This window comes from Aminobacter sp. NyZ550, from assembly GCF_025628925.2.
Classification (GTDB): Bacteria; Pseudomonadota; Alphaproteobacteria; order Rhizobiales; family Rhizobiaceae; genus Aminobacter; species Aminobacter ciceronei.
On the sequence record NZ_CP114190.1, the window covers coordinates 570,001 to 683,027 of the forward strand.

Consider the following 113,027-nt stretch of genomic DNA (forward strand, 5'->3'; position numbering starts at 1 on the left):
GATGGGTGCCGCCATTGTAAGGAGCGTTCAGCGCGAAGACGTCGCCGGGATGGATGTCGCCCTCGTTGAGACGGATGATGGTTTCGACCGAGCGATCCATCGAGCCGAGATGCACCGGCATGTGGGGTGCGTTGGCGACCAGCGCCCCCATGCGGTCGAAGACGGCACAGGAGAAGTCGAGCCGCTCCTTGATGTTGACCGAATAGGCAGTGTTCTGCAGCGTCACGCCCATCTGCTCGGCGATCGACATGAACAGGTTGTTGAACACCTCGAGCATGACGGGATCTGCGGCGGTGCCGATGGCGGCGCGACGCTGCTTTTTCTCGACGCGCCGCATGACGACGTGGTTGCGGGCGCTGATCTCCGCGGTCCAGCCGGGTTCGACAACGATTGTCTGGTGGCTCTCTATGATAAGGGCAGGACCTGGGACCTTGTGGCCGGGCCTCATGCCAGCCCGGCGGAAGGCACCGGCCTCATGCCAGGCTCCTTCGGTGAATATCTTTCTCGTCTCGGCGGTGGTGGCCGGCTTTTCTTCAAGCGGGGTCTCCTGTTCCGAGAGCCCGCGGGCGCTGCCGTCGCGACCCTCCAACACCACCGCTTCGACCACGGTCGGCTTGTCTTTATATATGAAGCCAAACTGCGCCTTGTGGGCAGCCTCGAAGGCAGCCTTGGCCACGGCGATCGAGCCGTGCTCGAAGCCGACCGGCAGGGCGGTGTCGGTGCCGTCGTAGCGGATATGCAGGACAGGCCGCAGGGCGACATCGTCTTCGGCGATGGCCTGACCGGCGAGCTCAGTCAGCACCTCGGCGCGCAGATTGCCGATCAAGGCCTCGATCTCGGCGCGCGATTCCTCGGCCAGCGGCTTGAGCAGCGCCTGCTGCCGCGAGGCGAAGACAGACGACAGGCCGATGCCATAAGCCGACAGCAGGCCGGAGAAGGGGTGGATCAGCACCGCCTCCATGCCGAGTGCGTCGGCCACCAGGCAGGCATGTTGGCCGCCGGCGCCGCCGAAGCAGTTGAGCAGATACTCCGTGACATCGTAGCCGCGCTGGACCGAGATCTTCTTGATGGCGTTGGCCATGTTCTCGACGGCGATGGTGACGAAACCCTCGGCGACCGCCTCGGGGCTGCGGCCATCGCCGATCTCTTCGGCGAGCGCCGCAAACTTCTTGCGTACGACGCGAGCGTCGAGCGGCTGGTCTTGCGCAGGGCCGAAAATAGCCGGGAAAAAATCAGGCTGCAGCTTGCCGAGCATGACATTGGCGTCGGTGACGGCGAGCGGGCCGCCACGGCGGTAGCAGGCGGGACCGGGATTGGCCCCGGCGGAATCCGGCCCGGCGCGGAAGCGGCCAGCCTCGAAATGCAACACCGAGCCGCCGCCGGCGGCAACTGTGTGGATGCGCATCATCGGGGCGCGGACACGCACGCCGGCGACCTCGGTGTCGAAGCTGCGCTCGTATTCGCCGTCATAATGGGCGACGTCGGTCGAGGTGCCGCCCATGTCGAAACCGATGACCTTGTCGAAGCCGGCAAGCTTGGCCGTCTCGACCATGCCGACGACGCCGCCGGCGGGGCCTGACAAAAGCGCATCCTTGCCCTGGAACAGTTCGGCGGCGGTGAGGCCGCCAGAGGACATCATGAACATGAGGCGAGGGTTTTTGCCCTCCCCCTTGTGGGCAGGGTCGGGGCGCAGCACCGGGGCGGAGGTAGCCCCCGTCGCACTGTCACCCCCGCCCCGTCCGTCTTCGCCGTCCGACCTTGTCCACAAGGGGGACGGCAAAACGCCCAATTCCCCTGCCACCTGCCGGACATAGCGCGACAGGATCGGCGAAAGGTAGGCATCAACGACAGTCGTATCCCCACGCCCGACCAACTTGATCAGTGGCGAAACCTCGTGGCTGACCGACACCTGGGAGAACCCACATTTGCGGCAAACGGCGGCGACGGCGCGTTCGTGTTCGGGGAACTTCCAGGCATGCATGAAGACGATGGCGACGGCATCGATGCCGTCGGCCCTGGCTTGCAGCAGCTGCGGCTTGATCTCCGCGATATCGAGAAGGCGCTCGACGGTACCGTCGACCCGCACCCGCTCGTCGACCTCGACGACACGTTCATAGAGTTGCTCGGGCAGGATGATTTCCTTGGCGAAGATGTCCGGCCGGGCCTGGTAGGCGATGCGCAGGGCATCGCGGAAACCCTTGGTGATGAGAAGAAGGACGCGGTCGCCCTTGCGTTCGAGCAGCGCATTGGTGGCAACTGTCGTGCCCATCCTGATGTCACCGATGCTGCCGGGCGGAATGGCCGCTCCCGGCGCCAGGCCGAGCAGGTCGCGGATACCCTGGATGGCAGCATCGCGATAGGCCTCGGGATTTTCCGACAGCAACTTGCGGGGGTGGAGGCGACCATCAGGGTCGCGACCGATGACGTCGGTGAAGGTGCCGCCACGGTCGACCCAGAAATCCCACCTGCCGGACATGACGCTCTCCCTTTTCGCGGTCGCGGCGCGTCGACGAACGGTGCCGCTTGGCTGGGAGGAAGCGGCAGGCTTGCTGCCCCGTCAAGAGCAGAAAATCCGCGCCAGTCCGTGCCTGATGGGATTAGTTGTCCTGGTCGTACAGAACCACCATCAGCGCTCGGGCGGTTTCCGAGCCGCTATTGGCAATTTCGTGGGATACGTCGGCGCGATAGCGTGCCGTCTCGCCTGTCTTCAGCGCCTGCCGTCCCAGCTCGGTTTCCACCGATAGGCCGTCAGTGTTGGCAGTCAGATGCTCGAAGGTGCCGGGCGCATGCGGCGCGCTTTGCAGCTTGCAGCCAGGCGCGATCTCGACCTCGTACCATTCGATACGGCCGGCCAGGGCCGGCGAACTCAGGATACGCAGCCGCCAAGCCCCGTCAGGGCTCTTGATTTCAGGTGTCAGCGCCAGCGTCACCAGTTCGATGGCCTCTGCCTTACGCTGGTGGGTGATGCCGCCCGCGATGAGCTGGGAAAAATCGATGCCGAGGGCCTGGGTCAGCGACCACAGAACGGCGAAAGTCGGATTGGCCTCGCCGCGCTCGATCTGCGACAGCATTGAGCGCGAAACGCCCGAAATCGCCGCAAGCCGGTCGAGCGTCAGGTGGCGCTCCTTGCGTTCCTTCTGGATTACCGGGCCGATCTTCGGCGCGTCGTTCACTTCCATGTCGCCTCCCCCAAAAGCGGCCCACTGATAGCACCGGCTTGGCCGTCCTGCGAGGCATTTGCGTCTGGTTCGCTGGCCCAACAGGATTCCACTAGACTTGCCATCATATCCATTATATCGGAATTTCCATCTTAATGGATGGAGAGACCGTTGAACCAGGATTTCCTTTCCCACATCTCGAACGTTCTCCAGGGCATCAAGGCCGACGGCCTCCACAAGCGTGAGCGCCATATCTCCGGCATGCAGGCCGGCCGTATCAAGGTGAAGGGTCCGGATGGCGAACGCCAGATGGTCAATCTCTGCGCCAACAACTATCTCGGCCTCGCCGACAATGCCGATATCCGCAGGGCGGCGGCAACTGCTCTCGACGAGTTTGGCTTCGGCATGGCCTCGGTGCGCTTCATCTGCGGCACCCAGACGCTGCACCGCGAGCTCGAGCACGCCATATCAGACTATCTCGGCAAGGACGATGCGATCCTGTTCGCTGCCTGCTTCGACGCCAATGGAGCGCTGTTCGAGCCGTTGCTCGGCGCCGAGGACGCCATCATCTCCGACAGTCTGAACCATGCCTCGATCATCGACGGCGTCAGGCTCTCCAAGGCCAAGCGGTTCCGCTACGCCCAGGGCGACATGGACGACCTGGAGACCCAACTCAAGCAGGCCGCAGTTAACGGCGCGCGCTTCAAGCTGGTCGTCACCGACGGCGTGTTCTCGATGGACGGCCACGTCGCCAAGCTCAAGCAGATCTGCGATCTCGCCGAGCGCTATGGCGCCATCGTCGCCGTCGACGATTGTCATGCCACCGGCCATATCGGCGAAGAAGGCCGCGGCACGCCGGCGCTGACGGGCGCCGGCAACCGCGTCGACATCGTCACCGGAACGCTGGGCAAGACGCTGGGCGGCGCGATGGGCGGCTTCATCGCGGCGTCGCAGCCGATCATCGACCTGCTGCGCCAGCGCGCCCGTCCTTACCTCTTCTCCAACAGCCTGGCGCCAGCCGTTGCCGCCGGCTCGCTGAAGGCGATCGAGATCGCGCGTAGCGCCGACGATCTGCGTGCAAAACTCGGCCGCCACGCCACACGCTTCCGCGATGGCCTGATCGAGGCCGGCTTCACGCTGCTTCCCGGCGAGACGCCGATCATCCCGGTCATGCTGGGTGATGCGGTGCTGGCGCAGCGAATGGCCAAGGCGCTCGACGAGCGCGGCGTCTATGTCGCCGGCTTCTTTTATCCCGTGGTGCCTCAAGGCAAGGCGCGCATCCGCACCCAGATGTCGGCAGCGCTCGACGAGCAGGACATCACCTTCGCCATCGACGCCTTTGCCGACGCCGGCAAGTCGCTCGGCATCATCTGAGTTTCAGGAGTTTTCCCATGCGCGCACTGGTCAAGGCCAAGGCTGAACCCGGCATCTGGATGGAAGACCGGCCCGTACCGGAAGTCGGCCCCGACGACGTGCTGATCAAGGTCAACAAGACAGGCATCTGCGGCACCGACATCCACATCTACAAGTGGGACGAATGGGCGGCCAAGACCGTGCCGGTATCGATGATAACCGGCCACGAATATGCCGGCGAGATCGTCGAGCTGGGTTCGCATGTGCGCGGCTTCAAGGTCGGTCAGCGCGTGTCGGGCGAAGGCCATGTCATCGGTATGCGCAGCCGCGCCAGCCGCGCCGGCCGCTACCATCTCGATCCGGAGACCCAAGGCATCGGCGTCAACCTGCCCGGCGCCTTCGCCGAATATGTCCGCATCCCCGCCTTCAACGTGGTGCCGCTGCCCGACACCATCGACGACGAGCTCGGCGCCATCCTCGACCCGCTCGGCAACGCCGTACATACGGCGCTGTCCTTTGACGTTGCCGGCGAGGACGTGCTGATCACCGGCGCCGGCCCGATCGGCATCATGGGTGCTGCGGTGGCGCGGCATTGCGGCGCGCGCCATGTCGTCATCACCGACGTCAACCCCAAGCGCCTCGAACTCGCCACCCAGGTCGCCGACGTCACGCCCGTCAACGTCGCCGAGGAAGACCTGCGCGACGCCATGGCGCGGCTACGCATGCGCGAAGGCTTCGACGTCGGCTTCGAGATGAGCGGCTCGCCCACCGCCTTCGACCAGCTGATCGAACACACGCTGATGGGCGGCCGTATCGCGCTGCTCGGCGTGCCGGCAAAGCCGTTCCCGATCGATCTTTCCAAGATCGTCTTCAAGATGATCACGCTGAAGGGCATCTATGGCCGCGAGATGTTCGAGACCTGGCACAAGATGCTGGCGATGCTGGAAAGCGGCCTCGACATCCGCAAGGTGATCACCAGCCGCATGAAGGCCGACGACTACCAGGCCGCCTTCCATAACGCCGCCAATGGCGAAGCGGGGAAGATCGTGCTCGAGTGGTAGGCTACTACACGCCTGCTGAAGACAAAAAAGGGCCGCGCCGACTGCGCGGCCTTTTTGTTGGGGCACGTTCGCAAGCGATTGACGTGTTCGCCCAGCAACCCCTCTCCGCCTCGCTGCGCTCGGCACCTCTCCCCAAAGGGGCGAGGAACCCAGGTTCTGAACGCTCAACGAGACTTCGGATACGTGCCAGCGCCTGTCCAGCTTGGGTTCCTCGCCCCTCTGGGGAGAGGTGGCCCGAAGGGCCGGAGAGGGGTTTGATGACAAACAATCAGCGGCAAAAAGAAAAACCCGCGGAAGCTGCCTTCCGCGGGTTTGCTGTTCGCAGTCGACAAACCGGCCTACGCCGCCTTCTGCAGCGGCAGGCCGAGCTCCTGGCAGATGCCCCTGACATGGGCGGCACTTGTCTTGATGTAGTCGACCGTCTCGGCATAGTGGTAGTTCTTCACAGCCCAGGCAGCGAAGCTTTCGCGGTCCAGGACCTCGCCGCTGGCGATGCGAGCAGCGTAGTCCTGCACCATCTTCATATAGTCGGCATACTCCTCGACACTGAGGTCGGGGTGGCCTTCGAGCCATTTGGGATCGGCGATCTCGATGATCATCTTGGGCGGGTTGCGCGGCCGGTCCGAGAAAGATTCGTAGTTTTCGATCGACAGGTTGAGACCGGGATTGGCGGCGGCCAGGATCGGCATGATGGCGCGGAAATCGACGACGCCGCCGCCGCAAGGGCGCATCTGGAAATCGAGCACCTCGCCATCATAGGCAATCAGCGCGTCCTTGATGTGGGACTGGCGTACATAAGGCGCCACGCGCCTGGCCGCCCAGACCGGGTGCTCGGCGCGCTGCAGCACGTTGGCCGTGTCGAAGACGATGCCCGTCGTATCCGGCCCGACTTCCTCGACCAGCCGCACCAGTTCGAAGGAGGTGATCTCTTCATGCGTCTCGAGGTTCAGATGGATGCCGAGGTCGCGAGAGATCGGCGCGAGCTTCTTGAGGAAGCGCGCGGTGGCGTCGAGCTGCTCTTGCCAGGTCACGTCGGTCCGGAAACGGTCGTAGGCGAAGCGGCCGGTATAGGCCGGCTTGTAGTTGGCGGTCGCCACCCAGAGTTCGCGGCAGTCGATGGCGGCACAGGCCTCCATCATGCGGCGGAAGCCGAGCACGATGTCGCCATCGCCGATGAGGCGCAGTTCGGGCGCCTCGGGGGTGGCATAAGGATTGACCTTGCCGAGGCCGGTTTCGAGATACATGCCGAGTTCGTCGGCGCGCTGTTTGATCTCGCCGAGATAGCCGGCATCCAGCGTCGGGCTCATGTCGAGCACGGTGCGGAAGAACAGGCCCTCCATGCCCAGCTCCTTGGCATGATCGAAGCTGGCCACAGGTCCGCGCTTGGTGGCTTCGGGAATCTTGCGGCCATCGACACCGATACGCATCGGCAGTCTCCTTGGTAATGTCAGTTTGCGGTTTCGAGGCGGCGCGCTGCACGGCGGGCGCGGCCGGCGACGGGATCGGGTACCGGCACCGCCGCCAGCAGCGACTGGGTATAGGGCATGCGGGGGTTGCCGAAGATTTCGTCGCGCGAACCCTGCTCGACGACCTTGCCCTTGTGCAGCACGACGATCTTTTCGCAGAGATGGCGGACAACCGCCAAGTCGTGCGCAACGAAGACGATGGCGAGGTTCAGCTTCTTCTGCATGTCCTGCAGCAGGTTGATGACCTGCGCCTGCACCGACACGTCGAGGGCCGCCACCGGCTCGTCGCAGACGAGGATGCGCGGGCGGATGACAAGCGCGCGTGCAATGGCGATGCGTTGGCGCTGGCCACCGGAGAAGGAGCGCGTGTAGCGGTCCATGTCGTTGGGGTTGAGGCCGACCATCTCCATCATCTCGGCGACCCGCTTGCGGCGTGCAGCCGCCGTCGGCTCGAGCTTGTGGATCAAAAGTCCCTCGCCGATCAGCTCCTCGACCGTCATGCGCGGGTTGAGGCTGCCATAGGGGTCCTGGAACACCATCTGCACTTCGCGGCGGAAGCGCCTGAGCTCCTCGCCCTTGGCATGGATGACGTCGATGCCGTCATATGTGATCGCACCGTCTTCCGGCTTGATCAGCGCCAGCATGCACTTGGCGATCGTCGACTTGCCGGATCCCGATTCACCAACGAGGCCGATGGCCTCGCCGGTGTCGATGTTGAGCGTGACGTCGTGCAGCACCTTGGCCGGCGGGTTGGGGAAGGCATTGTATGACTTGCTGATGCTGTCGATGGACATGAGCATGGTCAGGCGCCCTTTCTGTCATGCTGGTGGCCGTCATGCAGGTGGCAGGCGACGCGCGACAGACCGACCGGCAATAGCATGGGCAGGTCCTTGTCGCAGCGTTCGAAGCGCTGATCGCAGCGCGGATGGAACGGGCAACCGCCCGGCCGCGCCAGTGGTGGCGGCGGCGCACCTGGGATGGCGTAGAGCGTGTTGAGATCCTGGTCGATGCGCGGCACCGCCTTGATCAGCCCTTGTGTGTAGGGATGGCTCGGCTTGGCGAATACGCTCGCGACTTCGCCATCCTCGACGATGCGGCCCGAATACATGACCATCACCCGCTCGGCGAAACCGGCGACGACTCCGAGGTCATGCGTGATGAACAGCACTGCCAGACCACGGCGCGTCGACACGTCGTCGAGCAGGTCGAGCACCTGGTCCTGCACGCGCACGTCGAGCGCCGTCGTCGGTTCGTCGGCGATCAGCAGGCGCGGCTCGCCGACCAGCGCCATCGCCAGCACGACGCGCTGGCGCATGCCGCCGGAGAACTCGTGCGGATAGGCATCGAGGCGTTGGGCGGCGCGGTCGACGCCGAGCTCATCGAGCACGGCGAGCGCCCGCTTGCGCGCCTCGGCCTTGCCGATGCCTCGGATGCGCAGCGTCTCGGCGACCTGGTCGCCGATGGTCATCAGCGGATCGAGGAAGCTCATCGGATCCTGAAAGACCATGGCAATGGAGCTGCCGCGCAGCCTGCCCATGTCACGGTCCGACAGTTTGAGCAGGTCGGTGCCGTCGAAGTCGACCCGGCCGGACAGCCTGGCGAGGCGGTCGAGCCGCATCAACGCGCGTGCCGTCAGCGACTTGCCCGAGCCGGACTCGCCGACCAAGGCGACGCGCTCGCCGACACCGACGCTGAAATCGACGCCATCGACGATGCGGACGCTCGCGCCGCTGCGGCCAAGCGGCATGTCGACTGTCAGCTTGTCGACGGTGACGAGAGGCGGACGAAGCGGGGTAACAGTGGACTGGTCGGGCATGGGGTGCACGGTCCTCATCTCAGTTGCCCCTCAAGGACGGATCGCGACGGACCTGGATGATGTCGCCGAGCAGGCCGAAGGCGATCGAGGTAATGGCAACCGCCGCACCGGGAGCGACGACGGTCCACCAGGCGGTCGAGACATAGCCGCGGGCGGCGGCGATGGTGGCGCCCCATTCGGCGCTCGGCGGCTGGGCGCCGACGCCGATGAAGGACAGGCTCGCCAGCACCAGCACCGTCGTGCCGATGTCGCCGGCCCATTTGACGATCAAGACGTCGAGCGAATTGGGCAGCACATGCTTGGTCATCAACCGCCACTTCGACACGCCCAGCACCTGGGCGCCGGCGACGAAGGGCTGCTCCATGGTCTGGCGCATGATGCCGCGCAGCATGCGGGCGGTGATCGGCCAGCCCGTTATGGCCATGGCGATGATCGCCGAGCGCAGGCTGGCGCCCATGGCGGCGGCGAAGCCGAGCGCCACGATCATGCCGGGCAGTGCCAGGCCGATGTCGGTGATGCGCATCAGGCCCTCGTCGAGCCAGCGCGGACCGGCGGCAGCGACTGTGGCAAGCGTGACGCCGATCAGCGAATAGAGCGTTACCACCAGGAAGGCCGAGAGCAGGGTCGTCTGGGCACCGACGATGAGGCGCCAGAACACGTCGCGGCCCTGGTCGTCGGTGCCGAACCAGTTGGCTGCACTCGGCGGCATCAGTGAGTTGGCGATGTCGGAATTGTAGATGCTGTCCGGCGCCAGGAACGGACCGAAGACGGCGATCGCCAACAGCGCTATGACAAGCGTGAAGACGAAGATCTCGAAGGCACTGAAGCCTTCCTTGCGGCGGGTAGTTGCCGGCTGGGCGATGGCGGTCATTGGCCCTGGCTCCCCAGTTGTGCGGCGCGGACGCGCGGATCGACAAGAAGCTGGAGGATGTCGACGATCAGGTTGACGAGGCAGACGACGGTGCCGATGAACATCACCGACCCCAGCACGGCGAAGGCGTCCTTCTGGGCGACGGCATTGAACATGTAGGCCCCGATGCCCTGGCGAGCGAAGACGGTCTCGACCAGCACTGCCGAGCCGATCATCGCGCCGGCCTGGGTGCCCGAAAGGGTCAGCACCGGGTTGAGGCTGTTGGGCAAGGCGTGGCGCACCAACATATGGCGGGCGGTGGCGCCCTTGGCGCGCACGGCCATGATGAAGTCCGAGCGCAGCACACCGAGCAAGGCGGCCCGCAACGTGCGGAAAATCTGGGTAGCGAACAGCGCCGCCAGCACGGCCGCCGGCAGGATGATGTGGTGCAGCGTATCGAAGAAGCCGGCAAAGTTCCCTGCGATCAGGGCATCGACGGTCGGCGCACCAGTGACGACCGGCGAGTTCATGCCATAACCCTGCTGGCCCGAGATCGGCACCACGCGCCAGACGCTGCCCAGCACATATTGCAGCACCAGCGCGAGCCAGAAGGCGGGCATGCCGCCGAGCATGACGGCGGTGACGCGGCTGGTCGTGTCGAAGACGCCACCCTGGCGGTAGGCGGCAATGATGCCGGCCGGGATGGCGACCGCCAGATTGAGCAGCATGGCAACGAAGACGAGCTCCAGCGTGCTCGGCAGCACCTTTTCGAGATCGGCCAGAACAGGCTGTAGGGTAACGATCGACGTACCCAGGTCGCCGCGCAGGAGGCGACCCAGGAAGCTCAGATATTGCATGATGACCGGGGCATCGAGCCCCAGCCTTTCACGCACCGCCTCGATCTGGGCGGCGGAGGCGTCCGCGCCGGCGGCCATCTGGGCCTCGTCGCCGGGCATCAGCTTGATCATCAGGAAGACCAGCGAGGCCAATCCCCAAAGGGTCAACAGTGTCAGGCCCAGACGTCGGCCGAGGAACCAGGAATAGGCGCGGAACGCGAGCATCTCAGACCTCGCTTACGGCTTGGCGAGCCGGAAGTCCGCCGGCTCGGCGGGCGTGGCAAGCATGCTGGCCTTGAGGTCTGCAAGCGTGCCGACACGGTAGGCGGCTGGCTTGTAGACACCATACATGTCGACCATCACGGAGTCATTGTCGAGAATGGTCTGGACCTGCTTGTAGATGTCGCAACGCTTGGCTTCGTCGGCGGTGGCAAGGGCCGTGTCGAGCAGCTTGTCGACCTCGGGATTGGCATAGCCGGTACGGTTGGTGCCGATCGCATCCGACTTGTAGCCCTTGACGAGCATGATGCCGGCTTCCGGGAACTGGGCGAAGTCCTCGAGCAGCATCATCTGCGGGATCGAATTCGGATCCTTCAGGCTGGCGAGATAGTTCGGGAAGGCGATCGGCTCGAGCTCGAGCTCGACGCCGATCTCGCGCAGGTTGGACTGGAACAGCGTCGCTTCCTGCTTCTGCAGCTCGAACACCGGCTGGAAGTTCATCTTGAGCTTAAGATTGGCCGCGCCTGCTTCGGCGAGCATCGCCTTGGCGGCGTCGAGATCGCGCTTCACCTCTGGCAGTTCAGGACGGCAGTCGAGGCGGGCCGGCAGCGGCCCATTGGCGATCTTACCGTTGCCGCCACGGATGCCACGCAGACCGCCGGCATAGTCGTAGACCATGCGCAGCGCCTTGCGTACCTTGGGATCGGCGGTCGGACCGACCTTGGTGTTGAACAACACTTCCGTCTGGTAGCTGGTGTTGATCGGCACAACCTTCAGCGCCGGGTCGGTGGCCATGGCGGCGGCATCGCGGTCGGCAAAGCCGAAGGCGACGTCGATGTTGCCGGCGCGGAGTTCGTCGCGGCGCGTCGAGCTTTCGTCGATGCGGCGGAAGACGATGGATTCGGGGCGGCCGGTTTCGACTGCCCAGTAGCCGGGGAACAGGTCGATCACCACGGCCTGCGACTGGTCGCCCAGCACGTAGGCGCCGGAGCCGGCATCATGCGCCTGAAGCCAACCCTGGCCGTCATCGGCGCCCTTGTTGGCTTCAACCAGTGCCGAATTCAGGATGTAGACCTTGCTAAGCGACGGCAGGAACAGCGTGTTCGGCTTGGACAGGTTGATGGTCAGATGGGTGTCGTCGGTGACGGTGGTCGAAACATAGCCGTCGATCAGCGAGGCGACGCCGGTGCCGAGGCGCTTCAACCGGTCGAGCGTGTAGGCGACGTCCTTGGCAGTCAGCGCCGTGCCGTCATGGAACTTCACATCGGGACGCAGCGCAAACGTGATCGACTTGGCGTCATCGGCATAGGCGTATTCTGTCGCCAGCGAGCCGACGAGCTTGGTGTCGTCGTAAGTCACCAGCGTATCGTAGACGGCGCTGATGATGGTGTTGGTCTGGTTGTAGTCGGCGCGCAATGGGTCGAGCGTGTTGATCTGGCCACCGAGGCCGACAATGATCGTGTGCTCGCGATCCGCGGCAATGGCCGCCGAGCCGCCGAAACCGACCGCCACGGCAAGGGCCGCGCCCCCGACTGTCGCCAGAAACTGTCGCCGGCTGCCTGACAGCGCGGAGAAGGCCGAGAAGAAAGCATGCATGATTGTCGCTCCCATATGCTGAATTAACTCTGCCTTTTCGCAAAGGCGCTCCCATCACTTTTGTATCCGATTTTTTCCTCAGTGGATACATAAATGTTGCGTGATGTGTGCACACGCCAACGGCTTCAGCCTTCGCAAAAAAATTCAATAAAAACGGTTACTTAAGATGCCATCCGGAAGACTTCTGCGCCCGCCTCGTGAAAAATGCGTTCCTCGGTGCAGCCGCGATGATGGATCCAACCCGGTATCGATCTGTCATTTTTCATCCGACAAGATGCCGGTTTCGCGGGCAGACTGCTCGTCTTCTGGGCAGAACTGCATCCAATTTTTGGATACAAACTTTACATCTTATCTGATACAATGATATCAGACCGAGCTGAGGATGCTTCGCAAAAGGCGTCCGCGTCCCGACTCTCAAACCATCGTGCTGTTGCGCGAGGGGCGGAAGCAAAGACCGTGATATCAAAGGAATTCGATGCGCCGCCTGCCTCGCCTGCTCGTCATCAACCCCAACACCTCGACCGGCGTCAGCCAGGTCATCGACGCACTCGTGCGCGAAGAGGTGGCGGGCGCCGCAGAGGTGCAGACCGTCACCGCCAGTTTCGGCTTCAGCTACATCTCGACCCGTGTCGCGGTTTCGATCGCCGCACACGCCGTGCTTGACGCAGCCGCCAAGGCCATTGGTGAGGGTGCGACGCCCGACGCAATCGTACTCGCCTGCTTTGGCGACCCCGGCCGCGAGGCGCTCGCCGAGATGACCAGGCTGCCGGTGATCGGATTTGCCGAAGCCGGCCTGCTGGCAGCAGCGGCTATGCCGGGAACCTCGCTCGTTTCGACCAACGGCACGGTCTGGTGCGAAATGCTCGGCGAACTGGTGCTGAAACTCGGCCTCGGCGACAGGATAGCCGGTATCCGGTCCATCGAGTCTGTGGCCGACGATGCACGATCCATCGCCAGCTTCCTGGCGATGGAAGCCAAGGCACTCGGGGCTGAACGTGTCGTCTTGGGCGGCGCCGGGCTGATCCCTGTTTTGGCCGAGGTCATCGCGGCTGCGGAAGTGCCGGTTCTCGACCCTCACCGCATCGCCATCGGCAAGGCGCTACGCCTGGCGGCAGACCCACAGCCGGCTGCGGCGGATGCACCCGCGCCTGCGACCGAAACCTTCGGCCTGTCGCCCTTCCTGAAGCAGGCACTGGGCCAGCCAGCACCCCAACTGCAGCGCCGGAGCGGCGGGAGCTGAGCGACTGCCGATCAGACGAAAATCAGCTCATTTTCAAATCGTATTCAAAAGTCCTTACGACTGCGCGCAATAGTTTTCGCTATTGTATTAGAAAACATGTGCTAGAGTGGCCGCAATGTAAACAAGGCGCCTGCGCTGGCTTGCAGCGGAGGGAATTCGGCGGCAATGGCACGCCCGCTGCGTCGTACGACACCGGCTAATATAAAACGAATAACGAAGCAAGGCTTGCATTCCTCTTGTCTTCCGCCGTGCGCCGATGCATCTGAGACGTAGCATTGTTGCGCGCTGCCTGTACAACTCTGGCTGGTGAGGGAATGGCGAAAGCTGCGAATACTGATCTCGACGAGAAAGCCGGATCGAAGATCGATGCGATCTATCAAGCTCTGTTCAGGGCCATTCTGGCGCGTGAACTGACACCCGGCACAAAGCTCAGCGAAGAATCGATCGGCGCGCTGTTTTCTGTCAGCCGCACCATCGTGCGCGCCGCGCTCAACCGCCTGCACACCGAATCACTGGTCGAGTTCCGGCAGAATCGCGGCGCCTTCGTTGCCAGCACGACACCCGACGAGGCGCGCCAGGTGTTCGAGGCGCGCAATGCCATCGAACGCGAGATCTTTTCCAAGCTGGCGACCGTCGTCACCGACAAGCAGATCGCAATGCTGGAACAGCATCTGGAAAAGGAACACAGCATCCGCCACGCCGGCGACCATACGGCGGCGATCGTCGCCTCCGGCGAGTTTCATCTGCTCGCCGCACAGATGGCCGGCAACGAGGTGCTCGCCGGTTTCCTCAAATCGCTGATCTCGCGGACGTCGCTGATCCTCGCCCAGCACAGCACACATCAGGAAACCGACTGCAGCGTCGACGAACATGTGGCGATTCTGCAGGCGCTAAGGGCCCGCGATCCCAAGGCCAGCGCCGACGCGATCATCGAGCATCTGCAGCAGGTGTTCGAGCAGGCCAATATCGGCCAGACCAAGCGCACCAAGCGCAACCTCAGCGAAATCCTGTCGCGTTACGCCTGAGGCAAATCGGCATTCTCGACGCGTCGCTCGAAACCCGCTTGCGGGTCACGAGCGACGTGTTCGCCATAGATCCTTAGGCCGAGAACCGTGCCTCGACCTGGATCTCCGCCAGCCGCTCGACCTCGCCATAGGTGACGGCCAGTTCGGTGTCGCGGTCCGTCTCGATCCGCGCGCCCAGCGAAGCCAGTAGGGATGCGGTGGTGTAGTTGCGCACGACAAAGATGGCGCCGAAGCCAAATTTTTCCTCATAGGCGCCGAGCAGTTCCAGCAGCAACTGCTGCTGGCTGGCGGTCATGGCGTCGAGGCTGTTCGCGTCCTTTTCGTCGGCGACGATGCTTGCCGCCTTGATACGCGGGTCGAGCGGCGTGTACTCCTTCAGCACCTCGAACTTCTCGGCCTCGCTGGCAGCACGAAACTGCGTGCGCAGCGCAAAGAACAGGCCAAAGGGGCTGTCGTTGACCGGAGCCAGTTCGCCGTCGAAGGCGCGTTCGGCGAGCAGTTCACCGCCGCGGAAGCACTGGCCGAACGACTTGACAAAACCTGCCTTGTCCATCTTCGACGGCACCAGCTTCGGCTTCACATAGGGATGTTCCTTTGCCCAATGCCGGGCGATGTCGATGCGGCGGGCGATCCAGACCTTGTCGTGGCTCTGTACATGTTCGATGAAGCGCTTGAGTGCCGCGATACGGCCGGCGCGACCGACGAGGCGGCAATGCAGGCCGATCGAAAACATCTTCGGCCGGCCGGCCGCCCCTTCGGCATAGAGATAGTCGAAGGTGTCCTTGAGATAGGCGAAGAACTGGTCGCCTGAATTGAAGCCGTTCGGCGTGCCGAAGCGCATGTCGTTGGCTTCGAGAGTGTAGGGGATGATCATTTGCGCGCGGCCCTGATGCTCGCGCCAGTAGGGCAGGTCGTCGTCATAGGTGTCGGAGACGTAGGCGAAGCCGCCCTCCTCGGAGACCAGGTCAACGGTGTTGACCGAGCAGCGGCCGGTGTACCAGCCGGTGGGGCGCTCGCCGGTGGCCAGCGCGTGCAGGCGGATCGCTTCCTTTATCTGGGCACGCTCCTCATCGGCCGGCATGTCCTTGTGCTCGACCCATTTGTAGCCATGGCTGGCGATTTCCCAATCGGCCTGCTGCATGGCGCGCAACTGTTCAGGTGCGCGCATCAGCGCGGTTGCGACGCCATAGACAGTGACCGGCACGTCGAGGTCGGTGAACAGACGATGCAGCCGCCAGAATCCGGCGCGGGCGCCATATTCGTAGACCGACTCCATGTTCCAGTGGCGCTGGCCCGGCCACTGCGCAGCACCCGGGATTTCCGACAGGAAGGCCTCGCTGGCGGCATCGCCATGCAGGATGTTGTTTTCGCCGCCTTCCTCGTAGTTGAGCACGAACTGCACGGCAACATTGGCGCCGCCCGGCCAGTTGGCATGGGGCGGGTTCTCGCCGTAGCCGCGCATGTCGCGAGGGTAACGCATGAAGGCCTCCTTGGGTGCGCGGTCGCTTCCCGCGCGAATGACTGTGTTTTGACGTCCGACGTCGCGGCATAAGCCCGGCGCCTCATATTCGGTTCACTGTGAAAATCGTATCCAATAATTCGGCGAAAGGACTATGGCAGGCCTCTACGCAATGCCTTTGTCAGCCGCGCGACAGGCGCCGCCTGGTCCCACGGCACCTGGCGCGTTCCAAACTTCGCTGCCATCGCCAGCACCGAGGCAAATTCTCCGACGGCAACCGGCGGCTGGTTGTTGAGCCAGTGCCGGTCGAACACCGGCATGGCGAACTGGCCGGCATGCATCTCGATCCAGACTTTCGCGTCGGGCAGCAGCGGCCTGATACCATTCCAGTCGACAAAACCTTCGCCGAGCGGTGCCAGGAAGCGTCGGATACCGTTCTCCTGGAAGCGCATGACGGCATCATCGACATAAAGCTGAGCGGCGTATGGCGCGACACGCCGGGCCGCCGCGACAGGATCCTCCAGCCGGCAGAGCACGTTGACCGGGTCGAAGGCCACACCGAGCACATCGGCCCCGATCCTTTCGACCAGCGCCACGATCTCTGATGTTGCTATTTCCTCATGCGTTTTGAGCAGCAGCTTCGAGCCGTTCCGGCGCAGGGCCGGGGCGCAGCGGCCAAGCAGCTCAGCTACGCCGTCGAGCTGGGCCTGCCAGCTCACATCGGCCTCGAAGCGGTCCTCGATCATGCCGATGATGAAGAACATGTCGCGGATGTCGATGCCGGCGGCGAGATCGACCAGTCTCTCGATACCTGCCTGCATGTCGCCACCGCCGGCGTCGACGATCGGCCGGCTGCGGGCGGGCAGCGCCGGATTGACGATGCCGAGCATCGACGAGATTTCCAGGCCCAAGCGGTTCGCCTCGGCCCGGGCAGCGGCCAATTCTGCCGGATCGAGCGTCGGGCTGACGTCGAAGAGTGAGTTGAACAACAGCCCCTGCAGCCCCAGCTTCGCGGCGGCCTGCAGCGCCTCGACAGCAGTGAGGCTGCGGCCGTCCGGCAATGAACTCTTGATGATGCCGATCATGCTGACGCCTCGCCGGAAAAATGGTGCGCAGCAGCCGTCTGGGCGCGTCGGACAGCGGCCAGCCTGGCGACCCAAGCACTTGGATACTATCTTGTATCAAAAAACGCTTGTCAATGGATACAATCACTGTCATCAGCATTCTACGAAATTGCCGCGCCTCACGCGTATCGAAGGAGCCATCCCATGACCCAGACCTATGAAAGCGTCGCCGGCCTTTCAGTCCACCCGGCGCTGCGCGCCTTCGTCGAGCAGGAGGTGCTGCCCGGCGCCCGGCTTGAACCCACGGCGTTCTGGAGCGGGCTTTCGGATATCATTCGCGACCTCGCGCCCCGGCATCACGAGTTGCTCGCCATTCGCGACGAACTGCAGGGGAAGATCGATGCATGGCATCTGGAGCACAAGGGCAAGCCGCATGACGGCACCGCCTACGAGCAATTCCTGCGTGACATCGGCTATCTGGTGCCGGCACCTGCCGCCGACGCCTACCAGGTGGCGACCAAGAACGTCGACGCCGAGATCGGCACCATCGCCGGCCCCCAGCTGGTGGTGCCGCTGTCCAATGCCCGCTACGCGCTGAATGCCGCCAATGCGCGCTGGGGTTCGCTCTATGACGCGCTCTACGGCACCGATGCCATTCCCGCGACCGGTGGCGCCGAAAAGAGCAAGGCGTTCAACCCGGCCCGTGCCAGGCTGGTCATCGCCCGTGTCCGCGAATTCCTCGATCAGGTCGTGCCGCTGGCTGCCGGCCGCCATGCCGACGCTGTCGGCTACATCGTCGAGCGCGGCAAGCTGCAGGTGACCTTGGCCGACGGCAAGAAGATCGGCCTTCGTTCGCCCAGCCAGTTTGCCGGCTTCACCGGCCCGCGCCATGAGCCGAGAAGCGTGCTCCTGGTCAATAACGGCCTGCATATGGAACTGGTGCTCGACCGCGAGCATCAGGTCGGCGCGCTCGACGCCGCCGGCATATCAGACGTGGTCATCGAGGCGGCGATCTCGATCATCATGGATCTCGAGGATGCGGTTTCATCAGTCGACGCCGAAGACAAGATTGTCGTCTACCGCAACTGGCAGCGCCTGATGGACGGCAGCCTGAGCTCGGAATTTGTCCGGGACGGCAAGACCGTCACCCGCAAGCTGGTCGAAGACCGGGTCTTCACCGCACCCGGCGGCGGCACGCTTGTGCTGCATGGCCGTTCGACAATGCTGGTGCGCAATGTCGGCCACCACATGTTCACCGACGCCGTGCTCGACGCGGCCGGCAAGCCGGTGCCCGAGGCAATCCTCGACGCGGCGATCACCGTTGCCAGTGCGGCACAAGACATCCGCGGCGAAAATGCCATACGCAACAGCCGCACCGGTTCGGTCTATGTCGTGAAGCCGAAAATGCACGGCCCCGACGAGGTCGGCCTCTCCGACCTGTTGTTCAAGCGTATCGAGGAGCTCGTCGGCCTGCCCAAATACACGATGAAGATCGGCGTCATGGACGAGGAGCGCCGCACATCAGTCAACCTCGCCGCCTGCATGTCCAAGGTGCGCGACCGCACGGTGTTCATCAACACCGGCTTCCTCGACCGCACCGGCGACGAGATCCACACCTCGATGGAAGCCGGCCCGATGATGCGCAAGGCCGAGATGGCAAGCGCCACCTGGCTGAAGGCCTATGAGGCGAACAATGTCGATGTCGGCATTGCCCGCAACCTTCCCGGCCGCGCCCAGATCGGCAAGGGCATGTGGGCGGCCCCCGACCAGATGGCCGGCCTGCTCGACAAGAAGATCGCCCATCCGCTGGCCGGTGCCAGCACCGCCTGGGTGCCGACACCGACGGCAGCCGTGCTGCATGCCATGCATTATCACCTCGTCGACGTCGCGGCAGTCCAGGACGAACTGCGCGGCAGGGAGCATGCCTCGCTGACCGATCTGCTGACCATTCCGCTGGCGCCCCGCAGCTACGGCGCCGACGAGATCAAGGCCGAGCTCGAAAACAACCTGCAGGGCCTGCTCGGTTACGTCGTGCGCTGGATCGGCCAGGGCGTTGGCGTGTCGACCGTACCCGACCTCGACGATGTCAGGCTGATGGAAGATCGCGCGACGCTGCGCATCTCTTCCCAGCACGTCGCCAACTGGCTGCGCCACGGCATCGTCGGCGAGACGGAGGTGCGCGAAACGATGCGGCGCATGGCAGCCGTCGTCGACAGGCAGAACGCCGAGACAGAAGGCTACAAGCCGCTGGCACCGGGCTTCGACAGCCCTGCCTTCAAGGCCGCCGAGGACCTTGTCTTCAACGGCCGTACGCAGTCGAGCGGGTACACCGAGCATGTGCTCCATATCAGGCGTCGCGAGACCAAGGCGCTGTCGGCCTGAGGCCTTCGACATCGAGATTGGAAGGCCCCGCTTGTCGGGGCCTTTCTTTTTGGCCAATCGAACATCGGTTGCACCGACTGCCCGGCTGAGGGAATGTCGGCCGAAAGCAAATCGGCCGGAGGTGCATCATGGGCGCAGGCATCCATCACATCACGCTCATCACCCGCAAGGTGCAGGCCAATGTCGACTTCTATGTCGGTTTCCTCGGGCTCCGGCTGGTCAAGCAGACCGGCGGTTATGAAGACGCGACCCAGCTTCACCTGTTCTATGGCGATGGCGCAGCCAAGCCGGGAACGTTGATCACCTTCCTCGTCTGGGAGGACGGCGCGCCAGGGCGCATCGGCCACGGCCAGGCGAGCGAGATATCGCTCGCCATCGATCCGGCCAGCATAGGGTTCTGGCTGACGCGGGCGCTGTCGCATCACATCGAGATTTCGGGCCCGATGGAAGAGATGGGCGAGCCGACGCTCAGGCTGAAAGATCCCGACGGAGTGATCGTCAAGTTGGTCGGGGTGGCAGGCTTCCCGGCTCCGGTGGATTGGGACGGTTCGAGCGTTCCGGTCGAGCACGCCATCCGCCGCATCCGCGGCGCCACCATCATGACCGAGGTGCCCGAGCTGACCGAAAGTTTCATTGCCAAGCATTTTGGCTATCGGCCCCAGACGAGCACCGAGTTCATCCGCCGGCTGATTTCCGACTCCGGCGACGTTGTCGATATCCGCGACGCCAAGGGTTTCTGGTCGAGCGCGCCGGGTACCGGCACCATCGACCACATCGCCTTCCGTGCCCAAGACGTCGCCGAGGTCGAACGGGTGCATGGCGAATTGGGCTCCAGCAATTCCTCGATCACCAACGTGCATGACCGCAAGTATTTCTACTCGCTCTATGCGCGCGAACCTGGCGGCGCGCTGATCGAGCTGGCGACCGATGCGCCCGGAATGGCGGTGGACGAAGCCGTGGACGAACTCGGCACGCATCTGTTCGTGCCGCCCGACCGCGCCGACAAGCTCGATGAGTTGAAGACGATGCTGCCGCAATTCGCCTGGCCGGGCGAGGAGCGCGTCATCTATCGCGAACTGCCTTTCGTGCACCGCTTCTATACGCCCGAAAATGCAGATGGCACGACGATCGTGCTGCTGCACGGCTCGGGCGGCAACGAGACCAGCCTTCTCCCCTTCGCCGCCAAGGCCGCGCCGAATGCCACCCTGCTGGCACTGCGTGGCCGCGCCACCGACGAAGGCGCACCACGCTGGTTTCGCCGCTTCTCGGCCAACAAATTCGACCAGGCCGACATCAGGTCGGAGGCCAACGCGCTGGTCGCCTTCGTGGAGGGAGCCATCGAGGCTTACCGGCTGGATCCGGCAAAGCTAGTGTTTCTTGGGCACTCCAACGGCGCCAACATGCTGGCTGCCGCCATGCTGTTGCATCCTGGCGCCATCAGGCGGGCGGCGCTGCTGCGCGCAGCGATGGTGCTGGAACAACCGCCGGCGGCCGACCTGTCGGATACCGAGGTGCTGTCGATCGCGGGCGACGTCGACATGTTCAGCAGCTTCGGCCCCGAACTCGCCGGCCTGCTGCGCGACGCCGGCGCCGAGGTCGATGCCCGCACCATATCCTCAGGCCACGGTTTCGAGGCGGCCGATATCGAGATCGTCAGAGACTGGCTGGCCGCTCGCAATCTCTAACGGCGCGCCTTGCCGGGTCATACCAGAGGCTTGAGCCTGGCCTCGATCGACGCCCGCCTGTCCTCGAGGAACGGCGGCAGCGACAAGCGTTCGCCGAGCGTCTCCATCGGTTCATCGACGGCGAAACCCGGGCCGTCGGTAGCGATCTCGAACAGCACGCCGGCGGGCTCGCGGAAATAGAGCGAACGGAAATAGTGGCGCTCGACCTCGCCACTCGACGGCAGCCGAAACTCCTGCAGCCGCGCTGTCCATTCGTGGATCTGCTCGACGTCTGGTGTTCGGAAGGCGACGTGATGGACGCCGCCTGCACCTTGCATCACTGGATTGAGTTTCGGCTGGACGGTGACGTGCAACTCGGCCGCAGGCCCGCCCTCACCCATTTCGTAGGCATGGACATGGCCATCGCCATCGGGCGAGGGAAAATCGAGCAGCTTGCGCAGATTCATCACCCTGGTCAGCACCAGCTCGGTGTTGCCGAGGTCGGGCACGCTGATGGTGATCGGCCCGAGGCCCCTGATCTGGTGCTCTGATGGAACAGTGCTTGCCGACCATTCATTGGCCGGTCCCTTGCCGCCGTCGTCGACCAGCCGCAGGCGCTGACCCTCGGGATCTTCGAAGTCGACCGATTTGTAACCGCCAATGTCCGTCGTCTCCGAGGATTCGATGCCCTTGGCTGCAAGGTGCTCGCGCCACCAGTCGAGCGACGTTTCGCCGGCGACGCGCAGGCCGGTGCGGCAGATGCTGTGGGTGCCGCGGCGCTCACGCCCGACCGGCCAGTCGAAGAAGGTCAGGTCCGAGCCCGGGCTTGCCTTTCCGTCGGCATAAAACAGGTGGTAGGCGCTGGTGTCGTCCTGGTTGACCGTCTTCTTGACCAGCCGCATGCCCAGCGTCCCTGTGTAGAAGCGCAGGTTACCAGGCGCATCCGCGGTAATGGCGGTGAGGTGGTGAATGCCCGTCAGTTGCAGCGTCATCAGAGCCTCCTGTTACCGGGAAGCCTAGAGATAGCGCCTTTGGGCCGTGGCGGCCACGCTCAATATTGCTCGCGCGGCAGGTGCACGACGAGGCCGTCGAGGGCGACTGACATCTTGAGCTGGCAGGTAAGCCGGCTCCGCTCCGTCGGGTTCATCAGGCATTCGATCATGCCCTGCTCGGAATCGTCTGCTGCCGGCAGCTTTTCGGTCCAGCTCTCGTCGACATAGCAGTGGCAGGTGCCGCAGGCGCAGGAACCGCCGCATTCGGCGAGGATCTGGTCGATGCCGTGGGCAACAGCCACGGACATAACGCTCTGGCCTTCATTGGCCGTGAGTTCGGTTGCCTGGCCGTCGGCATCGACGAAGGTTACGCGGTACATCAGTTATCTCCTGAATCAGGCCGGGGTCAGCGTCAGGCGCAGCGCCTTGGGGCCACGCACGGACAGGCCGGGCTTATATTGGGGCTCGGCTTCGGCGAGCGAAATCGACTTCAGCCGCTTAATCAGCGTGGTGAAGATCACCTCCATGTCGAGGCGCGCCAGATGGTTGCCGAGGCAGAAATGGGCGCCGCCGCCGAAAGCGAGGTGACGGTTGGGGTTGCGGGCGACATCGAAGCTGCCGGCGTCTTCGCCGAAGGCTGCCGGGTCGCGGTTGGCGGCGCCATAGAGCAGACCGAACTTGGTGCCGCGCGGGAACGCCTTGCCGCCGACCATGCAGTCGGTGGTCGAGTAACGGTGGAAGAAGGGCAACGGCGATTCGAAGCGGAACATCTCCTGGATCGCCGTGTGTATCAGGCCCGGATTCTGCCGCAGACGCTCCATCTGGTCGGGAAAGCGCAGCAGCGCATGCATGCCAGAGCCGAGCACGTCGATGGTCGAGCCGTGGCCGGCCATCAGGATCAGCATGCAGGTCGAGACCAGCTCGTCTTCATTGAGGAGACCGGCATCCTGCGCCGCCATCAGGCGGGTGATCAGGTCTTCCTGCGGTGCGGTGCGGCGCTCGGCCATCAGCTTGAGCAGGTAGTGGTAGAATTCGGTCGTCGCCTGCTCGGCCAATGCCTTGCGCTCGTCGGAGCGATTGATGTCAAAGAACTGGACAACCCGTTCCGACCAGACGCGCAGCTGCGGGCAATCCTCATCAGGCACGCCAAGCACGCGGCCGATAATGTGGCCCGGCACCTGGGCGGCGAGGTCCTCGACGAAATCGATCTCGCCCTTGCCGATCAGGCCGTCCACCAACTTGTCGACGAAACTCTGGATCATGCCACGCTGCCGGGCAATGAAAGCAGGCGTGAACTCGCGGAACACCTGCTTGCGCAGCCGGTCGTGCACGTCGCCGTCGCTGTCGAGCATGGAGAACTGCACGAAGCGCTGATGGTGTGGCATGTCGAGCCAGTTCTGCCGGCGCTTCTGCTCAGTGATCTCTTCTTCGGACATGAAGAATTCGGGCGAACGCACCATCGAGTTGTCGCGGGCGATGCCGGCGACGTCGTCGAAGCGGGCGACCAGCCACATGTCGAAGTCAGGGAAGAACTGCGGCTCACCCTTGTCGCGCAGCGCCGCATAGGCCGGATAGGGGTTCTGGGCGAAGGCGCGCGACAGCGGCTCGAATGCCGTGCCTGATACGCTTGCCTTTGGGGTAGCGGTCGCCATCTTGTCGCTCCAACTGGATTGCCGCCACGATGCGGCAGCTGTCGTCACAGGCTAGCGCCAACGGCGCCGATATGAATGCACCCCAGTCGCGCCTTGATGGATAAAACTCGCATCGTCGGTGACATGCCATTACAACGCTGGCAACGGACGAGCTTACCGGCCTGCGCAAAAATGACCAAAGACCACCGCGACGAGATCCTGTTCCACACGCCTGGGCGGCACGCCGAGGCCTATCCCTACAAGATCCTGGTCGCCGGGCGCACGCACTTCACCGAAAACGACGGGCTGGTGACGCGGCGCTTCCACCACCACACGCTGATCCTGACCATCTCAGGCCGCGGCCTGATCGAGATCGCCGGTCAGCGCTTCGCCGCCGGAGCCGGCAGCGTCGTCTGGCTCGATACGGCGATGCAATATGCCCATGGCTGCCACGCCGAGGCCGACCATTGGCACTATTTCTGGATGAGTATCGACGGCCACGGCCTCGACGCCGTGTTCGCCTTCCTGCGTGTCGGCCAGTCGCCGGTCTTTTCGGGATCTGTCACCGCCGAGCCGCTGTTCGAGCAGGCGATCGGCACGCTCGGCCATCGCAGCCAGACCACCGACGCGCTGTCGAGCGCCATTGTCGGCCAGCTGATCGCGCTGCTGGTCGCCGAACGCGGCGAGCAGGAGGAAGACAGCAGCGAGCGCATCCAGCGGCTGATGCGGGCGCTGAGGGCCGACATCGCCCGCAACTGGCAAATCGAGGACATGGCGGACATTTCCAGCCTCAGCGCCTCACAGCTGCACCGCCAGTTCCGCCAGAAGACCGGCACCACGCCGATGGACTGGATGCGCCACGAACGCATGAACTTCGCCAAGCGGCTTTTGACCTCCTCCGATGCCAAGATCTCGGCGGTGGCCTTGAGCTCAGGCTATGCCGATCCCTATCATTTCAGCCGCGACTTCCACCGCATTTCAGGCCAGTCGCCGAGCGAGTTTCGACGCGCACGCGGGCAGTGACGCATCCGCAACCCTAGCCCATGTCCTGCCCGTCGACATGCCAGATGGTTTCGGGCAGGCTGCGGTCAATCCAAACCAGCAAGATGAGCACGCCGCATGACATCGAAGCCAGCCGTCTACGAATTCAACGCGGCGATCGTGCGCGAGCCGGCGCGCTCGGTGGTCAACGGCCTGCGCGCCGACGATCGCGGCAACCCGACCTATGATGGCGTCAAGGCGGAGCACGCGGCCTACATCACAGCCATGCAGGCGGCGGGCGTCGAGGTCACGGTGCTGCCGGCGCTGGATAACTTCCCCGACTCGATCTTCGTCGAGGACCCCGCACTGGTTTTCCCTGAGGGTGCGATCCTGCTCCGGCCCGGCGCCGAGACCCGGGTCGGGGAAACCGCAGAAATCGCCCCGACACTGAAGGCGATGTTCAGCACCGTGCTCGACCTGCCGTCATCAGGCTTCGCTGACGGTGGCGACGTGCTGACCACGCCCCGGAGCGTGATGATCGGGCTGTCGGCCCGCACCGACCGCGCCGGTGCCGAAGGCCTCGTCGCCAGCCTCGACCGCCTCGGACGCAAGGGCGAGATCGTGCAGACGCCGGAAGGCGTGTTGCATTTCAAAACCGACTGCTCGCTGCTCGACGAAGAGACGATGCTGACCACCGAAAGGCTCGGCCGTTCTGGTGTGTTCGATGGCTTCCGGCAAGTCACCATCCCGGCAGGTGAGGAGCCAGCCGCCAACGCGCTGCGTGTCAACGGCGTGGTGATGGTGGGTTCCGACTATCCACGCACAAGCGAGATGCTCGACCGGCTCGGCTACAATGTGGTGCCGCTCAAGACGACCGAGATCGGCAAGATCGACGCCGGCCTATCCTGCATGTCGCTGCGCTGGCATCGGCCAGCCAGCTAAGCGGAGCTTTTGGCGTTGCAGTCGCACGCCGTGACGCTGGGCGATCGTTTTATATATGCACAGACATGCATCACACGTATCGGTCAAGGAAGATCGCCACTCGTTCGGCTGCTTAATCTTTCGACCCTTTGATCCACCCCGCAGCGATTGACAGATCCATGCATTTTCATGAATATGCATTTTCATAGATATGCAGCTCGACGCCCGGCAAGCCTGGCGGCCCTGAGGGGCGTCGAGCCATGGTGGCAGCGGTCTTGCCACGCCTGGGAGGGTCGACATGGCGGAACGGTCTTTTGCGCGGGAGGTCGAAGACCTCAAGCTCGGTGAGGGCGATCTCTTTCGCGGCGAGGGCATCCTCGCCATCACCAAGGCGCTGCTGCAGTCCGGCGTCTCTTATGTCGGCGGCTACCAGGGTTCGCCGATCTCGCATCTGATGGACGTTCTCGCCGATGCCAAGCCGGTGCTCGACGAGCTCGGCGTGCATTTCGAGTCTTCCGCTTCCGAAGCCGCTGCGGCCGCCATGCTGTCCGCCTCGGTGATGTACCCGCTGCGTGGCGCGGTGACCTGGAAATCGACCGCCGGCACCAATGTGGCCTGCGATGCGCTGACCAACCTGGCGTCGAGCGGCGTCAAGGGCGGCGCGCTGATCATCCTCGGCGAGGACTATGGCGAGGGCTCGTCGATCCCGCAGGAACGCAGCCATGCCTTCGCTATGAAGTCGCAGATGTGGCTGCTCGACCCGCGCCCCAATCTCGAATCGATCGTCAAATCGGTCGAAGACGGTTTCGAGCTGTCGGAAGCGTCCAACACGCCCGTGATGATGCAGGTGCGCATCCGCGCCTGCCACGTGCATGGCCAGTTCGTCGCCAAGGACAACAAGCGTCCCGAATTCACGATCAAGGAGGCGCTGGAGAATCCGGTGCGCGATCTCGACCGCATCGTGCTGCCGCCGGTGTCGATCACCGTGCATGACCGCGAGAAGATCGAGAAACGCTGGCCGGCGGCCATCGATTTCATCAAGAGCCGCAAGTTGAACGAATGGTTCGGCCCCGACGCGGGTGATGTTGGCATCATCCTGCAAGGCGGCATGTACAATTCGGTGATGCGGGCGCTGCAACTGCTGGGGCTCGCCGACGCCTACGGCAACACAGCAATCCCGCTCTATGTGCTCAACGTCACCTATCCGCTGATCGACGACGAGGTGTCGGCATTCTGCGCCGGCAAGCGCGCCGTGCTGATGGTAGAGGAAGGGCACCCCGACTATCTCGAGCAGGCGGTGAACTCGATCCTGCGCCGGCGCGACATCAACACCAGGCTCGCCGGCAAGGGTGTGCTGCCGATCCGCGGCGACTATACGGCGGCCGTGCTGATGAACGGCATCCAGGCGTTTATCGAGGAGCATGCCGTAGCCCTTCTCGGCAACCGCCCGCCGTTGCCCAGCGCCGATGCGGTGCTTGCCGATCCGAAGGTCAAGGCGCTTAACGCCGTCGTGCCCGCGCGCCCCGCTGGCTTCTGCACCGGCTGTCCGGAACGGCCGATCTTCGCCGCCATGAAGCTCGTCGAGCAGGAGCTCGGCGAACACCACGTCTCGGCCGACATCGGCTGCCACCTGTTTTCCATCCTGCCGCCGTTCAACATCGGCGGCTCCACCATGGGCTACGGCCTCGGCCCGGCCTCTGCCTCGGCCTTCAATGTCGACGCCGGCAAGCGCGCCATCTCGGTGATGGGCGATGGCGGCTTCTGGCACAACGGGCTCACCACCTCGGTCGGCAACGCCGTCTACAACAAGCATGACGGCGTCATCATGGTCGTCGACAACTACTATTCGTCGGCGACTGGCGGGCAGGACATATTGTCGTCACGCGCCGACAATCCGGAGCGCTCGACCAACAACTCAATCGTCAAGGCGGTAAAGGGCATCGGCGCCAGATGGGTGCGCCAGATCGACCGCACCTATGATGTGGCGAAGATGCGCGACACGCTGAAGGAGGCGCTGACCTCGAAGGAGGAAGGGCCGAAGATCATCGTCGCCTCCTCTGAATGCATGCTCAACCGTCAGCGGCGCGAGAAGCCGCTATTTTCCAAGGCTGTCAAGTCGGGCCAACGCATGGTGCGCGAACGCTTCGGCGTCGACGAGGACACCTGCACCGGCGATCATGCCTGCATCCGTCTGTCAGGCTGTCCGTCGCTGTCGCTCAAGCATACCGACGACCCGCTGCGCGACGATCCGGTGGTGGCGATCGACAACACTTGCGTCGGCTGTGGCAATTGCGGCGAGGTCTCGGAGGCGGCAGTGCTGTGCCCGTCCTTCTATCGCGCCGACATCATCTACAACCCCACCCCGCGCGACCGTTTCGCAGCCAGACTGCGCAACGCCGTCATCGGCTTCCTGCAGCGCCGCCGCGAAGCCAGGCGCGTGGTCTTCGGGTGAACGACATGAGCAGTCCGATGACGACCATAGCCGCCGACGACAAGCCGATCTCGATTGCCATCCTCGCCATGGGCGGGCAAGGCGGCGGCGTGCTCGCCGACTGGGTGGTGGCGCTCGCCGAGTCCGAGGGCTGGGTCGCCCAGTCGACCTCGGTGCCCGGTGTTGCCCAGCGCACCGGTGCCACGATCTATTATGTCGAGATGCTCAAGCCGAAGGACGGCCAGATGCCGGTGCTGTCACTGATGCCGACGCCCGGCGACGTCGATGTCGTGCTGGCGGCCGAATTCATGGAAGCCGGCCGCTCGATGCTGCGTGGACTGGTCACGCCGGACAAGACGACGCTGATCGCCTCGACGCATCGATCCTATGCGGTCGGCGAAAAGGAAGTGCCGGGCGACGGCACCGGCGATCCGCTCGCCGTCGCCGATGCCTTCGGCGTCGCGGCCAGGAAGACTATTGTCTTCGACATGCAGACGCTGGCCGAAAAGAATGGCAGCGTCATCTCGTCGGCGATGTTCGGCGCCTTGGCCGGCGCCAATGTCCTGCCGTTCACGCGCCAGGCCTTCGAGGCTGCGGTGCGCGCCGGCGGCAAGGGCGTCGAGGCCAGCCTGCGTGCCTTTGGCGCCGCATTCGACAGAGCCCGCGACGGCACGCCTGACAAACTGGCCAGGAAGCCTGAAAAGCTGCTGCCGGACGCACCTTTGTCGGTCGGCCATCCAAAGCTCGACCGGCTGCTCGACCGCATCCATTCCGAGTTCCCGCCAGTGCTGGCGCCGATGCTTTATGCCGGCGCGAAGAAGCTCGTCGACTTCCAGGACCCGCGTTATGCCGAGGAGTATCTCGACAAGGCGTCGCGCCTGCTCACGCTTGACCGAAACGCCGGCGGCGAAACCAGGAACTTCGGCTTCAGCCTGGAGATCGCCAAATATCTCGCCATCGCCATGGCCTATGACGATGTCGTGCGGGTCGCCGACCTCAAGACGCGCGCGACGCGGTTCGAACGCGTCCGCAAGGAAATCGGCGCCACCGGCGAGCAACTCGTCTACACCACCGAATACATGCACCCGCGCGCCGAGGAGGTTGTCGGCACGATGCCGGCGTCCCTCGGCCAGTTCATCGAGAACCGCCCGGCGCTGCTCAAGTTGCTGGAGCGCCTGTTCAGCAAGGGCCGGCGCGTGCGCACCGGTACCGTCGGCTGGTTTTTGGCCCTCTATGCGCTCTCCAGCCTGAAGCCGATACGCCGCACCATGCTGCGCCACAAGCGCGAGATGGCGCATATCGCAAGCTGGCTGGAAATGGCGTCATCCCTGCTGCCCGTCAATTATGAGCTGGCGTCAGCGGTGGTCGGCAGCCGTCGGCTGGTGAAGGGCTATTCCGACACCCACAGCCGCGGCCAGGGCAAGTTCGACAAGGTGCTGTCGGCAGTGCCCCTGCTCAAGGGGCGTGAGGATGGCGGAACCTGGCTCAAGCGCCTCGTTCAGGCGGCGTTGCAGGACGAGGCCGGCAAGTCGCTCGACGGCGCATTGGCGACGGTCCGCAGCTTCGCCTGACGCGCTCGCGCCGTAGCTTAAGTCTCGGCGTCGGCCTTTCCGTCGCCGTTCTTGACCGTTGCGTCACCGCCGCCGCCGATCCGGTCGATGTTGCGCAGGACCTTGTGCAGCGTGACGATGAAAGCGTCGTATTCGTCGGGCTCGATGCCCTCGAACAGCTGCGAGAAGATGCCGAACAGCACCGGCCAGAACTGTTGGAAGACGTCGCGGCCGGCGTCGGTGATGTGCACTTCGCGCACGCGCATGTCGTCAGCGCGCGACTGGCGCCGGACAAAGCCCTGCTCCTCCAGCGCGTCGAGCGTACGGCTCATCGTCGACTGTTCGACAACCGCGAGGAATGACAGCTCGTTGACGGTAAGCCCGGGCGAGATTGTCAGAAGGGCGATCGCCCGCATCTTCGGCGTGGTCAGGTCGAGCGGGCGCAGCCGTTCCTGCAGGTTGGCGTTGTAGCTTGCCGACAGGCGGTTGATGAGGTGCGGGGCAAAGCGGTTGAGCCCGATTTCGCCGAGGCTGGGCAGACGGTTGCCATCTCCAGCTTCCCTGAACGACCCGGTGAAGTATTTCGTGACCATTGCTACCCGTTCGGCTCGATGGAGTTCGACGCTGTCCGGATTGCCATGAAGCCGATTATCCGGCAACCGTCCAGAGCGTCTCACCTGGCATCAAATGAAAAGGCCGGGCGCCACAAGGCAACCCGGCCCTACGCCTCGTGATGGCTGGTACCCATCCATCTCGAGGCGACAGCGGCGGTGGGAGCCGCCGCAGTCCCCACTGAGGCTCGATCAGGCGCGTGGCGCGAGCGCGAAGGCGCGCACCGGGCTGCCAGTGCCGCCGACAATCTTGAGCGGCGCCACGACCAGAACGGCACCGGTGGCCGGCAGCTTGTCGAGGTTGCACAGGCTGGCGAGGCCGTAGCTGCCGACTTCGAGCAGCAAGCTGTGCGCGGGGAACGGCGGATCCATCGCCACCGCGCTGCCGGCATCGGTGCCGACGCATTCGTTGCCGAAACCCAGCACGCCGCGCTCGACCAGCAGACGAACGCAGTCGACGCTCGGCCCGGGCGTATGCGGGCCATTGTCGTCTGCGTTCAGGAAGGCCTCGGTCGAGGTGTTGCGCGGATACCAGTCCGAGCGCATCAGCACCCAGGCGCCACGCGGAATTTGACCGTGCACCGCCTCCCAGGCCTTTACGCCATCGGCGGTCAGCAGGAAGTCCGGATTACCGGCGACCTCCTTTGAACAGTCGATAACGACGCAAGGTGCTACGAATGACTGCGGCGACACGGTGTCGGTGGTGCCCTGGGCGACATCCTTGCCGGAGATCCAGTGCACCGGGGCATCGAAATGGGTGCCGGTGTGCTCGCCGAGCTCCATCCAGCCCCAGGCCCACCACGGACCGTTGGCATCATAGCGCGAGATCTCGTGCATCTTGAACTTCGGCGTGTTCTTGGCGAAGTCCGGCGGCAGGTACAGGACCGGCGTATCTGGCCCCAGCGGTGCGGTCAGGTCGACGATCTGGACCGCGCCCGTGGCGATTGCCGACGCGAAATCCGCCAGCGTCCGGTTGGCTGTCATCTTGGCTCTCCTCCTCTTTGCCCGGTCCGGAAGGCCAGGTTTGTTTCAGCCTAATCAAGTCATATGCATTTGCAAATATTATTTTTGCCTAGATGCCAACAAGGCTGGCATCCTTCAAGCTCGAATATCCCCGCATGCATGATTTCGGCGCGGTTTGACTGACCAAGGGGCAGCTGTCGAGATGCCAGCGGGCCCGATCTTGGCCCCGGCAGGCCGCTGAATCGTGCCTGCTTTCGGCTTCAGGGCAGGTGAAAATCTTTCGAGCCGGCACAAATTCGACAAAAATCCGAAATCCGGACGCTTCGCTTTTCTCCTGCGTTAGGCGGCTACGAAAGACGCTGCTAAATAAATCAAACATCTGATTACAATCACGTATTTCGGCATTTCCTCCGCCGTTGCGGTCTCAACTCCACGTCTTCCGGCCTCGCTTTACAACCGCAAAATTTTGTGCGCTTATGATCAAATGATGGAAGTGAGGAACGTTTCCGCGACGGCTTGACCAACGGGGCACCAAGGCCTGAGACGAGCACGCGGCTGCCATCATCCAAACAAGGGGAACGGACTGATGAACAAAACCAAGGGCCTGATGCTGGCCAGCCTGCTTGCAGCCACCGCATTTTCCACCACCTCGGCAATGGCCCAGGATGCCGCTTGCCCGGTCAAGATCGGCGGCGTGCTGTCGCTGACGGGATCGATGGGTGCGGTGGGCAAGGCCATCGGCAACAGCGCACAGCTCGCCATCGCCAACATCAACGAAGGCGGCGGCGTCAAGGGCTGCCAGGTCGAGTTCGTGCTGCGCGACGATCAGGGCCAGCCCAATGTCGGCGTCGACGCCGCCAAATATCTCGTCGATGTCGAGGGCGTGAAGGCACTGTCGGCGAGCATCGGCAGCGGCGTCACCATCCCGATCCTGACCTCGGTATCGGCTCCGTCGCAGATACCCCAGATCGCCTGCTGCTCGTCAGCCCCGGTGCTGACGACGATGGCGCAGGAAGGCAAGACCGGCGGCTTCTTCTTTCGCACCTTCCCGGTGGTCAAGAACCTCTCCTACCTGCCGGCTAAGATCGCGGCCGACCGCGGCCTCAAGCGCATCGCGATGATCTATGTGAACACCGACTACGGCGCGAGCCTGGTCAAGGATTTCACCAAGGCAACCGAGAAGTTCGGCGGCGAAGTGGTCAAGGCTGTCGCCTTCAACGAAAACCAAGCGTCTTATCGCGCCGAAGTTTCGGCGGCGCTGGCCGAGAAGCCCGATGCGATGTTCATCGTCGCCTTCCCACAGGACGGCGCCACCATCGCCCGCGAATGGATCTCGCTCGGCGGCACGCAGCAGCTGATCCTCAACAACGCGCTGCGCAGCCCCGACTTCGTCAAGGCGGTCGGCGCCAAGTACCTGACCAAGGCGTTCGGCACCGACAACACCTCGACCCAGAGCGCCACGCTCGACGAGTTCAAGGCGGCGTTCAAGACGGCCTACAACATCAGCGCCGACGGCCCCGGCATTTCCAACGAATATGATGCCGTAACGATCCTCGGCCTTGCCATGAACATCGCGCCCGACCTGTCCGGCCCTTCGATCCGCGATGCGATCCGCAAGACCCAGACGCCAGGCGGCGAGGTCATCGGCACCGGCCCGGCGGAGTTCAAGAAGGCGCTAGAGCTGGTCAAGGCCGGCAAGCCGATCAAATATGTCGGCGCGCTCGGCCCGATCGAGTTCGACGTCAATGGCGACATCAGCGGCCCCGCGCTGACCTGGCACATCGAGGGCGAGGAACTGGTCATCGACAAGACCATCAGCGCCGAGGATATGGCAAAGCTGCTGGCGGAAATCGACGGCTAAGGCAATAGCGGATACCGGACGGGCATGACCAGCTACACGCTTTCCCATTGGGGCACCTACGAGGTCGAACCCCGTGGAAACGGCTTGCCCGCCCTCAGGCCGTTCAGGCGCGATCGGGACCCGAGCCCGATCGGCCTTTACCAACTCGACCCGGCGCTCGACAGGCTCCGGGTCCGACGCCCGGCGATACGCAAGAACTGGCTCGATCACGGCCCTGGCACTGCAGCGGAACGACGCGGCAGCGATCCCTTCGTCGAGGTCGAATGGGACCTCGCCCTCGACCTAGCAGCCGCCGAGATCGACCGGGTCCGGACGAGCCACGGCAATGCGTCGATCTTCGGTGGCTCCTATGGCTGGTCGAGTGCCGGCCGCTTTCACCACGCGCAAAGCCAGGTGCACCGCTTCCTGAATGCCGCCGGCGGCTATGTCCGGCATGTCGATTCCTACAGCCTGGGCGCTGCCAATGTCGTGCTGCCGCATATCGTGGCCAGCATGGACGAACTGATGGCCGGCCATTCCTCCTGGGACACGCTGGCCGCGCATTGCGAGCTGTTCGTCAGCTTCGGCGGCGTGCCGGTCAAGAATGCGCAGATCAATGCCGGCGGCGTCGCCCTGCACGGCGTGCCGGCGGGCCTTGCCGGCATGCGCGCGGCCGGCACCCGCTTCGTCAATATCGGCCCGGTGCGCGACAATTTCGGCGCCGTCTCCGATGCGGCCGAATGGATCGCCTGCCGACCCAACACCGACACCGCCCTGATGCTGGCGCTGGCCTGGGTACTCTACAGCGAAGACCTGCACGCCGAGGCCTTCCTCGACCGCTGCTGCACGGGTTTCGAGAACTTCGTCCCCTACCTCACCGGAGCCACCGACGGTGTGCCGAAGACACCCGAATGGGCCGAAGAGATCAGCGGCGTGCCTGCCGGAACCATCGTCGATCTTGCCCGCCATATGGCATCGGCACGCACGATGCTCAATGTTTCGTGGTCGATGCAGCGCGCCAGCCATGGCGAACAACCCTACTGGATGGTGGTGACGCTGGCGGCAATGCTCGGCCAGATCGGGAAGCCTGGCGGCGGTTTCGGCGTCGGTTATGGCGCGGCAAATCTTGTCGGCAGCGCCCACACCCGCATCAAGGGGCCGACGCTGTCGCAGCTCAAGCCGGGCATTCCCGACTTCATTCCGGTCGCCCGCATCGCCGACATGCTGCTCAATCCCGGCGCGCCCTTCACCTACAACGGCAAGACGCAGAATTACCCCGACATCCACCTGATCTATTGGGCCGGCGGCAACCCGTTCCACCATCACCAGGATCTCAACCGCCTGCTCAAGGCCTGGCAGAAGCCCGACACCGTCATCGTCAACGAGCAGTACTGGACGCCGACGGCCAAGCGCGCCGACATCGTCTTGCCGGCGACAATCTCGCTCGAACGCGACGATATCGGTTCCGCCACGCTGGAGGCCTTCATCGTTGCCATGAAGCAAGCAGTGCCGCCGGCGGGAGAGGCGCGCGACGACTACGCCATCTTCGCCGAATTGGCCGAGCGGCTCGGCTGCGGCGAAACCTTCTCCGAAGGGCTCGACGCGACAGGCTGGCTGTCGCGGCTCTACGAGGAATGCCGGCCACTCAATCGCGCGCGCGGGCTCGACCTGCCCGATTTCGAAACCTTTTGGCGCGACGGGCTGATCGACCTGACCCCGCTCGACCAGCCGGTCACCATGTTTGCCGATTTCGTCGCCGATCCGGAGCGCAAACCGCTCGGTACACCGTCGGGCAAGATCGAGATCTTCTCGCAGCGTATCGCCGGCTTCGGCCTGGACGACTGCCCCGGCCATGCGACATGGATGGCACCGGTGGAGTGGCTGGGCGCCGGGCTCGCCACCAGATATCCGCTGCACCTTCTGACCGACCAGCCGGCGCGCCGGCTGCACAGCCAGCTCGACGCCAGCCCCCACAGCGCCGGCGGCAAGTCGAATGGGCGCGAGCTGGTCTACATGAACCCTCGGGATGCTGCGCAACGCGGGCTGGAACAAGGACAGATCGTCGAGCTGTTCAACGACCGCGGCCGCTGTCTGGCCGCCGTCACCATCACCGGCGACATCATGCCCGGCGTGGTGCGGCTCAACACCGGCGCCTGGTTCGATCCGGACCCCGTGACCGGGCTCGAAAAGCACGGCAACCCGAACGTGCTGACGCTCGACATGCCGGCGTCCGGCCTGTCGCAAGGCTGCAGCGCCCAGACGTGCCTTGTAGAGATCGCCGCCTTTGCCGGCCCGCTTCCACCTGTCACCGCCTTTTGCCTGCCGGACTTCGCGACATCATGACCACCGCACAGAGCGCGCCGCACCAACACATGCGTACTGTGTGGTGGCAAACCGCCAATCCGGCCCCTGTCACCCAGCCCTTGCGCGCTGCAAGCAAGGTCGACGTGGCAATCATCGGCGCCGGCTTCACCGGCCTGACCGCTGCACTCCACCTCGCCCGACGCGGCGCGCGTGTCGCCGTGCTCGAGGCGGAGACGATCGGCAGCGGCGCGAGCGGACTCAATGCCGGTTTCGTGGTGCCGAATTTCGCCAAGGCCGACCCTGCGGCGGTGGTTGGCAAGCTTGGCGAGGAACGCGGTTACAGACTGCTGCAGATGATCGGTGGCGGCGCCGATCGCGTCTACGCGACCATCCACGAACATGGCATCGCTTGCGATGCCGAGCAGGTCGGCTGGATGCATGTCGCGCATTCGGAAAAGATGCTCGGCATCCTCGAACACCGGGCGCAAGCCTGGCAGGCGCTGGGCCGTCCGGTGCGCATGCTCAATGGCGGCGAGGCGCGCCGCCGCGCCAGCCTCAGGCACAATGCCGGCGCCCTCATCGATGAGAGCGGCGGCACACTGCATCCGCTCAACTACGCCTATGGATTGGCGAGTGCTGCCATCAAGGCCGGTGCATCGATCCACGAACACGCACCTGTCCAGGCCGTGGAGCGGTCGAACGATGGCTGGCGGCTGACCAGCGGACAAAGCACGATCGACGCCGATAAGGTCCTGCTGTGCACCAATGCCTCGGAACAGGGCGCCGCCCGCCGCCTCGGCCGCATCGTCGTGCCGCTGCGCGTCTATCAGATTGCCACCGCCCCGCTCGATGAGGTCACTGTGCGGCGCATTTCGCCGGAGCGGAACCCCGTTGCCGACACGCGTGCCAATCTCTTCACCTTCAGGCTCGACCGCGACAACCGGCTGATCAGCGGCGGCATGTCGATGCTTCCGCTTGGCGCCGAGGCGCGCATGGCCGCGATGGTCGCCGGGCGCCTGCAGGCCGAGCTCGGCTTGCCTCGACCGCCTGCCGTCGAAAGCATCTGGCGCGGCACCGCCGCCATGACCACCGACTTCCTGCCACATGTCTATGAGTTCGGCCCGCGCTTCATCGGCGGCATCGGCTGCAACGGCCGAGGTATCGCCTTGACCGCCATGCTCGGCGAGGTGCTGGCCGACGCTGCGTCAGGCACGCCGCTCGACGCGTTGCCGATCCCCGAGGCTTCGCCGCGCGCCCTGCCGTTTCGCAGTTTCGCCGCTGCAGCCCCGTCGGTCGCCATCGCCCAGGCCAGGTGGCAGGACCGGCGCCAGGGATTGTAATCGCCCGCTAGCGCGGCATATCTCTGTCTGGCCTCGCAAAGGAGCCGTTTCGATGCTGATCCTCAACCGGCAGGCTGTCGCCGCCGCCTTGCCCATGGCCGACTGCATCGATGCGATGCGTACAGCGTTGTCGGACTTTGCCACCGGAAGCTACCGGCTGTTTCCGCGCCAGCAGCTCAATGCCGGCCCCGGCGAGGTGCTGATGGGGCTGATGCCGACATTCTCGCAAGCAGGCGGCGAGAAGCTCTGGTGCCTGAAGGATGTGCTGGTCGCTCACGACAATGCGGCGCGTGGCCTCGACAACCACCAGGGCGCCGTGCTGCTCAATGACGGCGAAACCGGCCAGTTGCGCGCCGTGCTCGACGCCACCGAAATCACCGCCCGGCGCACCGCCGCGACCTCTGCCGTGGCAACCGCGACCCTGGCCCGGCCCGGCGCCAGGACGGTTGCCATCCTCGGAACCGGCACGCAGGCCGAGACGCATATCGAGGCACTGCGCCATGTCATACCGGACGCAGCCTTCGTGCTCTGGGGCCGCGCGCGCGACAAGCTCGTGGAACTTGCCCGCAAGAGCGGCGGCGCGGTGGCCGACAGCGCGCAGGCCGCGGTCGCAGATGCCGACGTCGTCTGCACCTTGACCGGCTCGAAGGAACCTATCGTCGAGCTCGGCTGGCTGAAGCCGGGCTGCCACATCAATGCCGTCGGCTCGAGCAACCGAGCGGCCCGCGAGCTTGGCGACGACATCGTCGCCACTTCCGCCTTCTTCGTTGATTCGCGCAGCCAGGCCGCCGTCGAGTGCGGCGAGCTGCTGCAGCCGCTCGAGCGCGGCGTGATCGGTCCCGACCATGCCCGTGCCGAGCTCGGCGAGGTGCTTGCCGGATTGCATCCGGGGCGGTCTTCACCGCGGGAGCTTACGGTGTTCAAGTCGCTCGGCATTGCCGTGGAGGATGCAGCGGCGGCCATCCGCGCCGTGAAGAACGCGACCGACAGGGGCCTCGGCCAAAGGATCGACTGGTAGAGCCATCGCGGGCAAACAGTTCATGCGCGCCGTGCCGGCTTGATACCGTACGGCGCGATTTCTATGCTATGTACGAATTCATCGTTTGATCAAAAAAGGATGCTGGATGAGCGTCGATTTCCTGGAGCCCGTGTCGTCGCGCTCGACGATTCAGGACGGTATCTATCGCCAGCTGCGCAAGGCGCTGATGTCGGGCCATTTCGACCCCGGCCAGACACTGACCATCGCCATGCTGTCGGACACGTTCAAGACCAGCCACATGCCGGTGCGCGAGGCGCTGCGTCGCCTGATCGCGGAAAACGCGCTTGTGGTGCTGACCACCGGCTCGGCGCAGGTTCCCACCGTCAGCCTGGCCGCCCTGGACGATCTGTGCCTGACGCGCATCGCACTGGAAACGCTGGCGACCAAGCTCGCCACCGAGCGTTCGACGCCCGCCGACCGAAAGACCTTCCGGCATCTCGTCGAAGAGCATGAGGCGGCCGCCAACGACCGCAACCTCGAGGACATGATGGTCCGGAACCAGGAGCTGCATTTCGCCATCTACGAGTGCTGCGGCTCGCCCGTCATCATCCAGTTCATCCAGAGCCTGTGGCTGCGCTTCGGCCCCTACATGCGCATGTTGTCCGGCCATATCGAGCCGGTGCTGATCTCCGGCAAGTACCAGCCGAGCTCGCACCATCGCGACCTGATCGAGGCGATGGATGCCGGTGACGCGCGTGGCGCCGCCAAGGCGATCAAGGGCGACATCGAGACGACGCAGGCTTTGCTGCGCCGCCTATGCAAGGAAACTGTCGAGACGAACTGACGGGCCGGCGCGCCGGCGCCGGCCCTTGCTGTCAGGCCGCTCAGACGGCGTGGCGCGAGGTGACCGGCTGCTCGCCGATCAGGCCGCGTGGGCGCAGCAGAAGCACCAGCACCAGCGCCAGGCCGATGATCATCGCCTGGGCGGCACCGCCATAGATCTGGAGCTGCACCGGCAACATCTTCGACGCCACAGCACCGATGACGCTCCAGATGCCCCAGACGACGATCGCGCCGAGGATGGCGCCGCGATTGTTGCCGCTGCCGCCGATGATCAGCATCGCCCAGATCTGGAAGGTCAGGATCGGCAGGAAGTCGAACGGGCTGACGAAGCCGATGAAGCTGGCATAGAGCGCGCCTGCAAGGCCCATCAGCGTCGAGCCGATGACGAATGCCTGCAGGCGGAAGCTGCGGGTGTTCTTGCCCAGCGTCTCGGCCGCGACCTCGTCCTCGCGAATTGCCTTGAGCACGCGTCCCCATGGCGATCGCGCGATGCGCTCAAGCGCGACATAGGCGACGGCAAGGATCGCAACGATGACGGCGAGGTAGCCGAGATTGTTGGCCAGCGGCGTGGCAAACAGGCCGCGGAACGGGTTGGGGATCGAGGCGATGCCCATCGTGCCGCCGGTCAGTGCCTCGAAGTTGGTGGCGACGAGCTGGATGGTGACGGCGATGCCGAAGGTGGCGACAGCGAGGTAGTCGCCGCGCAGCCGGACCGTTGCCAGTCCGGTGATGAGCGCCGCAAGTGCTGCGGCAGCCATCGCGCCGACCACGCCGACGATCCAGGGCAGTTCGAAATTGCCAAGCAGTTCCGGCCGCGGTGGTGCCGTCAGGATCGCAAAGGTGTAGGCGCCGATGGCGTAGAAGCCGACGATACCAGCGTTGAACAGGCCGGTGCCGCCCCATTGCAAGTTGAGCCCAAGCGTCGCGATGCCGAGTATCAGCGCAACGGTGAGGAAGAATACGAGATACGAAACAAATCCGATCATCTGAGCCTCACACGCGTGCCGACCTGGAGAACAGGCCCTGCGGCCTGAGATAGAGGATGATGAGCAGCAGGCCGAAGGGCACCGCCGCCTTGTAGCCGGTCGGAATGACCAGCGCCGACAGGCTTTCGGTGAGGCCGACGATCAGGCCGCCGGCGACCGCGCCAAACAGGCTGCCGGTACCGCCGAGGATCGCCGCCGTGAACAGCGCCAGAAGCATGTTGAAGCCCATCTCCGGACGGATCTGCACGGTCAGGCCAGCAAATACGCCGGCTATTGCGGCAAGGGCGCCGCTCAGCATCCAGGTCCAGCGGACCACCTTGGCAATGTCGATGCCGCAGACCTGCGACAATGCCGGGTTCTCGGCCATCGATCGCATGGCGACGCCGATGCGGCTGTGTTTCAGGAACAGGTGCAGTGCCACGACCAGCGCCACGGTCAGCGCCAGGACGAGCACCTGGTCGGGCATCATCCTGACGTTGGGCAGGATCTCCAGCGAGATCTGCAGCTCCTGGCCATAATAGTGGGCGTCGGCACCCCAGACGAAGAGCACCAGATTGCGCAGGATCAGCGCGATGCCGAAGCTGGCGAAGACCAATGTCAGGCTGCTTGCGCGGCGCTTTCTGAGCCTGGAAAACACCAGCGTGTCGGCGGCGATGGCGATCAGCCCGGTGCCGATGCAGGAGACGACGATTGCCACGAGCAGCGGCCAGCCGAAGGAAAACGGGCCGATGGCTTGACCGGCGGGCAGGACGGTGACGACGGCAAGCGCCATGTAGGCGCCCCAGGTCAGCATTTCGGCATGGGCGAAGTTGGCGAATTTCAGCATGTGCGCGCACAGCGAATAGCCGATTGCCCCGAGCGCGAGGATACCGCCGGTCAAGAGACCGTCGGCGATGGCTTGTCCGATCATGATTTCCTCCGGAAGCCCAGGAATGCTTCGGCAATGGCGTCGTTGTCGAGCAGGTCGGCCGCCGTTCCCGTCATGTGGTTGCGGCCCTCGACCAGGACATAGGCGCGGTCGGAAACCCGAAGTGCCGCCTTGGCATTCTGCTCCACCATCAGCACCGCGACCCCGCTCTTGGCGAGGCGGCGCAGGTCGTCGAGCACCTCGTGCACGATCTTGGGCGCCAGGCCAGCCGTGGGCTCGTCGAGCATGATGACGCGCGGGTCGGTCATCAGCGCGCGTGCCACCGCGAGCATCTGGCGCTGGCCGCCCGACAGCACGTTGGCAGCGGCGCGGCGGCGATCCGCCAGAGCAGGAAAATGCTCGAAGGCCCGTTGCACGCGTTCGCGCAACAGCGAACGCGGCAAGGTGTGGCCGCCGCTGATCAGATTGTCCTCGATCGACAGCGACGAAAAGACGTTGCTGGTCTGCGGCACGAAACCGACGCCCGCGGCGATGATCTCATGCGTCGGCAGCCCGGAAATGCGCTGGCCGCCGAGCCTGACCTCGCCGCCCTCGACCAGCACCAGGCCGGCCAACGCCTTGAGGAAAGTCGACTTGCCGGCCCCGTTCGGGCCGATCAGCGTGACCAGTTCGCCGGCATCGACGATGACCGAGATGTCGAAGACGATCGGCATGCCGGGGATATAGCTGGCGCGCAGGTTGCGCGCCTCGCAGACGGGTGCGCTCATGCCAGTTCTCCCACACTGACGTCACCGAGATAGGCGTCGACGACGCGCTGCTCCTTCATCACGCCGGCCGGGTCACCTTCGAAGATCACCCGGCCCTGCGCCATCACCACGATGTGGCGGCAGATGCGCATCACCATGTCCATGTTGTGCTCGACAATGAGGAAGGCGACGCCACGTTCGTTCAGCGCCACGATCTTGTCGATCAGCGTCTCGATGAGCGTCGGGTTGACGCCGGCCGTCGGCTCGTCGAGCAGGATGAGCGGCGGATCGACCATCATGACGCGGGCAAGTTCGAGCAATTTTTGCTGGCCGCCCGAAAGCACCCCGGCGAGGTCGCGCGCCTTGTCGGCGAGGCCGGTGAAGGCGAGCACCTCCATCGCCCGTTCGCGGGAGCGGCGCTCCTCGGCGGCGACAAGGCCGCTGCGGAACCAGTTGTTCCAGAATGTCTCGCCCGACTGAGCGGTGGCCGACAGCATGACGTTCTCGAGTACCGACATCTGGGGAAACGGCCGCGGGATCTGGAAGGTCCGCGCCAGGCCGGCGCGGAAGATCCTATCGGGCCTGAGGCCCGAAATGGGCTTGCCGTCGAAGATCACCTCGCCGGCGCTCGGCTGGACTTCGCCGGCAATGAGGCCGAACAACGTGCTCTTGCCGGCGCCGTTGGGACCGATCAGGCCGGTGATCTGGCCCGCCTTGACCGAAATGTCGACACCGTCCACGGCCTTGAGCGCGCCGAAGCTCCTCGAGAGGCCCCGGGTCTGCAGGATGACATCGCCGGTCTGTGTCATGCGCTGCCCCGCCTTTCGCCGCTGGCCGGCGCGCCATCGCGGCCGTCCCATAGATTGTTGAAGAACCTGGACAGCCGATCCATGCCTTCGTCCAGCCGCTCGAGGCTTTCGGAGCCGAAGCAGACGCGAAGATGGCCTTCGCCCGACCGACCATAGAAGCTGCCGGCCTCGACGACCACATCCGCCTCGTCGAGGATCCTCTCCGCCAGCGCCTGCGACGGGATGCCGAAGGCCGAGATGTCGGGGAAGGCGTAGATGGCGCCTTGCGGCGACGGGCACTTCACACCCGGCATCTGGTTCAGGCGGCGAACGACGAGATCGCGCTTTTGGCGGTCGTGGTCGACCAGTTCGGCAAGCACTGCGGAAGGGCCGGTGATCGCGGCACGACCACCGGCCTGGATAAATGTATTGACGTGGGTGGCGTCGTTGGCGGTGATCTTCAGCAGCCCGGGCATCGCCCAGGAAGGGGCTGCCATGTAGCCGAGACGCCACCCATCCATGGCAAAGGATTTGGTGAATGCAAAAGCGGTGATGGTGCGCTCGGCCATGCCGGGCAGTGCCGCGATGCTGACATGCTCGCGGCCATCATAGACCATGTCTTCGTAGACCTCGTCGGAGACGACGAGCAGGTCGCGCCGGATCGCCAGTTCGGCGAGGCCCTCGAGCTCGGTGCGCGAGTAGACGCGGCCGGTCGGGTTGACCGGATTGACCAGCACGATCATCCGGGTGCGCTCGGTGATGGCGGCCTCGATCAGCTCGGGCCTGAGGGCGAAGTCGTCGGCTGCATCCAGCGTCACGAACACCGGTCTGGCGCCGGCCAGTTCGATCTTGCCGATGTGCTGGGGATAGAATGGGTCGAGCAGGATCGCTTCGTCGCCCGGATCGAGCAAGGCAAGGAACGCCGCGAACGAGGCATGCGTCAGGCCATTGGTGACCAGGATGTCGGCTGCGCTCACATCCATGCCGTTCTGGTTGCGCAGCTTTTCGGCGAGCGCCTCACGAAAGCTCGCGGTGCCTTTGAGGTCGCTGTAGTGGACGTCGCCGGCCAGGATCGCCGCGATCGTCGCCTGCTTGATGTGTTCGGGCGTGTCGGCCGCCGGGCGGCCGAGTTCGAGATGGATGAGGTCGCGCCCGCTGCCGGCGAGTGCCGCAGCCTTCTGGTACATGCCGAATGATTTCTGTGGCGTCCCGGAGATACGCCGCGCGACCCGCCTCATTGTCCCACCTTGGCAACATCTGCAGCGGTGTCGGCCTGACGCCGCGCGATGACCTCGAGCTCGACCTTGATCTCCTCGACGGCGAAACCGACGATGACGGTGGTGTTGGTCGGGCGCGGATCGGAGAAGGTCTGGCCGAGCAGGCGCGAGACGGCATTGACGTCGTCGCGGCTGGCAAGATTGACGCGCACCGACACTATGTCGCGCATGCTGGAGTCCGCCTCGGCCAGGGCGGCGGCGATGATGTCGAGCGCGCGGCGCGTCTGCACCGCCGCGTCCGGGTCGAAGCCGCCGATCTCGGGATCGTATCCCGCCGTACCCGAAACGAAAATCCAGTCGCCATCGACCACGGCTCGTGAGTAGCCAGCCAGTTCCTCGAAGGGAGAACCTGAATAGATCGCTTTTCGGGTCATTGGTCGCCTCTGCCTTTCGCGCTCATTTGATCAAACCATCATCGTGATAACGTAAGTTCGCGGTGAGATCAACCGCCTCGGATTGGTGTCGGCGTTTTGCCTTGATGAACGGACGCTGCAGGGAAACGGTCGGTAGCCCCGGACACCGGCTCGCGACCGCCGGCCTGACCGGCGCAGCAGTCAAATGCGCGTGACCCACGGCGATATCGCGTAACAAAGCCACCTCCATCTCCGTATCCTCTACTGGCGGGCCGAACAGGTCCCCGGGCGTCCCGCAAGCGGCATGGCCCAGGAACGACAAACGGGAGTAGTTCGATGACAAGGAAACTCGTTGCGGCAAGACGGACCGTTGCCAGCTGTCGCCCGGCATTCTGGCTTTCGGTCGCGGCTGCCGTATTTGGCGCCTGGGCTCTGACGACCCCTGGCGTGGCGCAGGAGGGGATAAAGATTCCGCCGCCGGCGATCGACGCGACTGCGCAAGGCAATTCGGAGGTGGCGGTACTCGCAGGCGGCTGCTTCTGGGGCGTGCAAGGTGTGTTCCAGCACGTCGAGGGCGTCACCAACGCCGTGTCAGGCTATGCCGGCGGCGACAAGCAGACGGCGCAATACAACGTCGTCGGCAGCGGCGCGACCGGCCACGCCGAGGCGGTCAAGGTCACCTTCGATCCGAGCAAGATCAGCTATGGTCGGATCCTGCAGGTCTATTTCTCGGTCGCGCATGACCCGACCCAGCTCAACCGCCAGGGTCCAGATACCGGCACCCAATACCGCTCGACCATCTTCCCGACCGATGCCGAACAGGCGAGAGTTGCCAAGGCCTATGTCGCACAGCTCGACAAGGCCAAGGTCTTCGACGCGGCGATCGCGACGACGATCGAACCCGGACGCGCCTTCTACAAGGCCGAGGACTATCATCAGGACTTCCTGACCTTGAACCCGACCTACCCCTACATCGTCTACAACGACCTGCCGAAGATCGAGAACCTCAAGCGCCTGTTCCCGGATCGCTACCGCAATGACCCGGTGCTGGTCTCGGAGGCCAAGGCATCCAACTGATAACAATGGGCGTTCCAGCAGGCAGCATCTTGGCGCGATGTGCCCGACCGGAACGTCGCAAGCAGGCGCCTGGAACAACCGCGTGGGTGAGGCCTAGTCCTGCTTCGGGAACCAGCCGCCACCGGAGCTGCGGCTGAGGCGCGGCGAGGTAATGGCGCCGTGGATATGGGCGATGTAGCTGGCATCGAGCTCGGTGATCGCCCGGCGCCAGACATCGCCCTGCAGCATGGCAAAAATGGCCGCGACCGGCCGGATGTTCGCCTTGGCCAGCAGCTTCAGCACCGCCAGCATCGAGGTGCCGGAACTTATCACATCGTCGACGACCAGCACTCGCCGTCCCTCGAGCAGCGGCAGCATGCGCGGGTCGAGATAAAGCCGCTTGGCGTGCTCCGGACTGGTGATCGAGCTCATCGGCTCGGACAGGTCCTCGCTGTACCAGAACTTTCGCGACGTCCCGAGCGCCACCATCCTGTCATGCCCGAGACGCCGGGCAACGCCATTGGCCAAAGGCAGGCCGAGCGTCGGCACGCCGATGACGACCTCGGGCGCGTAGACCCGGGCATGGGCCGCCATGGCATCCGACAGCGCATCCTCGACGGCGAAGCTCGCCTGGTTGACGATCATCGACGCCACTGCCTGGCTGCCGTCGCCCGGCAGGACGCGGACGGGCAGCGCGATCTGACGTCCGTCGGGCAGCGATGCCGGATAGAGGTCGTGGAAGCCGTCCGCCGGTGCAGCGTCGAACGTGTCCGCGGGATAAACTGTCTGCCAGAATTGATGCGGAGCGAGTGGCACAACGGGCCTTTCTGTTGCAGAAGGGGACATGCGGCGCCGATGGCCCTGGGCGCCTGAGATTGCAGAACCGGGCCGAACGGAGTTTGCGTGATGACATCGACGGCCGGGCACGACAAGGGCGAAATCGAGCTGCTGACGGCGCTGCGCCGCGACATCCACGCCCATCCCGAGCTGGGCTTCGAGGAACTACGCACATCAGGCATCGTGCAGAAGATGCTGGCCGAGGCCGGCATCTCGGTGCAGACCGGGCTCGGCAAGACCGGCGTCGTCGGCACGCTGAAGCTCGGCGACGGCTCGCGGCGCATCGCGTTGCGCGCCGACATGGACGCGCTCGCCATGCCCGAGATGGCCGAAGACCGGGCCTACAAGTCGACCGTGTCAGGCAAGATGCACGCCTGCGGCCATGACGGCCATACCGCCATGCTTTTGGGTGCCGCCCGCGAACTCGCCCGTCGCAAGAGCTTTTCCGGCACTGTGCATTTCATCTTCCAGCCGGCCGAGGAAGGTCGTGGCGGCGCCAAGGCGATGATCGAGGACGGTTTCTTCAAGCAGTTTCCGGTCGATGCCGTCTACGGTCTGCACAACATGCCCGGCATCGCCACCGATAGCATGGCGGTTGTTTCAGGGCCGCAGCTCGCCTCGTCCGACCGCTGGACCGTCACCTTCAAGGGCATCGGCACCCATGGCGCCAAGCCGCATCTCGGCCGCGACGCGATGACGGCAGCCGGCCAGTTCCTGACAGCACTCCACACCATCGTCGCACGCCGCGTCGATCCCCTCCAGCCGGCGGTGGTCAGCGCCTGCGCCATGGAAGCGGGCAGCTTCGAGGCGCTCAACGTCATCCCCGATCTGGTCAAGATCGGCGGCACCTCGCGCGCCTATTCGGCCGCCGTGCGCGACCAGCTGGAAAAAGAGATCGGCGCGCTGGCCGAGGGCTCGGCGAAGCTCTACGGCATCGAGGCAGAGTACCGCTATTTCAGGCAGATGCCGCCTGTCGTGAACGACCGGGACACGACACGCCGGGCATTGGCTGCAGCTCAGGCAGCCTTGGGCATCGACAAGGTGATGACCGAGTTTCCGCCATCGACCGCCGGCGACGACTTCGCCATGTTCAGCCAGGAAGTGCCCGGCGCCTATGTCTGGCTCGGCAACGGCCCCGCCGTCGACGGCGCCCTGCACCACAACAGCCACTACGACTTCAACGACGACGCACTGGCGAGCGGCGTGAAGTTCTGGACGACGCTGGTCGAGCAGGAGCTGGCGGCGTAATTGTTGGTCGTCAGCGCGCGCTGAAAGCCCCCCCTCCGTCACGGCTTCGCCGTGCCACCTCTCCGCACTTCGTGGGGCGAGGAAACGCTAATCGCCAGCGATGCCCTGAACACATAGGTTCACCCAGAATGAACCAAGCTTTGCTGCAGCAACGATATCCGGATCTCAGAACTTGGGTTCCTCACCCCCACGAAGTGGGGGAGAGATGGCACGGCAGAGCCGTGACGGAGAGGGGGCCTTCCCTTCTGCGACGAAGCGCTACTCCGCCTTCAGCCTGGCATAGAGCAGCTTCAGCACCGCAGCGCTCTCGACCTTCAATGCCACCGAAACCGCAGCCCCATCTTCTGAAACCGTCAGCGCGCCCGCATCGCGAGTCGTGCCGGTGTCGACCGCCAGCTTCAGCGTCTCGCAGCCAAACAACTCTTCGTCCAGCGCCAGCAGCATCACGCAGGGGTCGTGCAGCGGCCGGCTTTCGCCGCCAGTGGTCGACTGGAAATAGGCGTCGATCAGCGCACCCGAAGCGACAGCCGCCGGTACATCGGATGCCTGCAGCATGGCCGTGTCGTCGCGCGTGGCGCGGACCTTGCGGGTAACGTCGAGCGGGATCAGCGTCATGTCGAGCCCGGCGCCAAAGACGATCTCGGCGGCCTCCGGATCGGCGGCGATGTTGAACTCGGCGCGCGGGCCGATATTGCCCGGCTCGTGCACCGCACCACCCATGGCGATGACGCGGCCGATGCGGCCAGCGGCCTCCGGGTACTCGGTAACCAGGCGAGCGATGTTGGTCAGCGGGCCGAGCGCCAGGATGTCGATGCTGCCGGTTTCCGCGGCCCGGAGCGTGTCGCGCAACCAGGTGACTGCGTCGCCGGCCACGGGCTGTGAAAGCGCATCGGGGAAGGCCACACCGCCGAGGCCGTCATTGCCGTGAATGTCGGCGGTGTCGAAACCCTTGCGCGACAGCGGCCCGGCGGCACCGGCGATGACAGGCACGTCGACCCGGCCCTCAAGCGCGAGGATGCGGCCGGTATTGCGCGTCGTCGTTGCAATGCCGATGTTGCCGGCGACCGTCGTGATTCCGATGACGTCGAACTCGGCCGACTTCAGCGCCAGCAGGATCGCCACTGCATCGTCGATGCCGGGATCGGTGTCGATGATCACCTTGCGGGTGGGTTTCAGCTGCATGGCGCGACCTTTCGTTCCAGTCTCAAATCAAGTCCGTCTGGCTTCACATCATCGCATCAGGGGAATCAAGCCGAAATGCTTGTCCCAGCACCGCTCGACCGCTCACTGCTGGCACAGTGGAAACGGGTTCCGATTTCGCTGGTGATGCGGTAGAGGCGAAGCCATGACCAAGACAGCTCCTTTGCCCGCCGACCTCCTCATCGATCCCGCCGACGAAATCCTGATCAGGCAGGACCTCGTGCTTGTTGCCCTCGGCAAGCGCGAAGCCGATCGCCTCGTCCAACTCGGCCGCGTGCTCGACGTGCACACCGGCACCTGGATGGACGATTGCGAGGTGGCGATCCGCGGCCGCCGCATCGCCTATGTCGGCCCCGCCGGCAGCTTCGCGGGCACGGCGCGCGAGACCATCGACCGCACGCATCTTGCGGCGGTGCCGGGCTTCGGCGAGGTGCACAAGCACATCGAAAGCTCGCACCTGACGCCAGAGCACGAGGCAGCCCTTGTCATGCCGCGTGGCAACACCTGGACCTGCGAGGCGAGCCACGAATTTTCCAACGTCAACGGCCCCAACAATCTCGAATTCTGGCTAACGGCGCGCCGTGCCGGCTCGCCGATGAAGATCTTTCCGCTGCCCGGCTCGGCGGTTCCGCCGACGGCTTATGAAGGCGGCGGCGGCCATTTCGGCTATGCCGAGCAGATCGGCTTCCTCGGCGAGAGCACGATGGTCGCCGGCCTCGACGAGGTCATGGACTGGCCGGCCGTCTGGAACCCCGAGAACCCTTCCTATGGCAGGCTCTGGGGCATGATCCAGGCGACATTCGAGAAGCGCGGCGTGGTCGAGGGCCATGGCGCCGGCCTGCGCGACCTGCCGTCGATCAATGCGTTCGCCGCCGCCGGCCTGTCCTCCGACCACGAAGCGTGGACGCCCGAGGAGGCATGGGACAAGCTCCGGCACGGCATTTTCATCGAGGTCCGTCCGCATTCGATGCCCGACATCATCAAGGGCCTGCTCGAACGCGGCTTGCGCGACTGGAGCCAGGTGGCCTTCGCCACAGACGACCGCAGCGCCTCCGACACGCTGAAGATGGGCGCGACCGACCACAATGTCCGCCTCGCCATCGAAAGCGGCCTGTCGCCGGAGATCGCCTACCAATGCGTGTCGATCAACCCGGCGCGGCACATGCGGCTGACACCCATTGTCGGCTCCATCGCCCCCGGGCGCTTCGCCGACATGGTGCTGCTCGACAAGGCAGCGACCGTGTCGATCGCGGAGGTCTGGGCCGATGGCGAACAGGTGTCCGAGGGCAAGCGCTTCACCGGCCACCTGCCTGCCATCGACTGGCCTGACTGGGCGACGAAGACGGTCAATGTCGACCGAAAGCTGACCGCCGCAGACTTCGCCGTCGCTGCCGAGCCGGGCCGCGCGACGATGCAGGCGGCACTGCTGCGTCCGTTCCACTGGGATGACAACTTCATCACCACGGAACTTCCGGTGGCCGATGGCGCCGTACAGCGCGACAGCGACCGCAACATAACCAAATTCGCCGTCGTCGACCGCTATTCAGGCAAGGGCCGCGTCGCCAAGATGTTCTGGCTCGGCTGTGGCCCGAAGACGCCTGACACGGCCGTTGGCTGCACGGTGGCGCACGACCAGCACAACATCTGGGTCGTCGGCTCGTCCGATGCCGCCATGGCCGAGGTGGTCAACCGCATCTCGCAGAACCAGGGCGGCTGGGCGCTGGTCACATCAGGCAAGGTCGTCGCCGACGTGCATTACGAGGTCGGCGGCCTGATGACCAACCGCCCGGCCGAGGCGCTCGATGCCGAGATGGAGGCGCTCTATGCAGAAGCCAACAAGATCGACTGGCTCTATGAACCAACGTTTTCGCCGCGCTGGTTCCCCGGCTTCCCCGAGCGCCTGCAGTTCGCCACGCTGACCTGCGCCCCTTGGCGCTGGGTGCTTGTGGCGCCGACGGATGCGGTGCCCGAGGGGTTCGTGAACGTGCAGACGGGTGAGAGCCACAAGGTGGTTTGGTAGGCGAGACTTTGGTGCGTCCTTCGAGGCGCCCCCTCTCCGTCACGGCTTCGCCGTGCCACCTCTCCCCCGCTTTGCGGGGGCGAGGAAAAGCCAATCGCCCGCCGCTCCGGAACTGGTGAAACATCAGCGGGCGAGCGTCGAAGGACGCCCCACCTGCAGCCTCAGCCCTTGTCGTGCGCAAACGCCGCGAGGATGCGGGCCCAGGACCGGATGCCTTTGCGGAAGCTCGAAAGGTCGTATTTCTCGTTCGGGCTGTGGATGCGATTGTCGAAGCGGGCGAAGCCGATCAGCAAAGAATCCATGCCGAGCTTTTCCTTGAAGGCGGAGACGATCGGGATCGAGCCGCCGCTGCCGGCCACTGCCGCCTCGCGCTCCCACTCCTCGGTCAGCGCGCCGAGCGCCTTGGTGAGAAACGCGCCGTCGATCGGCATGACGGTCGCGGCACTCGCACCGTGGTCGATGAACTCGACCGAACAATCGGCCGGGATGCGGGCTCGGACATGGGCACGGAAGGCATCGCGGATCTTTTCCGGATCCTGGCCGGCGACGAGGCGGAAGGAGATCTTGGACTGCGCTTTGGCCGGTATGACCGTCTTGAAGCCTTCTTCGGTGTAGCCGCCGATGATGCCGTGGATTTCGCAGCTCGGGCGTGCCCAGACCTGCTCGAGCACAGAGCGGCCGCTTTCGCCGGCGGGAATCGAGAGGCCGATATCGCCCAGAAAGCCCCTGTCGTCGAAAGGCAGGCGCTGCCACTGTGCCTTGATGGCGTCGGGCAGTTCGGTGACGCCGTCGTAGAAACCTTGGACAGCCACGCCGCCGTCTGGCGTGCGCAGGCTGGCGACGATGTCGGACAGCACCTGCAAGGGATTGCGCGCGGCGTTGCCGTAGATGCCCGAATGCAGGTCGCGGTTGGAGCAGGAGATAACGATCTCCTCCTTCAGCACGCCGCGCAGCATGGTGGTCACCGCTGGCGTCTCGGCGTCCCACATGTCGGTGTCGCAGACGAGCACGACATCAGCCTTGAGTTCGGCACCGGTCGTGTCGAGAAAGGGCGGCAGGCTCGGGCTGGAGATCTCTTCCTCGCCCTCGAACAGCACCGACACCTGGATCGGCAGGCTGCCGGCGACGGCCTTCCAGGCGCGGCACGCCTCGACGAAGGTCAAGAGCTGGCCCTTGTCGTCGGAGGCGCCGCGGGCAACGATGTGGGTCTCGCCATCGGGCTGCGGCACGAGCTTCGGCTCGAACGGGTCGGAGTGCCACAGACCACGCGGATCGACGGGCTGGACGTCGTAATGGCCGTAGAACAGCACATGCGGCCCCTGCCCCGTGCGGTCGTGGCCGACCACCATCGGGTGGCGCGCGGTCGGACGCACCGAGGCGTCAAAGCCGAGTTCGCCGAGTTCTTTCGTCAGCCATTCGGCGGCGCGCTTGCAGTCCGGGGCATGCGCCGGATCGGTCGAGACAGATGGAATACGGATCAGGTCGAACAGGCGCGCAAGGCTTGCGTCGATATTGGCGTCGACATTGGCGAGCACCTTGTCGAGATGCGTCGAGGCTTCTGATCGGTTCATTGCTTTGTCCTTCCCTGTACGTCCCGGACGCTCGTCCGGACCTCAGCCCGCAGCGTCGATGCGGGCCATCTCGGCTTTGAAGCTGTGCGCCACCTGCAGCGCGTCGCGCAGCACCTTCTTGCGTTCGAGGCTCAGTACCTCGCGGCCGCGCATCAGCCAGTCGCCGCCCACCATGACGTCGCACACGTCGGTCGGCAGGGTGGCGAAGACCAGCGTGGAATAGATGTCATAGACCGGCTGCTGACGCGGCGAGGCCAGGCTGACGCGGATGAGATCGGCCTGCTTGCCCGGCTCGAGCGAGCCGACCTTTGCATCCAGGCCCAGCACCTTGGCGCCATCGCGGGTCGCCATGCGCACGACGTCGACCGAGGCCATCGGCTTGCGGCTGTGGCCGAGCAATTTCTGGAACATCGACACCGGCGCGAACTGCGAGAACAGGTCGAGCGTGTTGCCGCTCATCGCGCCATCGGTCGAAATCCCTACCGGAATGCCGGCCTTTCGCATCGCCTCGACGGGTGCGATGCCGCGCCCGGCCTTGCCGTTGGAGCGGGCATTGTGGGCGACGCAGACTTTTGCATGCGCCATGCGCTCGATGTCGGTCTCATCGACATGCAGGCAGTGCGCGCAGATCAGGCCCCGGCGCAGCAGGCCCGCCTTCTCGACGACCTCGATCGGTCGCATGCCGTGGGTTTTCTCAGCCCACGCCATCTCGGCATCGCTCTCGGCCAGATGCATCTGCACAGGCACGTCGGGATGGTCGTCCGCCCAGCGGGCGATGCGCTCCATCGTCGTCATGCCGGTCGAATAGGGCGCATGCGGGGCAATCGACGGGATGACCCTATCATGTCCGGCGAATTCGGCGACGAGTTGTTCGGTGAGAGCAAAACCTTCGTCGACCGACTTGTGGTCGGGCGGATCGAAGTCGGCGATGGTCTGGCCCAGCACGCCGCGGATGCCGGCATTGGCCACAACCCGCGCGACTTCGGTCTCGAAGTAATACATGTCGGCGACTGTGGTGACGCCACCCTCGATCAGCTCGAGCGCGGCAAGTGCCGTTCCCGCACGCACTGCCTCGGGCCGCACGAACTTGCGTTCCAAGGGCAGGATGTAGCGGTAGAGCCGGTCGTCGACGTCCTCGCCGAGGCCGCGGAACAGCGTCATCGCCATGTGGCAATGCGGGTTGACCATGCCGGGCATGACGACATCGCCGCCGGCGTCAACAATTTCCGCGCCGACAATTGCGGGGGCCTCGCCCACGCCGACAGCCTTGATGACCTCGCCCTCGACATGGACCCAGCCCTTGTCGACGAAGGGCATGTCCTCCGTGCAGGGGAGGACGGTGGCGTTGGTGATGAGGATGGACATGGTCGCTCCTCCGGTCACTCCGGTTTCAGCACGCAGCACTGGTCGGGCACCGGCACCAGCTTGGCCCGCGCGCCCGGTTCCAGCGGCGCCGACAGCGAGCCGTTGGCGATCAGTTGGCCGGCAGCAGTGTCAGCCTGGTACTGGTAGGCGCGACCAAGATAGGTGCGCAGGCCAAGCGTTGCGGGAATGCCCTCGGCGTTGGCGTCCGTCGAGACGGCCAGGCCATCCGCGCGTGCGGCCAGCACGAATACGTCTGGGATCGCGCCGAAACGGTCCTGCGACAGCTTGAGCTGCGATCCGCCATCGGTCACGGCCGTCACTTGAGCGCCGTCGCGTGCGGAAACCGTCATCGGCACCAGGTTCTCGAAGCCGACGAAGCGGGCGACAAACGTATTGGCCGGGCGCTGGTATAGCGTCTCGGGCGTGTCGAACTGCATGATGCGGCCGGCATTCATGATGGCGACGCGGTCGGAGATCGAGAACGCCTCTTCCTGGTCGTGGGTGACATAGACCGAGGTGGTGCCATTGGCGCGCTGCAGCTGGCGGATCTCGACGCGCATGTCGACACGCAGCTTGGCATCGAGGTTGGACAGCGGCTCGTCGAACATCAAAAGCGGCGGCTCGATGACGAGTGCACGCGCAAGCGCCACGCGCTGCTTCTGGCCGCCGGAGAGCGCGCCCGGCAGGCGGTCGGCGAGCTGCGACAGGCCGACGCGTTCGAGCATTGCCCTGGCGCGCTTCTCGCGATCACCTGGAGCCACGCCGCGCTGCTTCAATCCGAAGCCGACATTGTCGAGCACCGAGAGATGCGGGAACAGCGCGTAGTTCTGGAACACCAGGCCGATGTCACGCTTGTAGGCCGGCAGCCGGGTCAGGTCCTTGTCGCCAAGGCGGATCGAGCCGGAGGTCGGCTCGAGGAAGCCGGCGATGAGGCGCAGCGTCGTCGTCTTGCCGCAGCCCGAGGCGCCGAGCAGCGAGACGAGCTCGCCTTTGCCGACCGAGAGCGACAGGTCCTCCAGCACCTTGGTGGCGCCGTAGTGGGCGGTGAGATTCTGGACTGTAAGTGCCTGGGTCATATGGGTCTACTTCGCAAGGAAGGTGAGGCCGAGCGTGCGCTCGACGATGGCCATGACTGCCACGGTCAGCAGCATCAGCAGCACCGACACCGACGCGATCGTCGGATCGAAGAACTGCTCGACATGGGCGAGGATCTGGATCGGCAGCGTCGAGACGCCTGGTCCGGTGAGGAACAGCGACGTCGACACGTCGTTGATCGAGGTGATGAAGGCCAGGATGAAGGCCGCGATCACGCCAGAGCGGACGTTGGGCAAAACGATGGTGAAGAAGGTCTTCACCGGGGGGCTGCCGAGGCTGACGGCGGCTTCCTCGATCGAGAAATCGAACGAGGCGAGGCTCGCCGAAACGACACGCACGCAATAGGGCAGCACCAAGAGCATGTGGCCGACGAGCAGCGTCAGGAAGATCGGCGTCTGCATGCCCACCGCCACCGATTTCAGCAACGAGAAGCCGAGCACGATCTCGGGCACCAGGATCGGCAGCACAAAGACGGTCGACAGCCAGGACGGCAACTTGATGCGGTAGCGGTTGAGAGCATAGGCCGCCGGAATGCCGATCAACAGCGCCAGTCCCGTCGCCAGGAAAGCGAGCTCGAGGCTGGTGATGATGGTGCGCTTGAAGGCGCTGATCTCGAAGATATTCTCGAACCAGCGCAAAGTCAGGCCTTGCGGCGGGAAGGTCAGATAGGTGGTGTCGCTGACCGAGGCGCCAAGCACGATGATCAGCGGCCCCATCAGGAAGATGTAGACCAGGACGGTGAACAGGATGAGCAGGGGATTGATACGGCTGGTCATCATGTCGCCATCGGGTTGAGACGCCGCGCAACGCGGCTCATGGCAAGAACGACGGCGACCGTGATCACCACCATGATTGCCGCGATTGTGGAAGCGCCGACCCAGTCGAACGACACCATGGCACGCTGGTACATCAGCGTGCCCATCACCATCTGTCGCTCGCCGCCGAGCAGCTGGGGCGTGGCGTAGGCAGTGAACGAGCCGGTGAAGACGAGAACGGCGCCGACGATCAGACCGGGTACGGCGAGCGGCAGGATGACCTGCCGGAAGGTCGCCGCCGGCGTGGCGCCAAGCGATGACGAGGCCTGGACGACGTCGTCGGGGATGTTCTCCAGCACGCCAACAAGCGTCAGGATCATCAGCGGCACGAAAAGATAGACCATCGCAACGATGACCGACCCTTGCGTGTAGAGCATCGACAGCGGCTCTGAGATCGCGCCGATGCCGACCAGGAAATTGTTCAGGATGCCATTCTTGCCGAGGATGATCAGCCAGGCGAAGGAGCGGACGACGACACCGGTCAACAGCGGGAAGACGGCCGCGATGATCAGAAGGCTCTTCAGCTTGCCCGGCGACTTCGACACGACATAGGCGGTGAGGAAGCCGACGATGAGCGAAATCGCTGTGGTCGCCAGCGAAATCTCGATGGTGCGCCAGAGCACGGTGCGGCGGAAGCCGCTGTTGAAGAAGGCGATGTAGGGCGCAAAGATGCCGCCATCCTCGCCGAAGGTCGTGGCGATGGTCGCGGCCACCGGCAGTATCAGGAACACCAATACGGCCAGCGTAGCCGGCCCTGCGAGCCACCATCCGGCAAAGCGTTTCAGCATGAAATCTCTTCCAGTTTCCACGGACAGATGGCGTCCGGGAGATCTTGTTGCGGCGTGCTACCCCTCATCGGGCGGCCGCGAAAGGCGCAGAATGCCGCAAGGGCTGTGACAGCGGCAAGAAAACGTCCGGGGCGTTGCCCCCGGCACACAGTGGCGGGCGGGAAAGCCATGCCTTCCCGCCCTGAAAGCAATTACATGCCGAACACTTCATTCCAGCGGTCGACCCATTCGGTCTTGGCCGTGTTCATCTTCTCGTAGTCGACCTGCTTCAGCGAGGCGATCATGTCGGCGCCGTAGGTCCACAGCTTGGCCTGCTCGGGCGTCAGCTCGACGGCCTTGACGACGGGCGCATCGACGCCGTTCTCGGCGGTCTTCTGCTGCACTTCCTTCGACAGCACGAAGTTGATGAACTCATGCGCCAGCTCGACATTGGCGGCGCCCTTCGGGATGTTGATGGTGTTCAGCGTTGCGATCGCGCCATCAGAGAGATTGGCCCATGCAGCGGTGGGCACGGCGGCCTGGATCTGGGCCAGCGTGAAGTCCTGCGCGACAGCCGCCGAGATTTCACCGGTTGAGAACAGGTTCACCAGCTCGGAGCCGGTGTTGTAGTTCTTGACGACGTTCGGCTTCAGCGCCTCGACAGCCTTGAAGGCGGCGTCGGCATCGGCAAAGGCGTCGACGCCGGCGTGGATGCCGGCCACCATGACGGCCATCGGGCCGGCGGTGGTGGTGATACCGGGCAGCGACAGCGAGGCCTTGAAGTCTTCCTTCCAGAGGTCGTTCCACGAGGTGATCGGCGCCTTGACCTTGGCGCTGTCATAGATCACGCCGACGCGGCCGATGGTGTAGGCCGGGCCGAATTCGCCCTGCGGTGCCTTGGCAAGATCGTAGAGACCTTCAAGGTTCGGCACCTTGGACTTGTCGATCGGCTGGAACAGGCCTTCCTTGATGCCGATCTGCGAGTAGGCATCCGTGAAGTAGGCGACGTCGACGCCCTCGCCATTGCGGATCTTGATCTTGTTGAGACGGTCGGCGTTGTTGCCGGTCTCGAACACGATCTCGCAACCGCATTTCTCCTTGAACGGCTTGACGATGTACTCGTCAAGCTTGTCGCCGTTGAAGCCCCACCAGGAGATGGTCAGGGTCTTGCCCTGGGCGAACGCCGGCGCAGCGACGAGGGTCGTCGCGAGGCCGGCAACGCCAGCCGCGAGGAGGGTGTGAAATCGTGTCATGGAAAGCCTCTGTTGTTTGACGCCCTGGCACCTGGGGGCGCACGGAGGGACAATTCAGCCTATTTTCGTGACAGCTAAGGTGCAACTCCAAATGTTGTGCAACGCACATCAAAAATCTGCTGCATCCTGAGGCGGATAGGCGCTTTTCTGGCGTTGCCGACCATGTTCGGTGGTCAACTCAACGTTGCCGCGGGCGACAGCATCCTCGCCCAGGATTATCGTGATCTTGAATTCATCGTCGTCGTCGACCTTACTGGCCAGAAGGAGCTGTTCGACAGAGCCGCCCGTCGCGATACCCGCATCCGTGACGATCCATCCGACCATCATCAGCACTGCCGCCATGGCCAACCTCGGCATCGAGGCGCCACCCACCGACATCATCGTAAGACTCGACGCCAACGCCATTTCCGAGCCGGCTCGTGTCGGTCGCCTGGTGGCGGCGCTCGATGAAGATCCCGAGCTCAGGCTGGTCGGTAGCGCCGTGATGTTGACCGCCGACTGTGCGTGGACGATCCCTTTCCATTGTCCGTTCCATCATTGGACCATCGCCCTTCGCGCGCTAACGACGCCGAAGACCGGCGCCGGCTCCGTAAGAGCATCGTTGCCCGCATGCTCGCCAATCCTCCGGACGGAGCGTCGGACAAGCTCGCGCCTAATGCGCGATGCTTGCCGCTCGCCCCGGGCCGAACAGAGGAGGCCGGGGCGAAGCGACTGGCGCCCCCGTTCAGGCGCCGCCGGCCGTAAGCGTTTCCGCTACACGATGAAGCGAATGGCGCGCTGGATCTCGAAGAAATCACTGGCGCGGAAGCGCAATGTGCGCGGTGCCGGATGCTCGACGCCGGGATACCAGCTGGCGCGATAGGCTTCGTGCGGGTTGGTGTATTCGACCACCAGCTCGAAGCTGTCGGCGAGTTTCGGCAGGCAGGATTTGAGGTCGCGCGACAGCGCTTCCTCGACGCCGGCGCGGATCGCAGCGACCGAGGCTTTTGGGGTCAGCGATCTTGTGGCCGGGCCAAACCCCTCGCTCGTCGCAACCGTGCCGATGCGCGGCACCAGAAGCTTGGCTTCCGCGCACATGCCGGCATCGCCTGACAGGAACACCGACGGCACCCCATAACGCGCCGCACAAAGCGCATTGAGCGTGTATTCGGATGCCACCTCGCCATTGATCAGGAGCCGCGATACGGTGCCGGTCAGCGTATGCGCCAGCGGATTGGTGTCGGTGCCAGCCTTGTTGTGATAGCCGGTGTAAAGCGCCGCCGAAAAGCTGTCGTCGATGCCGAACATCATCATATCCGGGTGACCGCTCCAATCCCTGACGATCGTGACATAGGCCGGCAGCTTCGACAGGATCAGGTTGCGCCCGGTGGAATGCGCGTCCTTGACCAGCACTTCCTTCGCGCCGGCAGCCTTGGCGCCCTCGCAGGCCGCCACCAGCTCGTCGGTCATGTATTCGCGGAATTCTTCGTAGGCGGCATGTCCCTTGCGGGCCTCGTCCCACACGGTAATGCCGGCGGTGCCTTCGATGTCGGCGCTGATGAACACCTTCATGATCGTAATCCTCGGTTCTAGAGAAGCTCAGCCATCGACCGCAGCAGCCGGTCGATCTGGTCGGGGGAATGCTCGGAAAACACCGCCAGCCGCATGCTCGGCACATCCGACGCGTCGGAATAGCCGCCCGGCTGCTGGACCCTGACGATGATGTCGCGCTCGGCAAGACGATCGCGCAGGAGTTCGAGGTCGGTGACGCCCTTGATGGTGACGATCGGCACCGGCGTATCGGCAACCTCGAAGCCGAGGTCGCGCAGGCCGCTGCGCATCCGGCTGACATTGCGGGACAGCCTGGCACGCCTGTCCGTCGTCTGCAGGATCCGCAACGACGCTGCGGCGGCGGCAGCCAATCCGGGCGGTGCGGGTGAGGCGCCGCGCATGATCATCGCGTTGCGGGTGATCTTTTCGGCCAATGTCGCGTCGCCGGGAACGACCCCGCCCAGAGCACCAAACGCCTTGCTCATCGTGCCGGCGAGGAAGTTGCCCTCGCCTTCGAGCCCGGCATGTTGCAGCGACCCGCGCCCGGTCTCGCCGAGCACGCCGACACCGTGGGAATCGTCGATGCACAGCAACGCGCCGTCGTAAGGTGCCATCGCCTGCCTGAGGTCGTTGAGCGGCGCCAACCGGCCGGAGGACGGAAACACCCCGTCAGTCAGCACGGCCGGCCTCTGCCCGACCCCGACATGCAGCGCCAGCTGCGCTGCCAGGTCATTGGCATCGCCATGGCGGAACTCATGCACTGGCTTGCCCAGCGTCGGGATCGCGTCGCGGGTGCTGTAATGCGTCGCGGCATCGATGAAGACGAGGTCGAAATCCTCACGCAGCCCCTGCAGCAGCACCATCGGGCTGGTGTAGCCCGAGATCATGTAGACGACCTCCTCGGTGCCGAACCACTGGCGCAGCGGCTCCTGCAAATCGGCATAGACCTGCATGTGAGCCAGCGTGCCCGGCCCCATGCCATACTGCCTGGTGGCAGCGCAGGCCGCCTCGATCACCTCGGGGTGGCCGTGCAGGCAGAAATAGGAGGTGCCGCAGTAATAGTCGACCTCGCGCCCGGCGATGACCATGCGGGAGCCGATCGGCGACTCCATCTTGAAAGGTGCGGTCATGCTGCTGCTCAGGCCGCCTCCGCCCGGGACAAGGGGCGCCGCTCGAGAAACATCGGCCCGACGCGGATGCCGCGCCTGCCGTGATCGTCGACGGCATCGAGCTCCAGGATTTCGTCCTCATAAAGCTTGCCATGCATGCGGAAGCGCCCTTCGCCCACCGGCTCGCAGCTGTGGGTGCAGAAATACTCGATCAGGCATTTCAGCCCGCCATGGCTGTAGCTGAGATAGGTGATGTTGAAGTCTGGGCCGTACTCGCCGAGATGCGGCTCGATCTCCTCCGGCACCGTCTCGTCGACGGGCGCTTCGATGCGCGTCCAGCTCGCGTCCTTCCATACCAGCTTGCCCGGTTCGGGAAAGGACAGGTTCATGTGCGCATAGCCGGCGCCACGGCCATAGATACGGCCGTCGATGACGAAATCCTTGCCTGATACTGGCCGGATCTGCAGCGGCACGCCGTCACCCATCAGATAGAGCTTGCCGTCCTTCGCCTTGACCTCGACGACCTCCTGCGTGGCGTCGTCGCTGTAATAGCCGGGCAAGGAGTTGAACTGCTCGTCGGCGATGACGGGCGGACGCTGCAGGCGCTGCAACGGCTTGCCCATCTTGCGCTCTGCAAGGGCTATGCGCAGACCATCGACGCCGAGGCGTGAGGCGATCTGGTTGGCGAAATCGAGCGTCGCGAACATCAGCACGCCGATGCCGGCACCGGGCAGGATCAGCATGTGCGAGGCATAGCCATAGACCGCGCCGCCATGGCCGACCGACTCCCAGCCGTCGACCTCGCCGGCGCCGTAGCACAGGCCATATCCGGCCATCGACTTGTCAAGGCTGTCGGGGCGTTTGCCGAATGGCGCCCACATCTCGCGCAGCGAGGCCGGCGAGATGATCGAGTTGCCCTCGGCGTTGAAGCCGCCGCGCAGCAGGCACTGGACGTAACGCGCCATGTCGCCGGTCGTGGAGAAGATGTTGCCTGCCGGCGAGCCGCCGAGGCTGAACACCGGCGCCGGCGTGTCGCCGTCCAAAGTCCACATATCGGCCGGCGCCAAGCGTTCGCGGATGCCTGAAGCCATGCCGCAGGACGACTGGTTCATGCCGAGCGGCTTCATGATGTTTTCTGAGACATAGTCGGAATAGCTCTGGCCGGTCACCACCTCGATGACCCGCCCGACCACGGCGATGCCGGCATTGGAGTAGTGCATGATGCCGATGCTCGGATCCTGCTTCAGCGTCGAGCTGGCGAGCTCATTGACCGTATCCGCGAGCGGCGGCCGGGTGGCGTCGAGATAGTGGCCGCTCTTCGGCTCGCGCACCAGACCGGAGGTGTGCGTCATCAGCTTGCGCAGGCTGATCACCGAACCATGCGGACCAGCTTCGGCGCCGGCGAACGGGTTGATCGGATGGAAGCCAGGCAGGTAGGTCGAAACGTCGACATCGATGTCGACGAGCCCCTTCTCGACAAGCTGCATCATCGCCAGCGAGGTGAAGGTCTTGGTGATCGAACCGATGCGGAAGCAGGTGTCTTCGCGCATGTCGAAATGGCGGTCGCTCCGCTGGATGTGCCCCTCAGCCAGCACGCCGTCGCGGTCGACGAGTGCATAGGAGATCGACGGGATCGCCTTGTCCTCGACCTCGTAGCGGATCAGGTCCTCGAACAGCTCGACCGATGCGGCGGACAGGGAAGGCATGGCAAATGCTCCTTGAGCTGAAAAGATGGGGGAAATTTCAGTGGGAATGGCGGGGGTCGAGCATGTCGCGCAACGCGTCGCCGACAAGGTTCCACGACAGCACGAACAGGAAGACGGCAGCACCTGGGAAGGCAAGCGTGTACCAGAACTGGAACGGGTTGCCGGGCTGGCCGACGATCCAGTTGCGCGAATAGGCGATGAACTGGCCCCAGTCGGCATAACCTTCCTCGGTGCCGACACCGAGGAAGCTGAGCGCGGACGCCGACAGCACCATCGAGCCGGTGGCCATGGTCGCCAGCACCAGCACCGGGAACATGGCATTGGGCAGGATGTGCAGCACGATCAGCCTGAGGTCGCTGGCGCCATAGGCGCGCGCCGCGTGGATGTAGTCCATCTCGCGGATTCTGAGGATCTCGCTGCGCACGATGCGGGCGTAGCTCATCCAGCCGAAGGTTGTCAGCGCGATGGTGATCGGCCAGATGCCCTTGCCGAGCAGTGCGGTCAGCACCATTGCGGCGATCAGGAACGGCACAGCCATGAACACGTCGACGATGCGCATCAGCACCTCTTCGACCAGCCCACCATAATAGGCGGCGACAGCACCGATCACCGTGCCGATCAGCACCGAGATGGCAACGACGCCGAGGCCGATTTTGAAGGCGGTGCGGGTGCCCCACACGACGCCGTAGAAGATGTCGTACTGGCCTTGCGTGGTGCCGAACAACGCATCACGCGACGGCGGCATCGGCGTCGCCAGAAAGCCGGCGCGCGGCGTGTCGTAGGGCGACAGCTGGAAGCTCTGCGGCGGCGCCAGCATCGGGGCAAAGATGGCAATCAGCACGAAGGCCAGAAGGATCACGACGCCGAGCAGCGACACCGGATTGCGCGCGAGGTAGCGAAGAAACTTCATTGCGTCTTCACCCTCGGATCGAGCAGCGGATAGATCAGGTCGACGATCAGGTTCATCAGCACCAAAACGACCGCGAAATAGAGGCCGAAGCCGAGAACCGCCGGGAAGTCGAGATTGGCCGCGGTCTTGGCGGCGAACTGGCCGAGCCCGGCATAGTCGAAGATGGTCTCGGTGATGACGACGCCGCCCATCATGACGGCAAGCTCCATGCCGGCGATGGTCGCCACCGGCAAAAGCGCGTTGCGCCGGGCGTGCTTGAGTTCGACCACGCGGCGCGGCAGGCCCTTGGCGCGGGCGGTGCGGACATAATCCTGACGCAGCGTCTCGAGCATCGAGGTACGCATCACCCGCGTCATCGAGGCAACGTTGACATAGGTCAGCGTGATGACAGGGGCTGCGAGGTGGCGCAGCGAATCGACGAAGATCGCCCAGTTGCCGTTCAGGATCGAATCGACGGTGTTGGCGCCGGTGTAGCGGACGAAATTGCCGGAGCTGACGGTCGTCTGTGCCCACTGGCTGAGCCGGCCGGGCGGGAACCAGTCGAGCGCCGAGTAGAACACCAGAAGCATCAGCAGGCCGAAGACATAGACCGGAAACGACCAGCCCAGGATGGTGAAGATGCGGATGACGTGGTCGGGCCAGCGGTTGAGGTGGATGCCGGCGCGGGAACCCAGGAATACCGCGAGCAGCAGGCACGGAATGAACGCCAGCACTACCAGTTCCAGCGTTGCCGGAAAGAGCGACATCAGCGCCGTCGACACCGGCTGGCGGGCCGTTTCCGACCAGCCGAGATTGCCGGTCAGCACGCCGCCGATCCAGCGGCCATACTGGATGTAGAAGGGATCGTTCAACCCGTACTGCTCGATCATCCGGCGGATGCTTTCCTGGCCACCCTTGAGGTAGTCGGGCGACGGCGCATAGGCCGCCAGGCGCTGCGTCGGCGATAGCGACATCTGCAGCGCAAAGATCATCAACGACAGCGCGAACAGGACGATGGGCAGCATCATCAATCGTCTGAGGGCGTAGGTCAGCACGGGTGCACGGGTTCCGGTTTCGGGGAAAACAAGCAATACGCCGGGCGAAGGGGATCGCCCGGCGTATTGGCCGCCAATCAGTCGTTGGCCTTGGTCACCGGGTAGAAGTCCCAGGCTCCGTAGAGGATCATGTTGTCGACATAGCCGTCGATGTTGCTACGGGTGACGACGTAGCCGAAGTCCTCCCACAGGAACTGCGTGGTGGCGTATTCGTAAGACATGTCCTGCAGCTTGGCGTAGATCGGCTCACGCACGGCCGGGTCGTTCGAGGCCCAGGCCTCATCGAGCAGCGGCTTGAACTTCTCCGCCATCAGGTCGCGGTAGCCCTGGCCTACCATGCCGCCGACGAGGCCGGTGGGCGAGAGGTAGTAGGATGCCGCACCGAGCGGGCCGCCCGGATCGGAATAGTCGGGACCCCAGCCCATCACCGTCAGCGGCGCCGCCGGCTTTTCGCGGTTGTTGAGCTTGTCAGAGACGGACGCCCAGGGCAGTGCCTGGATCTGCATCTTGAACTTCGGGTTGATGCGCGACAGGCCCATCTGCAGCGCCGACAGGGCTGCCGTCAGCTGCGGATTGCCCTCGGTCACATAGGCGGTGAAGGTGAAACCGACCTCCCACAGCTTGCCGCCAAAGGCCTTCTTGAAGTGCTCCTCGGCCTTGGCAGGGTCGTAGCTGTAGATGGGTGAATCCGGGCGGTAGCCCATGATGCCGCGCACCGTCGGCCCACGCGACTGCACCGTCTTGCCGAGCAGCACCTGGTTGATCAGCGCGTCGTAGTTCTGGGCGTAGTTGAAGCCCTTGCGCACGTCGATGTCGGCGAAGAAGTCAGGCGGGATGCCTTGACCGTCCAGCTTGCCGCTGCCGATAGCGGGATTGTCGTTGTCGTCGAGCGGCCAGGCGAAAAAGATGCCGCGCGAGAACACCTTCTGCAGGCCGTCAATGACCTTGACGCCTTCGGTCTTGCTGAGCTCGTCGATGAACTCGACGGGAGCCGCGACGAAATCGGCATCGCCCGACAAGAGCTGCAGGCGCCGCGTCGTCCATTCCGGCACCGTGCGCATGACCACGCGCTCGAGCTTGGCCGGACCCTGGAAGTAGTTGTCGAAGCGCTTCAGCGTGATGCGGCGGTCGGTGCGGTCCCATTCCTCGAGCATGAACGGACCGGTGCCGTTTTCCTCGGCGAACAGCGGATTGGCGCCGAGCTCCGGGCGGTAGTGCGCCTTCCAGTTGTCGCCCGAACCGTCCCAGCCGCCGACCGAGGCGACCCATTCCTTGTCCAGGATGGAGGTGCCAAAAGGCAACGCGATGACGCCGAGCGTCGCCGGGAACGACTTCGGCAGCTTGAGCGTGACGTTGTCGCCGTCGACGACGATCTGCTCCGACAGCTGGTCATAGACCTTGCGCAGCGTCTCGGGGCTGGCCTCGGCGAAGGTCTTGACCTTGCCTTCCGTCTCCACCCACTTGGCGATGTCGGTGTATTTGCCCGCCGTGATCACCTCGGTAATCGCGTTCGACATCCAGGACTGGCCCTGCAGGATGGCGCGCAGCAGCGAATAGCGCACGTCATCGGGCGTGATCTGGCCGTAGCCCGGCTCTATCGCCGCCTTCTGCGCGTCGGTCAGCTTGTCGTAATACTCCCAGGTGATCTTGCCGTCGGCGCCCTTGACGCCGACCTTGTGGGCAAAGACGCCCTTGCGGATCGGGAAGGTGTAGCTCACCGAACCGTCGTTGCCCTGCTTGATCAGGCCGTTTTCCAGCGACGGCACCTCCGTCGACAGCGACGGTACGAACTCGGAAATCTTCGAACCGTTGAAGTTGAGCAGGCGGCTGTAGATGTTCAGTGCGCCATAGGAGCTCGGCGTGTTGGCGATGTAGGCCGGATCAAACGACTGGATGTCGTCGGTCCACATGAAGACGAATGTGCCGGGGTTCTTTGTCTCGGCCATGACAGGCGCAGCCGTGACGGCAAGCCCCATGCCCATAGCCAACGCTAAGGCTAGTTTCATCATCGTTCCCTTCTGATGGCGGAGGAAGTTTTCTTCTTCTCGTTACGGAAAGGCTAGAAGAGCGCTTGCCGGTCTGTCCAATGTGTAGATAGGATGGACTATGCAAAACACGCATGAGGGCCGGCATGGAACTGCAATGGCTTGAAGATTTCCTGGAAATAGCCGCGACACGCAATTTCTCGACCGCCGCCACTGCGCGCAACATTTCGCAGCCGGCCTTCAGCCGTCGCATCAAATCGCTGGAAAGCTGGATCGGCGCCGACCTCATCGACCGCAGCACCTATCCGGTGCAGCTGACCCGGGCGGGCAATATGTTCCTGCCCGGCTGCCAGCGGCTGGTGCGCGAGGCCTACCGGTTGCGCACCGACTGCCGCAATGTCGCCGGCGAAAGCTCGCCAATGCTGACCTTCACCTCGCTGCACACGCTGGCGATGTACTTTTTTCCGAAGTGGATCAGCTCGCCGCTGATTTCGCGCATGCCGCTGCGCACCAGCATGCACGCGGCCGATTTTCTCGAAAGCGTCGACCATCTATGCTCGGGGCAGTGCGACTTCTGCATCACCTATGTTCATCCCGACGGCCCGCCCGTTCTTGAAGGAGGACCTTTTGAATCGTTGCAGATCGGCAAGGACAGGCTTGTTCTGGTCTCGGGTACCGACGAAAACGGCCGCGCCCTGTTCGACATCGACGTGCCCGAAAGCACCGAGATTCCTTACCTCGCCTACTCCTGGAGCGACGGCTACATCGGCAAGCTGGCGACGCTGGTACAGTCGCGCTGGCGCCGCCCGCTCAATCTCAGCACCGTCTACCAGTCGGCGCTTGCCGACGGCCTGAAGCACATGGCAGTCGCCGGGCGCGGCGTCGCCTGGCTGCCGCAGATCTGTGTCGCCGAAGCGATGAAGCAGGGCCAGCTCGTCCAGATCGGCGGCCAGCAGATGGCGCTGGAAATGGAGATCCGCATTTTCCGGCGCGCCGGCGCGGGCAGCCATGACGGCGACGCCCTGTGGCAGCATCTCAAGGAATGCGCCGAACTGCCCCAGTACCGAAGCAGTCTCGATGCCACGCTGGACGCCGCCTGACCGATCGGGATGCCCCGAATGGCTGGTCAGGCTTGCTATGCGAAGACAGGCGATACGATGCGTGATGCGCATAGTTTTGGCCGACCCAATTGCGGCGCCTTGATTTCACTGGCTTTTGCGCCGGCGCGTCACGTCACCGGCCAGACATGACCGCTCCAGGGCGGGCCACTACCCCCTGCCCGCCTATTGACAGGACGCGGCGCCGTTGCGTTCGATGCCCCGACACGACATCTCGTCGTTGAAACCGGGTCCATGCGCCGATGATCCCTGCCAACTCCGCCCCACCCCAACTGCCCGAGGATGTCATCCTGTCGGTTGAGGATCTCGAAGTCTCCTTCGCTGTCCGCTCCCGCGCACCTTTCCGCGCCGTGCGCGGCATCTCCTTCACCATTTCGCGCGGCGAGACGGTGGCGCTGGTCGGCGAGTCCGGCTCGGGCAAGTCGGTGACGGCAATGACGATCATGCGGCTGACCGAATATGATGGTGCCGCCATCACCGGCGGACGGGTACTGATGCGCCTCAAGGACGGCAAGGTCGCCGACCTCGCCAAGCTCTCCGAAAAGCGCGTCGAGGCACTCAGGGGCGCCGAAATTTCGATCGTCTTCCAGGATCCGATGTCGAGCCTGAACCCGGTCTTCACCGTCGGCGACCAGATCGCCGAGGCCGTCGTCCACCATCAGGGCAAGACACCGGAGCAGGCGCGCCAGATCGCGCTCAACACGCTCAAGCTGGTGCGCGTACCCGATGCCGAACGCCGCCTCGACCAGTATCCGCACCAGCTCTCCGGCGGCATGCGCCAGCGCGTGATGATTGCGATCGCGCTCGCCTGCCGGCCGTCGCTGATGATCCTCGACGAGCCGACAACGGCGCTCGACGTGACCATCCAGGCGCAGATCCTCGATCTTGTTCGCGCCTTGCAGCAGGAGATCGGCATGTCGGTATTGTTCATCACCCATGACATGGGCGTCGTCGCCGAGGTCGCCGACCGGGTGTGCGTCATGCTTAAGGGAGAGATCGTCGAGACGGGAACCGTCTACGACGTCTTCGCCAAGCCCAGGCACGCCTATACGCGCGCGCTGATCTCGGCAGTGCCGCGCCTCGGCAGCATGGCCGACAAGGACGCGCCCGAAAAGTTCCCGCTCTTGGTGTTCGAACCGGAGTGCCAGCTCGCCGAGGCAGGCAAATGAACGCATCCTCCCCAATGAAAGAGGTTGGCCGGCCGCTGGTCGAAGTGCGCAAGCTGGTCACCCGCTTCGACCTCAAGACCGGCCTGTTCGGCCATGTCTCCGGCCGCGTCCATGCCGTTGAAAACGTCTCCTTCGACATCTTCCCCGGCGAGACACTGGCGCTGGTCGGCGAGTCGGGCTGTGGCAAGTCCACCGTCGCGCGGTCGATCATGCAGCTCGACAAGCCACGCTCCGGCTCGATCCGCTTCGACGGCGTCGAACTTGTCGGCGCGCCGCGGCAAGTCGTGGCGAAGTTTCGGCGCCAGGCCCAGATGGTCTTCCAGGACCCGTTCTCCTCGCTCAATCCGCGCATGACCATCGAGCAGTCGCTGATCGATCCGATGCGGGTGCACAAGCTCGGCTCGCTCGAGACCATGCGCGCCCGTGCCGCCGAGCTGATGGCCAAGGTCGAGCTCGCGCCGGAGCTGCTCGAACGTTACCCGCACGCCTTCTCCGGCGGCCAGCGCCAGCGCATCTGCATTGCCCGCGCCCTTGCCCTCCGCCCGCGCCTGATCGTCGCCGACGAGGCGGTCGCCTCGCTCGACGTCACCATCCAGGCACAGGTCATCAACCTTTTGATGGATTTGCAGCGCGACATGCAGATCGCGCTTTTGTTCATCAGCCACGACATGGCCGTGGTCGAGCGCATCGCCCACCGGGTCGCAGTGATGTATCTCGGCGAGATCGTCGAGATCGGCGACCGCCGCTCGATCTTCGGCAACCCACAGCACCCCTACACGCGCAAGCTTTTGTCGACGGTGCCGATCGCCGATCCGACGCGCCGTCCGGAAGGACGAGTGCCAATGTCGGACGAAATCCCGAGCGCCATGCGCGCGCCCGACTTCGTGCCCGTCGAGCTGCCGATGCACCAGATCTCATCCACCCACTACGTAAGACAGGTGGCCGCGGGCTGACGACTGCCTTATCAAGCATTCCCTATTTCAAATCAGAGCATTCCCAACATGACCCCTTCGAACATGTCGTTGGCGGCCGCCCCTGCGTCCGCCAACACAAGCCCCGACATTGCCGCATCCCAAGCGCAGCTGAAGATCGAGGGCCTTAGGCGCCCGGCCGCGGCGGAAAGGCCGACACCCTATGTCGAGGTCGACGAGACGCGCTTGGCCCGCAACATGCAGACGATGCAGGCCCGCGCCGATGCTGCAGGGCTCGTCATGTTCCCGCACGTCAAGACGCACAAGAGCATCGACCTGGCGAAGCGGCAGCTGGCGCTCGGCGCCCGTGGCATCACCGCCTCCAAGCCAAGCGAGGCACTGGTCTTCGTCGAGGCCGGCATCCCCTCGATCATCGTCGCCTATCCGATCGTCAATGCCGGTTCGCTCGACCGCCTGCTGCCGGCGGTGAAGGCGCACGGCACCGAACTGCGCACGATTGCCGCCAGCGAAATGGGCGTCGACGCGCTCTCCACCGCTGCCGTGCGCCACGGCGTCGACATCGGCGTCTTCCTCAAGGTCGATGTCGGTCTCGGTCGCGTTGGCCTCAAGCCGAACGATCCCGCGGCGATCGCTGTCTGCCAAAAGATCGCCGCAGCACCCGGCCTGCATTTCGCCGGCCTGCTGTCGCATGCCGGCCATTCCTATGCCGCAACCGATTCCGAAAACCTCGCCGCGGTTGCCCGCACCGAGGCGGCAGCACTAACCGGCCTCGCCGCCATGCTGAAGGGCCTGAGCATCGATGTACCCTGCCTGTCGGTCGGGGCGACGCCGACCTGTCTCGGCGCGCCGCTGCAGGCAGTCGACTGCATCCGCCCTGGCAACTACGTCTTCCTCGACGGCACCGCCCTCCGCCTCGGCATCTGCAGTGCCGACGATCTGGCGCTTTCGGTGGTGGCTCGTGTCGTTGCCGCCAACGACACACATTTCATCATCGATGCCGGCTCCAAGACGATGAGCTCCGACCGTGGCGCCCATGGCATGGGCGGCAACGGCTTCGGCATCGTCATCGGCGCCGACGCCGGCAGCGGCGCTGGCGTGTGGACGCTCGAACGCATGTCGGAGGAGCACGGCTTCGTACCCGCGGGAGTTCGCACCCTGCCGCTCGGCAGCCGCGTCAGGGTGTTCCCCAATCACTCCTGCGCCACCATCGCCAATTTCGACAGTTTTGTCCTTCGCCGTGACGAGGGCGAAGTGCTGACGCTGCCGGTCAACGCCCGCAGCTGCCAGACCTGAGCTGACGCGCGAGCGCTCACCTGGGCACCTGGTTCCAATCTCCGGCCGGGCTTGTTACTCTTGCCCGATGAAGGCAATTGCTCTTGCTTCAGCGAGGACCGCACTGTTCCTCGCCCTGGCCGCCGCGGCCGGCTGCGTATCCGGGCCAGGCTCGGTCGGACCAGTTGATCCGCTGAAGTACGACGCCATGGCCTGTGCTGAACTCGATGTCGTCATGGGCACCACGGCATCAAGCATTTCGCGCACCGCGATCAGCCGCGGCACCGTCGGCCAGTGGAACGTTCCGGCATGGGCGCCGGGCGGCACCAAGGCCATCACTGCCATCCAGGACAGGCAGACGGCCAGGATCGACGGCCTGCGGCAGGAGCAGGCCGCCATCGACTCTGTCAGAAAGCGCAAATGCCGCTAGGCAATTGCCGCGCAACACGCCGACACTGACCACCTCTTCCAGCCGCTCGGCATCAGCGTTGCCAGACGAATGCCCCACCGGCGCCGTTCTCATGCGATCGCCCATCCAGCGCTACTGCCGGCGGTGCAGCGCATCGGCGAAGCTTCCGTATATCCTGCAATGTCAGAAAAATAACACTATTGATTCGACTTCAGAAAACTGACAAACTTATTTGCAAGAGGAGAACAGATGAGCGGAACGGTACGCCAGCGATTGACGGACAGCCTGCAGAACGGCGCGGGGGCGAGCCGCGCCATCGCCACCTACATGTTGGCCAATCTCAGCGAACTGCCGTTCGAAACCGCGATGACCGTCGCCGAAAAGGTCGGCGTCAGCGAACTGACGGTCGGGCGTTTCTGCCGCTCGATCGGGTACCAGCACTTCAAGGACCTCAAGGCCGACCTCAAGGTCGATGTCTCCGACAGCCCGTGGCTGATCGGCGACCGGCTGCGCGAGTTCCAAGCGAGCACCCGCGAAGGTGGCGGCGACCTGGCAAGAAGCCTCGAGCTCGAACTCGCCGCCACCGTTCGGGTCTATGAGCTGGTTCGGACGCCGCAATGGTCCGCCGTGGTCAAGCGCCTTGCGACAGTGAACAACGTCTTCATCGCCGGTTTCCAAAGCGAGCGCGGCATCGCCGCGACAATGGCCCACCTGCTCCAGTATGTCAGGGACGGCGTGCATCTCGCCGACCATTCCTCGGGCATTTTTTCCGAGGTGCTGCTCGCCGACCCGAAAGCCTCGGCGCTCGTCATGTTCGACGCGCGCCGCTATTCCCGCCAGGCCGCGCTCCTGGCGCAAAGGTCCCGCGACGCCGGCATGCCGGTGACACTCGTCACCGACCTGTTCTGCGACTGGGCGCATGACTGCACCACAGAGGTCTTTGCAGTACCTTCGGAGATCAACCTGTTCTGGGACACCAACGGGCCGATGCTGACGCTCGTCCACCTGATGGTCAATGGCATCATCGGCGAGCTCGGGCCGGAGGTCGAGCAACGGCTCGACCGGATGTCCGGTCTCTATGGCGATTTCGTCGGCCACGCCGGCCGCAAGACGTAGCACCGACACCGCCACACGATCCACAACGCAACCTTGGGAGGGGTTCATGAACCGTCGCTGGTTCCTATTTTCTGCATCCGCTATTTCGCTTGGCATCGCTGTCGGGCTGTTTTCGCCCGCGCACGCATTGGCGGAAACCGAGGCGGTGATCGTGATCGGGCGCCAGGAGTCGGGCGCCGCCAGCTATGATCCGATCCGCGCCGTCACCCTCAACATGGCCGCCGGGCTGATCTACGACCGTCTCGTCGAGCAGGCGGCCGACCAGTCCTATCATCCGCATCTCGCCAGCTCCTGGGAGGTCAGTCCCGACGGTATGAGCTGGACCTTCGAATTGCGCAAAGACGTGACCTTTACCGACGGCGAGCCGTTCAACGCCCAGACCATCGCCTGGTGGATCCCCAAGTTCAAAGGCACCGAAAACGAATACATGGTCGATGCCATCGAGAGCGTCGAGGTCGTCGCCGACCACACAGTGCGCTTCATCCTGAAGCGTCCCGAGCCGAACCTGATCTTCAACCTCGCCATGACGAACATGGGCGTCCCGAGCCCGAAGGCCTATGAGGCGGGCGGCCAGGACTACGGCGTGACCGAGGCCGTCGGCACCGGCCCCTACAAGCTCGAGAGCTTCGTCGTCGGCCAGGAAACCGTGCTCGTCGCCAATGAGGACTACAGCTGGGGCAGCGCGCTGACGGAAAACAGAAGCGCGCCGTACATCAAGCGCCTGACCGCGCGCGAAATCCCCGACGCTTCGACCGCCTTCCTCGAACTCAAGACCGGCGGCGTCGACATGCTGCTCGACGTGCCGACCGACTTCCTGCCGCAGCTGAAGGACGAGGCAGACATCGATCTGAGGGAGCTTCCCGGCTATGGCGTGACCCTCGTTACCATCAACACCCAGGCTGCCCCCTTCACCGACATCCGCGTGCGGCAGGCGACAGCACTTGCCATCGACCAGGCCTCGATCCTGAAGAGCGTCTATGGCGGGGTCGGCAAGGAGGCGCACCAGTTCCTGGTCGCCACGCTGGGCGAGGCAAAGGTCGATCCGGCATTGGAGATCAGGCACGATTCCGCCAAGGCAGCCAGCCTGCTCGACGAGGCCGGCTGGCTGCGCGGTGGCGATGGCGTTCGCGTTAAGGACGGCAAGCCGCTTACGGTCAAGCTCTGGGCCCGGGCCGATACCGAATACAGGCGTACGGCCGAGATCATCCAGGCACAGCTCAAGGCCGTCGGCGTGAAAGCCGAGATCACCGTGTTCGACGCCGGCACCTACCGCAGCCAGTTCCTCAAGCCCGAGCGCGAGCTGGTGCTTGCGCCCTATTCCTGGACCAACGCCGACATCCTCGACTGGTTCTTCAGTGCCAAGCGCCTGGATTCCTGGAACCTGTCGATGTGGAACGACCCGAAGTCGGAGGAGCTGCGTGAACTCGCCATGTATGGCTCGAAGTCGTGGGACGAGCGCGTCGTCAACTTCCGGAACTTCCACGGCCAGCTGCTCGCCAATTTCGTCGGTGTACCGGTGCACGAACCGGCCCAGACGATGGTTTTCAACAAGACGAGGCTTTCGGTACCCCAGCCGTTCCGGGCGCCCTACTCGCTCGTCGACGTCAAACCCGCCGACTGACGGCCAGACGTCACCTGAACCGAAAGACGGCATCGGACCATCATGCGGCGCAACAGTGCCGCATGCCTGCCACCGCACGCAGCAATGAAAGACACCGCAATGCACAGCACGGAAAAATCCGCCACCAACCTCGCAACCACGCTGGAAGACCACCTGAATGCAGAGATGGAGCGCAGCAAGATCCCTGGGCTTGGCGTGGCCATCGTCCGCGACGGGCAGGTCCTGCATATCGGCGGCTATGGCCTGGCCGATGTCGAGCACAACGTGCAAGCATCATCAGACAGCATCTTCCACTCGGGCTCGACCGGCAAGATGTTCACCGCCGCCGCCGTGCTGCTTCTGGTTCAGCAGGGGCGTCTCAAGCTCGACGATCCGGTCAGGCGCTACCTGATCGAGACGCCGGAGAGCTGGGCCGCGATGACGATCCGCCAGCTGCTGACGATGATGAGTGGCCTCGGCAATTTCGGCGATGCCTTTGCGCCGGCGCCGATCGAAGGGAACGTCGTGCCACTCAATCTCTGGCAGGACCACAACGACGCGCAGCTGCTGGCACTGGCCAGCCTGTCGCCTCTGGCCTTCGCTCCCGGCGAAAGCTACCGCTACTCCAACACCAGCTACATCGTGGCATCGCTGATCGTCACCCGCGTCAGCGGCAAGCCCTATTACACACTGCTGCGCGAACAGCTGTTTGCGCCTGCTGGCATGGCGAGCGCCCGCGACGCCAGCTGGTCCGACATTGTGCCCAACCGCTCGGCAGGCTACAGCCGCGAAAATGGCGAGCTGCGCAACCGGCTTTGGACGGCGCCGACGCTGCTGCGCACCGGCGATGGCGGCCTGTTCTTCTCGCCGCGAGACATCGCGCGCTGGTTCATCGAGCTAGACCGGCCGCAGGTCTTCCGCCCCGATATCGTCGCCAAGATGTTCGAGCCAGCGCTGATGCGCGACGGCCGCCCTGCCATTAACGGCTATGCGCTCGGCTGGCAGAATTCCGACGTGCGCGGCCAGCGCAAGATCAGGCATGGCGGCACCTGGTACGGCTTCCGCACCGAGCTCGCGCGCTTTCCGGCGCAGAATCTGTCGGTCGCCGTGCTCGCCAACGTCGACGACGCCCAGGTCGCACGCATCGCACAGCAGATTGCCGGCATCGTCGACGCCGCCCTGGCGCCATACGAACCGATCGCCGACGCCACGCCGGACCGCACCAAGGCTGACGACGGCCTGATCAGGATGATCGCCGCGCGTCAGGCCCCGCGCGATGCCTTCACCGACGAAGCCTGGCAGCTATGGAACGATCACTGGTTGGAACAGGTCATCGTCGAGAGCGAATCCGACCTCGGCCCGGCGCCGCTCGAACTCGTCGACGACGACGGCCGTGGCCAGCGGCGCTACCGCCTGCCGACCGGGCGCTATCACATGCACTGGACCGTCGACCGGCAGGCGGACGGCTGCGTCAGCGCGATGCGCTTTCACATGGAATGATCCCCGGGGATCAGCCGGCGTCGCCTCGCGTCCAGTAGGCCGAGGCGATCGTCTGGTCTCGGCCCAGCGACAGATCGCTGCGCCAGTGGTCGCGCACCCGTTTTGCCGCTGCGGCTTCCGCCGCAAACCAGCCGAAGCCTGTTACCTGCTCCGGCCAGGCAACCGACATGACCGCATCGGCGAGGGCGGTGCTCTCGCCGCCTGCTACACCGTTGCGGTACAGCCACTTCACCTCGACCGCGGTCAGATTGTCGATCTGCTGGCGTTCGCCCTCGTCAGCGACTTCGATGAAGGCGATGCCGCGCGTCGTTGCCGGCAGGCTCTCCAGCATCCGCCCGACCGCCGGCAGGCCGGTTTCGTCGGCACCCATGACAAACCAGTCGGCCGGCCTGAGCGGACGCCCGACCGGCCCCAAAATGCCGACCTTGTCACCCTCGCGCGCTGCCGATGCCCAGTTGGAACCGACGCTCTCGCCTTCGTGGATCAAGAAATCGACGTCGAAATGCCCGCCGGCCACTTCCAGCCGGCGGATGGTGTAGACCCGCGATGGTGGGCGCCTGTTTTCGTCGGGCCAAGACACAAGGCCGTTGTTGCCACGCACCGGCCAGACCGGATTCGGCACACTGGCCGTCGGAAACAGCATGCGGATGTGCAGACCGCCAAACGAGGCGAAGCGTTCGAGATTGGGCGCCTTGAGCCGGATGCGCTTCATATGCGGCGTCAGGTCGATCACGTTGACGACGGTCGCCAGGCGGAACTGCTCCAGCTCGCCTTGGCCCGATAGGTCGCCCTGCCAAACGATCTGCGGCTGGCTCTCTCTGGCGTAGAACTCCACCGACGTCGCCATCAAATCCTTGAGCCGGGCCAGGCCGTCGGGATGCGATGACCTGGCCCGCATGATCAGCGCTCCCTTGGGCATCACCAACGAGGCTTCGCCAAAGAGGAAGCGGAAATTGACGGCATCGCCCTCTGCGCTTGCGCTCGCGTCAAAGCTCTCCAGCCGATCGCGGATCTTCTCCAGTTGATCGGGCGAAAGTTGCAGCTGCAGTTGGGCGCGGGATTGAAGGTCGGTCATGTCAGTTCGCTTCCGGTTCGTGTCGCTTCCACCCCCAGGTCGTCCACCTGGCAAATTGCTGGCTGAATGTGCGGGGCCGCACCGAGCTGGCTCGACGGGTACTGTCCGCGTCATGGGCTTGAATATTTAAACTTGAATATGATAGTCAAGTTAAATCGTTGCCGCAGCCTCAGGACAGGACCGACGACATGGACCGTGTAGAGCCCTTCAGCTTACTGGCAGACGCGCAGACCTTGCTCCGGTCGCGCGCCATTGCTCGCGCGGCCCTGCTTTGCCTGCTGCTCGCTGCACTCACCACGCTGGCGCATGCCGGCACGGTCATCGATTCGACTGGACAGATGGTCAGCGTCACCGGCGGCCGAACGCCAGGATCTCTACTCATCCAGTTGATGAGTGACGGTTTTGGCCGACCGACGGCGGAGCAGGTGTTTCCGTCCCGGCGTTGAGCACCGCGCCTAAGGCAGCGAATCGGGCGCTGGTCGCGCTCGACGGCGCCCGGATGGCCGGCTGCGGTCCATGCACGACGGACGCGCTACCCAACTGGCCGGCACGCTCAATCCGGATGAAATGGCTGCGCCGACAAACCGAGCGGATGCGGACTAACTCGTGATGTGACGAAGGAAAACTGCTTGGTCAGGACAACGTAGCGGCCTGCTGGCCACTGTCTCTAACGTGCTGACTTGGTGAAGGAATTTGGTGGAGCCAAGCGGGATCGAACCGCTGACCTCCTGCATGCCATGCAGGCGCTCTCCCAGCTGAGCTATGGCCCCACACCGGCCTTGGCCGGGCGCCGTTTCCGGCGAAGGTCGGCGCGAATTTGTCGTCCGCGCCGGTGTTGTTGGGCGGCTTCTAGCGCCGCATTCGACCATTGGCAAGCCTTGATCGAAACCTTTTTTCGGTTTCCCGAAAAGCCGTGTCAGATCTCGTCGTCGTCGTCGCCGACGCCGATCATGTCGGAGACGTCGTCGTCTTCCTCTTCCTCGTCGGCGAGGAACGTGTCGTCGTCATCGTCGCCCAGGTCGACATCATCGTCGTCCAGATCCGGCAGGTCGTCGCCGCCCTTGGCCTCGTCGTCGGCGTCCTCCAGGGACACGACCTCTGCGCCTTCATCCTCGGCGTCGAGCTCCTTGGCGTCGGCTTCCTCTTCCTCTTCCATGATGGCGGCGATCTTGCCATCGTCGAAGTAGGAGCGCGGATAGGCCTTGCCGGTGTAGGGCGAGACGATCGGGTCCTTGTTCAGATCATAGAATTTACGTCCCGTTTCCGGGTCGACACGTTTGGTGCCAAGTTCGGGTTTTGCCACGTCAGGCCTCGTCTTGTCGCTTTTTGGACCCCTTAGCCGCAGTTTGGGGCGCTGTCAAAGCCAAATCCCCCGGCAGGGGCGATGGGGGATGACCGTTGCGGCAATCGATGCTACGACACCGCCGCAATCATTGGGAAAGCCCGGTTTCGCGGGGCGTCCCGCACGAGGAACCACCATGTCGCATCAAGCTGTGCCGCAGCCGGCCATCGCCCGGAAGTCGAAATCCCTGTCTGGAACCGCCCGCGTTCCTGGCGACAAGTCGATTTCGCACCGCTCCTTCATGTTTGGCGGCCTGGCTTCCGGCGAAACCCGCATCACCGGCCTGCTCGAGGGCGAGGACGTGATGCGCACCGGCGACGCGATGAAGGCAATGGGCGCCCATATCGAGAAGCATGGCGACGAATGGGTCATCAAGGGCACCGGCAACGGCGCGCTCCTGCAGGCCGAGGCGCCGCTCGACTTCGGCAATGCCGGCACCGGCTCGCGCCTGACCATGGGCCTCGTCGGCACCTATGACATGGAAACCACCTTCATTGGCGATGCCTCGCTGTCGGGCCGGCCGATGGGCCGCGTGCTCGATCCGTTGCGCCAGATGGGCGTCCAGGTGCTGAACGCTTCGCCCGGCGACCGCATGCCGCTGACGCTGCGCGGCCCGCGGCAGGCAGCGCCGATCAGCTATCGGGTGCCGATGGCCTCGGCCCAGGTCAAGTCGGCCGTGCTGCTCGCCGGCCTCAACACGCCCGGCATCACCACCGTCATCGAGCCGGTGATGACCCGCGACCACACCGAAAAGATGCTCAAGGGCTTCGGCGCCAACATCGAAGTCCAGACCGACGAGCAGGGCGTCCGCCACATCTTCATCGAAGGCCAGGGCAAGCTCACAGGCCAGATCATCGCAGTGCCGGGCGACCCGTCTTCGGCAGGTTTCCCGCTGGTCGCGGCGCTGATCGTGCCGGGCTCCGACATCACCATCGAAAACGTGCTGATGAACCCGACCCGCACCGGCCTGATCACCACGCTGATCGAGATGGGCGGGTCGATCGAGATCCTCAACCGCCGCAATGCCGGCGGCGAGGACGTCGCCGATTTGCGCGTCCGCGGCTCCGAGCTCAAGGGCGTCAAGGTCCCGGCCGAACGCGCGCCGTCGATGATCGACGAATACCCGGTCCTCGCCGTCGCCGCCTGCTTCGCCGAGGGCGAAACGCTGATGCAGGGGCTGGAAGAGCTGCGCGTCAAGGAATCCGACCGTCTGGCCGCCGTTGCCCGCGGCCTCGAAGCCAATGGCGCCGACTGCAGCGAAGGCGAGACCACGCTGTCCGTCCGCGGCGTGCCCGGCGGCAAGGGCCTCGGCGGCGGTACCGTCAAGACCCATCTCGACCACCGTATCGCCATGAGCTTCCTGGTCATGGGCCTGGCTGCCGAAAAGCCCGTCACCATCGACGACCAGGCGATGATCGCCACCAGTTTCCCGGAATTCATGGGCCTGATGGCCGATCTGGGTGCAGAGATCGAATAAGCCCCTTAAGTTCGGCAGGACCAACGAGGAGCGAGCCTATGTCTGACAAAGTAGCAATGATCGTCGGCGGCGGCAGCGGCATGGGTGCCGCGGCGGCGCGCAAGCTGGCAGCCGACGGCTATTCGGTCGCCGTCCTGTCGTCCTCCGGCAAGGGCGAGGCCTTGGCCAAGGAGCTCGGCGGGCTCGGCTTCACCGGGTCCAACCAGTCGAACGACGACCTCAAGCGCTTCGTCGACCTGACGATGGAAAAGTGGGGCCGCATCGACGTGCTGGTCAACGGCGCAGGCCACGGCCCGCGGGCGCCGCTGCTGGAGATCACCGACGAGCAGTGGCACACCGGCATCGACGTCTATTTCATGAATGTCGTGCGCGCGACGCGCCTCGTTGCGCCTGTCATGGTTGCCCAGAAGGGCGGCGCCATCGTCAACATCTCGACCGCCTGGGTCGGCGAACCGGCGGCGATGTTCCCGACGTCGGCCGTGGCACGCGCCGGTCTTGCAGCCTACACCAAGCTCTTCGCCGACCAGTACGCCCCGCACAATGTCCGCATGAACAATGTGCTGCCGGGCTGGATCGACAGCCTGCCGCAGACCGACGAGCGCCGCGACGGCGTGCCGATGCAGCGCTACGGCACCTCCCAGGAGATCGCCGCGACGATTGCCTTCCTTGCCTCGGAGGGCGCCGCCTACATCACCGGGCAGAGCCTGAAGGTCGATGGCGGCCTGATGCGCGGCGTCTGACCAGGGATCTCGCCAGGACATGCCTGCTTCGATCACCATCGCCATCGACGGCCCGGCTGGCGCCGGCAAAGGTACGCTCGCCCGCCGGCTCGCCGACTACTACCACCTGGCGCTGCTCGACACCGGGCTGACCTATCGCGCCGTCGCCCACATGCTGATCGAAAAGGGCTGGCCGCTCGACGACGTGGCGCATGCCATCGAGGCGGCGAAGCTCGTCGATCTCGGCCATCTCGACCGCAAGGTGCTGTCGGCGCATGCGGTCGGCGAGGCGGCATCAAAGGTCGCCGTCATCCCCGAGGTGCGCAAGATCCTGGTCGACAAGCAGCGTGACTTCGCACGCGCGCCGCAAGGTGCGGTGCTCGACGGCCGCGACATCGGCACGGTCGTCTGCCCGGATGCCGACGTGAAGCTTTATGTCACGGCCAGCGCCGAGGTCCGCGCCCAGCGCCGGCTGGCCGAGATCGAGGCCAATGGCGGCAGCGCCGATTTCACCGGGATTCTCGCTGATATCGTCCGCCGTGACGAGCGCGACACCGGCCGCGCCGGCTCCCCGCTCAGGCCCGCCGACGACGCGCACTTGCTCGATACGTCAGAAATGGATATAGAAGCCGCGTTTTCCGCAGCCAGGGATATCGTTGATCGGGCCCTTGGCAGCTGAGAACAGGCTGAAATCCTCGGATTTCGCCACTTAACCGACCTGTCCGCATTTTTCTTGCGCCGATTTGCCGCTTCAGGCGGCCAAGGGCTTATTGCCCGGGATGTTGGCAGGCCAACGCAACGCTAACCCACGGCGCCGCTCCCGCAAGCCGGGACGCACCAGGAGATCCAATGTCACAAGCTAATCCCTCCCGCGACGATTTCGCGAGCCTGCTCGAAGAGTCCTTCTCGGACGGTCATTCGGGCGAAGGCCAGGTCGTCAAGGGCATCGTCACGGCCATCGAAAAAGACATGGCCATCATCGACGTCGGCCTGAAGGTCGAAGGTCGCGTTCCGCTGAAGGAATTCGGCGCCAAGGCCAAGGACGGCTCGCTCAAGGTCGGCGACACCGTCGAGGTTTATGTCGAGCGCATCGAAAACGCGCTTGGCGAAGCCATGCTGTCGCGCGACAAGGCTCGCCGCGAAGAGAGCTGGGTCAAGCTCGAAGAGAAGTTCACCAAGGGTGAGCGCGTCGAAGGCGTCATCTTCAACCAGGTCAAGGGCGGCTTCACCGTCGATCTGGACGGCGCCGTTGCCTTCCTGCCGCGTTCGCAGGTCGACATCCGTCCGATCCGCGACGTCACCCCGCTCATGCACAACCCGCAGCCCTTCGAGATCCTCAAGATGGATCGCCGTCGTGGCAACATCGTCGTGTCGCGCCGCACCGTTCTCGAAGAGAGCCGTGCAGAGCAGCGCTCCGAGATCGTCCAGAACCTTGAAGAGGGTCAGGTTGTCGAGGGCGTGGTCAAGAACATCACCGACTACGGTGCGTTCGTTGACCTCGGCGGCATCGACGGCCTGCTGCACGTCACCGACATGGCCTGGCGCCGCGTCAACCATCCGACCGAAATCCTCAACATCGGTCAGACGGTCAAGGTGCAGATCATCCGCATCAACCAGGAAACCCACCGCATCTCGCTCGGCATGAAGCAGCTCGAGTCGGATCCGTGGTCGGACATCGGCACCAAGTTCCCGATCGGCAAGAAGATCACCGGCACCGTCACGAACATCACCGACTACGGTGCGTTCGTCGAGCTCGAGCCGGGCATCGAAGGCCTCATCCACGTTTCGGAAATGTCGTGGACCAAGAAGAACGTGCACCCCGGCAAGATCCTGTCGACCACCCAGCAGGTCGACGTGGTCGTGCTCGAAGTGGATCCGGCCAAGCGCCGCATCTCGCTCGGCCTCAAGCAGACGCTCGAGAATCCGTGGGAAGCTTTCGCCCGTAACCACCCGGTCGGCACCGAAGTCGAAGGCGAAGTCAAGAACAAGACCGAATTCGGCCTGTTCATCGGTCTCGACGGCGACGTCGACGGCATGGTGCACCTGTCCGACCTCGACTGGAACCGTCCGGGCGAGCAGGTCATCGAAGAGTACAACCGTGGCGACATGGTCAAGGCTCAGGTTCTCGACGTCGACATCGAGAAGGAGCGCATCTCGCTCGGCATCAAGCAGCTCGGCAAGGACGCCGTCGGTGAAGCTTCGACCTCTGGCGAACTGCGCAAGAACGCCGTCGTCACCTGCGAAGTGATCGCGATCAAGGATGGTGGCCTCGAAGTCCGTCTTGTCGAGAGCGGCATCGAGACCTTCATCAAGCGCGCCGACCTGTCGCGCGACCGTGACGAGCAGCGCCCTGAGCGCTTCGTCGTCGGCCAGAAGGTTGACGCCCGCGTCATCGCTTTCGACAAGAAGACCCGCAAGCTGCAGGTCTCGATCAAGGCGCTGGAAATCGCCGAAGAGAAGGAAGCAGTCGCTCAGTACGGCTCGACCGACTCCGGCGCTTCGCTCGGCGACATCCTCGGCGCAGCCCTGAAGAACCGCAACAACTGAGCCAACAGCTCATTGTCGTGAACTGAATGACCCCGCCGGAGCGATCCGGTGGGGTTTTTCTTTGTCTGATTGTCGTCGCCGGCCAGAAGTGATGCCGGAATGCTTCACGGCTCATCCGAATGCTTCCCGGCCGGGCATGATCGGCTTGTCCAAGGTTGCCGCGACAGGGAATTGCTGCGCATTAATCGCAGACTTGCCGCCCGCGTTCAGAGCCTGCCCATGCCCAGTTTGCGTTTTCTGACCGTCTTTTTCGTGTTGCTGGTCCTCTCAGGCTGCGGCGGCCGGGCCGTGCTTGGGCTCAATGACGGCAAGCAGGGCGAATCCGCTTCCGTCGTCCAGATCTATGTCTCGACAATGCGCGCCCGCTCGAATGACCTGTCGTTGCCCTATTCGGCGGAACGCGCCAAGCAGCTCAACTTCGCAAAGTTCGAGATCGGCATCCCAAGGACCCATGTCGCCGGCGAGGTCGAAAGCACGAGCCGCACGCCGAGCCCGGAACGCAATTTCATCGCCCGCACCTTCCAGCCCTATGACGACAAGACGCAGTTCGTCGCCGCCCTCGACGCCGACCTGATGCGACGTCCCGAGGCCGAGCGCGAGATCTTCATCTTCGTGCACGGCTACAACAACAACTTCGCCGACAGCATCTTCCGCAACACCCAGATCGTCCACGACTACAAGGTCAAGGCGGTGGCGTTGCATTACGCCTGGCCGTCGGCCGGGTCGCTGCCGCTCTATGTCTACGACCGCGACAGCGCCGCATACAGCCGCGACGGCCTTGCCGACACCATCGAGATCGCCGCCCGCACCAAGGCCAAGCGCATCGTGCTCGTCGGCCACTCGATGGGCAGCTATGTGGTGATGGAGGCGCTGCGCAGCCTGTCGCTGAGCGGCCGCGGCAAATACATCAACCGCATCAACGGCCTGGTGCTTGCGGCACCCGATATCGACATCGACGTCTTCCAGAGCCAGCTGCGCGATATTGACGACCTGCCCGACCCGTTCATGATCCTGGTTTCGAAGCGCGACAAGGCGCTCAACCTGTCGGGCGGGCTAACTGGCGGCCATCCACGCGTCGGCAGCGGCGCCGACGTCGCAGCCCTCCAGGCCGAGAACATAACCGTGCTCGACACCTCCAACCTCGACGGCGGCAGCCATGGCGTCTTCGCCAGTTCGCCGACGCTGATGGCGTTGACGACCTCGGGCGGACTGATGAACGACGTCACCGACAGGGGCGAGGGCGCGCCGGCCGAGACGATCCTGGCCGACGGCGGCCAGGTCATCAAGGGCGCTGCTTCGCTGGTCATCTACCTGCCGGCCAAACTGCTTGGCGTACCCAATGGCGGCCTGCTGACACAGTAGGCGCGGCCACCATTCTGCTCGCGGCCTGACTTCGTTGCAGGCGATTGTGCCTACGCGCGGCCGTAGATCTCTGCCACCGTGCCGCTGGTGACCTGATTGGCCGGCGATGCCAGCTGCGCGATCGTAACAGCAGCCGCTTCGAGGCTGACCCATTTGGCGAAATCCGCCTTGGGCATCGCATCGCGATTGGCCTTGGTGTCGAGCGTCGACGGCGCCACGGCGTTGACCAGGATGTCGGCGCCCTTCAACTCCTCGGCCAGCGCCAGGGTCAGCGCCGCAACAGCTGCCTTGCTCACCGCATAAGCGGCCATGCCGCCGCCCTTGCGCGGCTCGATGCCGGCGCGGGCCGAAACGTTGACGATGCGCCCGCCAGCCTGGCCCGCAATCATTGCGCGCGCCGCCGCACGGCAGCACAGGAAGGCGGTCTTGGCGTTGATGTCCATCATCTGGTCGAACTGGGTCGGATCGACCTTGTCGATGGAGGCCATGTCGAAGCCACCGGCGGAATGGAGCGAAGCCCACAGGCCCGGAATGGCGTCGTAGAAAGCATCCACGGCTTTGGCGTCGGTCAAGTCGACGCTGGTGGCGACATGGACGCGATCATGACCGGCAAACTCGAACCCGTCAGGAGCCTTGGCCCGGCTGATCGGCAAGTGGCAGATGGCGCCCTCGGCCAGCAGGTGCCTGGCAACCGCTGCCCCCAGCGCACCGGTCGCGCCGGTAACCACCACATGCCGGCCTTCGAAATTCTTAGTCATGATCAACTCCCGTAGTGGGCCGCGACGCAGCCTATTCTACGGTGACTTCTATCAGACAGGGTTTTCCCGTCGAGCGGGCCTTCTTGAGCGCCACACCCAGCAGGTCGACACTCTGCAATCGCTCCGCCTCAAGCCCATAGGCCTGCGCGATCAGCACGAAATCCGGCGGCACCGGCGACACGCCAACGGGTTCGACCCCAGCGTCGAGCATCGAGGTCTCGATCTCGCGATAACCGCGGTTGTTCCAGACGACGAAGATGACGGGTGCTGCCGCATCGAGCGCAGCACCCAGCTCCGGCAGAGTGAACTGGAATCCGCCATCGCCGCTGAGACAGACGACTGGCGCATCGGGGACGGCAAGGGCTGCGCCGATCGCCGCCGGCGGCCCGAAGCCGAGTGCGCCATAGCCCGTCGCGGCGTTGAACCAACCGCCCGGCCGGTCATGGTCGTAATAGAGATTGGCGGCATAGACCGGCTGGGTGGAATCGCCGACGATCATCGCGCCCGGCAAGGCGTCGCGGATCACTTCAACGGCCTTGACCTGCGCCTGCATCGCCGGACCGATCTCCGTCCAGGCGCTTTCCCGCGCTGCCCGGGCGCGCGCCGCACCATCGGCCTTGCGCGCGTCGCCGACATCGTCCCCTATCCTCGCCAGCGCTGCCGCCGCATCGGCCCGGATCGAAACCGGTGCCGGGCGCCGTCCCAGCTGCATCTCGTCTATGTCGATGCGGATCAGCTTCTCCGGCATCACGAAGCCGCCGTCGCCATACATGTCGTAGTCGGTCGGGCCGAATTCGGTGCCGACGGCGATCACAAGATCGGCGTCGGCCATCAGCGCGCGCACAGCCTTGAGGCTCGGGCTTGCCGGCACGTTGAGCTCGTGCCCGTGCATCAGCCCGCGTCCATTGGCCGTGGTCACAACAGGCGCATCGAGCCTTGCCGCCAGGGCCGCAAGTTCGGCTCCGGCCCGCCGCGCCCCGCCGCCGGCAAGGATCAGCGGCCGTTTCGCGGCACTGATCAGCGGCCTGGCCTCGGCGATGACGCGTTCGCCCGGAACATGCGCGGCGCCACGCTTCGGCAACTGCCGCAAACCGTCCGCCGGCAAGGCCATGACATCGAGCGGAATCTCGATATGCACCGGCCCCGGGCGCCGCGTCGCAAAGATCTCGAAGGCCTTGCCAATCGCACCGGGCAGTTCGGCCGCCTCGGTCACCCGCCGCGACGACAGCGCCACCTTCTCCATCATGCCACGCTGGTCGGGCAGCTCATGCAGGAAGCCCAGCCCCTTGCCGAGCGAGCCAAGCGCGTTGACGCCAGAGATGACCAGCATGGGCACAGAATCGGCGCGTGCCTGGGCCATGGCGGTGATGGTGTTGGTCAGGCCGGGGCCGGTGATGACAAAGGCGACGCCCGGGCGGCCCGAAGCACGGGCATAACCGTCGGCCATGAAACCGGCGCCCTGCTCGTGGCGCGGTGTGACGTGGCGAATGCTTGAGCGCGCCAGCCCGCGATAGAGTTCGATCGTGTGCACACCGGGAATGCCGAACACCGTGTCGACGCCATGCGCCTCCAGAAGCCCGATGAGCGCTTCGCCGATCGTCGTCATGCCACGTCTCCCTGTCGCAAGCTCAATCCCAGCATCGCCTCGACCGAGCCGATGCCGATCTCCGCCAGTTCGCCGCTGGCAAACATGTCGCCGGCGAGACAACCCTCCACCCACAAACCATCGATGATCGCATTGATGGCGATGGCGTGACGGCGCAATTCGCCTTCGCTCGCCTTCCGGCCGACATCGGCCAGCACCTTGGCCACCAGCGCCTCGACCTCGTCACGGAAGCCGAGATAGCCGGCCCTGTGCGCCACGCCCAATGCCGGGTCGGAGCCGGCCCGGCCGATGAAGCTCGCCCACAAAGAGAATGTCCTGGCGTCGATGACCGGCGGCACCAGGCTGGCACCGACGAAGGCGGCGAGCCTCAGCCTCGGTTCCTCCTCGACGGTCGCAAGCGCTGTCTTGGCGAGTTCGGTCATGCGTCCCATGATCGTCGCATAGGCTGCCTGCAGCAGCTCTTCCTTGCCCGGGAAATAGTGCCTGATCAGGCCTGCGGTGACGCCGGCGCGCAGAGCAATCGCCCTGACGGTGGCACCCTGCAGGCCGTTTTCGGCGACGCAATCCAGCGTCGCCTCGATCAGGTCCTGCCGCCGGCGCTCCTCGCCTTCGCGGCGGAATTTTCTCCGCGCAGCGACTGCCATGCCCACCTTCGCGTCTTGAGAAAAATCGCCGAAGCCGGCTTTTCGCAATATTTATACACTTGCATAACAACGTCGCAAGTGCCGTAATGGGCCGCATAAGAAGCGGGAAATGGCGCCGTTGACGCCGCAAGGCAGAAGGGTCCACTCTCCCCGCCCAGGGGAACATCGCGACGCGACCATGAGCAGCCGATTGCCAGCTGACGTGACAACGTTCATACGCCGGGGCCATCGCTGATGGTTGCGGTCGATGCAGCCAAGCACCCTGCCCCGACCGACGGCCTCGCCGCCGAAGCCATCCATGTCGAGAACCTGCACAAGAAGTTCGGCCAGTTGCATGTGCTGAAGGGCGTGTCGCTGTCGGCCCGCGATGGCGAGGTGGTGGCGATCATCGGCGGCTCGGGCTCCGGCAAGTCGACGCTGCTGCGCTGCATCAACTGCCTGGAAAACCCGACCAGCGGCATTATCCGGGTCAATGGCGAGGAGATCCGCCTCAAGCCCAATGGTTTTGGCGACAGCATCCCCGCCGACCGCCGTCAGATCGAGCGCATCCGCTCGCGCCTCGGCATGGTGTTCCAGAGCTTCAATTTGTGGAGCCACATGACGCTCCTGGAAAACGTCATCGAGGTGCCGGTGCATGTGCTCGGCATCAAGCGCATGGACGCCATTGCAGAAGCCGAGCGGCTGCTCGCCCGTGTCGGCCTCGCCGAGAAACGCGACGTCTATCCGGCCTATCTCTCCGGCGGCCAGCAACAACGCGCGGCGATTGCGCGCGCGCTCGCTGTGCAGCCGCGCGTCATGCTTTTCGACGAGCCGACCTCGGCGCTCGATCCCGAACTGGTCGGCGAAGTGCTCAAGGTCATCGGCGACCTCGCCCGCGAGGGCCGCACCATGGTGCTGGTCACCCACGAGATGAAGTTCGCCCGCGAGGTGGCGACGCATGTGATCTATCTCTTCAACGGGCAGGTCGAGGAGGAAGGGCCGCCCGAACAGATTTTCGGCGCGCCGAAGTCGGAACGCCTAAAGCAATTCATCCGCAGCATTGGCTAGCGTAGTCCCCGATGGCACGGACCATGCGCAAAACCCAGACGAGCGGACGAAATCAAGGGAACGTCAAAACAAACGATAACGGGAGTGACAGCATGAAATCTCTGCTTGCAACTGTGGCCCTGGCCTTGGTTCTCGGCGCCGGAAGCGCCAGCGCCCAGTCGATCAAGGTCGGCATGGCGCCCGAACCCTACCCGCCCTTCGCCTCGCCCGACGCTTCCGGCAAATGGGGCGGCTGGGAAATGGACATGATCGAGGCGCTCTGCGCCGAAGCCAAGCTCCAGTGCGAGGTCACCATGACCGCCTGGGACGGCCTCATCCCGGCGCTCAACTCCAAGAAGATCGACGCCATCATCAACTCGATGTCGATCACCGACGAGCGCAAGAAGTCGATCGACTTCTCCGACAAATACTACAACACCCCGACCGGCATCATCGGCTCCAAGGACGCCAAGTTCGACGCCACGCCGGAAGGGCTGAAAGGCAAGATCATCGGCGTCCAGGTATCGACCGTGCACGAGGCCTACGCCAAGAAGCACTTCGGTTCCACCGCTGCCGAGATCAAGATCTACCAGACCCAGGACGAGGCCCAGGCCGACCTTGCGGCTGGCCGCATCGATGCAGTGCAGGCGGATTCGCTCTCGCTCAACACCTACCTCGCCACCGATGCCGGCAAGGCCTGCTGCGACATGAAGGGCGACGTCGCCGAAGACCTCGAAGTGCTCGGACCGGGCGTCGGCGTCGGCCTGCGCCAGGGCGACACCGAGCTGAAGGACAAGTTCAACGCCGCCATCAAGGGCATCCGCGACAACGGCAAATACGCCGAGATCACCAAGAAGTATTTCGACTTCGACATCTACGGCAAGTGAGCGGGCCGGCGCAGGGTGCCTTGGTCTGCCGCCATGATGTTTGCGATCCAAGCCCCTCTCCGCCTCGCTTCGCTCGGCACCTCTCCCCCACTTGCTGGGGGCGAGGAACCGAGCGTCTGCAAGGTCGCGCCAAACTTCCTGGACAGGCGCCACCTTTCCCTTACGAAGTGGAAAAAGGTGGCGCGGACGGTGAGGGTGACTTTTGACGACCTCGTGTGCGAAGGACCACTGACATCGAGCATCTGCTGAACCCGCTGCTGCAAACGAGCGCCGTCGAGCTGCTTGCGATCTCGCCGCCCGGCTGGGGCGCCAACCTGTTGCGCGGGCTCACCAATTCGATCCAGATCGCGGTTGGCGCCTTCGGGCTTGGCCTCGCCATCGGCATCGCGGGCGCCTGGGGCAAGCTCTATGGCAGTCCTGTCGTGCGCGACCTGATGGAGATCTACACCACCTTCGTGCGTGCCGTGCCGGAGCTGGTGCTGATCCTGCTGCTCTATTATGCCGGCACCGACCTCATCAACCGGGCGCTCGAACAGTTCGGCTACGCCACCGTCGACATCTCCGGTCTCGCCGCCGGCATCGGCGTGCTCGGCATCGTCCAGGGCGCCTACGCCACAGAGGTCATCCGCGGCGCCATTCTGGCCATACCGCAGGGCCAGATCGAGGCGGCGCGCGCTTATGGCATGCCGCCGGGCAAGATGCTGCGCCGCATCACCCTGCCGGCGATGTTGCCCTTCGCCATTCCCGGCCTCGCCAATCTCTGGCTGATCGCCACCAAGGACACGGCCCTGCTCGCCGTCGTCGGCTTCAACGAGCTGACCCAGGAAACACGCCAAGCCGGCGCCACCACCAAGGCCTATTTCACCTTCTTCGTCGCAGCCGGCGTGCTCTACCTGCTGTTGACCCTGTTCTCCAACGTCATCATCGGCCGGATCGAGCGCTGGGCGCGGCGCGGCATGCCGCCGATCGCCGAGACCGGCCGATGAGCGCAACCACGCCCTTTGCAGCAGTGTCTGCTGCCCGCTCCGAGTGGCTGCAGCCGCACCGCATCGTGCTCATCGCCATCGCTGCAGCACTGGTGCTCTCGGCTGCCATCTTCATGCGCTGGGACTGGCTGCCCAAATATTACGACCTGGCGCTGCTCGGCATCTGGCGCACCATCTGGATCCTCGCCGTCACCGTGACGCTCGGCTTCATGCTTGCCGTGCCGCTCGGGCTCGCCCAGGCCGCAGGTCCGTTCTGGCTGGCCTGGCCGGCTAAGGCGTTCTGCACTGTCATCCGCGGCACGCCGCTGCTGCTGCAGCTCTGGCTGCTCTATTACGGCCTCGGCTCGCTGTTCCCGCAATATCCGTGGATCAGGCAATCCGAACTCTGGCCGATCCTGAGGCAGGCCTGGCCCTACGCCGTCGTTGCGCTGACGCTGTCTTATGCCGCCTATGAAGGCGAGGTGATGCGCGGGGCGTTCGCCGGCGTGCCGAGGGGGCAACTCGAAGCAGCGCGCGCCTTCGGCATGAGCCCGTGGAAGCGCTTCCGCCGCATCTGGCTGCCGCAGGCGATCCATCGCGCCTTGCCGACGTTGGCCGGCGAAACCGTGCTGCAGCTCAAGGCAACGCCGCTCGTCGCCACAATCACCGTCATCGACATCTACGCGGTCGCCTCGCGCGTCCGCCAGGACACCTTCATCGTCTACGAGCCGCTGTTGCTGCTCGCCCTCATCTATCTGATCATCACCGGCATCCTCGTCTTCGGCTTCCGCAAGCTGGAGGCGAAGATTCCGTCCAGACTGGGATGACGCCCGTGCCGCAGACAAAGACAGAGACCGTCACGCTCAACCTCGAAGAAGCCCGTAACTTGTGCATCGCCGCAGCCATCGGCGCCGGCGCCTCCGAGGAAACGGCGATCTCGATCGCGCTTGCCGCCGTTGCCGCAGAGGCCGACGGCCAGGCGAGCGTCGGGCTGTCGCATTATGTCGACTATCTCGAGGCGCTCGAGGCCGGGCGCATCGACGGCAAGGCCGAGCCCGTGGTCAGCCGGCCGGCGCTGGCGATCTACCTGTCCGACGGCCAGGGTGGTGCGGCGCATACCGGCTTCGACCGAAACTTCCAAGAGATCGCCAAGGCAGCCCGGCTGTTCGGCGTCACCGTATTCTCGCAGAAGAATGCCTACACCTGCGGCTCGCTCGGCTATTTCACCGGCCGCCTCGCCGAAGCCGGTCTCGTCGCGCTGGCCGCCACCAACGGACCGGCGCTCGTCGCCGGCTCAGGCTCGACCAAGCCGGTCTACTGCACCAACCCGATCTCGCTTGCAGCACCCGCCGCCGACGGCCCACCCCTTGTCATCGACCAGTCGTCCAGCGCCACCGCCTTCGTCAATGTCCGCAAGGCGGCTGAAACAGGCGAGGCGATCCCCGAGGGCTGGGCCCTCGACGCCAAGGGCAAGCCGACGACAGACGCAAAAAAGGCGATGAAAGGCGTGCTGCTCGCCTTCGGCGGCGCGCGCGGCGCCAATGTCGCACTGATGGTCGAGGTGCTTGCGGCCGGCGTCTCGGGCGCCAACTGGTCGATCGACGCGCCTTCCATATCGGAAGGCCACCAGACGCCAGGCACCGGGCTGTTCATCGTGGCGCTCGACCCGAAATTGTTCGATCCCGGCTTCGAAACGCGCATGCGCGAACAGCTCGACCGGCTGTCCAGCCAGTACCACGTCCACATCCCCGGCCCGGCAAAAGCTGTGGCGCGGGCCCGCTCAGAGGCCGGGGGGATCGCAATCCCTGCGGCCCTGCACGCCCGTATCAGCGAGTTTGCCGCGCGGCAGGCAGAGTGAGCCTAGGCGTTTTCGGCCCCACTTCATTACCTGACCGTTGGGAGCGCGAAGCCTGAACCGTAGCGGCGGTTTCACCGTCGCGGCAAGGATCCCCGGGTTTCCGCACTCCTTCGCTCCTGCTCCACCCGAGGATGACGAAGACATGGGCCTCGACGCTCGTCGTCGACGTCGGAGGCTCGCGGAGAGCTTCCAGCTCCTGTTCCTGCGTTGCCCTGCATTGAGAACACCCGCCAAAAAGCCAACCTCCAAGCCTGCCAACCACTGACGTCGGCGATTGGCCGCAAGCCTCAATGCCTTCGTCATCCTCGGGCGGAGCAGGAGCGAAGCGACGTGCGGAAACCCGGGGCTCCATGCCGTGACGCCTCCAATAACCTGGCGGTTCAGAACCCCAACCCGACGGACCAAAAACCACCCACGAAACCCTCGCGAAAATAATTCGAACTCGCTTTGAACCTTTCCCGCTGACGCTGCGACCCAGTCATGTCCAGGGCGAGGTGAGCTCGCCAGATCAACCGGGGGGAACCCAAACCGAAAGATCGTTCCGACGTGGAAACCAGAGCGTTTCCGCGACCCCGAAACGCAACCTCGAAAAGGGAAAAAGACAATGAAGACCAAGATCACCATCCTGACCGCCGTCCTGCTGCTTGCCGGCGCCATCGGCAGCGCCAATGCCGCCAGCTTCTCGGCCGGCCCGGGCGGCGGCGACCGTCCGTCGGGTCCGAGCGACATTTCCGACGCCCCCGGCGGCAACGGCCCTTCGGGCCCCGGCGACATCTCCGACGCCCCCGACAATGACAAGCCGTCCGGCCCGAGCGGCAAGGCTTCGTCGGGTAATGGCGGCGCGACCGAAGACAAGTACTGCAAGAACGGCTCCAGCAAGTTCCCGGACTGCAACACCAAGTTCATCCAGGACTGCAAGGCCGCAGGTGGCAACATGTCGGGTCAGCAGGGTTGGGGTGGCAAGACCTGCCGGGAACCCTCCTGATGCCTCGGGCATGATCGAGAAGTCTGGAACCGGCTTTGGGATCATGCCTCGCGAAGGCTGCGGCCTCGCCAGACATCGGCCACCCGATTGCTGCCATCCGGAGAACCCCGCCTCGCGCGGGGTTTTCTGCATCGGCGCTATCTGCAACGAAAGCCTGCAACGAAAAGCCCCGCTCGACGGCGGGGCTCTGCGCGGGAAAATCGCCCGCGGCGCGTTGCGAAAGACGGTTCAGTGGCGGGAGAGCCAGCTGTCGATGTCCTTTTCGGCCTCTTCCTGGGCCTTGCCATAACGGGCCTGCAGCTTGCCGGCGAGTTCCTTGCGCTTGCCCTTGATGACATCGAGATCATCGTCGGTCAGCTTGCCCCATTGGCTCTGCACCTTGCCCTTGAACTGCTCCCAATTGCCTTCGATCTGGTTCCAATTCATCGCGATTTCTCCTTCGGGGATTGATCTGGATTGGCACGACAGGTCCGCCGCACTGAGGGGTCAACGCCTCGGTCAGCGCAGGGTTCCGACATTATTTGAAGTTGACTTTGTCAATCATCTTTATATCAAACCTTGTTGACTTGACCGTGACCCGGCCATCGCGGCGTTGCTGCATGGCAATATTCTAATCGTGCATAGCCCCGCAATCGGAGACATGTCCTTGACCCTGACGACCGAAAATTCCGGCCGCCGACTGTTCATCCCCGCGCTCCGCGGCCTTTATTCGAACCTCCACGATTCAGCCGAAACCGTTCTGCGCGTCGTCGCCGGCGCAGCGCTGGTCACCCACGGCCTCGGCAAGATCTCCGATCCGTTCGGCGCTGCCGGCATGGTCGAAGGCCTCGGCTTCTACCCCGGCGCCTTCTGGTCGCTGCTTCTGTCCTGCACCGAGTTCTTCGGCGGCATCCTGATCGCCATCGGCCTGTTCACGCGCCCGGCCTCCTTCGCCGCCATGTTCGTGCTCCTGGTCACCGTCTGGTTCCACTGGGTCACGATGAGCCAGGGCTACCAGGGCGCCGAGAAGTCGATCATCTGGGCGGCGATCTTCCTGTTCTTCGTCATTCGCGGCGGCAACCGCCACTCGGTCGACGCACGCCTGGGCCGCGAGTTCTAGTTTGTGACCCGCATGGTCGGTTCCGGAAAACCGGATTTCGATCCTGCCTCGAAACCCTGCCTCCCAAGGCAAGCCGCATGCCCGCGCCAGATCGGCGCGGGCCGCTCCGTGCAGTCGCTCGATGATTGCCTTTTTCGCGAAACGGGCTAAGAAACGCTACATCTTCTGCCCCTTTTGGCGACCGGAGCCAGCGATGACTGAAATTCTGCAGACCCCGCAACTCGTGACCGTTTTCGGCGGGTCCGGCTTCCTCGGCCGCCATGTCGTGCGGGCGCTGGCCAAGCGCGGGTATCTCGTGCGCGTCGCCTGCCGTCGGCCCGACCTCGCCTTCCACCTGCAGCCGCTCGGCAATGTCGGCCAGATCCAGCCGGTGCAGGCCAATCTGCGCGTGCGCTGGTCGGTCGACCGCGCCGTCCAGGGCGCCTCGCACGTCGTCAACCTCGTCGGCATCCTGCATGAAGGCGGACGCCAGCGTTTCTCGACGGTACAGGAATTCGGCGCCCGCGCCGTCGCCGAGGCGGCGCGCGCCGTCGGCGCCACGCTGACCCATGTCTCGGCCCTTGGCGCCGACGCCAATTCGCCCTCGCTCTACGCCCAGACCAAGGCGCGCGGCGAAAAGGCCGTCCAGGACACGCTGCCAAACGCGGTGATCTACCGCCCGTCGATCGTCTTCGGCCCCGAGGACCAGTTCTTCAACCGTTTCGCCAATATGGCGCGTTTCTCGCCGGTGCTACCGCTTATCGGTGGAGGCGAAACCCGCTTCCAGCCGATCTATGTCGGCGACGTTGCCGAAGCGGTCGCGCGCGCCGTCGACGGCAAGGTCAAGGGCGGCTCGATCTATGAGATCGGCGGCCCGCAGGTGCTAAGCTTCAAGCAGTGCATGGAAGAGATGCTCGAGGTCATCGACCGCAAGCGCACGCTGGTGCCGGTGCCGTGGTCGATCGCCAACCTGCAGGCCTCGATCCTCGGCATGCTGCCCAATCCGCTGCTGACCAAGGACCAAGTCATTTTGCTGCGCTCCGACAATGTCGTGTCGAAGACAGCCCTCGACGAAGGCCGCACCATCGCAGCCACGGGCATCGCCCCCAAGTCGACAGCATCGATCCTGCCGAGCTACCTCTGGCGCTACCGCGCCGCCGGCCAGTTCACGCGCCGGACAGAAGCCTGACCGGCTGAGGGCGCATGGACGCCCTCGCCTTGCTCCTGCCTGAGGGACTCGACCCGCTCATCGGGATTGTTCTCATCGTCGCCAGCGCCTTCACCTCGGCGCTGACCGCCGCTTTCGGTGTCGGCGGCGGCATCGCCATGCTGACGCTGATGGGCCTGTTCGTGCCGGTGGCCGCGCTTATCCCCGTCCATGGCGCGGTGCAGCTCGGCTCCAACAGCGGCCGCGCCTGGCACCAACGCGCCAATGTGCGCATGGACGTCGCCGCCCCCTTCATTGTCGGCTCGATCGTCGGTGCCGTCATCGGCGCCTTCGTCGTCATCCAGCTGCCCGACGCCTGGCTCAAGCTGGTGCTCGGCGCCTTCGTCATCGCCATCACCTGGACCAAGGTTCCCGGCATCGACAAACTGACTCGCACCGGGCTTGCGATCGGCAGCGTCATCGTCGCTTTGATCGGCATGCTCGTCGGCGCCACCGGGCCGCTGGTCTCGGTGCTGTTCGCGCAGTTCTTCGCCAATGACCGCAAGGCGCTCGTCGCCACCCATGCCGCCGGCATGGTTGCCCAGCATGGGCTCAAGATCATCGTTTTCGGCCTCGCCGGCTTTGCCTTCGGGGACTGGCTGCCGCTGATCGGCGCAATGATCGTCTCGGGCTATCTCGGTACCGTCTACGGCACCAAGCTGCTCGAACGCATGCCGGAAGAGAGCTTCCGCAAATGGTTCAAGATCGCCATCACCGTGCTGGCGCTGGACCTGCTCAGGCGTGGACTGACGACCCTCGCCTGAGGCCCAACCCGTCCAATCACAGGTTGCAACCTTTTCGGAGCCGCACCGTTATCATTGCAGGCTACCTGAATTTGCCTGGACGCAAGAGCCTGCAGTGGTGTGCGGAGGGTGCCATGGAAGAGGACAATTTCGGCAGGGATATAGCCTTCGGCGCGGTTGTGAGCGGTGCCGTGTGGGTTGTGGTGATCGTCGTCGTCTTTGCAATTTTCTAACGGCGCAATTTTCTAACGGCGCGATTTCCTGACGGACGGCTCACCCTGAACAGACAGCCTCGGGGCCATCAGCCCCAGACCATCAGTGCGATCAGCCCGGCGCCGCCGACCAGCAGGCGCCACCAGCCAAACAGCGCGTAACCGTTGCGGGAGACATAGTCGAGCAGGTGCCGCACCACGATCAGCGCGGTGATGAAGGCGGCAAGAAAGCCGACCGAAATCACCGGCAAGTCAGCTGCCGATAGGATGTCCCGGTTCTTGTAGAGGTCGTAGGCAAAGGCGCCGGCCATTGTCGGCATCGCCAGAAAGAACGAGAACTCGGCCGCCGCGCGCTTCTCCACGCCCATCAGCAACGAGCCGACGATGGTGGCGCCAGAGCGCGAGGTGCCGGGGATCATCGCCAGGCACTGGAACAGGCCGATCTTGAGATAGACCGACAGCGGGAAATTGGTGACGTCGCCATAGCGCGGCTTGAGGTCGAGCCTGTCGAGGAACAACAGCACCAGGCCGCCGAGGATCAGCATGACACAGATCAGCTGCGGCGATTCGAACAGCACCGTCTTGATGAAATCATGCGCCAGGGCACCGATCACGGCCGCCGGCAGGAAGGCGATCAGGATGCCTGCGACGAAACGCTGCGTCTTCGGGTCCGACGGCAAGGTGACCAGCATCTGCCACAGCTTGGTCGCGTAAACCGACAGGATCGCCAGGATAGCACCGAGCTGGATCAGGATCTCGAAAGTCTTGCCGGTCGAGTTGAAACCGAGGAAATGGCCGGCAAGCAGGATATGGCCGGTCGAGGACACGGGGATGAATTCCGTCAGGCCCTCGAGCAGCCCGAGCAGCAAAGCATTGATGATTGTTTGGCTATCCATTCCCATCCCCGCGAGGCGTTCATGCGCGATTGCTTGTCATGCGGCGGAACTCACCCTATAGGTCGGGTCGCCCGAGAGCCCGGCGAGCCGGGCCGCAGAAGCTCTAACGACGCCTCAGGCGATTCGCCAGAGCGCCATCGATCACGAATTTCGCAGGACCATGCTGACGCTTTTCCACCACCCGATGTTTGCCACATGCCGTTTCGTCCGTTTGGCGTTCGGCGAGTATGGCGAGGAGCTGGCGCTGATCGAGGAGAAGCCGTGGACGCGGCGCAAGGAGTTCCTGTCGCTCAACCCGGCCGGAACGCTGCCGGTGCTCCTGGCCGAGGGCGACGTGCCGATCGTCGGCGCGATGATCATTTCCGAATATGTCGACGAGACCCGCGGCGTGCTCAAGCGGGAGCGTCGTCTGTTCGCCGAAGACCCGATGGAACGCGCCGAAATCCGCCGCCTGACCGACTGGTACCTGACCAAGACTGAAAGCGAAGTGACCCGGCATCTGGTGCGCGAGCGCGTGCTGAAGCCGCTGATGCCGGAAGCGGCCGGCGGCGGTTCGCCCGATTCGGCGGCCATTCGTGCTGCCCGCGCCAACATTCGCCAGCATATGAAATACACCAACTGGCTCGCCGGCACGCGCCACTGGCTCGCCGGGTCGCGCATCACCTATGCCGACCTTGCCGCCGCCGCATCGCTTTCGGTGCTCGACTATCTCGGCGAGATCGATTGGCGCGAATATTCCTCGGCGCGCGAATGGTACACACGCGTCAAGTCGCGCCCGTCCTTCCGGCCCCTGCTCGCCGACCGGGTGCGCGGGCTGACCCCGGCATCGCATTATGCGGACCTCGATTTCTGAGAGCGCGCTGCGCCAGCTGATCGAGCGCGAAGCCAGCCGCGCCGGCTTCGCTGCCATCGCCGTCACACGCCCCGACGCCATCCCGCTCGCGCCTGCCCGCCTCGCCCAGTTCGTCGGCGAAGGCCTGCACGGCTCGATGGCCTGGATGGCGGAGACGCTGGAACGGCGCAGCGAACCTTCCGTGCTGTGGCCCGAGGTGCGTTCGATCGTCGTGCTCGCCATGAATTATGGGCCGGACAGCGACCCGCGCGCGCTTCAGGCCATGTCCGACCGGGCGGCGATCTCGGTCTACGCTCGCAACCGCGACTATCACGACGTCATGAAGGGCCGGCTGAAGGAGATCGCCGGCAAGATCGTGTCCCGTGCCGGCGGCGACGTGAAGGTGTTCGTCGACACGGCGCCGGTAATGGAAAAGCCGCTCGCCGAAGCCGCCGGCCTCGGCTGGCAAGGCAAGCACACCAATCTGGTCAGCCGCGAATTCGGCTCGTGGCTGTTCCTCGGCACCATCTTCACGACAGCAGAGCTAGCACCTGACGAGGCCGAAATCGACCGCTGCGGCTCCTGCCGCGCTTGCCTCGACGCCTGCCCGACAGAAGCGTTCCCGGCGCCCTACCGTATCGACGCGCGGCGCTGCATCTCCTATCTCACCATCGAGAACAAGGGTCCGATCCCGCTCGAATTCCGCCCAAAGATCGGTAACCGCATCTATGGCTGCGACGACTGCCTTGCGGCCTGCCCGTGGAACAAGTTCGCCCAGGCCGCATCGGAGCAGAAACTCGCCGCCCGCGACGATCTGCGCGAGCCGCGCCTTGCCGAATTGCTTTCCCTCGACGACGCGACGTTCCGGACCTTCTTCTCCGGTTCGCCGGTCAAGCGCATCGGCCGCGACCGCTTCGTCCGCAACGTGTTGATCGCATCAGGCAATTCCGCCGACGCCACGCTGATCGCACCATGCCGGACGTTGCTCTCCGACACCTCGCCTCTGGTGCGCGGTGCCGCCGTCTGGGCATTGTCGCGGCTGCTGCCCGACGCGACGTTTTCGGCTCTTGCAGAACAGATGCTGAAGGTCGAAACCGATAACGACGTGATCGCGGAATGGCAGGCCGGGCTCACCCAAGTCGAACAGTCGCGGACTCAGTCATGACCGAGCAGACCTTTTTCATCTTCGGCGCCGGCTATTCCGGCAAGGCATTTGCGCAGATGCGCCCGCAAGGCCTTAGCGTTGCCGGAACGACGCGTTCTCAGGACAAGTTTCCGACGCTCGAAGCCGCTGGTATCGAGCCCTTCGTCTTCGACGGCCACCTCACCCCCGAAATCAGGGCGCAACTGGCCAGGACCACGCATCTCGTCGTCTCCGCCGCCCCCGGCGATGATGGCGATCCCGTGCTCAACGCCGCCCGCGAGGCGATCACGCACGACATGCCGCTGCTGCGCTGGATCGGCTATCTCTCGACCGTCGGCGTCTATGGCGACCATGGCGGTGCCTGGATCGACGAAACCGCCACGTGCCGGCCCAAACCGGGGCGATCGACCATGCGCCTTGAGGCCGAACTAGCGTGGCATGCACTTGGCGAACAGATCGCGCGCCCAGTCGCCATCCTGCGCCTGTCCGGCATTTACGGCCCCGGCCGCAATGCCTTCGTCAATCTCGAAAACGGCACCGCCAAGCGGCTGGTCAAGAAGGACCAGGTCTTCAACCGCATCCATGTGCAGGACATTGCCAGTGCGCTGTGGTTCCTCGCCGAGGGCGATTATGGCGGGGTCTTCAACGTCACCGACGACGAGCCGGCGCCGCCGCAGGACGTCGTCGCCTATGCGGCCGAAAAGATGGGCGTTGCACCGCCGCCCGAAACTCCGTTCGAGACCGCCCAACTTTCGCCCATGGCGCGGTCCTTCTATGGCGAAAACAAACGTGTCGCCAACACCGCCATCAAGGCGCTCGGCTTCGCCTTCGGCATGTCCAACTATCGCAAGGCGCTGGACAGCATGTGGGCCGACGGCAGCTGGCGCGGCGAAGGCGAAAGCGACAGGCGCAGCCCGATCAGGCAGGGTTGAGCGAAGAGCATGATCCCGAAAAGTGGCGGCCGGTTTTCGGACAAGATCATGCTCCACCAACAGACAGAGTCCCATTCCGATTTGACCGGAATGGAACAGTCGCGCAAAGAATGACCGGGGTGCGGGTGCCGAAATTTACCTCTAGGTAACCGTGGCAGCCCAAGCTGGCTGAGAGGATCGGGTTCCATGACGACAATTTTCAGCGGACTTCTTGGCAAGGCGGGGCGGCTCCTGATGGCGGCGGCAACGCTTGGCCTTGTCGGTACCGACATCCAGGCGGCCAGCGCTGCGGAGCTCGCCAAGGACCTGTTCGGCAACAAGAAGCTGCCGGCAGCGATCGCGCCCGCGTCCTACGGCTTCTACTCCAAGGGTTGTTTCTCCGGCGGCGTGGCGATCGCCACCGACGGCCCAACCTGGCAGGCGATGCGGCTGTCGCGCAACCGGCGTTGGGGCCATCCCAAGATGATCGCGCTGATCGAGAAGCTGTCGCGGGAAGCCACCCAGGACGGCTGGCCCGGCCTTCTGGTCGGCGATATCTCGCAGCCGCGCGGTGGCCCGATGCTATCAGGCCACGCCTCGCACCAGATCGGCCTCGACGCCGACATCTGGCTGACGCCGATGCCCGACCACCGGCTGTCGCCGACCGAGCGCGAGAACATGAGCGCGGTGTCGATGGTCAACGAAAAGACCCATCGTGTCATCGAGAAGCGCTGGACGCCGGCGCATGCGCGCCTGCTCGAGCGCGCGGCGAGCTACCCGGAGGTCGAGCGCATCCTGGTCAATCCGGGCATCAAGAAGAAACTCTGCGACACCGTCACCGGCGACCGCTCATGGCTGCGCAAGGTGCGCCCGTTCTGGGGCCACGACTATCATTTCCACGTCCGCATCGGCTGCCAGCCGGGTTCGCAGGGCTGCAAGGAGCAGGATGCGACGCCGCGCGGCGACGGCTGCGACAAGTCGCTGGCCTGGTGGTTCACCGAAGAGCCGTGGCGTCCGGCCACCGGCCCGGCCAAGCCTCGGGCGCGTGACATCATGACCATGGCGAGCCTGCCCAAGGCATGCCGCGCCGTGCTCGACGCACCCTCGCCGGTCAACGAGGCGGCCGTCACCTATCACGGGCCCGGCGGCAGCGCATATGCGGCAACGCCCGCCCCTGCGGCTCCGGCAGTGGCAGAGACACCAATCATCGCCGAACCCGGCGTGCCGGCCACGGCAAACGCCTTTGCGCCCCGACCTTCAGTCGACATTCCGGTGCCGCGCCCCCGGCCTGCCGGCAAATAGGCCCCGCCAACAAGCAGGTTGGGCGCGTTGGCCGCGCCGGCTGCATTCACGCACCCGGCGCTTCCAAAGCGATCGAAATCGGTCTATGGAATTTCAACCGATTTAGCTTGCCTGGATGAACCCCGAGTGACACCAGCTTTGCGTCTCGCATTGATCGCCCATGACGAAAAGAAGGACGACCTCGTCGCCTTCGCCAGCGATCATGTCGACTTCCTCATGACCTGCCATATCGTCGCCACCGGAACCACCGGTCAGCGCATCCTGGCGGCCTGCCCGAACCTCAACCTGACGCCGCTGAAAAGCGGTCCGCTCGGCGGCGACCAGCAGATCGGCGCGCTGATCAGCGAAGCCAAGATCGACCTTTTGATTTTCTTCGTTGATCCGCTGACGCCGATGCCGCATGACGTCGATGTGAAGGCATTGATGCGGCTTGCCATCGTCTACGACATTCCCATGGCGTTGAACCGGGCGACGGCCGAGATCATGCTGGAAAACCAGGAGAACGGCTGAACGCCGGCACGGGGACGAAACAGGGCATGTCACATCAGAGCGACCAGTCGCAGGCTCTCCCCTTTCCGATCCTGATCGGCGACATCGGCGGCACCAATGCGCGCTTCGCCATCGTCGAGAGCGCCGACAAGGACGCCGGCGAGCCGCGCATCGTCCAGACTGCCAGCTACGCCACCATTGACGACGCCATCTTGGCCGTGCTCGACGGCTCGCCCATCCGCCCACGCTCGGCGGTGCTGGCAGTTGCCGGCCCGGTCGAGGGCGAAGAGATCGCGCTTACCAATTGCCCGTGGGTGGTGCGCCCCCGGCAGATGTTTTCGACGCTCGGCCTCGTCGACATCCTCGTGCTCAACGACTTCGAAGCCCAGGCACTGGCCGTCGTGGCGCTCGGCGACGAACATATGGAAAGGATCGGCGGCGGTGAGCCTGAACCAGGCGCCGGCCGCGTCGTGCTCGGACCCGGCACCGGCCTCGGCGTCGCTGGTCTTGTCCACGCGCTCGGGCGCTGGATTCCCATTCCCGGCGAAGGCGGCCACATGGACATTGGTCCGCGCTCCAAGCGCGACTTCGAGGTGTTCCCACATATCGAAAAGCTGGACGGCCGCATCTCGGGCGAGCAGATCCTGTGCGGCCGCGGTCTGGTCAACACCTACCGCGCCGTCGCCAGGACCGACGGCAAGGCACCTGTGCTGACCCAGCCGGCACAGGTCACCGCGGCAGCGCTCGACGGCAGCGACCCGGTGGCGGTCGAGGCGCTCGAGCTGTTCGTGACCTGCCTTGGCCGCACCGCCGGCGACCTCGCTCTGGTGTTCAAGAGCAAGGGCGGCGTCTTCCTCACCGGCGGCATCGCCCAGAAAATTTTGCCGGCGCTGAAACGGGGCAATTTCCGCGAGGCCTTCGAGGACAAGGCACCACATCGCGAGCTGATGGCCTCGATGCCGGTCTATGTCATCACCCACCCGCTGGCGGCCCTTGCCGGGCTTGCCGCCTATGCCCGCAATCCCGATCTCTTCGGCATCGAGACAGGCGATCGGCGCTGGCGGACCTAGCCATCGCCGCACTGCGGCAAATGGCGGTTTCCCCTCGCGGCATCATGCTTTAAGAGGGGCGCAGTTTTCGCAAGAGCGACAGGACTGCCTGTTTGACCATCGACCCCAACCAGACGCCGAGCTCCAAGCGCAGCGAGATCGTCGGCGTCATCAAGCGCATCGTCGCCGAAAACGGCCGCGACTACGTCTGGCACTACACCTTCGCGGCGATCTTCCTGCTCACCATTTCGGCCACGACAGGCTTCCTTGCCTGGATAATGCGCGACATCATCAACCTGATCTTTTATGAGCGGCGCGCCGACCTGATCCTGTTGATCACCCTGTCGACCTTCGCCGCCTTCGTCATTCGCGGCCTGTCCACCTATGGCCAGGCGGTCGTCCTAGCCAAGGTCGGCAACAACCTCATCGCCCGCTATCAGCGTCGCATCTTCGACCACCTGATGAGCCTCGGCATGGACTTCTTCTCGTCGCAGCGCTCGGCTCAGCTGATTGCCCAGGTCAACCAGAATGTCGCCGGCGTGCGCGACCTGCTCAACATCCTGATCACCTCGATTGCCCGCGATGCGGTGACACTCATCGTGCTCATCGGCGTGATGGTCTACCAGGATCCGGTTCTATCGCTGCTGGCCTTGCTGATCGGGCCCCCGCTGGTCTTTGCCGTCAACTACCTGATGCGCCGGCTGCGTCGCCTCAACCGCGATGCCATCCTCGTCGGGGCCCGTCTGTTCGGCTCGATGCAGGAAACCGTCCAGGGCATGGCCATCGTCAAGGCCTTCACCATGGAGGATCAGCTCGCCAGGCGCATGGACGGGCTGATCGGCGACGTCGAGGCACGCTCGAACAAGATCGCCCGGGTGTCGGAGCGTCTTTCGCCGATCACCGAAATTCTCGGCGGCGCGATCTTTGCCGGCATCATCGGCTACGCCGGCTACCGCTCGGCAGTCGACATGCAACCGCCTGGCAACATCATCTCGTTCATTTTTGCGTTCATCTTCGCCTATGATCCGGCACGCAAGCTCGCGCGCACCCAGGTAGGCCTCGAGAGTGCGTTGGTAAACGCCCGCATGCTCTACGAGATTCTTGACACCCAGCCGCGGCAGGAAGACGCCCCGGACGCCAAGGCGATCGCTGTCGGCAAGGGCGAAATCCGCTTCGACAACGTCTCCTTCGGCTATGGCGACGACATCCCCGTCCTGCGCGAGCTGAGCTTCACCGCCGTCGGCGGCAAGACCACGGCGATCGTCGGCGCCTCGGGCGCCGGCAAGTCGACGCTGATCGCGCTTTTGCAGCGCTTCTACGATCTCGACGGCGGCCGCATCGTCATCGACGGCCAGGACATATCAGGCGTCACCAAGCGCTCGCTTCGCCAATCCATCGCCTATGTCTCGCAGCATCCATACCTGTTCGAAGGCACCATCGCCGACAACATCCGCTACGGCCGCCCCGATGCCACCGACGCGGATATCCGCGACGCCGCCAGGCAGGCCTTCGCCGACGACTTCATCCTCGACCAACCTGAGGGCTACGACACGCCGGTCGGCGAAAGCGGCTCGACATTATCCGGCGGCCAGCGCCAGCGTGTCTCCATTGCGCGCGCCCTGGTACGCAATGCGCCTATCCTTTTGCTCGACGAGGCGACCTCGGCGCTCGACAACGAGTCCGAGGCGCGTGTCCAGCAAGCGCTTGCCACCGCCACGCAAGGGCGCACCACCATCGTGATTGCCCATCGCCTCTCGACGGTCATCAATGCCGATCATATCGTCGTGCTGGACGCAGGCCGGCTGATCGAGCAAGGCACCCATGCCGCGCTGATGGCCGACCCCAACGGTGTCTATGCGCGCTTCCACAATCTGCATGACGAAGCCGCACTTGGACTCGTGGACGATACCACCGAGACTGCAATGGTAGAGCGGCAGCACGCGCTGCCTCAGGGAGCCTGATATGAGCGAGATGGGTCTTGTCGTCGTCGGTGCCGCCGGGCGGATGGGTCAGGTGCTGTTGCGTACCGTGCACAGCATGGCAGGCGTGCGTGTCGTCGGTGCCATCGAACGGGCAGGCTCGCCGCATCTCGGCAAGGATGCTGGCGAACTCGCCGGCATCGGCATCATCAACGTGCCTATCTCTGACGATCCGCTGTCCGCCTTCGCCAAGGCCGACGGCGTGCTCGACTTCACCGCGCCGGCAGCGACGATCGAATTCGCCGGCTATGCCGCGCAGGCCCGCATCGCCCATGTCATTGGCACGACCGGCTGCTCGCCGGACGACGACGCCAAGATTGCCGCCGCCGCGCGCCATGCCACCATCGTCAAGTCGGGCAATATGAGCCTCGGGGTCAATCTGCTGTCGGTGCTCGTCGAGAAGGCCGCGCAGGCTCTCGGACCCGATGATTTCGACATCGAGATCGTCGAGATGCACCACCGCCACAAGGTCGACGCGCCATCGGGCACGGCACTTCTGCTCGGCGAAGCCGCCGCAGAGGGCCGCAAGATCGCACTTGCCGAGAAGAGCGTACGCGCTCGCGACGGCCACACCGGCGTGCGCGAAACCGGTACGATCGGCTTTGCTGCGTTGCGCGGCGGCTCGGTCGTCGGCGAACATTCGGTTATCCTCGCCGGCACGGGCGAGCGCATCGTCATGTCGCATCTCGCCGAGGATCGCACCATCTTTGCCCGCGGCGCCGTCAAGGCGGCGCTGTGGGCGCATGGACGCAAGCCCGGCCTCTATTCGATGCGCGACGTGCTCGGCCTCTAATCAAACTCCGCCACTACAGTCCTCACCCAAGGGAGCAAAAATGTCCGGTACTCTCGTGCTCGTCCGCCATGGCCAGAGCGAATGGAACCTCAAGAACCTGTTCACCGGCTGGCGCGATCCCGGCCTGACCGAGCAAGGCCACGCCGAGGCCAAGTCGGCCGGCGAGAAGCTCAAGGCGCGCGGGCTCAAATTCGACATCGCCTTCACCTCGGCGCTGTCGCGCGCCCAGACCACCTGCCAGCATATCCTCGACGTTCTCGGCCAGGGCGACCTCAAGACGATCCGCAACGCCGCGCTCAACGAGCGCGACTACGGCGACCTCAACGGTCTCAACAAGGACGACGCCCGCGCCAAGTGGGGCGAGGAGCAGGTCCATATCTGGCGCCGCTCCTACGACACCCCACCGCCCGGCGGCGAGAGCCTGAAGGACACCGGTGCGCGCGTGTGGCCCTACTATTTGCACGACATGCAGAAGCATGTGCTCTCCGGCGGCACCGTGCTGGTCGCAGCCCACGGCAACTCGCTGCGCGCGCTGATCATGGCGCTCGACGGTATTTCGGGGCCTGACATCGTCAAGCTCGAACTCGGAACCGGCGTGCCGATCGTCTACAAGCTCAACGCCGATTCGACCGTCGCTTCCAAAGACGTGCTGGCCTGAGTCGCGATGGCGTCGGCCGTCCAACGGGACGCGCAAAGGACGGCGTAGATTTTTGAACGTATTCGGGAGCCGTGCATACGCGGCTCCCGACCCTTCGCCGGCTTCGAAAGCCAGTCGGCCCCTGCGTCAGCCTCATCACCCGAATGCGACATTTGCGGCCTGCCGCAGCATTCCTCGGCAAAAGCAGAAAAAGCGCGTTGACACAGTCGCTTCGCCCGCTTACATCACCGCCACCAGCCCAGATGGCGGAATTGGTAGACGCGCACGGTTCAGGTCCGTGTGCCGCGAGGCGTGGAGGTTCGAGTCCTCTTCTGGGCACCAGTTTCCTGCTTCAGACAGCTCCAACTGTCTGAAGACACTCAAAAAGCCCGGTTCGCCGGGCTTTTTTGTTGTCCGCATTTTCCAGCCTTTTCTCCCGTTCTCCCCGACAATCTCCATGCATTGCCGAAGCCGGCTCCATCGCCCGAATGGTCAGCTTCCGACTGACCCATCGCAGGTGATAATATCAGGTTGAGCTAATTATTGAGCACAACCCGTCGAGGAATCCGCCGATGCTGCGTCTGGTCCTTGCTGCTGCACTGGCTCTTGCTGCCGGCACGGCAGCCAGGGCCGAAGACAAACCACAGGCCGCCCCAACGGTTATGGAAGGCATAACCGTCGCGGAGTTCGGGGACATCATGACCAAGGCCGGCTATCAGGCCAAGGTCGGCGTCGACAGCGACAACCTGCCGGTCATCGATTCCAAAGCCTCCGGCATGAACTTCTGGGTCTATTTCTACAATTGCGAGGGCGGCGAACCGCAAAAGTGCCGGCGCGTCCAGTTCCAGAGCAGCTTCAAGACCGACAAGGCGATGCAGGACAAGGCACTCGAATGGAACAACAAGAAGGTCGCCGGCCGCGCCTCGAACGACAAGGACAACACCTATTTCGACTACCTGATCGACTGCGGCGGCGGCGTCTCGTCGACCAACCTGTCACAGAATCTCGAGCGCTTCGACACGCTGATGGCCGAGTTCACGACGTACATAGGCTGGCGCTGAACGACGCGCACAGGACTGCCAGGCAGCATGCACTGCATGCATGCATGTTGCATACTTGCGTGCACGATAAGAAAACTGAGGCAAATATGCCACGCGGCATTATTACTTCTCATATATTGATAAAGTTGTCGTCTGTGCCATTGCTATCGCCCCACCAATACTCATTCAGTCAAAGAATATTTGAACCATAAAATTTTCAAGCGAAAATCCGGGGTGGCACAGTGAAATCTAGAAATTATCTTGGCGCAGCCAGCGTCATGGCTCTCCTATGCGTGTCATCGGCTGTGGTCGCGGGCGAACAGGTTTCCGACCAGCAGTCCATCGGCTACCGCATCGGCGTTGCCTTCGCCGGTGTCCACAACACTCTTGGCGGGATGGGGATAGAATCATCAGGCGGCGTCAGAGTTGACGACACACGTCCAACCGTGATGTTTGATGGAACACTGGGCTACGACTTCGCGCCCAACTGGGGCATCCAGGGCGACCTGCAGGCGGCAGCGCTAGGCAAGCCCGACGTCGCCGATGGCGACAGGACCAACGCCTATGGCCATGGCGCCGTCCACCTCTACCATCGTACGGATAGCTTTCTCGTCGGCGCCCTGGGCGGCCTTGGCATTCACGACGATCGCGGCGATTCCAACCGGGAGATGAACTATTGGTTCGCCGGCGCCGAAGGCAAGCTGTTGACCGGCTGGGGCTCGGTCTTCGCGCAGGCGGGCTATCTCGATTCTTACGACAGGTACGACGAAGGCACGCGGGAGGCGCCGTTCGCCCGGCTTGGCATCAACTACTTCCTCAACGATAACTGGTCGGTGAAGCTCGACGGCGCTTATGCCGGCGGCAAGAAGTGGACCGACAACTTGCCCAACCGGATCTTCGACTTCAACGTGGAGAGTGAAATCCGCCCGGAAACCTGGCCGGTCTCGTTGTTCACCCGCTACGAATTCACCCAGATTTCCTATCATGCGCTCGATAGCGACCAGTACCGCTATGGCGAGAACTTCCATACCGTCATGGTCGGGCTCAAGTTCCGCTCCGGTACGACCCTGCGCGAGGCCGACCGTGCACCCGGCTCGCTCGACTTGCCATCCCTTGGCAAATGGGTCGCCTTCAACGCCAATGAGGTCGAGTAAGCTGGCACGTTTCCTCTGAACTCAAGGAGGACGCCGCGCGGCCCTGGCTGGTCGAGCATTTCGAGATCTCGCTGCTCGACATGCAGCCGGGCGGCGGGCTGGTGAGGCCCCCGCCACGGCAGCTCGGTGACATGCTGCGTCCGGGCGCTACCACACGCAGGATGCCGTGTTGCGACGGCGCAGGTGAAGCGCACCAGACAATTCTGTCTGGCAATTCCCCGGTCCGGAATCCCGTACCGTTCCGGCTTCGCAGACCGCCCCCCGAAAGAGGTCCCCTCTCCTGTCTCCCGCTGCTGCTATGCCTCGAGGTTGCGGTTGCGATCCTGCCAGAGTTCAAGGGTCGCCAGCACCGCCACCGCGATGCCGAGGCCGATGTGCCAGCTGCGCAGAGCGCCGCCATATTCGAAGACGAACGGCTGCACCACCATCCAGACGCCGCAGAACAGCGACAGGATTTCTTCCCAGCGCCGCAGGAAGATCTGCTCCAGTCCGGACAGAACGACGATCGCAGCACCGACGAGCGCGGTGACCGCCATCATTGTCGGCATCTCGGTCACGCCGAGCCACATCGGCGAGACGATGATCGCGGCGCCGAGGATCATCGACACGATGTCCTCCCAGCGCCGATGCCGGGTGAGCCCAAGGGGCTCCATTACGTTTAGCGTTGCCATGATGAAAAATCCTCTTTGGCTACGTTCGAGTTAAGCTCGAGCGCCCGTGAGGACTATGTGCGTGCCAGTCGAACTCCTCAGCGGGCGTTCTCGCACTGGGAATATTATCTCAGATATTGGTAAGAAATTCAATGAAGCGCCGGTGTCGCAGGCTACCGCGTCCTATCCGGCCATTGTCGACCTTGGCTGGCTCAGCAATACTGGTCGTGGGGAACTCAGGCTGGAGGGAAAATGCCGCGCGTCATTGCAATCGGGCTAGACGGGATGGACCACGACCTCGTCGAGCGGATGATCGGCGAAGGACGCCTGCCCAACCTCGATCGGTTGCGGCGCAACGGCATTGGCCTCAAGCTCGATCATGGCCGCGACAAGCTTTCGGGTCTCGCCTGGGAACACGTCGCCACCGGGCTCGCGCCATCCGATGGCGGCCGCTGGTCGGCGGTCCGTTACGATCCGGCCACCTATGACGTCCTTCAGGAAGAAGTCACTGCCGCTTCCTATCTGCCGGGCATCGGCCGCAAGGTGGTGGCCTTCGACTTGCCCTATTGCCGCCTGGGCGACAGTGGCGATGTCCTCGGCCTCGCCGCCTGGGGTGCGCATGATCCCGGCGTCGAGGCCCATTCCAATCCACCTGGTCTCGCTGCCGAAATTGCCGGCAGGTTCGGCCCATACCCCGCCCCGGAATGGATCTACGGCTTCTGCTGGCCTTCCGCCGCGAAAACCGAAGCGGCCGCCGCCGCCCTGATCGCTGCAGTCGAAAAGCGCCGCGAGATCGCGCAGTGGCTGCTGCGCGAGAGGCTTCCCGACTGGGATCTGGCGATCGTCGTTCCCTCCGAAGCACACTCCGGAAGCGAGCCGTTCTGGCACGGCATCGATACCGAACACCCCCTCCATCATCACGCCTCCGCAGTCCCGGCAAGGCGAGGGATGATCGGCATCTACGAAGCGCTCGACCACCTGGTCGGCGACCTCGCCGACACCTTCCCCGACGCGACGGTGCTGGCCTTTTCCATGCATGGCATGGGCATGAACGAGGGCGACGTGCCCGCGATGGCGCTGCTGCCGGAGCTGCTCTACCGACGCAGCTTCGGCAAAGCCTATATGCGCGACCTCAAGCCTGCGGCGCGCCTTGCCGACGGCACGCCGCTGCTCGGTGAGCATGAGGGTTGGGAGCCGACGCTGCGCAAGCTCGCTCCATGGCCGGACAAGCCTGGCCCCATTGCCCGCGCGCTGGTCAAGGCAGGCATAGGCAGGCGGCGCGACGCCGAATCGCTTCGCCGCCAGCGGGAGCCTCGCGGCATCGGCTGGATGCCCGCGACGCGCTATCGCGGCTTCTGGCCTGATATGGACGCCTTTGCCATTCCAGCCTTTTACGACGGACAGATTCGGCTGAACCTGCGCGGCCGGGAAGCATCGGGAAAGGTGGCGCCCGAACGCTATGATGCACTCCTCGACGAACTTGAATTGCTGCTGTCGCAGTGCCGCGATCCGCTGAGCGGCGACCCGGCGGTGCGCGAAACCTTCCGGGCTGGCAAGCCACCGTTCGAAATCGGGCCACATGAGGCCGATCTCTACGTCCTTTTCCGCAAGGGCCTTCTTGGCATGACGCATGAGCGACTCGGCACCGTCGGTCCGCTGCCCTGGCGCCGCACGGGTGGCCATACCGGCGACTGGGGGTTCATCTTCGGTGCCGGCCCGGGCCTCGAAGCCGGCCGCTCGGGCACCAGCAGTTCCTTTGACGTCGTGCCGACGATCCTGGACCTGTTGGGCGTATCCCCGGATCTGGCCCCCAGCGGAAAGACGCTGCTCAGAGATCCGGTCTGACACCGGCCTTTCCTGCCAGCTGCGCCGCCTTGACGAACAGCTTTAGCCATTCCCGGGGCTCCATCCTTGTCCGCGCCCGCCGATAACGGCGAAAGGCCCTACCGGCCTTGAGCCGACCCAGAAGCGACGCCGGGCGCGCGGACATCCGCTGCTGTGCGTCGGCGTGAAAATACCCCCACAGCCAGACCTCGCTCTGCCGCTCCGGTCCGATGAGATGGTCGACGATCGCTTCGGGAACCCAGCACCCGTGGTGACCGGCGGCAATTGCGGCGCGCATCACAGCGATCTCCTCGCCGCCGGCGAACGGGCTGCCTGGCCGCCGGCCAAGCTCGGGATCGAAGCGAAAGCGGCGCTGGGCATCGGTCACCATGCCGTAGTTGGCGCCGAACGGAAGATCGGCGTCGACGTCGGCAAAGACATCGGCTGTGGCTCGCCGCCGGGCCGCATAAGCGCCCTCCACCACATCTAGCCCGGCCAACAGCCAGGCGGGCGGCTCTCCGTCCAGGCGCGGAACGATCACGCCGCCAAAGATGCTGCATCGTGGCGATGCGGCCATGGCGGCTGCATAGGCACGCAGGAAGCCGGGCCGCACCAGGGCGTCGTCGTCGAGCCAGACGATCAGCCGTCCGCGCGCCTCATCAATGGCCCGGTTGCGGGCGTGGGACAGCCCGCCCCGCGGCTCCGCGACGACGACCATCGGCAGTCGGTCGGCGAAACGCTCCGCCACCGGCACTGTGTCGTCGCTGCAGTCATTGGCCACAACCACGATTTCGAAGCTAGAGCTCGGCTTTTCGGCCGCGGCGAGTGCGGCAAGGCATCGCAAGAGCAGCGGCGCCCGGTTGCGGGTGCATATCGCAATCGTCATGCCGATTTCGGTCAATTGCCCCTCGCACCCAATACCGACCGGACCGGCCACGCCTTAGCGAGCCTATTCTTAGCGGCTCGGCGCCCAGCTGCAATTGTCTGACGTGTTGTCGTCCGGCAGTGCAACCGTTCGTTTCACCTGCCGGGGCGTCTGAGCCACAAAAACGCGACACAACCGGCCAACGCCGTCACGATCCCGATCCAGAACCATTCTGTACGCCCTGTCATGAAGCTGCCGCCGAGCAGGCCGGCGCCTTGCAGAATCCAGACGATGCCTATGACGACCGCGAGTCCCGCCACGATGTTTGGCAATAACTTCATTTCGACGCAGCCTCCCTGTTGATTATCTTCACAACGCTCGCTTGATTCTTGATATTTCTTTCCTTCTGAAAGTATCATCAAGAAGTTTTTCGCCAGCGGCGAATCCAGTGATTCAGCGATGAACTCGTCGCCCACTCCGCAATTATGAAGATATTCCTTCCTTGCGTCCCGAACGGGCCTGACAAACTGTTACCTTGAGACTCCAAACGTGTGCGCTCGCCTCGGAACTGCCCGATGCTTGCCGCATTCGCTGCCACATTTCGGGTGAAACCGCTCCGTGTGTTTATCAACAGAGCGTTAACCAGAAGATGAAGAACCGCGCCAAGCCCGCGATCGCGGCGGCCACCCTCGCCGCCGGCATGATGATAGCCCTCACCGGCACCGCTTCCGCCCAGTGCGGCAAGGCGTCCTGGTATGCACTGACCTCGAAGACGGCTTCGGGCGAACGCATGAACCCATCGGCCATGACCGCGGCGCACCGCTCGCTTCCTTTCGGCACCAAAATCCGCGTCACCAACCAGAAGAACGGCAAGAGCGTCGTCGTCCGCATCAACGATCGCGGCCCATTCATCAAGGGCCGCGTGCTCGACCTGTCCAAGGGCGCAGCCCAGCAGATCGGCTTCGTCAGGTCGGGACATACGTCCGTCTGCATGCAGCGCACCTGACGGTTGCGCTGCCAAAGACGCGGCGCGCCTCTAACCGATGCGCCGCGCCGCCGTCTCGGCCATCGCCTCGGCGAGGCTGAGCTGCCACTCCGTCCGGCAATAGGCGCGGAAATCGAAGCAGGGCAGGCCCGGGCAGACCTCGAATTCGATGAGGTGCACGGTGTCGTCGGCCTCGACGCGGAAGTCGAGCGAGAAGACATCGCGCAGGCCGAGGCCCGCCACCAGGCTTGCGGCGATCCGCCGGATGCGCTCGGCCGCGCGCGGCTGCAGCGACGCCACCTGCACCAGTTCCGGCTCGACATACTTCCCCGCTTCCCTGGCTGCCGCGCCGCTGTCGCCATAGAGCGCCATACTGTCGGCCATGGTCTGGAAATCGCCACCTGAATCGACAAAAACGATGCCGAGCGCCTCGGGCCCAACTTCAGGATCGACCGCCAGGAAGCTCGCCCGCACATTGCGGCCCGCGACATAGGGCTGGACGATGACGTCGTCGCGGTAGGCGTCGAACACCCTGCGCCCGAGCGCAAACGCCTCCGTGACGTTGGCGATCCGCGAATCCGCCCAGATGCCGATCTTGGCGCCGAGCCGGTTCGGTTTGACAAAATAGCCCGACGAAGACGCCGGCGGTTCGACCAGCCATTCGCCGCCGCGCACGAGGCCCGCCGCCGGCACCGGCAGGCCGAGAGCCGATAGCACGGAACCGGCACGAAACTTGTCCTGGCACAGCGCAAACAGGCTGTCGTCGGCGCCGATGGTGCGCAAGCCGTTCAGCCGGGCAAGTGCCGGTGCGGCACCGCCACGGAAAAAAGCGATGCCGTCGGTCAGCGTCCACACCAGGCTGGCGCCACGGTCAACTGATGCCAGCACCGCTGCCGCATCGTCCAGTTCGACGGCGCGAAAATCGAGGCCACGCCTGGCGCATGCTTCATCTAGGGCGCTGAACTCCGGCACCATGTCGGTCGACTGCGCCAGATAGGACGAGATCTCCATCGCCGCCTGGGCCGAGAAGCCGTCATCGAGCAATCGCTCCGAACACGCACGCTCCGGCTCATGGACGAGAAAAAGCGTCGGTTTTTGTCCGGCCATCGGCACTGTTCCTGCATGCGGGCGGCGCGGAAGCACTTCGCCGGTGCACGACAATGGCATCCCCGTCGTCTCAGGCTTGCCGGAAAACCGACCTGTTGCCATCGTCCGGGCGACAAGGCCCGCCAGTTGAAGGACTGCAGAGCGGGCGCTTGCCGCGCCTCAGATCAGTACGTTCGGCTCATGCCGACCATTGACCTGGATGTCGAGCAGGAAGGTCTTGCCGGCATGCGGATCCGCCCGGCGCGCTTTGGCGCTCATGCCTTCGGCCGCCGAGGTCACCACCATCCGGTTGGCGGCGTGCCCGACGAAGGCCGGGCACGAGGTCTGCACCGCCGGCACTGGCACGCTGCGCACCAGCTTGCCGTCGGGCGCATAGGCGTCGACGCGGCCGCCGCCCCAGCTGGCGTTCCACAGCACCCCGTCGCGGTCGACGACCGAGCCGTCGATGCCGCCCCTGTCGCCGCGCCGATCAACGAACAGCTTCGGCTCGCCGAGCGGCAGACCGGTGTCGGCATCGCAGTCGAGGCGGTAGAGCAGGTTGACCGCCGTGTCGGTGTAGTAGGCGGCCTTGCCGTCCGGGCTGAAGCAGATCGAATTGGGAATGCTGATCGCCGGAAAAAGCAGCCTGAGCTCGCCACGGAAGAACCAGTAGATGGCGCCGGCACCGGC

103 protein-coding genes and 2 tRNA genes (2 of these 105 only partly in view) are annotated in these 113,027 nt (G+C 64.5%); 55 read left to right on the top strand and 50 right to left on the bottom strand.

What is annotated here, in order from left to right:
- On the bottom strand, positions 1–2,476 hold the 5' portion of the coding sequence (locus N7E70_RS02805; protein WP_263005479.1) for a hydantoinase B/oxoprolinase family protein. 1,292 nt of this gene lie to the left of the window's left edge; 2,476 of the gene's 3,768 nt are visible here — the first part of the coding sequence; it begins with the start codon at positions 2,474–2,476; the stop codon falls past the left edge of the window.
- Between the two features lie 121 nt (positions 2,477–2,597).
- A complete protein-coding gene (locus N7E70_RS02810) occupies positions 2,598–3,179 on the bottom strand; it encodes a helix-turn-helix domain-containing protein (RefSeq protein WP_067955483.1) in 582 nt (193 codons plus the stop codon).
- 150 nt (positions 3,180–3,329) lie between these two features.
- Between N7E70_RS02810 and N7E70_RS02815 the strand changes: the two genes are divergently transcribed.
- Both N7E70_RS02815 and tdh read left to right on the top strand, forming a co-directional pair.
- Positions 3,330–4,532: a glycine C-acetyltransferase gene (locus N7E70_RS02815; protein ID WP_263005480.1), complete on the top strand. Its 1,203-nt coding sequence runs from the start codon at positions 3,330–3,332 to the stop codon at positions 4,530–4,532.
- A gap of 17 nt (positions 4,533–4,549) precedes the next feature.
- Positions 4,550–5,572, top strand: coding sequence for an L-threonine 3-dehydrogenase (gene tdh, locus N7E70_RS02820; protein WP_263005481.1), 1,023 nt, complete (start codon positions 4,550–4,552; stop codon positions 5,570–5,572).
- A gap of 338 nt (positions 5,573–5,910) precedes the next feature.
- Here tdh and N7E70_RS02825 read toward each other — a convergent pair whose 3' ends face one another.
- Genes N7E70_RS02825 through N7E70_RS02850 form a run of 6 tightly spaced genes read right to left on the bottom strand, consistent with a single transcriptional unit; the run spans position 5,911 to position 12,355 of the window.
- Positions 5,911–6,999 (bottom strand): sugar phosphate isomerase/epimerase family protein, encoded by a 1,089-nt coding sequence (locus N7E70_RS02825; RefSeq protein WP_067955489.1) that lies wholly within the window; start codon positions 6,997–6,999, stop codon positions 5,911–5,913.
- A 20-nt stretch (positions 7,000–7,019) separates the two neighbouring features.
- Positions 7,020–7,838: an ATP-binding cassette domain-containing protein gene (locus N7E70_RS02830; RefSeq protein WP_192319495.1), complete on the bottom strand. Its 819-nt coding sequence runs from the start codon at positions 7,836–7,838 to the stop codon at positions 7,020–7,022.
- A gap of 2 nt (positions 7,839–7,840) precedes the next feature.
- Positions 7,841–8,854, bottom strand: coding sequence for an ABC transporter ATP-binding protein (locus N7E70_RS02835; RefSeq protein WP_263005482.1), 1,014 nt, complete (start codon positions 8,852–8,854; stop codon positions 7,841–7,843).
- 19 nt (positions 8,855–8,873) lie between these two features.
- Entirely contained in the window at positions 8,874–9,725 is an 852-nt protein-coding gene (locus tag N7E70_RS02840; protein WP_263005483.1) for an ABC transporter permease, read from the bottom strand.
- Positions 9,722–10,765, bottom strand: coding sequence for an ABC transporter permease (locus N7E70_RS02845; RefSeq protein WP_263005484.1), 1,044 nt, complete (start codon positions 10,763–10,765; stop codon positions 9,722–9,724). Before N7E70_RS02845 ends, N7E70_RS02840 begins: the two co-directional genes overlap by 4 nt.
- Positions 10,766–10,777: 12 nt before the next feature.
- Positions 10,778–12,355, bottom strand: coding sequence for an ABC transporter substrate-binding protein (locus N7E70_RS02850; RefSeq protein ID WP_263005485.1), 1,578 nt, complete (start codon positions 12,353–12,355; stop codon positions 10,778–10,780).
- Between the two features lie 475 nt (positions 12,356–12,830).
- Here N7E70_RS02850 and N7E70_RS02855 point away from each other — a divergent pair, with 475 nt between their 5' ends.
- Positions 12,831–13,595, top strand: a complete 765-nt coding sequence (locus tag N7E70_RS02855; protein ID WP_263005486.1) for an aspartate/glutamate racemase family protein — start codon at positions 12,831–12,833, stop codon at positions 13,593–13,595.
- 314 nt (positions 13,596–13,909) lie between these two features.
- Positions 13,910–14,620 carry a GntR family transcriptional regulator gene (locus tag N7E70_RS02860; RefSeq protein WP_263005487.1) on the top strand — a complete coding sequence of 237 codons (711 nt, stop codon included), beginning with the start codon at positions 13,910–13,912 and terminating at the stop codon, positions 14,618–14,620.
- A gap of 73 nt (positions 14,621–14,693) precedes the next feature.
- On the opposite strand, the gene puuE is transcribed toward N7E70_RS02860, so the two are convergent.
- Both puuE and N7E70_RS02870 read right to left on the bottom strand, forming a co-directional pair.
- Positions 14,694–16,100, bottom strand: coding sequence for an allantoinase PuuE (puuE, locus tag N7E70_RS02865; RefSeq protein WP_269441440.1), 1,407 nt, complete (start codon positions 16,098–16,100; stop codon positions 14,694–14,696).
- Positions 16,101–16,231: 131 nt separating this feature from the next.
- Positions 16,232–17,164 (bottom strand): sugar phosphate isomerase/epimerase family protein, encoded by a 933-nt coding sequence (locus tag N7E70_RS02870; RefSeq protein WP_263005490.1) that lies wholly within the window; start codon positions 17,162–17,164, stop codon positions 16,232–16,234.
- Positions 17,165–17,347: 183 nt separating this feature from the next.
- Between N7E70_RS02870 and N7E70_RS02875 the strand changes: the two genes are divergently transcribed.
- Together N7E70_RS02875 and N7E70_RS02880 are read left to right on the top strand one after the other, a co-directional pair.
- Positions 17,348–19,525, top strand: a complete 2,178-nt coding sequence (locus N7E70_RS02875; protein ID WP_263005491.1) for a malate synthase G — start codon at positions 17,348–17,350, stop codon at positions 19,523–19,525.
- Between the two features lie 128 nt (positions 19,526–19,653).
- Positions 19,654–21,210, top strand: coding sequence for a VOC family protein (locus tag N7E70_RS02880; protein WP_263005492.1), 1,557 nt, complete (start codon positions 19,654–19,656; stop codon positions 21,208–21,210).
- 17 nt (positions 21,211–21,227) lie between these two features.
- On the opposite strand, the gene N7E70_RS02885 is transcribed toward N7E70_RS02880, so the two are convergent.
- The 3 genes from N7E70_RS02885 to N7E70_RS02895 are packed head-to-tail and all read right to left on the bottom strand — an operon-like array spanning position 21,228 to position 23,833.
- Entirely contained in the window at positions 21,228–22,181 is a 954-nt protein-coding gene (locus N7E70_RS02885; protein WP_263005493.1) for a ring-cleaving dioxygenase, read from the bottom strand.
- 59 nt (positions 22,182–22,240) lie between these two features.
- Positions 22,241–22,561, bottom strand: a complete 321-nt coding sequence (locus tag N7E70_RS02890) for a 2Fe-2S iron-sulfur cluster-binding protein (protein ID WP_263005494.1) — start codon at positions 22,559–22,561, stop codon at positions 22,241–22,243.
- A 15-nt stretch (positions 22,562–22,576) separates the two neighbouring features.
- Positions 22,577–23,833, bottom strand: a complete 1,257-nt coding sequence (locus tag N7E70_RS02895; protein ID WP_263005495.1) for a cytochrome P450 — start codon at positions 23,831–23,833, stop codon at positions 22,577–22,579.
- 171 nt (positions 23,834–24,004) lie between these two features.
- On the opposite strand from N7E70_RS02895, the gene N7E70_RS02900 reads away from it, so the two are divergent.
- The 4 genes from N7E70_RS02900 (at position 24,005) to N7E70_RS02915 (ending at position 29,716) form a co-directional block, all read left to right on the top strand.
- Positions 24,005–24,835 (top strand): AraC family transcriptional regulator, encoded by an 831-nt coding sequence (locus N7E70_RS02900; protein ID WP_192312623.1) that lies wholly within the window; start codon positions 24,005–24,007, stop codon positions 24,833–24,835.
- A gap of 96 nt (positions 24,836–24,931) precedes the next feature.
- Positions 24,932–25,735 (top strand): arginine deiminase family protein, encoded by an 804-nt coding sequence (locus N7E70_RS02905; protein ID WP_263005496.1) that lies wholly within the window; start codon positions 24,932–24,934, stop codon positions 25,733–25,735.
- 277 nt (positions 25,736–26,012) lie between these two features.
- Positions 26,013–28,166 carry an indolepyruvate ferredoxin oxidoreductase subunit alpha gene (locus tag N7E70_RS02910; protein ID WP_263005497.1) on the top strand — a complete coding sequence of 718 codons (2,154 nt, stop codon included), beginning with the start codon at positions 26,013–26,015 and terminating at the stop codon, positions 28,164–28,166.
- Positions 28,167–28,183: 17 nt separating this feature from the next.
- Positions 28,184–29,716: an indolepyruvate oxidoreductase subunit beta family protein gene (locus tag N7E70_RS02915; protein WP_263005498.1), complete on the top strand. Its 1,533-nt coding sequence runs from the start codon at positions 28,184–28,186 to the stop codon at positions 29,714–29,716.
- Positions 29,717–29,733: 17 nt separating this feature from the next.
- Here the strand turns inward: N7E70_RS02915 and N7E70_RS02920 are convergent, their stop codons facing one another.
- Together N7E70_RS02920 and N7E70_RS02925 are read right to left on the bottom strand one after the other, a co-directional pair.
- Complete coding sequence (locus N7E70_RS02920; RefSeq protein WP_154385213.1) at positions 29,734–30,288, bottom strand: MarR family winged helix-turn-helix transcriptional regulator; 555 nt, start codon at positions 30,286–30,288, stop codon at positions 29,734–29,736.
- Positions 30,289–30,498: 210 nt separating this feature from the next.
- Positions 30,499–31,290, bottom strand: coding sequence for a cyclase family protein (locus N7E70_RS02925; RefSeq protein WP_263005499.1), 792 nt, complete (start codon positions 31,288–31,290; stop codon positions 30,499–30,501).
- 565 nt (positions 31,291–31,855) lie between these two features.
- On the opposite strand from N7E70_RS02925, the gene N7E70_RS02930 reads away from it, so the two are divergent.
- The 5 genes from N7E70_RS02930 (at position 31,856) to N7E70_RS02950 (ending at position 38,576) form a co-directional block, all read left to right on the top strand.
- Complete coding sequence (locus N7E70_RS02930; protein ID WP_263005500.1) at positions 31,856–33,130, top strand: ABC transporter substrate-binding protein; 1,275 nt, start codon at positions 31,856–31,858, stop codon at positions 33,128–33,130.
- Positions 33,131–33,154: 24 nt separating this feature from the next.
- Entirely contained in the window at positions 33,155–35,452 is a 2,298-nt protein-coding gene (locus N7E70_RS02935; protein WP_263005501.1) for a molybdopterin guanine dinucleotide-containing S/N-oxide reductase, read from the top strand.
- Complete coding sequence (locus N7E70_RS02940; RefSeq protein ID WP_263005502.1) at positions 35,449–36,753, top strand: NAD(P)/FAD-dependent oxidoreductase; 1,305 nt, start codon at positions 35,449–35,451, stop codon at positions 36,751–36,753. Before N7E70_RS02935 ends, N7E70_RS02940 begins: the two co-directional genes overlap by 4 nt.
- Positions 36,754–36,805: 52 nt before the next feature.
- Positions 36,806–37,771 (top strand): ornithine cyclodeaminase family protein, encoded by a 966-nt coding sequence (locus N7E70_RS02945; protein WP_263005503.1) that lies wholly within the window; start codon positions 36,806–36,808, stop codon positions 37,769–37,771.
- A gap of 106 nt (positions 37,772–37,877) precedes the next feature.
- On the top strand, positions 37,878–38,576 hold the full coding sequence (locus tag N7E70_RS02950) for a GntR family transcriptional regulator (RefSeq protein WP_067955535.1): 699 nt from the start codon (positions 37,878–37,880) through the stop codon (positions 38,574–38,576).
- Positions 38,577–38,616: 40 nt separating this feature from the next.
- Here the strand turns inward: N7E70_RS02950 and N7E70_RS02955 are convergent, their stop codons facing one another.
- From N7E70_RS02955 to N7E70_RS02985, 7 genes are read right to left on the bottom strand one after another with little or no spacing between them, the layout of a single operon-like run.
- Complete coding sequence (locus tag N7E70_RS02955; RefSeq protein WP_154385219.1) at positions 38,617–39,561, bottom strand: branched-chain amino acid ABC transporter permease; 945 nt, start codon at positions 39,559–39,561, stop codon at positions 38,617–38,619.
- A gap of 7 nt (positions 39,562–39,568) precedes the next feature.
- Complete coding sequence (locus N7E70_RS02960; RefSeq protein ID WP_154385220.1) at positions 39,569–40,471, bottom strand: branched-chain amino acid ABC transporter permease; 903 nt, start codon at positions 40,469–40,471, stop codon at positions 39,569–39,571.
- The gene (locus tag N7E70_RS02965; RefSeq protein ID WP_067955541.1) at positions 40,468–41,196 is read right to left on the bottom strand and encodes an ABC transporter ATP-binding protein; all 729 of its coding nucleotides are present in this window, start codon (positions 41,194–41,196) and stop codon (positions 40,468–40,470) included. The genes N7E70_RS02960 and N7E70_RS02965 overlap by 4 nt, the downstream gene beginning before the upstream one ends.
- Entirely contained in the window at positions 41,193–41,984 is a 792-nt protein-coding gene (locus tag N7E70_RS02970; RefSeq protein WP_182574510.1) for an ABC transporter ATP-binding protein, read from the bottom strand. Before N7E70_RS02970 ends, N7E70_RS02965 begins: the two co-directional genes overlap by 4 nt.
- The gene (locus tag N7E70_RS02975; RefSeq protein ID WP_154385222.1) at positions 41,981–43,201 is read right to left on the bottom strand and encodes a pyridoxal phosphate-dependent aminotransferase; all 1,221 of its coding nucleotides are present in this window, start codon (positions 43,199–43,201) and stop codon (positions 41,981–41,983) included. Before N7E70_RS02975 ends, N7E70_RS02970 begins: the two co-directional genes overlap by 4 nt.
- Positions 43,198–43,614 (bottom strand): Rid family hydrolase, encoded by a 417-nt coding sequence (locus tag N7E70_RS02980; RefSeq protein WP_067955545.1) that lies wholly within the window; start codon positions 43,612–43,614, stop codon positions 43,198–43,200. The genes N7E70_RS02975 and N7E70_RS02980 overlap by 4 nt, the downstream gene beginning before the upstream one ends.
- Before the next feature lie 22 nt (positions 43,615–43,636).
- A complete protein-coding gene (locus tag N7E70_RS02985; RefSeq protein ID WP_182574509.1) occupies positions 43,637–43,843 on the bottom strand; it encodes a hypothetical protein in 207 nt (68 codons plus the stop codon).
- 86 nt (positions 43,844–43,929) lie between these two features.
- On the opposite strand from N7E70_RS02985, the gene msrA reads away from it, so the two are divergent.
- Positions 43,930–44,670 (top strand): peptide-methionine (S)-S-oxide reductase MsrA, encoded by a 741-nt coding sequence (gene msrA, locus N7E70_RS02990; RefSeq protein WP_182574508.1) that lies wholly within the window; start codon positions 43,930–43,932, stop codon positions 44,668–44,670.
- Between the two features lie 93 nt (positions 44,671–44,763).
- Here the strand turns inward: msrA and N7E70_RS02995 are convergent, their stop codons facing one another.
- The gene (locus tag N7E70_RS02995; RefSeq protein ID WP_182574507.1) at positions 44,764–45,465 is read right to left on the bottom strand and encodes a phosphoribosyltransferase; all 702 of its coding nucleotides are present in this window, start codon (positions 45,463–45,465) and stop codon (positions 44,764–44,766) included.
- 90 nt (positions 45,466–45,555) lie between these two features.
- On the opposite strand from N7E70_RS02995, the gene N7E70_RS03000 reads away from it, so the two are divergent.
- The gene (locus N7E70_RS03000) at positions 45,556–46,734 is read left to right on the top strand and encodes a M20 aminoacylase family protein (RefSeq protein ID WP_263005504.1); all 1,179 of its coding nucleotides are present in this window, start codon (positions 45,556–45,558) and stop codon (positions 46,732–46,734) included.
- Between the two features lie 258 nt (positions 46,735–46,992).
- Here N7E70_RS03000 and N7E70_RS03005 read toward each other — a convergent pair whose 3' ends face one another.
- On the bottom strand, positions 46,993–47,916 hold the full coding sequence (locus tag N7E70_RS03005) for a nucleoside hydrolase (protein WP_067955552.1): 924 nt from the start codon (positions 47,914–47,916) through the stop codon (positions 46,993–46,995).
- A 163-nt stretch (positions 47,917–48,079) separates the two neighbouring features.
- On the opposite strand from N7E70_RS03005, the gene N7E70_RS03010 reads away from it, so the two are divergent.
- Positions 48,080–49,954, top strand: a complete 1,875-nt coding sequence (locus tag N7E70_RS03010; protein ID WP_263005505.1) for an adenine deaminase — start codon at positions 48,080–48,082, stop codon at positions 49,952–49,954.
- 161 nt (positions 49,955–50,115) lie between these two features.
- Here the strand turns inward: N7E70_RS03010 and N7E70_RS03015 are convergent, their stop codons facing one another.
- The 13 genes from N7E70_RS03015 to N7E70_RS03075 form a co-directional block, all read right to left on the bottom strand.
- The gene (locus tag N7E70_RS03015) at positions 50,116–51,525 is read right to left on the bottom strand and encodes a M20/M25/M40 family metallo-hydrolase (RefSeq protein ID WP_263005506.1); all 1,410 of its coding nucleotides are present in this window, start codon (positions 51,523–51,525) and stop codon (positions 50,116–50,118) included.
- A 42-nt stretch (positions 51,526–51,567) separates the two neighbouring features.
- The gene (locus tag N7E70_RS03020) at positions 51,568–52,890 is read right to left on the bottom strand and encodes an amidohydrolase family protein (RefSeq protein ID WP_263005507.1); all 1,323 of its coding nucleotides are present in this window, start codon (positions 52,888–52,890) and stop codon (positions 51,568–51,570) included.
- Positions 52,891–52,904: 14 nt separating this feature from the next.
- Positions 52,905–53,966 (bottom strand): ABC transporter ATP-binding protein, encoded by a 1,062-nt coding sequence (locus N7E70_RS03025; protein ID WP_263005508.1) that lies wholly within the window; start codon positions 53,964–53,966, stop codon positions 52,905–52,907.
- Between the two features lie 6 nt (positions 53,967–53,972).
- Positions 53,973–54,764, bottom strand: coding sequence for an ABC transporter permease (locus N7E70_RS03030; RefSeq protein ID WP_067955560.1), 792 nt, complete (start codon positions 54,762–54,764; stop codon positions 53,973–53,975).
- Positions 54,761–55,585 (bottom strand): ABC transporter permease, encoded by an 825-nt coding sequence (locus tag N7E70_RS03035; RefSeq protein WP_263005526.1) that lies wholly within the window; start codon positions 55,583–55,585, stop codon positions 54,761–54,763. Before N7E70_RS03035 ends, N7E70_RS03030 begins: the two co-directional genes overlap by 4 nt.
- A 194-nt stretch (positions 55,586–55,779) precedes the next feature.
- Positions 55,780–56,820, bottom strand: coding sequence for an ABC transporter substrate-binding protein (locus N7E70_RS03040; protein ID WP_263005509.1), 1,041 nt, complete (start codon positions 56,818–56,820; stop codon positions 55,780–55,782).
- A gap of 108 nt (positions 56,821–56,928) precedes the next feature.
- Complete coding sequence (locus tag N7E70_RS03045; protein ID WP_263005510.1) at positions 56,929–57,162, bottom strand: hypothetical protein; 234 nt, start codon at positions 57,160–57,162, stop codon at positions 56,929–56,931.
- A gap of 411 nt (positions 57,163–57,573) precedes the next feature.
- Positions 57,574–58,371, bottom strand: a complete 798-nt coding sequence (locus tag N7E70_RS03050; RefSeq protein WP_192312663.1) for a M55 family metallopeptidase — start codon at positions 58,369–58,371, stop codon at positions 57,574–57,576.
- A 17-nt stretch (positions 58,372–58,388) separates the two neighbouring features.
- Entirely contained in the window at positions 58,389–59,480 is a 1,092-nt protein-coding gene (locus N7E70_RS03055; RefSeq protein ID WP_263005511.1) for an aminotransferase class I/II-fold pyridoxal phosphate-dependent enzyme, read from the bottom strand.
- An 8-nt stretch (positions 59,481–59,488) separates the two neighbouring features.
- Positions 59,489–61,165 carry a serine hydrolase domain-containing protein gene (locus N7E70_RS03060; protein WP_263005512.1) on the bottom strand — a complete coding sequence of 559 codons (1,677 nt, stop codon included), beginning with the start codon at positions 61,163–61,165 and terminating at the stop codon, positions 59,489–59,491.
- 37 nt (positions 61,166–61,202) lie between these two features.
- Complete coding sequence (locus N7E70_RS03065; RefSeq protein WP_067955573.1) at positions 61,203–62,075, bottom strand: ABC transporter permease; 873 nt, start codon at positions 62,073–62,075, stop codon at positions 61,203–61,205.
- Complete coding sequence (locus N7E70_RS03070) at positions 62,072–63,109, bottom strand: ABC transporter permease (protein ID WP_246787016.1); 1,038 nt, start codon at positions 63,107–63,109, stop codon at positions 62,072–62,074. Before N7E70_RS03070 ends, N7E70_RS03065 begins: the two co-directional genes overlap by 4 nt.
- 77 nt (positions 63,110–63,186) lie before the next feature.
- Positions 63,187–65,118, bottom strand: a complete 1,932-nt coding sequence (locus N7E70_RS03075; RefSeq protein ID WP_263005513.1) for an ABC transporter substrate-binding protein — start codon at positions 65,116–65,118, stop codon at positions 63,187–63,189.
- A 122-nt stretch (positions 65,119–65,240) separates the two neighbouring features.
- Between N7E70_RS03075 and N7E70_RS03080 the strand changes: the two genes are divergently transcribed.
- From N7E70_RS03080 to N7E70_RS03115, 8 genes are all read left to right on the top strand, one after another.
- The gene (locus tag N7E70_RS03080; RefSeq protein WP_263005514.1) at positions 65,241–66,194 is read left to right on the top strand and encodes a LysR family transcriptional regulator; all 954 of its coding nucleotides are present in this window, start codon (positions 65,241–65,243) and stop codon (positions 66,192–66,194) included.
- 260 nt (positions 66,195–66,454) lie between these two features.
- Positions 66,455–67,381 (top strand): ABC transporter ATP-binding protein, encoded by a 927-nt coding sequence (locus N7E70_RS03085; protein WP_263005515.1) that lies wholly within the window; start codon positions 66,455–66,457, stop codon positions 67,379–67,381.
- The gene (locus tag N7E70_RS03090) at positions 67,378–68,334 is read left to right on the top strand and encodes an ABC transporter ATP-binding protein (protein ID WP_263005516.1); all 957 of its coding nucleotides are present in this window, start codon (positions 67,378–67,380) and stop codon (positions 68,332–68,334) included. Before N7E70_RS03085 ends, N7E70_RS03090 begins: the two co-directional genes overlap by 4 nt.
- 48 nt (positions 68,335–68,382) lie before the next feature.
- Positions 68,383–69,606: an alanine racemase gene (locus N7E70_RS03095; protein ID WP_263005517.1), complete on the top strand. Its 1,224-nt coding sequence runs from the start codon at positions 68,383–68,385 to the stop codon at positions 69,604–69,606.
- Positions 69,607–69,673: 67 nt separating this feature from the next.
- Positions 69,674–70,015, top strand: a complete 342-nt coding sequence (locus N7E70_RS03100) for a hypothetical protein (protein WP_263005518.1) — start codon at positions 69,674–69,676, stop codon at positions 70,013–70,015.
- 228 nt (positions 70,016–70,243) lie between these two features.
- Positions 70,244–71,110 (top strand): MurR/RpiR family transcriptional regulator, encoded by an 867-nt coding sequence (locus N7E70_RS03105; protein ID WP_263005519.1) that lies wholly within the window; start codon positions 70,244–70,246, stop codon positions 71,108–71,110.
- Between the two features lie 46 nt (positions 71,111–71,156).
- Positions 71,157–72,731, top strand: a complete 1,575-nt coding sequence (locus N7E70_RS03110) for an ABC transporter substrate-binding protein (protein ID WP_263005520.1) — start codon at positions 71,157–71,159, stop codon at positions 72,729–72,731.
- Between the two features lie 99 nt (positions 72,732–72,830).
- Positions 72,831–74,210, top strand: coding sequence for a serine hydrolase domain-containing protein (locus N7E70_RS03115; RefSeq protein ID WP_263005521.1), 1,380 nt, complete (start codon positions 72,831–72,833; stop codon positions 74,208–74,210).
- A gap of 10 nt (positions 74,211–74,220) precedes the next feature.
- Here N7E70_RS03115 and N7E70_RS03120 read toward each other — a convergent pair whose 3' ends face one another.
- Positions 74,221–75,285 carry a siderophore-interacting protein gene (locus tag N7E70_RS03120; protein WP_263005522.1) on the bottom strand — a complete coding sequence of 355 codons (1,065 nt, stop codon included), beginning with the start codon at positions 75,283–75,285 and terminating at the stop codon, positions 74,221–74,223.
- A 188-nt stretch (positions 75,286–75,473) separates the two neighbouring features.
- Between N7E70_RS03120 and N7E70_RS03125 the strand changes: the two genes are divergently transcribed.
- The gene (locus N7E70_RS03125; RefSeq protein ID WP_263005523.1) at positions 75,474–75,731 is read left to right on the top strand and encodes a hypothetical protein; all 258 of its coding nucleotides are present in this window, start codon (positions 75,474–75,476) and stop codon (positions 75,729–75,731) included.
- Positions 75,732–75,979: 248 nt separating this feature from the next.
- On the opposite strand, the gene N7E70_RS03130 is transcribed toward N7E70_RS03125, so the two are convergent.
- Together N7E70_RS03130 and N7E70_RS03135 are read right to left on the bottom strand one after the other, a co-directional pair.
- Positions 75,980–76,055, bottom strand: a tRNA-Ala gene (locus tag N7E70_RS03130).
- Between the two features lie 146 nt (positions 76,056–76,201).
- A complete protein-coding gene (locus tag N7E70_RS03135; protein WP_067955590.1) occupies positions 76,202–76,588 on the bottom strand; it encodes a TIGR02300 family protein in 387 nt (128 codons plus the stop codon).
- 175 nt (positions 76,589–76,763) lie between these two features.
- Here N7E70_RS03135 and aroA point away from each other — a divergent pair, with 175 nt between their 5' ends.
- The 5 genes from aroA (at position 76,764) to N7E70_RS03160 (ending at position 82,732) form a co-directional block, all read left to right on the top strand.
- Complete coding sequence (aroA, locus tag N7E70_RS03140) at positions 76,764–78,104, top strand: 3-phosphoshikimate 1-carboxyvinyltransferase (RefSeq protein ID WP_067955592.1); 1,341 nt, start codon at positions 76,764–76,766, stop codon at positions 78,102–78,104.
- A gap of 38 nt (positions 78,105–78,142) precedes the next feature.
- On the top strand, positions 78,143–78,844 hold the full coding sequence (locus N7E70_RS03145; RefSeq protein ID WP_067955594.1) for an SDR family oxidoreductase: 702 nt from the start codon (positions 78,143–78,145) through the stop codon (positions 78,842–78,844).
- A 19-nt stretch (positions 78,845–78,863) separates the two neighbouring features.
- Positions 78,864–79,502 carry a (d)CMP kinase gene (cmk, locus tag N7E70_RS03150; protein ID WP_263005524.1) on the top strand — a complete coding sequence of 213 codons (639 nt, stop codon included), beginning with the start codon at positions 78,864–78,866 and terminating at the stop codon, positions 79,500–79,502.
- A gap of 170 nt (positions 79,503–79,672) precedes the next feature.
- Positions 79,673–81,370, top strand: a complete 1,698-nt coding sequence (rpsA, locus tag N7E70_RS03155; protein ID WP_067955598.1) for a 30S ribosomal protein S1 — start codon at positions 79,673–79,675, stop codon at positions 81,368–81,370.
- A 219-nt stretch (positions 81,371–81,589) separates the two neighbouring features.
- Positions 81,590–82,732, top strand: coding sequence for an alpha/beta hydrolase (locus tag N7E70_RS03160; protein ID WP_182574492.1), 1,143 nt, complete (start codon positions 81,590–81,592; stop codon positions 82,730–82,732).
- A gap of 50 nt (positions 82,733–82,782) precedes the next feature.
- On the opposite strand, the gene N7E70_RS03165 is transcribed toward N7E70_RS03160, so the two are convergent.
- Genes N7E70_RS03165 through N7E70_RS03175 form a run of 3 tightly spaced genes read right to left on the bottom strand, consistent with a single transcriptional unit; the run spans position 82,783 to position 85,740 of the window.
- Entirely contained in the window at positions 82,783–83,490 is a 708-nt protein-coding gene (locus tag N7E70_RS03165) for an SDR family NAD(P)-dependent oxidoreductase (RefSeq protein ID WP_067955601.1), read from the bottom strand.
- 31 nt (positions 83,491–83,521) lie between these two features.
- A complete protein-coding gene (locus N7E70_RS03170) occupies positions 83,522–85,096 on the bottom strand; it encodes a 5-guanidino-2-oxopentanoate decarboxylase (protein ID WP_263005525.1) in 1,575 nt (524 codons plus the stop codon).
- The gene (locus tag N7E70_RS03175) at positions 85,093–85,740 is read right to left on the bottom strand and encodes a TetR family transcriptional regulator C-terminal domain-containing protein (RefSeq protein ID WP_067955605.1); all 648 of its coding nucleotides are present in this window, start codon (positions 85,738–85,740) and stop codon (positions 85,093–85,095) included. Before N7E70_RS03175 ends, N7E70_RS03170 begins: the two co-directional genes overlap by 4 nt.
- Before the next feature lie 234 nt (positions 85,741–85,974).
- Here N7E70_RS03175 and N7E70_RS03180 point away from each other — a divergent pair, with 234 nt between their 5' ends.
- From N7E70_RS03180 to N7E70_RS03205, 6 genes are all read left to right on the top strand, one after another.
- Positions 85,975–86,787: an ABC transporter ATP-binding protein gene (locus tag N7E70_RS03180; RefSeq protein ID WP_067955607.1), complete on the top strand. Its 813-nt coding sequence runs from the start codon at positions 85,975–85,977 to the stop codon at positions 86,785–86,787.
- A 92-nt stretch (positions 86,788–86,879) separates the two neighbouring features.
- Positions 86,880–87,653 carry a transporter substrate-binding domain-containing protein gene (locus N7E70_RS03185; RefSeq protein ID WP_067955609.1) on the top strand — a complete coding sequence of 258 codons (774 nt, stop codon included), beginning with the start codon at positions 86,880–86,882 and terminating at the stop codon, positions 87,651–87,653.
- A 257-nt stretch (positions 87,654–87,910) separates the two neighbouring features.
- Positions 87,911–88,639, top strand: coding sequence for an ABC transporter permease (locus N7E70_RS03190; protein ID WP_154385284.1), 729 nt, complete (start codon positions 87,911–87,913; stop codon positions 88,637–88,639).
- Positions 88,636–89,445: an ABC transporter permease gene (locus N7E70_RS03195; protein WP_067955611.1), complete on the top strand. Its 810-nt coding sequence runs from the start codon at positions 88,636–88,638 to the stop codon at positions 89,443–89,445. The genes N7E70_RS03190 and N7E70_RS03195 overlap by 4 nt, the downstream gene beginning before the upstream one ends.
- Before the next feature lie 5 nt (positions 89,446–89,450).
- On the top strand, positions 89,451–90,476 hold the full coding sequence (locus N7E70_RS03200) for an Ldh family oxidoreductase (protein ID WP_192312697.1): 1,026 nt from the start codon (positions 89,451–89,453) through the stop codon (positions 90,474–90,476).
- A gap of 604 nt (positions 90,477–91,080) precedes the next feature.
- Positions 91,081–91,461 (top strand): hypothetical protein, encoded by a 381-nt coding sequence (locus tag N7E70_RS03205; RefSeq protein WP_067955616.1) that lies wholly within the window; start codon positions 91,081–91,083, stop codon positions 91,459–91,461.
- A 228-nt stretch (positions 91,462–91,689) separates the two neighbouring features.
- On the opposite strand, the gene N7E70_RS03210 is transcribed toward N7E70_RS03205, so the two are convergent.
- Entirely contained in the window at positions 91,690–91,887 is a 198-nt protein-coding gene (locus N7E70_RS03210) for a CsbD family protein (protein WP_067955618.1), read from the bottom strand.
- A 214-nt stretch (positions 91,888–92,101) separates the two neighbouring features.
- Here N7E70_RS03210 and N7E70_RS03215 point away from each other — a divergent pair, with 214 nt between their 5' ends.
- The 3 genes from N7E70_RS03215 to N7E70_RS03225 all read left to right on the top strand — a co-directional run bounded on the left by N7E70_RS03215 (position 92,102) and on the right by N7E70_RS03225 (position 94,510).
- Positions 92,102–92,560, top strand: coding sequence for a DoxX family protein (locus tag N7E70_RS03215; protein ID WP_182574488.1), 459 nt, complete (start codon positions 92,102–92,104; stop codon positions 92,558–92,560).
- A gap of 193 nt (positions 92,561–92,753) precedes the next feature.
- On the top strand, positions 92,754–93,728 hold the full coding sequence (locus N7E70_RS03220) for a complex I NDUFA9 subunit family protein (protein WP_269441441.1): 975 nt from the start codon (positions 92,754–92,756) through the stop codon (positions 93,726–93,728).
- A 14-nt stretch (positions 93,729–93,742) separates the two neighbouring features.
- The gene (locus N7E70_RS03225) at positions 93,743–94,510 is read left to right on the top strand and encodes a sulfite exporter TauE/SafE family protein (RefSeq protein ID WP_182574487.1); all 768 of its coding nucleotides are present in this window, start codon (positions 93,743–93,745) and stop codon (positions 94,508–94,510) included.
- A gap of 280 nt (positions 94,511–94,790) precedes the next feature.
- On the opposite strand, the gene N7E70_RS03230 is transcribed toward N7E70_RS03225, so the two are convergent.
- Complete coding sequence (locus N7E70_RS03230) at positions 94,791–95,597, bottom strand: undecaprenyl-diphosphate phosphatase (RefSeq protein WP_067955625.1); 807 nt, start codon at positions 95,595–95,597, stop codon at positions 94,791–94,793.
- Between the two features lie 160 nt (positions 95,598–95,757).
- Here N7E70_RS03230 and N7E70_RS03235 point away from each other — a divergent pair, with 160 nt between their 5' ends.
- The 12 genes from N7E70_RS03235 to N7E70_RS03290 all read left to right on the top strand — a co-directional run bounded on the left by N7E70_RS03235 (position 95,758) and on the right by N7E70_RS03290 (position 106,927).
- Positions 95,758–96,450 carry a glutathione S-transferase family protein gene (locus N7E70_RS03235; RefSeq protein ID WP_067955626.1) on the top strand — a complete coding sequence of 231 codons (693 nt, stop codon included), beginning with the start codon at positions 95,758–95,760 and terminating at the stop codon, positions 96,448–96,450.
- A complete protein-coding gene (queG, locus tag N7E70_RS03240) occupies positions 96,431–97,594 on the top strand; it encodes a tRNA epoxyqueuosine(34) reductase QueG (protein ID WP_263005528.1) in 1,164 nt (387 codons plus the stop codon). The genes N7E70_RS03235 and queG overlap by 20 nt, the downstream gene beginning before the upstream one ends.
- The gene (locus tag N7E70_RS03245; protein WP_263005529.1) at positions 97,591–98,505 is read left to right on the top strand and encodes an SDR family oxidoreductase; all 915 of its coding nucleotides are present in this window, start codon (positions 97,591–97,593) and stop codon (positions 98,503–98,505) included. Before queG ends, N7E70_RS03245 begins: the two co-directional genes overlap by 4 nt.
- Positions 98,506–98,691: 186 nt before the next feature.
- On the top strand, positions 98,692–99,786 hold the full coding sequence (mepA, locus tag N7E70_RS03250) for a penicillin-insensitive murein endopeptidase (RefSeq protein WP_263005530.1): 1,095 nt from the start codon (positions 98,692–98,694) through the stop codon (positions 99,784–99,786).
- Between the two features lie 126 nt (positions 99,787–99,912).
- Complete coding sequence (locus N7E70_RS03255; RefSeq protein WP_182574484.1) at positions 99,913–100,296, top strand: methylglyoxal synthase; 384 nt, start codon at positions 99,913–99,915, stop codon at positions 100,294–100,296.
- Positions 100,297–100,322: 26 nt separating this feature from the next.
- Positions 100,323–101,345 carry a glucokinase gene (locus tag N7E70_RS03260; RefSeq protein WP_067955636.1) on the top strand — a complete coding sequence of 341 codons (1,023 nt, stop codon included), beginning with the start codon at positions 100,323–100,325 and terminating at the stop codon, positions 101,343–101,345.
- 92 nt (positions 101,346–101,437) lie between these two features.
- Complete coding sequence (locus tag N7E70_RS03265; RefSeq protein WP_067955637.1) at positions 101,438–103,285, top strand: ABC transporter ATP-binding protein; 1,848 nt, start codon at positions 101,438–101,440, stop codon at positions 103,283–103,285.
- Between the two features lies 1 nt (position 103,286).
- Positions 103,287–104,096: a 4-hydroxy-tetrahydrodipicolinate reductase gene (dapB, locus tag N7E70_RS03270; RefSeq protein WP_192312717.1), complete on the top strand. Its 810-nt coding sequence runs from the start codon at positions 103,287–103,289 to the stop codon at positions 104,094–104,096.
- 40 nt (positions 104,097–104,136) lie between these two features.
- Positions 104,137–104,754 carry a 2,3-bisphosphoglycerate-dependent phosphoglycerate mutase gene (locus N7E70_RS03275; RefSeq protein ID WP_067955640.1) on the top strand — a complete coding sequence of 206 codons (618 nt, stop codon included), beginning with the start codon at positions 104,137–104,139 and terminating at the stop codon, positions 104,752–104,754.
- Positions 104,755–104,990: 236 nt separating this feature from the next.
- A tRNA-Leu gene (locus N7E70_RS03280) sits at positions 104,991–105,075 on the top strand.
- A 230-nt stretch (positions 105,076–105,305) separates the two neighbouring features.
- The gene (locus tag N7E70_RS03285; RefSeq protein WP_067955642.1) at positions 105,306–105,794 is read left to right on the top strand and encodes a YbjN domain-containing protein; all 489 of its coding nucleotides are present in this window, start codon (positions 105,306–105,308) and stop codon (positions 105,792–105,794) included.
- A gap of 257 nt (positions 105,795–106,051) precedes the next feature.
- Positions 106,052–106,927 carry a porin family protein gene (locus N7E70_RS03290; RefSeq protein ID WP_263005531.1) on the top strand — a complete coding sequence of 292 codons (876 nt, stop codon included), beginning with the start codon at positions 106,052–106,054 and terminating at the stop codon, positions 106,925–106,927.
- A gap of 296 nt (positions 106,928–107,223) precedes the next feature.
- On the opposite strand, the gene N7E70_RS03295 is transcribed toward N7E70_RS03290, so the two are convergent.
- Positions 107,224–107,598, bottom strand: a complete 375-nt coding sequence (locus N7E70_RS03295; protein WP_067955652.1) for an SPW repeat domain-containing protein — start codon at positions 107,596–107,598, stop codon at positions 107,224–107,226.
- A 231-nt stretch (positions 107,599–107,829) separates the two neighbouring features.
- Between N7E70_RS03295 and N7E70_RS03300 the strand changes: the two genes are divergently transcribed.
- Entirely contained in the window at positions 107,830–109,422 is a 1,593-nt protein-coding gene (locus tag N7E70_RS03300; protein ID WP_192312728.1) for an alkaline phosphatase family protein, read from the top strand.
- Here N7E70_RS03300 and N7E70_RS03305 read toward each other — a convergent pair.
- Both N7E70_RS03305 and N7E70_RS03310 read right to left on the bottom strand, forming a co-directional pair.
- The gene (locus tag N7E70_RS03305) at positions 109,406–110,302 is read right to left on the bottom strand and encodes a glycosyltransferase family 2 protein (RefSeq protein ID WP_263005532.1); all 897 of its coding nucleotides are present in this window, start codon (positions 110,300–110,302) and stop codon (positions 109,406–109,408) included. The genes N7E70_RS03300 and N7E70_RS03305 overlap by 17 nt on opposite strands.
- A 119-nt stretch (positions 110,303–110,421) precedes the next feature.
- The gene (locus tag N7E70_RS03310; RefSeq protein ID WP_246765152.1) at positions 110,422–110,742 is read right to left on the bottom strand and encodes a hypothetical protein; all 321 of its coding nucleotides are present in this window, start codon (positions 110,740–110,742) and stop codon (positions 110,422–110,424) included.
- A 173-nt stretch (positions 110,743–110,915) separates the two neighbouring features.
- On the opposite strand from N7E70_RS03310, the gene N7E70_RS03315 reads away from it, so the two are divergent.
- Entirely contained in the window at positions 110,916–111,272 is a 357-nt protein-coding gene (locus N7E70_RS03315; protein WP_067955657.1) for a septal ring lytic transglycosylase RlpA family protein, read from the top strand.
- 30 nt (positions 111,273–111,302) lie between these two features.
- Here N7E70_RS03315 and N7E70_RS03320 read toward each other — a convergent pair whose 3' ends face one another.
- Entirely contained in the window at positions 111,303–112,358 is a 1,056-nt protein-coding gene (locus tag N7E70_RS03320) for a D-alanine:D-lactate ligase-like protein (RefSeq protein ID WP_263005533.1), read from the bottom strand.
- A 159-nt stretch (positions 112,359–112,517) separates the two neighbouring features.
- A protein-coding gene (locus N7E70_RS03325; protein WP_263005534.1) for an SMP-30/gluconolactonase/LRE family protein crosses the window boundary here: on the bottom strand, positions 112,518–113,027 show its 3' portion. It continues 360 nt past the right edge of the window; the window shows 510 of its 870 coding nt (coding positions 361–870); the start codon falls outside the window, past its right edge; its stop codon occupies positions 112,518–112,520.

What these genes read in the sequence shown, in the direction of transcription:
- N7E70_RS03065 (WP_067955573.1), bottom strand. Translation starts at nt 62,075, where the DNA reads ATGAAGTTTCTTCGCTACCTCGCGCGCAATCCGGTGTCGCTGCTCGGC.
- N7E70_RS03030 (WP_067955560.1), bottom strand. Translation starts at nt 54,764, where the DNA reads ATGATGACCAGCCGTATCAATCCCCTGCTCATCCTGTTCACCGTCCTG.
- N7E70_RS02930 (WP_263005500.1), top strand. Translation starts at nt 31,856, where the DNA reads ATGAACAAAACCAAGGGCCTGATGCTGGCCAGCCTGCTTGCAGCCACC.
- N7E70_RS03115 (WP_263005521.1), top strand. Translation starts at nt 72,831, where the DNA reads ATGCACAGCACGGAAAAATCCGCCACCAACCTCGCAACCACGCTGGAA.
- N7E70_RS02920 (WP_154385213.1), bottom strand. Translation starts at nt 30,288, where the DNA reads ATGGTCACGAAATACTTCACCGGGTCGTTCAGGGAAGCTGGAGATGGC.
- N7E70_RS03120 (WP_263005522.1), bottom strand. Translation starts at nt 75,285, where the DNA reads ATGACCGACCTTCAATCCCGCGCCCAACTGCAGCTGCAACTTTCGCCC.
- N7E70_RS03110 (WP_263005520.1), top strand. Translation starts at nt 71,157, where the DNA reads ATGAACCGTCGCTGGTTCCTATTTTCTGCATCCGCTATTTCGCTTGGC.
- N7E70_RS03295 (WP_067955652.1), bottom strand. Translation starts at nt 107,598, where the DNA reads ATGGCAACGCTAAACGTAATGGAGCCCCTTGGGCTCACCCGGCATCGG.
- N7E70_RS03225 (WP_182574487.1), top strand. Translation starts at nt 93,743, where the DNA reads ATGGACGCCCTCGCCTTGCTCCTGCCTGAGGGACTCGACCCGCTCATC.
- N7E70_RS03185 (WP_067955609.1), top strand. Translation starts at nt 86,880, where the DNA reads ATGAAATCTCTGCTTGCAACTGTGGCCCTGGCCTTGGTTCTCGGCGCC.
- N7E70_RS02885 (WP_263005493.1), bottom strand. Translation starts at nt 22,181, where the DNA reads ATGACGCTGCAACTGACGGGCATTCACCACCTCACCGCCATTACCGCG.
- N7E70_RS02875 (WP_263005491.1), top strand. Translation starts at nt 17,348, where the DNA reads ATGACCCAGACCTATGAAAGCGTCGCCGGCCTTTCAGTCCACCCGGCG.
- N7E70_RS03095 (WP_263005517.1), top strand. Translation starts at nt 68,383, where the DNA reads ATGACCCCTTCGAACATGTCGTTGGCGGCCGCCCCTGCGTCCGCCAAC.
- N7E70_RS03100 (WP_263005518.1), top strand. Translation starts at nt 69,674, where the DNA reads ATGAAGGCAATTGCTCTTGCTTCAGCGAGGACCGCACTGTTCCTCGCC.
- N7E70_RS02900 (WP_192312623.1), top strand. Translation starts at nt 24,005, where the DNA reads ATGACCAAAGACCACCGCGACGAGATCCTGTTCCACACGCCTGGGCGG.
- queG (WP_263005528.1), top strand. Translation starts at nt 96,431, where the DNA reads ATGCGGACCTCGATTTCTGAGAGCGCGCTGCGCCAGCTGATCGAGCGC.
- N7E70_RS02940 (WP_263005502.1), top strand. Translation starts at nt 35,449, where the DNA reads ATGACCACCGCACAGAGCGCGCCGCACCAACACATGCGTACTGTGTGG.
- N7E70_RS03085 (WP_263005515.1), top strand. Translation starts at nt 66,455, where the DNA reads ATGATCCCTGCCAACTCCGCCCCACCCCAACTGCCCGAGGATGTCATC.
- msrA (WP_182574508.1), top strand. Translation starts at nt 43,930, where the DNA reads ATGACAAGGAAACTCGTTGCGGCAAGACGGACCGTTGCCAGCTGTCGC.
- N7E70_RS03050 (WP_192312663.1), bottom strand. Translation starts at nt 58,371, where the DNA reads ATGAAGGTGTTCATCAGCGCCGACATCGAAGGCACCGCCGGCATTACC.
- N7E70_RS02945 (WP_263005503.1), top strand. Translation starts at nt 36,806, where the DNA reads ATGCTGATCCTCAACCGGCAGGCTGTCGCCGCCGCCTTGCCCATGGCC.
- N7E70_RS02960 (WP_154385220.1), bottom strand. Translation starts at nt 40,471, where the DNA reads ATGATCGGACAAGCCATCGCCGACGGTCTCTTGACCGGCGGTATCCTC.
- N7E70_RS02855 (WP_263005486.1), top strand. Translation starts at nt 12,831, where the DNA reads ATGCGCCGCCTGCCTCGCCTGCTCGTCATCAACCCCAACACCTCGACC.
- N7E70_RS02840 (WP_263005483.1), bottom strand. Translation starts at nt 9,725, where the DNA reads ATGACCGCCATCGCCCAGCCGGCAACTACCCGCCGCAAGGAAGGCTTC.
- N7E70_RS02890 (WP_263005494.1), bottom strand. Translation starts at nt 22,561, where the DNA reads ATGTACCGCGTAACCTTCGTCGATGCCGACGGCCAGGCAACCGAACTC.
- N7E70_RS03025 (WP_263005508.1), bottom strand. Translation starts at nt 53,966, where the DNA reads ATGACCCAGGCACTTACAGTCCAGAATCTCACCGCCCACTACGGCGCC.
- N7E70_RS03175 (WP_067955605.1), bottom strand. Translation starts at nt 85,740, where the DNA reads ATGGCAGTCGCTGCGCGGAGAAAATTCCGCCGCGAAGGCGAGGAGCGC.
- N7E70_RS03010 (WP_263005505.1), top strand. Translation starts at nt 48,080, where the DNA reads ATGACCAAGACAGCTCCTTTGCCCGCCGACCTCCTCATCGATCCCGCC.
- N7E70_RS02980 (WP_067955545.1), bottom strand. Translation starts at nt 43,614, where the DNA reads ATGACCCGAAAAGCGATCTATTCAGGTTCTCCCTTCGAGGAACTGGCT.
- N7E70_RS03160 (WP_182574492.1), top strand. Translation starts at nt 81,590, where the DNA reads ATGCCCAGTTTGCGTTTTCTGACCGTCTTTTTCGTGTTGCTGGTCCTC.
- N7E70_RS02825 (WP_067955489.1), bottom strand. Translation starts at nt 6,999, where the DNA reads ATGCGTATCGGTGTCGATGGCCGCAAGATTCCCGAAGCCACCAAGCGC.
- N7E70_RS02970 (WP_182574510.1), bottom strand. Translation starts at nt 41,984, where the DNA reads ATGACACAGACCGGCGATGTCATCCTGCAGACCCGGGGCCTCTCGAGG.
- N7E70_RS02925 (WP_263005499.1), bottom strand. Translation starts at nt 31,290, where the DNA reads ATGACAGCCAACCGGACGCTGGCGGATTTCGCGTCGGCAATCGCCACG.
- N7E70_RS03315 (WP_067955657.1), top strand. Translation starts at nt 110,916, where the DNA reads ATGAAGAACCGCGCCAAGCCCGCGATCGCGGCGGCCACCCTCGCCGCC.
- N7E70_RS02950 (WP_067955535.1), top strand. Translation starts at nt 37,878, where the DNA reads ATGAGCGTCGATTTCCTGGAGCCCGTGTCGTCGCGCTCGACGATTCAG.
- N7E70_RS02895 (WP_263005495.1), bottom strand. Translation starts at nt 23,833, where the DNA reads ATGGCGACCGCTACCCCAAAGGCAAGCGTATCAGGCACGGCATTCGAG.
- N7E70_RS02955 (WP_154385219.1), bottom strand. Translation starts at nt 39,561, where the DNA reads ATGATCGGATTTGTTTCGTATCTCGTATTCTTCCTCACCGTTGCGCTG.
- rpsA (WP_067955598.1), top strand. Translation starts at nt 79,673, where the DNA reads ATGTCACAAGCTAATCCCTCCCGCGACGATTTCGCGAGCCTGCTCGAA.
- N7E70_RS03215 (WP_182574488.1), top strand. Translation starts at nt 92,102, where the DNA reads ATGTCCTTGACCCTGACGACCGAAAATTCCGGCCGCCGACTGTTCATC.
- N7E70_RS03170 (WP_263005525.1), bottom strand. Translation starts at nt 85,096, where the DNA reads ATGACGACGATCGGCGAAGCGCTCATCGGGCTTCTGGAGGCGCATGGC.
- N7E70_RS03220 (WP_269441441.1), top strand. Translation starts at nt 92,754, where the DNA reads ATGACTGAAATTCTGCAGACCCCGCAACTCGTGACCGTTTTCGGCGGG.
- mepA (WP_263005530.1), top strand. Translation starts at nt 98,692, where the DNA reads ATGACGACAATTTTCAGCGGACTTCTTGGCAAGGCGGGGCGGCTCCTG.
- N7E70_RS02870 (WP_263005490.1), bottom strand. Translation starts at nt 17,164, where the DNA reads ATGATCGGCATCATCAAGAGTTCATTGCCGGACGGCCGCAGCCTCACT.
- N7E70_RS03015 (WP_263005506.1), bottom strand. Translation starts at nt 51,525, where the DNA reads ATGAACCGATCAGAAGCCTCGACGCATCTCGACAAGGTGCTCGCCAAT.
- N7E70_RS03040 (WP_263005509.1), bottom strand. Translation starts at nt 56,820, where the DNA reads ATGACACGATTTCACACCCTCCTCGCGGCTGGCGTTGCCGGCCTCGCG.
- N7E70_RS03090 (WP_263005516.1), top strand. Translation starts at nt 67,378, where the DNA reads ATGAACGCATCCTCCCCAATGAAAGAGGTTGGCCGGCCGCTGGTCGAA.
- N7E70_RS03275 (WP_067955640.1), top strand. Translation starts at nt 104,137, where the DNA reads ATGTCCGGTACTCTCGTGCTCGTCCGCCATGGCCAGAGCGAATGGAAC.
- dapB (WP_192312717.1), top strand. Translation starts at nt 103,287, where the DNA reads ATGAGCGAGATGGGTCTTGTCGTCGTCGGTGCCGCCGGGCGGATGGGT.
- puuE (WP_269441440.1), bottom strand. Translation starts at nt 16,100, where the DNA reads ATGCGTTACCCTCGCGACATGCGCGGCTACGGCGAGAACCCGCCCCAT.
- N7E70_RS03060 (WP_263005512.1), bottom strand. Translation starts at nt 61,165, where the DNA reads ATGCCTTCCCTGTCCGCCGCATCGGTCGAGCTGTTCGAGGACCTGATC.
- N7E70_RS03245 (WP_263005529.1), top strand. Translation starts at nt 97,591, where the DNA reads ATGACCGAGCAGACCTTTTTCATCTTCGGCGCCGGCTATTCCGGCAAG.
- N7E70_RS03105 (WP_263005519.1), top strand. Translation starts at nt 70,244, where the DNA reads ATGAGCGGAACGGTACGCCAGCGATTGACGGACAGCCTGCAGAACGGC.
- N7E70_RS03260 (WP_067955636.1), top strand. Translation starts at nt 100,323, where the DNA reads ATGTCACATCAGAGCGACCAGTCGCAGGCTCTCCCCTTTCCGATCCTG.
- N7E70_RS03125 (WP_263005523.1), top strand. Translation starts at nt 75,474, where the DNA reads ATGGACCGTGTAGAGCCCTTCAGCTTACTGGCAGACGCGCAGACCTTG.
- N7E70_RS03285 (WP_067955642.1), top strand. Translation starts at nt 105,306, where the DNA reads ATGCTGCGTCTGGTCCTTGCTGCTGCACTGGCTCTTGCTGCCGGCACG.
- N7E70_RS03195 (WP_067955611.1), top strand. Translation starts at nt 88,636, where the DNA reads ATGAGCGCAACCACGCCCTTTGCAGCAGTGTCTGCTGCCCGCTCCGAG.
- N7E70_RS03320 (WP_263005533.1), bottom strand. Translation starts at nt 112,358, where the DNA reads ATGGCCGGACAAAAACCGACGCTTTTTCTCGTCCATGAGCCGGAGCGT.
- N7E70_RS03165 (WP_067955601.1), bottom strand. Translation starts at nt 83,490, where the DNA reads ATGACTAAGAATTTCGAAGGCCGGCATGTGGTGGTTACCGGCGCGACC.
- N7E70_RS02910 (WP_263005497.1), top strand. Translation starts at nt 26,013, where the DNA reads ATGGCGGAACGGTCTTTTGCGCGGGAGGTCGAAGACCTCAAGCTCGGT.
- N7E70_RS03045 (WP_263005510.1), bottom strand. Translation starts at nt 57,162, where the DNA reads ATGGCGGCAGTGCTGATGATGGTCGGATGGATCGTCACGGATGCGGGT.
- N7E70_RS02850 (WP_263005485.1), bottom strand. Translation starts at nt 12,355, where the DNA reads ATGCATGCTTTCTTCTCGGCCTTCTCCGCGCTGTCAGGCAGCCGGCGA.
- N7E70_RS03000 (WP_263005504.1), top strand. Translation starts at nt 45,556, where the DNA reads ATGACATCGACGGCCGGGCACGACAAGGGCGAAATCGAGCTGCTGACG.
- tdh (WP_263005481.1), top strand. Translation starts at nt 4,550, where the DNA reads ATGCGCGCACTGGTCAAGGCCAAGGCTGAACCCGGCATCTGGATGGAA.
- N7E70_RS03300 (WP_192312728.1), top strand. Translation starts at nt 107,830, where the DNA reads ATGCCGCGCGTCATTGCAATCGGGCTAGACGGGATGGACCACGACCTC.
- N7E70_RS03290 (WP_263005531.1), top strand. Translation starts at nt 106,052, where the DNA reads ATGGCTCTCCTATGCGTGTCATCGGCTGTGGTCGCGGGCGAACAGGTT.
- N7E70_RS02905 (WP_263005496.1), top strand. Translation starts at nt 24,932, where the DNA reads ATGACATCGAAGCCAGCCGTCTACGAATTCAACGCGGCGATCGTGCGC.
- N7E70_RS02880 (WP_263005492.1), top strand. Translation starts at nt 19,654, where the DNA reads ATGGGCGCAGGCATCCATCACATCACGCTCATCACCCGCAAGGTGCAG.
- N7E70_RS03210 (WP_067955618.1), bottom strand. Translation starts at nt 91,887, where the DNA reads ATGAATTGGAACCAGATCGAAGGCAATTGGGAGCAGTTCAAGGGCAAG.
- N7E70_RS02965 (WP_067955541.1), bottom strand. Translation starts at nt 41,196, where the DNA reads ATGAGCGCACCCGTCTGCGAGGCGCGCAACCTGCGCGCCAGCTATATC.
- N7E70_RS03235 (WP_067955626.1), top strand. Translation starts at nt 95,758, where the DNA reads ATGCTGACGCTTTTCCACCACCCGATGTTTGCCACATGCCGTTTCGTC.
- aroA (WP_067955592.1), top strand. Translation starts at nt 76,764, where the DNA reads ATGTCGCATCAAGCTGTGCCGCAGCCGGCCATCGCCCGGAAGTCGAAA.
- N7E70_RS02810 (WP_067955483.1), bottom strand. Translation starts at nt 3,179, where the DNA reads ATGGAAGTGAACGACGCGCCGAAGATCGGCCCGGTAATCCAGAAGGAA.
- N7E70_RS03080 (WP_263005514.1), top strand. Translation starts at nt 65,241, where the DNA reads ATGGAACTGCAATGGCTTGAAGATTTCCTGGAAATAGCCGCGACACGC.
- N7E70_RS02915 (WP_263005498.1), top strand. Translation starts at nt 28,184, where the DNA reads ATGACGACCATAGCCGCCGACGACAAGCCGATCTCGATTGCCATCCTC.
- N7E70_RS02975 (WP_154385222.1), bottom strand. Translation starts at nt 43,201, where the DNA reads ATGAGGCGGGTCGCGCGGCGTATCTCCGGGACGCCACAGAAATCATTC.
- N7E70_RS03205 (WP_067955616.1), top strand. Translation starts at nt 91,081, where the DNA reads ATGAAGACCAAGATCACCATCCTGACCGCCGTCCTGCTGCTTGCCGGC.
- N7E70_RS03055 (WP_263005511.1), bottom strand. Translation starts at nt 59,480, where the DNA reads ATGACCGCACCTTTCAAGATGGAGTCGCCGATCGGCTCCCGCATGGTC.
- N7E70_RS02830 (WP_192319495.1), bottom strand. Translation starts at nt 7,838, where the DNA reads ATGCTCATGTCCATCGACAGCATCAGCAAGTCATACAATGCCTTCCCC.
- N7E70_RS02935 (WP_263005501.1), top strand. Translation starts at nt 33,155, where the DNA reads ATGACCAGCTACACGCTTTCCCATTGGGGCACCTACGAGGTCGAACCC.
- N7E70_RS03180 (WP_067955607.1), top strand. Translation starts at nt 85,975, where the DNA reads ATGGTTGCGGTCGATGCAGCCAAGCACCCTGCCCCGACCGACGGCCTC.
- N7E70_RS03145 (WP_067955594.1), top strand. Translation starts at nt 78,143, where the DNA reads ATGTCTGACAAAGTAGCAATGATCGTCGGCGGCGGCAGCGGCATGGGT.
- N7E70_RS03005 (WP_067955552.1), bottom strand. Translation starts at nt 47,916, where the DNA reads ATGCAGCTGAAACCCACCCGCAAGGTGATCATCGACACCGATCCCGGC.
- N7E70_RS02985 (WP_182574509.1), bottom strand. Translation starts at nt 43,843, where the DNA reads ATGGAGGTGGCTTTGTTACGCGATATCGCCGTGGGTCACGCGCATTTG.
- N7E70_RS03230 (WP_067955625.1), bottom strand. Translation starts at nt 95,597, where the DNA reads ATGGATAGCCAAACAATCATCAATGCTTTGCTGCTCGGGCTGCTCGAG.
- cmk (WP_263005524.1), top strand. Translation starts at nt 78,864, where the DNA reads ATGCCTGCTTCGATCACCATCGCCATCGACGGCCCGGCTGGCGCCGGC.
- N7E70_RS03020 (WP_263005507.1), bottom strand. Translation starts at nt 52,890, where the DNA reads ATGTCCATCCTCATCACCAACGCCACCGTCCTCCCCTGCACGGAGGAC.
- N7E70_RS02845 (WP_263005484.1), bottom strand. Translation starts at nt 10,765, where the DNA reads ATGCTCGCGTTCCGCGCCTATTCCTGGTTCCTCGGCCGACGTCTGGGC.
- N7E70_RS02835 (WP_263005482.1), bottom strand. Translation starts at nt 8,854, where the DNA reads ATGCCCGACCAGTCCACTGTTACCCCGCTTCGTCCGCCTCTCGTCACC.
- N7E70_RS03075 (WP_263005513.1), bottom strand. Translation starts at nt 65,118, where the DNA reads ATGATGAAACTAGCCTTAGCGTTGGCTATGGGCATGGGGCTTGCCGTC.
- N7E70_RS02860 (WP_263005487.1), top strand. Translation starts at nt 13,910, where the DNA reads ATGGCGAAAGCTGCGAATACTGATCTCGACGAGAAAGCCGGATCGAAG.